The following is a 112,492-nucleotide window of genomic DNA, read 5'->3' as shown; positions in this document are numbered from 1 at the left end:
CTTGAACTCGCCGGCCAGTTCCTGGTTGGCGCCGATCAGCGCCGGCAGCTCGAGGCCGAAGAGAGGGATCGGCTTGTCCGCCGCGCTCAGGGTCAGCCAGCCGAGCAGCGGCAGGCCGATCATCAGGCCGTACAGCGCCAGGTGCATCAGCTTGGCCAGCGCGCGCTCCCAGCCGGCCCCGGCGACGGCCTTCGGTGCGGGATGCAGCCAGCGCGCAATCAGACGCAGCCAGACCAGTGCGAACACCGTCATACCGAGCATGAAATGCCAGTGCTTGAGCAGTTCGCGCGGTTCACTGCCCTTGGCGAAATTGCCCTTGAGTTCGATGGTGGCGTAGACCGCTGCGATCAACAGCAGCATCAGCCAGTGCAGGGCAATGCTCAGACGACCATAGCGTGCCAGTGGGTTCGATGCAGTCATTTCACACACTCCGAGTAGGGAAATGTCGGCAGTCTAGGGCGCCAGGCTTAAGCGAACCTTAGCGAATGCCCGTTGCGCCTGCGGCGGGCAGTCGCGGCTGCTCGCAGGGGGCTATCCGGGTTACTGAAGTGGCCGGCGGGGCAGCTGCACGGCGACCTGCAGCCCGCCGAGCGGTGAATCTGCCAGCTCGATGGTCGCGCCGTGCAGTTCGGCGATACGCGCGACGATGGCCAGGCCGAGCCCCGCACCCTGGCCTTCGCCCTGGCGGTAGAAGCGCTCGAACAGCTTGTCGCGCTGCGCTGGCGGCACGCCCGGACCGCTGTCGTCCACGCGCAGGCTGACACCGTTATCCATGCTCTGGAGGCTGACCTGGACCTGCCCGCCGTCAGGCGTGTACTGCAGGGCATTGCCGACCAGATTCTGCAGCAGCGTGGCGAGCGCCGCGGCATCGCCGGAAAGCCTGTGATCGGCCGTGTCGTCAGCCTCCAGCGTCAGTTCCTGACCGCGCGCCAGGGCCAGCGGCGTCAGTTCGGCGAGGCATTCGCGGCACAGCGGCAGCAGGTCCAGTTGGTATAGGGGTAGCGGCTGCGCATTGGGTTCGAGGCGGGCGAGGGTGAGCAGTTGGGTGACCACGCGGGTGGTGCGGTCGACGCCGGTCAGCAGTTGTTGCAGGGCGGCTTCACGGTCCTCCGGCTGCTCGGCCTGCAGCGCGTTCTGCGCGTGGATGCGCAGTACGGCCAGCGGCGTGCGCAGCTCGTGGGCGGCGTCGGCGATGAAGCGCTTTTCACGTTCGACCAGTTGATTGACCTGCTGCAGCAGGCGATTGAGCGAGGCGGCCACCGGCTCCAGCTCCTGCGGCAGCGGCGCCAGCAGCAGCGGTGCGAGGTTGTCCGGGGCACGAGTCTTCAGCAGCTGTGCCATATGCGCCAGCGGGCGCAGGCCCCAGCCCACCGCCAGCCAGATCAGCAGGGCCAGCAGCGGCAGGCCGATGAGGTCCGGCAGCAGGCTGCGCCGGGCGATCTTGCCGACCAGCTCGCCACGCACGTCGCCGCGCTCGCTGAGCAGAATCCACAGATCGTCCTCGGGGTCGTGCAGCAGGAACAGGCGCCAGGTGCGGCCGTCGAGCAGCACGTCGTGATAGCCGCCGCGCAGGCGGCTGAAGGGTGAGGTGGAATCGGCGCCGGCCAGCTGCTGCAAGGCGCCATTCGGCGCGCCGGCCGATTGCAACAGGCTGCTGCCATCCGCGGCATAGACCTGAAAGCCCAGCTTCGTTTCGTAGTCGTGCCCCGGCACACTCTGGTCGCGCCGCGCATTCACCGCGGCGTCCAGCGCCTGCTGCAGCGCATCGCGGGCCTGCGGACGCATGTCGCGCATCACCAGCCCTTGCACCAGTCGCGCGCTGTGCGCCAGCTGGGCGTCGAACAGTTCCTCGATCTCGTGGCGGGCGTCGCGATAACTGCGCCAGGAAATCAGGCTCAGCGACAGCAGCAGGATGCCGAGCACCAGCACCAGGGTACGCTGGCGGATCGAGCCCCTCAGCATTTGTCCACCAGATAGCCGACGCCGCGCACGGTGCGGATCAGTTCGGGAAAGAACTTCTTGCGCAGGTGGTGGATATGCACCTCCAGCGCGTTGCTCTCGACGTCCTCGTCCCAGCCGTAGAGCACCTGCTGCAGTCGGTCGCGGGTCAGCACGCGACCGGGCTGGGCGAGCAGTTCGTGGAGCAGGACGAACTCCTTGCGCGGCAGGTTGACCGGCGCGCCCTGGTAGCTGACCTGCTGGTTGACCGGGTCGAGCAAGATGCCGCGGTATTCCAGGACTGGCTCCGGGCGGTTGAAGCTGCGCCGCAGCAGAGCGCGCAGGCGGGCCTTGAGTTCGGCGACGTCGAACGGCTTGACCAGGTAGTCGTCGGCGCCGGCATCCAGCCCGGCGATGCGGTCGCTGGTGGCATCGCGCGCGGTGAGTACCAGCACCGGCACGGGGTTGGCGCTGGCGCGCAGGCGCTTGAGCACTTCCAGACCGTCCATACGCGGCAGACCGAGGTCGAGGATGGCCAGCTCGAAGCTCTCGTGGCTCAGCGCATGCAGCGCGCTCGCGCCGTCCTGCAGCCAGTCCACCGTGTAGCCCTCGGGCTTGAGTGCGGTGCGGATGCCCTCGCCGAGGGCGCGATCGTCTTCCACCAGCAGAATGCGCATGTCGTTCCTGTCGTCCAGAAGGGTTCGCGGCATTGCTGTGCATTCAACGCCGCCGCAGCCGGTTATTCCAGCTTTTCCTTGACCTGCGCGAGCAGCGCGCGGGCTTCGTCGCGGCGACCGGCATCGGCGACTTCACGACCCGCACGGTCGGGCGCGGCAAGGGCCTTTTCCAGCGCCGCGCGCGCTTCCCCGTAGCGTTTCTGACGCAGCAGGAAATCACCGTGGAAGTAGTTGGGGTCGATGCCGTTCGGGTTCAGCGCCAGCGCCTGCTTGAACAGCGCCTCGGCCTTGTCCTCGTCACCGAAACCGATCGGCCAGCCGGGCACCTGGTAGTAGAGGCTGGCGAGGCTGGTGTAGGCCGAGCCATCCAGCGCCTGTGGCTCAAGTTCGATGGCTTTCTCCAGTTCAGCTTTAGCTTGCTTGACCAGACCCAGCGCGCCGAGCCCGCCCTTGGCGCCGGCCCAGGTGCTGAGCACGATGCCGTGCCAGATGTGCAACTCGGCGGCCTGCGGTTCGCCGACCACCGCGCTTTCGGCTTCCGAAGCGAGCCGGGCGAAGGCCGCTTCGCGCTGTGCGGCGGGCAGCTGGTAGTTGATCTCAGCCCAGCGCGTCTGGATCTGGCGCAGCGACGATTCGCCGGCCGGACTGAGGGCGAAGGAGGGTTGGCTGGCCAAGGCCAGCATCAGGGCGCAAAGGCCGAGCAGGCGATTCATGGGTGTTCTCCGGTTGAGTTGGATTGGTGGGCGGGTGGCAGCGGCTGTTCAGCACGGGCGAAGCGTTTGATCACCGGCAACTGCTTGCGCAGGGCCTGGTCGACCAGCCGCGGCAGCAGCCCGTTGAGACGCACGAAGAGTTTTTCCGGCCAGCCGAGGTAGAGCTCCTCTCGCTCGGCGGTGATGGCATGGACGATCTGCCGTGCGACTTCCTGCGGATCATCCATCTCCACCTTCAGCTCGTTGTTCATCGCCACCACATCGGCGCTGTTCATTGCCGTACGGGTGGCGCGGGGCGCGATGTAGAGCACCTTGACGTGACTGTCGGCCAGCTCGCGGCGCAGCGCCTCGGAAAAGCCGCGCAGGGCGAACTTGCTGGCGCAATAAGCGGCGAAACCCGGGTAGCCGATGGAGCCGAAGGTCGAGCCGAGGTTGACCAAGAGCGCCTGCGGTTGCTGGCGCAGCAGTGGCAGCAGCAGGTGGGTCAGCTGCAGCGTGGCGGTGACGTTGACGCCGATCAGGCGGGCGATGGCGTCCTCGTCCTGCTGTTCGAGCAGGCTGAACTGGTTGATCCCGGCGGCATTGATCACGCAGTTGAGGCCGCCGAAACGCCGCGCGGCATCCAGCACCGTGTACCGGCCGCTGCGCTGGGTGAGGTCCGCGCAGACCAGGCTGACCTGCCCCGGATAGCGGCGCGTCAGCGCTTCCAGGGCAAGACTGTCGCGTCCCACCAGTAACAGCCGTGCGCCGTTCGCGCAGAGCCGCTCGACCAGCACCTGGCCGATGCCGCCGCTGGCGCCGGTGAGCAGGATGCGCGCGTCACGCAGTTGCATGGCTGTGCTCCGGCGTGGTCAAGCTGCGGAAGATGTCGCCGTAGAGGCGGTAGACCACGCGCGCGGTGTGCACCACGGCGGCCTTGTCGCCCTCGTCGTCGAGGCGGTTCATCAGCTTCTTGAAGAACTCGATGTGCTCTATGTCCAGGCTGCCGTGGGAGGTCAGGTAGCTGAATGCCTTGGCCGGCAGCTGGAGCTTGTCCTGCAGCACGCCGGCGGCCTGGGTCGCCAGCGCGATGCTGGTGCCTTCGAGCACGTTGACCATGCCGAAGAAGCTCGCCGGGTTGTGCCGCGCGATGCGGTCGTAGACATAGGCGACCATCAGCTCGGTGGGCAGTGCCGGCTGGCCGTGGCGCACCGCCTCGGCATCGCCGCCACAGGCGCGGATGTCGTTGAGGATCCATTCCTGATGGCCGATTTCTTCCTCGATGTATTCGGCGATCGCCTCGCGCAGCCACTCCAGGCGCTCCGGCAGGCGTGCGCCGCAAGCCATCAACAGCGGCACGGTGTGCTTGACGTGGTGATAGGCCTGGGTGAGGAAAGCGATGTACTGCGCGCGGGTCGCAGTGCCGGCTAGCGCGGCGTGGATGATCGGCGCGCCGAGCAGGTACTCGCGCTCGCTGTTGGTCTGGTGTTGCAGTTGGTCGAAAAATTCCATGCTGCGTACCTCGAAGTCAGGAAAAAGAAGGGCGTTAATGGCCGGTTGGTGGTGGCTGAATAGGGCGTCGCGGCGCAGGCGGCCGTTGGCGGTGGCCAGGCCGTTGTCGGGGCGAAAGGCTTCGGCGGCGCGCAGCCAGTGGTGTACGCGTGCGTAGTCCGGCAGGCCGGCATTGACCCGCTCGACCGCCGCCTGCAGCTCGGCATCGCTCAGCTCGGGGCGGCGAGGTACGAGCACGGCGACGTTCTGCGCCAGCGCCTCCCCATGCAGCCAGGCCTGGGCGATGGACGCCTGCTGTACCAGTTCGGCCTCCACCCACTCGGGATTGACGTTGCGTCCGTACGCGGTAACGAACTGATGCTTCTTGCGCCCGTGCAGGATCAGGAAGCCATCCTCGAAATGGCCTAGGTCGCCGGTGGCCAGCCACTCGCCGGTCAGCGGCGGTTCGCCGAGGTAACCGAGCATGTGCGGGCCGCGCACCAGTACCTCGCCATCGTCGGCCAAGCGCAGCTCGACGTGTGGCAGCGGCCGGCCGACCGTGCCGATGCGCCGCGCCTCGGGTGTGTTCAGGCAGACCACCGAGGCGCATTCGGACAAGCCGTAGCCCTCGAACACCGCCAGCCCGAGCCGCTCGGCGCGCTCCAGGAGCTGCGACGCGACGCGGCCGCCACCGACCGCGACGAAGCGCAGCGACGCTGGCAATGGCACGCCCTGTTCGGCGGCGCTGACCAGCGCCAGCAACAGCTGCGGCAGCAGGATCAGGCTGTGCGGCTGGCTCGCCTGCAGCGTGGCCAGCAAACGTTGCAGCTCGAAGCCCGCCGCACCGCTGAAGCCGATTTCCGCCAGCGGGCGCAGTTCGACCCGTGCACCCGCCAGCAGCGGCGCATAGAGCCCGGCGATGTTTTCCAGCAGGGTCGCCAGCGGCAGCACGCAGAGGTGCTGGCGCACATCACACGGCCGGCTGGCCTGCCACAGGCTCTCGGCCACCGCCAGCTGCGCCTCCGCATCCAGGCAGACGCCCTTGGGCTGGCCGGTGGTGCCGGAGGTATAGGTGATCTTCAGCGTGCCGGCCGGTACCGGCGCTGCGGCATCCGGCTGGCGCTGCAGCAGGTCATTGGCGGTCTGCTGGAAGCCGCAGCGCTCGCTGAAAGGGCTGACGGCGCCGATCAGGCAGTCGATGCCGGCGTGGTTCAGCACATGCTCCTGCTGCGCCGGAGAAAAGAAACCTGGCAGCGGCACGCAGACCAGCCCGGCGCGCAGCAGGGCCAGGTCCCACAGCGCCCACTCCAGACCGTTATCCAGCGCCAGGGCGACGCGCTGCACGCCGAGCTGTTGCAGCTGGCTGGCGCGCGCGGCCACCTCATGGCGCAGTTCGGCGTAGCTCAGTTGGCGCGGCCCTTCGCGCAGCGCGATGCCGGCGTGCTGGTCGAGTGTCGTCCAAAAGCGTTCAGCTGCAGGCTGCATGGGGCGCCTCCGTGGTGTCGAACAGCGGCTGATAGCCGAGCCGCGCATAGAGGCCGAGCTGCAGCAGGCGCTGGTGGCCGGGCAGGATCTCGCCGGCCATCAGCTGCGGCCGGCAGGCGTAGTAGCTGCCCCAGTCGGCCAACTCCTCGCCCATGCGCGCCGGATCGGCCAGACCCAGCGGCAGCGGATCGAGCGCCAGGCGCTGGAAGCTGTTAAGCAGTGCCGGCGTGCCGGTGAACACCACCCAGCGAAAGCCCTGAGCGACCAGCAGATCGGTCAGCGCGACGATCAGCAGGCGCGCCGAGGCATTGCCGAAGGCGGCTAGGTTGCCAACCTCGACGATCTCCTCGCGCGGCACCGTACGCTCACAACGAAGGCTCACGGCCTGCTCGATGGGCTCGTCCAGATAGCGTTCGAGAAACAGCGGCCGGCGGCGGGCGCTGCGCAGACCGACCGCGCCATGCACCTCGCCATTGTCGCCATGCAGGCCGAGCAGGCAGGGCATGAAATGACGCACCTGCGCCTGATAGTGCTCTGCGAAACGCTGGCGGATGAAGTCTTCCAGCGCTGTGCGCCGCTCGCCTGCATCGGCCTGCGCCAGTTGCAGGCAGAGCGAAGGCTCGCGGCCAATGCGTGCCAGTACATCGGTGTGATCGACCCAGGGCAGTTCCATCGGGGAACCTCGGTTAGAAGCCTGGGCCGGATTGTTGGGGCGCAAACTTAAGGCAGTCTTAAGCCGCGCAGGGCTAAATGCGGGGCTGGCGAGGCGACGTTTTTTTCACATCGTCTCGGCTATGTTCTGCGCCGCGCGCAGGCGTAATAAGCAGCGTCTGCCGTTCCGAAACTTCTAGCGAGGACCCCAGCGATGCGCATCCTGGTCATCGAAGACAACCGTGACATTCTCGCCAACGTGCTGGACTACCTCGAGCTCAAGGGCTACGTGGTCGACTGCGCGCAGGATGGCCTCAGCGGCCTGCACCTAGCCGCCACCCAGGACTACGACCTGATCGTGCTGGACCTGATGCTGCCGGGCATCGACGGGCTGCAGGTGTGCAAGCGCCTGCGTGACGATGCCGGGCGTGATACGCCGATCATCATGCTCACCGCCCGCGATGCCCTGCCTGACCGCATCAAGGGGCTGCAGGCCGGTGCCGACGACTATCTGATCAAGCCCTTCGCGCTGTCCGAGCTGGTTGCCCGTATCGAGGCGATCCTGCGGCGCTGCCAGGGATCGCGTCGCCGGCAGCTGCAGGTGGCCGATCTCTGCTACGACCTGGACACCCTGGAAGCCAGTCGTGGTGGCCAGCCGATTCGCCTCAACCCTATCGGCCACAAGCTGCTGGCGATCCTCATGCAGCGCAGCCCGGCGGTGGTGCGCCGCGAAGCGCTGGAAGATGCCGTCTGGGGTGATCACGTGCCGGACAGCGATGCGTTGCGCAGCCATATCCACCAGTTGCGCCAGGTGCTCGACAAGCCGTTCGCCAAGCCGTTGCTGCATACCGTGCACGGCCTTGGCTTCCGCCTGGCGGAGGACTGCGATGCTCGCTAAGCAGCCGCTGGCGCGGCGGATCGTCATCGCCTTCACGCTGATGACGCTGGTGGTGAGCGGTGCGTTCGCCCTCGGCATCGTCGGCGTCGTGCACTTCATCGAGGAGCAGCTGGTCACCGAGGAGCTGAGTCGCCACCTGGACATCGTGCTCAACGAGGACCTGCCAAAGGGACGGACACCGCAGCTGGACACCAGCACCCACTTCTTCGCCTCGCATCTGCCCGAGCACCCGATGCCAAAGGCGTTTGCCGGGCTCGGTGAGGGGTTCACCGAGCTGGTTCGCGGTGACGATGCCTACTACGTCTATGTGCGCAATGTCGGCGCTGACCGCTACGTGCTGGTGCAGGAGCAGCACGAGTTCGAGGCCCGTGAAGATGCGCTGTTCAACGTCGTGCTGGCCGGCTTTCTGCTCAGCGTGCTCGGCGCCTGGGCGCTGGGGCGGCTGATGGCCAACCGGGTGTTGGCGCCGGTCAGTCGCCTGGCCAACCAGGTGCGCCACCGCGACCAGCTGCATCCGCTGGCGCCGCCGCTGGCCCTGCAGTATCCCGATGACGAGGTCGGCCATCTGGCCGCGGCGTTCGACAGCACCCTCGGCCAGCTGCGCCAGACCCTGGAGCGCGAGCGGCTATTCACCGCCGATGTCAGCCATGAACTGCGCACCCCGTTGATGGTGGTGCTCGGCGCCTGCGAGCTCCTCGAGCAGCAGGCCGAGCTGTCGCCAGCTGCGCAGCGACCGCTGGCGCGCATCCAGCGCGCCGCGCGGGAAATGCACGAGCTGGTGGAAACCTTCCTGATGCTGGCGCGGGCGCGTCCGCAACAGACGTCCTTGGCCGGCGACGCCAGCTTGCGGAGCGTGGCGACCGAGCAGAGCGAGCGCTGGGCACCGTTGCTGGCGGAGAAGGGCCTGGCCTTCGAGCTGCTGGAGGAGGGCGAGGACCGCGGCGTCTACAACCACACCTTGCTCGGCACGGTGATGTCCAACCTGCTGCGCAACGCATTGCATTACACCGACTGCGGCACGGTGCGGCTGGTCCTCGACGAAGGTGGCTTTCGCGTCGAGGACAGCGGCGTGGGCATTCCGCTGGCGGAGCAGGAGCGCATGTTCCAGCCGTTCGTGCGGGGCGCCGAGGGGCGCGGCGAAGGGCTGGGGCTGGGGCTGTCGCTGGTCAAGCGGATCTGCGCGCACCAGGGCTGGCAGGTCGGTGTGGTGCCGCGGCAACCGCAGGGCAGCTGCTTTCAGGTGCGCTTGCATGACAGCGCGGTTTGACGTTTTTTTCACATCCCGTTGACGGGCCCTTGATGTCTGTCTGGTTAGTTTGGCGTTCCGTTTCCAACCGGAATGCCCGCCATGACCACATCGAGCCCTATCGAACTGGAGTTCTCGCGCAAGTACGACCGCCAGCACGCCTACGAATACCTGCACAAGCATCAGGATGGCCCGGCCCGGCGGCTGTCGCACTGGCGTGACGAGCAGATGGCGCGCCGCGCACTGAAGATCGCCGGCGATCCTGATCTGGTGCTGGACCTGCCGTGCGGCGCCGGGCGCTTCTGGCCGCTGCTGGCCGAGCACCCAAGCCGGATGATCTTTGCCGCCGACAACTCCGCCGACATGCTGGCGATCGCCGAATCGGCGCATTCGCTGGAAGTGCTCAAGCGGGTCGAGACCTTTCAGACCTCCGCCTTCGCCATCGACATGGGTGACAACGCGGTAGACAACATCTTCTGCATGCGCCTACTGCACCACATCGCCGACCCTGAGCACCGGCTGGCGATGCTGCGTGAGTTCCACCGCGTCACCCGTGACACGCTGATCGTCTCGCTGTGGGTCGATGGCAACTACAAGGCCTGGAAGCGCAAGCGCCTGGAGCGCCGCCGGCCGGCGAAGGACAACCAGAACCGCTTCGTCGTCGCCCGTTCGGTGATCGAGGCGGAGTTCGCCGAGGCCGGCTTCGACATCCTCGACCGTAATGACTTTCTCCCGGGCTACGCCATGTGGCGGGTCTACGTGCTGCGCAAGCGGGGCTGAACATGAGCCGACCACTCGTACTGCCGGCCCGCGAAGCGCGTACCAGCACCTTCCAGCGCTGGTGGAACACCCAGGGCGAATGGGTCGAGGAACCTAACCAGCGCCGCGCCGGCGAAAGCGGTGTGCAACGGATACGGCTGCGCGATCCGCAGCAGCCGCTGCTGTACTGCAAACGGCAGATTGGCCACCTGTATCGCTCGCTGCTGCATCCGTTCGGCCGGCCCACGGTGCTGCGCGAATTGCAGGCGCTGCAAGCATTCGCCCGGCTCGGCGTGCAGGTGCCGGAACTGGTCTACTGCGGCACGCGACAACAGGCCGGCCAGTGGCAGGCGCTGCTGGTGACGGCGGAGCTGGAAGGCTTCGTCAGCCTGGAGGACTGGTATCAACAGGACTTGGGGGGGCGCTTCGGCCCGACGGTACAGGAGCGCATGCTAGCGGCGGTCGGGATCACCCTGGCGCGCATTCATCAGGCACGCTGGCAGCATGGCTGCTGCTACCCCAAGCACATCTTCATCAGGGTTCAGGGTGAAGGTGACGCGGCCAGCGTCGAAGTCGCGCTGCTCGATCTGGAAAAGAGTCGTCGCCGTTTGCGGCGCAGCGCCGCGGCACGGCATGACCTGCGCCAGCTCAAGCGTCATCGCCAGGCCATGCCGGAACAGGACTGGCAACGATTGCTGGCCGCCCACCGCACCTTCAGCGAGTTGCGCTGCGATGTCATCTGAGCCGACCTGCGCGGCTACCGATACCGTGGCCAGCGTCGACGTGCCGGCCGACGGTGCGGCGCTGAAGGGGCGCAGCGGACTGGCGCGCATCTGGTACGCGTCCGGCTATTCGGCTGCAGGTCTCAAGGCCGCTTATAGAGGCGAAGCGGCGTTTCGCCAGCTGGTGCTGCTGAATCTGCTGCTGATTCCCTTGGCGTTTCTGTTCGACGTCAGCCGCGTCGAGCGCGCCGTGCTGATTGCCGTGGTGTTTCTCGGCCTGATCGTCGAACTGCTCAACTCGGCCATCGAGGCGACGGTCGACCGCATCTCTTTCGAACTGCATCCGCTCGCCAAACAGGCCAAGGACATGGGAAGCGCCGCGCAATTGCTGGCGCTGTGCCTGATCGGTCTGGTCTGGGCGGTGATCCTCATCCCCTGAAGGACGTACCCATGCTTTCCTCTTTGCGACGCCCTGCTCGAGAGCGCCCGGCGTCCGGCTTCAATTGCCTGGCCGCGCACCTGCGCTTCACGTTCGCCAGTGCGCTGGCCCTGCTGGCGCTGTTTGCGCTGCTGCGGCTGGGCTTGCTGCTGTTCAACCGCGAACTGATCGGCAGCACGCCGCTTGCCAGCTTCGTCGAGGCGTTCGGCAACGGCCTGCGCTTCGACCTGCGGGTAACGGTGTACATCCTGCTGCCACTGCTGCTCGGCGTGCTGAGCATGCGCATGATGGCCGCCCGGGGCCTGCTGCGGCTGTGGTTGAGTGTGTGTGCCAGCCTGACGATCCTGCTCGGGCTGATCGAGCTGAACTTCTATCGCGAGTTCCATCAGCGCCTGAACAGTCTGGTGTTCCAGTATCTGCAGGAAGACCCGGCGACGGTGCTGAGCATGCTCTGGCACGGCTTCCCGGTACTGCAACTGCTGGCGAGCTGGGGTGTGGCGAGCGCGGCGATGTACGCCCTGTTCGGCTGGCTGGAGCGGCTGACCCGTGGCGCGCCGGCTGTGCGCGAGACCGGCGCGCGCCGCCGCGGCTCGGCCTGGTATACCCGCGCGGCGGTATTCGGCGTGCTGATACTGGTCTGCGTGGTGGCTGCCCGCGGCACGCTGCGCCAGGGACCGCCGCTGCGTTGGGGCGATGCCTTTACCACCGAGTCGATGTTCGCCAATCACCTCGGCCTGAACGCGACACTGTCGCTGTATGACGCGGCGAAGAACCGCTTTTCCAGCCACCGCGACAATAGCTGGAAGGCGACACTGCCGGTGGCGGATGCGCAGGCTATCACCCGCGAGCTGCTGCTGACCGCCAACGACCGGTTGGTGGACGCCGAGCTGGCGCCGGTGCGCCGTGACTTCCAGCCGCCGGCGGACGGCCAGCTGGCGGTGCGCAACGTGGTGGTGATCCTCATGGAGAGCTTCGCCGGCCGCTATGTCGGCGCGCTCGGCAGTGCCGACGGCATCACGCCGAACTTCGACCGCCTGGCCGGCGAGGGGCTGTTGTTCGAGCGCTTCTTCGCCAACGGCACCCACACCCACCAGGGCATGTTCGCCAGCATGGCCTGCTTTCCCAACCTGCCGGGCTTCGAGTACCTGATGCAGACGCCCGAAGGCGGCCATCGCTTCTCCGGCCTGCCGCAGCTGCTCGGTGCGCGGGCGTTCGACGACGTTTACGTCTACAACGGCGATTTCGCCTGGGACAACCAGGCGGGGTTCTTCGGCAACCAGGGCATGAAGCGCTTCGTCGGCCGCAACGACTACGTGAATCCGGTGGTTTCCGACCCGACCTGGGGCGTTTCCGACCAGGACATGTTCACCCGCGCCGCCGAGGAGCTGGGCAAGCTGGATAACGGCGCGCCGTTCTATGCGCTGCTGCAGACGCTGTCCAACCACACGCCGTATGCGCTGCCCGAGCAGTTGCCGGTCGCTGCTGTCGAGGGGCATGGCGCGCTGGATCAGCATCTGACGGCGATGCGTTATTCGGACTGGGCGCTGGGGCAGTTCTTCGACAAGGTGCGTAACCAGCCTTGGTTCAAGCAGACCTTGTTCGTGGTGGTCGGCGACCACGGTTTCGGCGCGCCGGAGGAAGTCACCGAGATGGACTTGCTGCGCTTCCACGTGCCGCTGCTGCTGATCGCCCCGGGCGTCACCGAGCGTTTCGGCAGCCGTCGCGAGGTGGTCGGTACGCAGGTGGACGTGGTGCCGACCATCATGGGCCGCCTCGGTGGCGAGGTGCGTCATCAATGCTGGGGCCGCGATTTGCTCAGCCTGCCGGCGGACGATCCGGGTTTCGGCATCGTCAAGCCGTCGGGCAGCGACCAGACCGTGGCGCTGATCCGCGGTGATCGGGTGCTGGTACAGCCCAAGGAGCAGCCGGCGCGGCTGTATCGCTATCGCCTGGGCGGTGAACCGGCTGGCGAGCGGATCGCCGCTGCCGAGGATCAGCCGCAGCTGCTGCGCCAGCTGCACGCCTACCTGCAGACCGCCACCGCCAGCCTGCTGGCCAACACCAGCGGAGATCGCAGCGGCGAGGGCGAGTCGGAAGCGGTGGCCGCCGAGGTGCCGCTCGCGGTGAAAGCGGCCCCGCCGGCACGGCCGGACAAGGGTTGAGCGCGGCGGTCGATCAGTGTTCCAGCGGCTTGAAGCTGTCGTCGGCGAAGTAAGTGGCGTAGTCGCCCAGCGCGCCGACCACCGTCACCGCGCCGTCGCGCTGACCGGCCGGGGCGCCGCTCATGGCGTCGGCACCGGCGAGCAGCTGGGCGATGATCAGGTGCAGCTGCGCGTCGGCCTCGGCGCTCAGCTTGCAGTTCTCCACCATGTAGGCGACCTGGCCGCGCACCGTCTCGGCCAGTTCGCCGTAGCGGGCGGCGGGCAGACGGTCTTCGTGGATCGCCGGCAGCGCCTGGCGCATATCGTTGTTGATGGTGCCCATTGCCTGGCGCAGCGGCGCGTCGGTGGCCCAGCGCTTGCCGGCATCGAGTTGCAGCGCCGGCGCGCCTTCGCCGTGGCCGTGGTCATGGCTGGTGGCGGCGAGGCTGGTGCCGGCGTGGCCGAGGGTGCCGGCGAGGATGATGGCGAGGGCGAGAGCGTGGGGTTTGCGGATCATCGATAGAACTCCATTGAGCGAGCCGGCGAAGTGCGGCTCCTGATGTTCTAACGCAGGCGCGACGGTTTTGTTCCATCGCGCCGTGCAATCCGTCATTTGCGGTGCAATTGCTCGATGCTGTCGGCGCCGAACGACTGCTGCGTGAGCACCTGGGCGAGCCGCGCGCGCTGCTGCGGTTCGAGGATCTCGCGCTCCTGCAGCAGCTGGTCGATGAGCAGGCGCTGCTGTTCGTTCTGCAGTTCGGCGATCTTCGCCTGCTCGGCGTCGATCACCGTGCGGTCCACCTGTTCGGCGAAGATCGCCTCGATCAGCCGGTTGCGGTGTTCGCCGAGGCTGGCGTTGGAGGCGCGCAGGTAGGCCAGGAACGGCGCCTCGGCATCGTGCCAGCGCTGCAGCTGGCTGGCGCTCAGTTGCAGCTCGCGCGACAGCTCGGTCGGTGCGCCGGAGGGCATCGGCAGGCCATCGCGACTGAGTTTCTGCCAGCCAAGGCCGGCGAGCACGCCGACGTTGACCAGCACGGACAGGACCAGGGCATTGCGCAGGGTGGTGTTGCTCATTTCAGGTTTACCTTCAGGTAGCAGAATTCGGGGCGCGCGCAGAGCGCGCCGGGTGGGGTGCTGCCGAGGACGGCGAGCAGGTCGTGGCTGGGTGAGCTGCCCGGCGGCTGGCCGGGCAGGGCATAGCCGAGCAGCAGGCCGAGCAGGACCGACGCCGCGGCGCCGATACCCTGCGCCCAGTGCCGGGCCCACCAGCTGCGCACGGGCGGCGGCGCGAAGGGCCGCTGCAGACGCGCCTGCAACTCGGCCGGCAACTCCGGGCAGGCCAGCGCACGCAAGCCCTGGCCGAGCCCGTCGAGTTCGGCCAGGGTGGCGCGACACTGCGGACAACCCGCCAGGTGGGCGGCGGCGTGGCGCTGTGCGGCGGCGTCGAGTTCGTTGTCGAGGTAGGCGGACAGGATCGCCATGTCCAGATGCTCAGTCATCGAGGGTGCCTCCGTTGGCCTGGCGATAGCCGTGCAGCAGCGCCTCGCGGGCGCGTGCCAGGCGCGACTTGACGGTGCCGGCGGCGAGCTGCAGCGTGGCGGCCAGTTCGTCGTAGGCCAGCCCCTCCACCTCGCGCAGCAGCAGGATCTCGCGCTGTTCGTGGGGCAGGCGGGCTAGCAAGCGTTCCAGCAATGCCAGATCGCGACCGGCCTGCAGTCGGCTCAGCGGCGATGGCGCTGGATCGACCGGCTCGGCCAGTTCCTCCGGCGCCACGTCGACGTAGCGTTGCCGCTGGCGCAGCGTATCCAGCGCGGCATTGCGTGCGATCTGCAGCAACCAGGTCTGCAAGCGTGCTTCCGGGCGCCATCTGGGCAGCGCCTGGAAGGCGCGGATGAACGTTTCCTGAGTCAGGTCAGCGGCCTCGTCGGCGCTGCCGAGCAGGCGACGGAGGAAGTGGAAGACCCGCGCCTGATGGACGCGCACTAGCGTGCCGAACGCCTGGCGATCACCACGCGCGGCCTGCTGGATGAGGTCCTGTTCGCTGTCGTTCATTAAGCGCTCGTCTGGGTTGACCGCGCAGGGCGCCGCTAAAACCTGCTGCGTTGCCAACGCCTCGGTTTTTACCGGTGCCCGTGCGCTGCCGGCCGGGTTGCCGCAGGGATATAACGCAACGGTTGGCGAAATGTTCCGGCTATTTTTGTCTCAGCGCGGAATCTTCACCCGGTCCTCGTCGAAGTCGCCTTTTTCCGCGTCGCGATGGCAGGCCACGCAGTTGAAGCGGCCGCCGACCGACTCGCGGGCGAACTTGGCTTCGCTGAGCTCGTCGTGTTTGTGCTCGAACCAGCGCGTCTGGCTGATGCGTGGCGGCTCGCCGGCGGTGGGTGACGGCTCCACCGGTAGGCGGTTGGCGGCCGAGGCGCGGACCAGGAAGTCGAGGATTTCCTTTTCCTGCACCGGGTCCAGCGACGCGTTGCTGCCGTAGTGATCGCCCAGGGTGCGCATCTGCTCGCGCCAGGCATCGGCAGGCAGCAGGCCGGGAGAATAGAGCATGTGGCAGGCCGCGCATTCTTCCTTCCACACCAGCGGTGCGTCGCTGGGTACCGTCAGGCGCTTGGGCCGCTTGTAGCCCTTGCGCTCTCGATGGTCGTCGTCATCGGCGAAGCTGAGGCCGGCCAGTACCAGGGTCAGGCCCAGCCCGGCGACGGCAGCGAGGGGTGCGATCTTCATGGCAGGCTCCTTATTTGATGCTGTCGATCCAGCTGATGAAGTCACCTTTTTCCTGCGCGGTGCATTCACGGGCGTAGACGTCGTCGCAGTTGCGGCGGAACCATTTCTCGACCTTCTTCAGGTCGGTGAAGCGCTCGGGGTTGGCTGCCGGCGCCAGCGGATCGACCTTGCGATGCGCCGGCGTCTTGCCGGGCTGACGCGGGTCGGCGGTGTGGCAGGTGGTGCAGCTCATGGTCTTGCCATTGCGCTGCTCCTCGGCGAAGTACAGCGCCTTGCCGCGCTCGGCGGAGAAACCGGCGAAGTTCGGATTCTCCTGACGCGCCTGGGCGGCGTAGCCGGGCAGCAGTGGGTGTTCGGTTTCGGCCAGGGCGGGCAGGCTCAGGCAGCAGGACAGGAGGATGATCCAGCGGGCTTTCATGGTGCGCTCTCCGGTTGGGAATGAGTGCAGCCTAGGCGCGCCGCCTTACGCCAAGCTGAACCGCAGCGGCTGGCGGCGTTCAGTTTCGTTTCAGCTCGCAGGAATACAAAGGCGGCATCCATTCAATGAGGATCGCCGTCGTGGCTGCTTTCAATCGTTTCCGTCTGTTCCACTGGCTGCTGGCCGGTTTCTTTCTTGGCGCCTACCTCAGCGGTGACGACGCCGAGACGCTGCATATCTGGCTGGGCTACGGCCTGGTGGCGCTGTTGGTGTGGCGCCTGCTGATCGTGCCGCTGCGCCTGCGCGGCTTCCCACAGCTGCTGCCGCCGAAGGGCCAGCGGAGCAAGCCGGGCCTGTCGAGCGTCGGCAAGTGGCTGACGGTCGGCGCGCTGGGCAGTTTCGCCATTGCCAGCGTGGTCGGCCTGGGTATGGTCGACAACGGCGATGTGCTGGCCGCCCTGCCGGGCGTGGGGCCGGATGTCTTCGGCGCCGCCAGCGACATCGATTTCATCGGCTGGATGGGCGATGCCGAGGAAGTGCACGAGTTCTTCGCCAATCTGGGGCTGTGGCTGATCGGCCTGCATGTCGGCTATGTGCTGCTGTTCCGCCGCAAGTCGGTGTGGCCGATGCTGCGTGGCGTGCCCAAGTCGGGGCCGGCTTCGACTGCACCTTCGGCTTCGGCTTCGGCTTCGGCTTCGGCCGCGGCGCCGGCTGCAACTGCGGTGGCGACCTCGCTCGCATCGTCGCCGACGCCGGTTGCCGGTGAATTCACCCGTCTGCGCATTGCCTCACGCCAGGCCGAAACCGCCGACAGCTGCTCGTTCACCCTGCAGGTACCGGCCGCCCAGCGCGCCCGCTTTACCGCGCAGCCGGGGCAGTTCCTCACGCTGAAGGTGCCCGGCGCCGAGCCGGCGCTGCTGCGCTGCTACTCGCTGTCGCAGCGGCCGCAGGCGGATGGCGCGCTGCGCATCACCATCAAGCGGGTGCCCGGCGGCCGCGCGTCGAACTGGCTGCTGGACAATCTGCAGGCGGGCGATTGCATCGAGGCGCTGCCGCCGGCCGGCGTGTTCGTGCCGCGCAACCTGGATGACGATCTGCTGCTGCTCGGCGCCGGCAGCGGTATCACGCCGCTGATGGCGATCCTGCAGGCCGCGCTGGTCGAGGGCAGCGGGCAGGTACGGCTGTTCTATGCCAGCCGCGATGCTGCCTCGCTGATCTTTGCTGAGGAGCTGGCCGAGTGGTCTGCGCGTTACCCCGAGCGTCTGCAGCTGCGCATCTGGCTTGATGCCGAACAGGGTGTGCCGAGCGGCTCGGCGATTGCCGCGAAGATCGCTGACTGGACGGTGGCCGACGCCTTCATCTGCGGGCCGCAACCGTTCATGGATGCTGCCGGTGCCGCGCTGGGCGAGCTGGGTGTGGATACGGCGCGCATCCATCTGGAGCGCTTTGCCGCCGCAGTGCCGACGGTCGCACCGGGCGGGCGCCGCAGTCGCCTGCGGGTCGCGCTCGACGGTCGCCGTCACGAATTGGACGTGCCGCGTGGAGAGGTGCTGCTGGAGGCTATGGAGCACGCCGGCCTGCAACCACCGAGCGCCTGCCGCTCGGGTGTCTGCGCCGCCTGCAAGTGCCGGGTGGTGGAGGGCAGCGTGAGCATGCGCAGCAATCAGGTGCTGAGCGAAAGCGAGGTGCGCCAGGGCTGGACGCTGGCCTGCCAGGCCGAACCGCGCAGCGCCGAATTGCAGGTGGAGTACTGAGATGCAAAAGGCCCTGGTTTGCATGATTTGACGCAGCGTTCGCCGGATAACGGCATAGCCTTTATCCGGCGGGCGGAAGCGCCCGGGCAGTCGAAAAGGCCGTCGGCCGTTTTCCACCCTTGGCGGGTTACCCCGCGGCGGGCTTAGCGCTCCGCCACCGGCAGATCGTGCTTCTGCCAGGCGAGCCACGAGCCGGGCACGTTTACCACGTCGCGGAAACCCTCGCGCTTGAGGATGCTGGCTGCGATCGAGGCGCGGTAACCGCTGCCGCAATAGGTCGCCACGGTCCTGTCCTTGTCCAGTTGCTCCAGTCCTTCGGGCAGATGGGCGACGAAGGCGTGGCGGGCGCCGGGTACGTAGCCCTGTTCGACTTCCTCGGGTGCGCGCACGTCGAGTACCTGGACCTGCGGATCGTCGCGGCGACGGTTCAGCTCGTGCACCGTCCATTGACCGACGCAGGCCAGCGGCAGGCCGGCGTTCTGCCAGTCGGTCATGCCGTTGCGCAGGTAGCCTGCCACCCGATCGAGACCGATCCGGTACAGCTGCAACGTGGCCTGGTGGATCTGCTGGCTGTTTTCGCCGATCAGATAGATCGGTCGCTGGTCGTCGAGCATCCAGCCGGCCCAGCTGACGAACTCGTTCTGCAGGGCGATGTTCAACGCGCCGGGCACATGGCCGCCGCCGAAGGCGAGAATCGAGCGCAGGTCCACCAGCTGCACGGCGCCGGGGTCGGCGCTGCGCTCGGCGAACTCTTCCGGCGGCAGCGGCGCCGGCAGGATCGGCCCATGCATGCGCGTGGCCGGGCGCACATTGAGCTTTTTCAGCCGCGCATAGTGACGTGGCGGCTCGGGCATGCCGCTGAGCAGCCAGTCGATGAATTCGGCCTCGTTGCGCCGCTGGTTGAGCGCGGGGTTGAACAACAGCTCGTTGCCAAGCGTGGAGCGTCGTCGGTCACCGATGGACTTGCCGCAGGCCGAGCCCGCGCCGTGGCACGGATAGATCTCGACACGCTCACCCAGCGGCAGGTAGCGGGTGAAAAGTGTCGCATAGAGCTGCGCGGCCAGTTGCCGGGTGCTGTCTTCGCCGAGCAAGTCGGGGCGGCCGACGTCGAGGTTGAACAGGGTGTCGCCGGTGAACAGGGCGAAGGGCTCGTCGCCCTGCTGGCCGTCGCGCAGCAACAGCGAGATGTGCTCCGGCGTGTGGCCGGGTGAGTAGATGATTTCCAGACTGACCTGGCCCAGATCCAGCACCTCGCCATCGGCAGCCTGGCGCAGCTCGAAGGCGTAGTTCGCCGAGCAGCCACCGATGATCTCGACGCCGCTGCGTTCGGCCAGCGCCTGGGCGCCGGAGACGAAGTCGGCATGGATGTGGGTTTCGATGGCGTAGGCGATGCGCAGGCCCTTCTCACGGGCCAGGTCGAGGTAGACATCGACGTCGCGTCGCGGATCGATCACCGCGGCGACCGCGGCCTCGCTGTCGCCCACCAGGTAGGAAATCTGCGCCAGGCCATCGGTATAGATCGGCTCGAAAACCAGCATGCTGTCACATCCATAACGTGTCAGTGGTTATGGATGTGGAACGCCGCCAGGCGGCCGGCGTTCAGTCGGGCCGATCATTTGCGGACCAGCAGCACCCCGGATTCCATATGGTGCGTGTAGGGGAACTGGTCGAACAGCGCGCAGCGCTCGATGCGATGGGTGTCGGCCAGCTGGGCGATGTTCTGCGCCAGGGTTTCCGGGTTGCAGGAGATGTAGAGGATGCGCTCGAAGCGGCGGGCCAGCTCGCAGGTGTCCGGGTCCATGCCGGCGCGCGGCGGGTCGACGAAGATGCTGCCGAACTGGTAGCTCTTCAGGTCGATATGGGCCAGGCGGCGGAACGGACGCACCTCGTTCAGCGCCTGGGTCAGCTCTTCGGCGGAGAGGCGCACCAGCTCGATGTTGTCGATGCCGTTGCCTTCGATATTGGCCAGCGCGGCGTTGACCGAGGTCTTGCTGATCTCGGTAGCCAGCACGCGGCGTACGCGGGTGGCCAGCGGCAGAGTGAAGTTGCCGTTGCCGCAGTACAGCTCCAGCAGGTCGTCGTCGCGCTCGCCGAGGGCCTCGTACGCCCAGTTCAGCATCTTCTGGCAGACCTCGCCGTTGGGCTGGGTGAAGGCGCCTTCCGGCTGGCGGTAGCGGAAGCTGCGGCCCGCGACCACCAGCTGTTCTTCCACGTAATCGCGGCCGATGACGATGCGCTTGCCCTTTGAACGGCCGACCAGGCTGACGCCGAGGTCGGCGGCGAGCTGCTCGGCTTCGGCATGCCAGGCGTCGTCCAGCGGGCGGTGGTAGGCGAGGGTGATCAGCGCATCGCCGGCCAGGGTGGTGAGGAATTCGACCTGGAACAGTTTGAAGCTGAGCACTTCCGACGCCTGCCAGGCAGCCTTCAGCTGCGGCATCAGCTCGTTGATGCGGCGGCTGGCGATGGGGAAGTCGTCGATCAGAATGGCTTTGTGCTTGTCGCCCTGCTCGAACATTGCGTAGTGGCGCTGGCCCTCTTCACGCCACAGGCGGAATTCGGTGCGCAGGCGGTAGTGCTCGCGGGGCGAGTCGAAGACTTCCGGTGCCGGTGCATCGAACGGCGCCAGCAGTTCCACCAGCCGGGCGGCTTTCTCGGCGAGTTGGGCGGCGTAGGTGGCGGGGGCGAATTGCGGAGCGCTCATGAAGACTCTTGGAAAGGTAGGTAAATCGTAGGGTGGATCGGGGCGCGCAGCTGACGCTTCATCCATCCACCGTTGCCGCATGGAAGGTGGATGAGAAAAGCGTCATCCACCCTACGCTGCGATCAGCCGGCGAACCAGCCCAGCTTGACCACGAACAGCGCCGAGAGAATCCACATCGCCGGGCTCAGCTCGCGCCAGCGGCCGGCGAGCAGCTTGATCGCGGTCCAGGCGATGAAGCCGAAGGCAATGCCGTTGGCGATGGAGAAGGTCAGCGGCATGGCCAGCGCGGCAACCACGACCGGCGCGGCGACGGTGAGGTCGTCCCAGTCGATGCCGGCCAGGCTGCTCATCATCAGCACGGCGACGAACAGTAGTGCCGGTGCGGTGGCATAGGCCGGTACGGCGCCGGCCAGCGGGGCGAAGAACAGGCTGAGCAGGAACAGCAGCGCGACCACGCAGGCGGTCAGGCCGGTGCGGCCACCGGCAGCGGTACCGGCGGCGGACTCGATGTAGCTGGTGGTGGTCGAGGTGCCCAGGGCGGCGCCGGCCATGGTCGCGGTGCTGTCGGCCAGCAGGGCGCGGCCCAGGCGCGGCATCTTGCCGTCCTTGTCCAGCAGGTCGGCCTTCTGCGCTACGCCGATCAGGGTGCCGGACGTGTCGAACAGGTCGACGAAGAGAAAGGCGAAGATCACGCTGATCAGGCCGATATCCAGCGCGCCCATGATGTCCAGCTGCATAAGGGTCGGCGCCAGAGACGGCGGCATCGACACCACACCGTTGAGCTGCGACAGACCGAGCAGGATCGACAGCCCGGTGACCACCAGAATGCCGATCATCACCGCGCCGGTGACCTGGCGATAGGCCAGCGCGGCGATCAGGAAAAAGCCCAGGCAGGCCAGCAGCGGGCCGCCAGCGCTGAGGTCGCCCAGGCCGACCAGAGTGGCCGGGTTATCGACGACGATGCCGGCGTTCTTCAGCGCGATGATCGCCAGGAACAGGCCGATACCCGCGGCGATGCCGGCACGCAGGGCCAGCGGAATGCTGTGGATGATCCACTCGCGAATCTTGAAGATCGACAGGCCGAAGAAGATCACGCCGGAGAGGAACACCGCACCCAGCGCGGTCTGCCAGGTGTAACCCATGGTCAGCACGACGGTGTAGGTGAAGAAGGCGTTCAGGCCCATGCCCGGCGCCAGCGCGATCGGGTAGTTGGCAACCAGGCCCATGATCGCCGAGCCGATGGCCGCGGCCAGGCAGGTGGCAACGAACACCGCGCCGTGATCCATGCCGGTTTCGGCGAGGATGCTCGGGTTGACGAAGAGGATGTAGGCCATCGTCAGGAAGGTAGTGATACCGGCCAGGACCTCGGTGCGCAGCGTGGTGTTGTGCGCCTTGAGTTGAAATAGCTTTTCCAGCATGGTCGATCCTCTAAGTGCCGGTCAGTGTGAGGGCTGTCGCCTCTGGCGGGCGATTCGCGTGTCATCGCAAAAGCCGCGCATCTTACACCGGGCGGCAGCGCGGTTGAATTTCCATTGAGCAGGTGAACGCCATGAGCAAACGAGTCCTGATTCCGATCGCCGACGGTTCAGAAGACCTGGAGGCCGTCACCCTGATCGACGTGCTGCGGCGTGCCGAGTTCGAGGTACTGGTGGCCAGTGCCGAAGAGCGGCGCATGCTGACCTGCGCGCGCGGTACCCGGATCACCGCCGACGCCATGCTGCTCGACGTGCTGGCGCAGGATTTCGACCTGATCGTGCTGCCCGGCGGCATGCCCGGCGCGAAGACCCTTGGCGAGCTGGAGCCGCTGGCCGAGCGCGTACGCCAGCAGGCCCGTGCCGGGCTCGATTTCGCCGCGATCTGCGCCGCGCCGGCGGTGGCGCTGCATCCCTACGGCGTACTCAAGGGGCGGCAGGTGACCTGCTACCCGGGCATGAGCGACAACCTCACCGGCACGCATTTCCTCGACCAACCGGTGGTGGTGGACGGCAACTGCATCACCAGCCAGGGCCCGGCCACCGCCCTGGAGTTCGCCCTGACCCTGGTGGAACGTCTCGCCGGTCGCGCCAAGCGCCGCGAGGTGGCCGACGCCATGCTGGTGCCGGCGACGAACTAACCTCGTCCCGGATCGGTCACTCCTAGCATTGCCGGAAGCTCCGGCGGCAATTGGCTGAATCCGAGGAAAGCGATGGACAGTGTCGATCTGGCAGTACTGCGGCGCGCCCGCGACTGGTTGCGTGACGGTCACGCGGTGGTGCTCTACACGGTGCTGGAAACCTGGGGCAGCGCGCCGCGCCCGGTGGGTTCGCTGCTGGCCTTGCGCGGCGATGGCCGGGTGGAGGGTTCGGTGTCCGGCGGCTGTGTCGAGGACGACCTGCTCGCCCGGGTCATGGCCGACGAGCCGCCATCGGCCTGCCAGCTGATCACCTATGGCGTGAGCAAGGAAGAGTCCGCGCGTTTCGGCCTGCCTTGCGGCGGCACCCTGCGCCTGTTGCAGGAGCCATTGCGCGATGCCGGCTGGATCGACGAGCTGCTGCGTCGCTGCGCCGGACATGAACGGCTGTTGCGCTGCGTGGATATCGCCAGCGGTGATGTAAATCTGCATGCCGCCGGCCGCGACGCGGCGCTGCAGTACGACGGACACACCCTGCGCGCACCGTTCGGCCCGGCCTGGCGCCTGCTGATGATCGGCGCCGGGCAGCTGTCGCGCTATGTCGCCGACCTGGCCCACGGCCTCGGCTTCGAAGTGCTGATCTGCGACCCGCGCGAAGGTTACGCTCACGACTGGGATGCGGCGGCCGTGCGCTTTGTCCCCGGTATGCCGGACGATGCCGTGCTGGCCATCGAGCCGGATGCGCACACCGCGATCGTCGCGCTGACCCACGACCCTCGCCTTGACGACATGGCGCTGCTCACGGCGCTGCAGTCCGAAGCCTTCTATGTCGGCGCCCTGGGCTCGCGCGTCAACAGCGAAAAGCGCAAGTCGCGTCTGCTTTCGCTGGGCCTCGGCGAGCGGCAGGTGCAGCGGCTGCATGGCCCCATCGGCTTGCCCATCGGCAGCCGTACGCCGGCGGAGATCGCACTGTCGTTGATGGCCGAGGTGGTGGCGCTGAAGAACGGTGCCCTGGTCGGCCAGACGTTACCGGAGCAGTGCTGTGCCTGAGCAAGGCGTTTGCACCATCGTCCTCGCCGCGGGACAGAGCAGCCGGTACCGCGCGGCTGCTGGCGCCGACAAGCTGCTGGCAGCCAGCCTGGCTGCTGCGTCTGCGCCGCCGGTGCTGGCGGCCACGCTGGCGAACCTTCGCGGTGTCGCCGAACGGCTGCTGGTGGTGACCCGCGCAGACAATCTGCCTCTACGCGACTGGCTGAGCGCCAATGCCGCCGATTGCGAGGTGCTTGCGCTGGAAACCCGCGGGCTCGGCCACAGCCTCGCGCAGGCCGTGGCTCACGCGCCGGCAGCGCGCGGCTGGCTGGTGGCATTGGCCGATATGCCCTATGCGCGGCCGCGGACCCTGCGCGAGATCGCGGCGGCAATCCGCGAAGACAGTCTGGTCGTGCCGACCTATCACGGTCGCCCCGGGCATCCGCGCGGCATAGGCGGCGCCTATCGCGATGCACTGCTGCAGCTGGACGGTGATCGCGGTGCCCAGGCGCTGTTCGCCGCGCACCCGGTACTGGAACTCGCCTTGAACGATCCCGGTGTACTGCAGGACATCGACCATCCTGATGATCGCCGGCAGGCATGAGCGCCAATTGCCTCGGCTGCTTCCGGAGCTCCTGCACGAACCCAGAAGTCTGGCGAACGTAGCATCGCGCAGTAACGGGCGGTGTGGGCGGCTTAATCCCGATCCGCTAGCAGGCTCGCTCCCGTGGAACAGTACGTCGATCGCGGCGAGATGACCCTTAGCCAGCCGCAACCACTCGACCAGCCGAGCTGAACGATTTTCGCGCCACGCCAGTCGTACCCCAAGACGCACGGACAGCGCATACCAACGCCCAAACCGTGAGGCTGCCATGAGCGAAAATACTTCAGCTGCAGGCCAAACCTGCACCATCAGCCTGGAGCTGAACGGCGAACGCCGTGAGCTTCAGGTGCAACCCTGGACCACTTTGCTCGACCTGCTGCGCGACCAGCTTGGCCTGACCGGCACCAAGAAAGGCTGCGATCACGGCCAGTGCGGCGCCTGCACGGTGCTGCTCGACGGTCGGCGTATCAACAGCTGCCTGACCCTGGCGGTGATGCACGACGGCGCGAGCCTGACCACCATCGAGGGCCTGGCCAGCGATGCGACGCTGCATCCGCTGCAGGCCGCGTTCGTCAAGCACGATGCTTTCCAGTGCGGTTATTGCACGCCGGGGCAGATCTGCTCGGCGGCCGGGCTCGCGGCGGAGAACCGCGCTAGCAGCCGCGACGAGATTCGTGAACACATGAGCGGCAACCTCTGCCGCTGCGGCGCCTACCCGAACATCCTCGCCGCCATCGAAGACGCACTGCCGACACTGCGCGGCCAGGAGGGTGCGCAATGACGCCGTTCAGCTATCAGCGCCCGGAGCGCATCGACCAGGCCATCGCCCTGCACGGGCCGCAAAGTCGCTACATCGCCGGCGGTACCAACCTGCTCGATCTGATGAAAGAGAACGTGCTGCAGCCCGGCCAGCTCATCGACATCAACGGCCTGCCGCTGCGCGAGATCGAGCAGACCGCCGAGGGCGGCCTGCGCATCGGGGCGCTGGTGAGCAACGCCGACCTGGCCTGGCATCCGCAGATCGAACAGCGCTATCCGCTGCTGAGCAAGGCGATTCTCGCCGGGGCATCGCCGCAGCTGCGCAACATGGCCAGCACCGGCGGCAACCTGCTGCAGCGCACCCGTTGTTACTACTTCTACGACACCGCCACGCCCTGCAACAAGCGCGAGCCGGGTTCCGGCTGCGGCGCACGCGACGGGCTCAACCGCATCCACGCCATCCTCGGCGCCAGCGAGGCCTGCGTCGCCGTGCATCCGTCGGATATGTGCGTGGCGCTGGCGGCGCTGGATGCCCGGGTGCATATGGAAGGGCCGCATGGCCAGCGGCGGGTCGATCTGGTGGACTTTCATCGCCTGCCAGGCGACCAGCCACAGCAGGACAACGTACTCGTCGAAGGCGAATTGATCACCGCCATCGAGCTGCCGGTGGAGGGCTTCGCCAGCCACTGTGCCTACCTCAAGGTACGCGACCGCGCCTCCTACGCCTTCGCCCTGGTCTCCGTTGCCGCGGCGCTGGAGGTCGATGGTGACGTCATCCGCCGCGCGCGCATTGCCCTGGGCGGCGTGGCGCACAAGCCCTGGCGCCTGGAGGACGCTGAAGACTTGCTCAGCGGCCAGCGCGCCGGGCCGGCGAGCTTCGCCGCGGCGGCCGATCGCCTGCTGCAAGGTGCGCAACCGCTTGTCGGCAACGCCTTCAAGATCGACCTGGCCCATCGCGCCATCGTGCGTGCACTGACCGAAGCCGCCGGAGGAACCGTCCGATGAACAGCGCCAACTCTCCACTGGGCAAGCCCCTGGACCGCGTCGACGGTCCGCTCAAGGTCACCGGCAAGGCCTGCTACGCCGCCGAAGCCGAGGTGCCGGGGCTGCTCTATGGCGCCGTGGTGTCGAGCAGCATCGCCCGCGGCCGGATCAAGCGTATCGATGCCGCCGCGGCCGAAGCGCTGCCTGGCGTGCGCCTGGTGCTGAGCCATCAGAACCGCCCGCCGATCGCCAGCTACGACGAGCCCTACGAGGACGACGATGCCGCCGATGGCTCGCCGTTCCGCCCGCTGTACAACGACCGCGTGCTCTACAGCGGCCAGCCACTGGCGCTGGTCGTCGCCGAGAGCCAGGCGCTGGCGCGCCACGGCGCGACCCTGGTGCGCATCGAATACGAGGTCGAAGCGCACCAGACCGACCTGCAGGCGGCGCGCGAACAGGCCCATGACGCCCCGGCCGAGCCGCCGGAGCCGCGCGGCGATTTCGACTCGGCGTTCGCTGCAGCGGCAAAGCACGTCGATTGCGAATACGGTACCCCGGTCGAGCATCACAACCCGATGGAACCGCATGCCTCCATCGTCCAGTACCAGCCGGGCGGGGAGCTGCTGATCCACGACAAGACCCAGGGCGTGCAGAACTGCCAGCGCTACCTGGAGCAGGTGTTCGACATGGAGGGCAAGATCCGCGTGCTGTCGCCCTTCGTCGGCGGTGCCTTCGGCTCCGGCCTGCGCCCGCAGTACCAGCTGCCGCTGGCGGTAATGGCCGCGCTCAAGCTCAAGGCCGCGGTGCGCGTCGAGCTGACTCGCCAGCAGATGTTCACCTTCGGCTATCGCCCGCGGACCGTCCAGCAGCTCAAGCTCGCCGCCGATGGCGAAGGGCGGTTGCAGGCCATAGAGCACAGGGCCATCGGCCAGACCTCGCGCTTCGAGGACTTCACCGAACATGAGGTGGAGTGGTCCGGCATGCTCTACGCCTGTGACAACGTGCGCCTCGGCTACCGTCTGGCGCCGCTGGACGTCTATACCCCGCTGGACATGCGCGCCCCGGGGGCGACCATTGGCGTCTATGCGCTGGAGTGCGCGATGGACGAGCTGGCTTATGAAATCGGTATCGATCCGCTGGAGCTGCGCTTGCGCAATTACACCGAGACCAACGGTAACGAGGGCAAGCGCTATTCCAGCAAGGAACTGCGTGCCTGCTACCAGCAGGGCGCCGAGCGTTTCGGCTGGTCGCGGCGCCCGACGCAACCACGCAGCCTGCGCGACGGCCATCAGCTGGTCGGCATGGGCATGGCCACCGGTGTCTGGGAGGCGATGCAGATGCCGGCCTCCGCTCGCGCCTGCCTCGACGCCGACGGCAGGTTGCTGGTGACCAGCGCCACCGCCGATATCGGCACCGGCACCTACACCGCGATGACCCAGATCGCCGCCGATGCCATGGGCCTGTCGATGGCCGATGTGGAGTTCCGCCTCGGCGACTCCAGCCTGCCGCAGGCGCCGCTGGAAGGGGGCTCGGCCACCGTGTCGTCGGTTGGCAGCGCGGTGCAACGCGCCTGCGAAGGCCTGCGGCAGAAGCTGCTGGATGCCGTGCAGCAGTCGCCGGCTTCGCCCTTTACCGGCGCGAACCTGGAGACGGTTGAGATCGTCGATGGCGAGCTGCAGCTGAAATCCGGCGAACATAGCGTGGCGCTGCGCGATATCGTCCAGGTCAGCGGCGCATTGGAGGCCGAAGCCAGCGTCAAGCCGGATGAGAAGCGCGACGCCTGGGCGACGGGAACCCATTCGGCGGTGTTCGTCGAGGTGCGCGTCGACGAGGAGCTCGGCACCATCAAGGTCAGCCGCGTGGTCAGCGCGATCGCCGCGGGCCGCATCGTCAACCCGAAGACCGCGGGCAATCAGATCGTCGGCGGTGTGGTATGGGGCATCGGCCAGGCGCTGCACGAGGAGACGCTGATCGACCATAAGCTCGGTCGCTACATGAACCACAACCTCGCCGAGTACCACATCCCGGTGAATGCGGACGTTCCCGAGATCGACGTGATCTTCGTCGAGGAGCACGACGAGGTGGTCAATGACCTGGGGTCGAAGGGAGTAGGGGAGATCGGCATCGTCGGGGTGGCGGCGGCGGTGGCCAATGCGATCTACAATGCGACGGGCAAGCGGGTGAGGGACCTGCCGATTACCCTGGATAAATTGCTGTAGTCGCCGGCGCGCTAGGTGGGCTTCGGCCCGCCGTTGCGGCTGCGGAAGATGGAGCCGCTGATCGTCCCCACGCTGCGTGGGGACGCCACGGTGGGCCTCTGGTTCGGGGCGTGTGGACCATCAGAACGGTAGCGTGACCCTTTGGGGGGCTTTAGCCCATCAGTGCGGCAAAAGGTTGCTGGGTCGTCACGAGGATAACGAGTTGCCTGACGGCTTGGTTTTCGCCCTGCTGGGCGAGTCACTTTTTCTTGTCTGGCCAAGAAAAAGTAACCAAAAAGAAGGCCACCCGGCATCCGGGTTTTGCTTCGCAAAACTTCCCTCCCTCCGGCGTTGCTCCGGGGGCCGTCGCGAAGGGACGTCCCTGTCCCTTCACTCCTCGCTCGGCGTCCTGCCTCGCGCCCCCCTACGCAACGCCTACGCTCGGCCTCCTGACTGGGAATGGGGTCCGAGTGTGCCTGTAGGTTTTCGGTCGCGATCTTTCTTCGCTATTTCTGGCGCGCATGGGCATGCGACTTCACGCGCCCCTGCATCAAACCTTCAATACCCGCCTCAGCAGGAACTGCCTCACCGGCACCACCGCCCGCTCCTGCGCCAGCACGCAGATCACGATGCACAATCCCAGATACAGCGGATAGAACGCCGGCGTCAGCGCCAGCTCCCCCGCCTGCACCACACAATCGCCCCAGTCCTCGAGACACTCCGCCGACACCACCCCGAGCAGCTTCTCCGAGCGCGAGAAGAGAATGAACACCGGCACATGCAGTACGAATAGCGGCAACGAGGCCGCGCCCAGGCGTTGCGACCAACTGACCACCGCGGCGCTGCGTGGTGTGGCGATCAGCGCGCAGAGCCAGACCAGCGTCAGCTGCGCCGGCAGCAGCAGGCCGTTGTGCAGCAGGAAATACCAGTAGCGCTCGCCCTTGAGCAGCCACACCGTTGCCAGGAAGCTGGCCAGCACGAATGCCCCCAGCGCCAGCCGAGCCGCGACGCCGAGTTGCCCGCCGGCCGCTCGCCATTCGCGGAACAGGCCGCAGAGCAGGATGCCGGCGAGAAATTCCGGCAGCCGCAGCAGCGGCATGCGGTGCAACATGCCGGTGACGGGAATGCCGTAGGCATCCTGCTGGATCGCCCACAGTGGCGGCAGCAGGTAGAGCGTGGCGATCGCCAGCAGCCACCAGCCCTTGTGGCGCAGACGCATCAGGCGCGGTGCCAGCAGTGGGAAGCACAGGTAGAAGAAGAACAGCGTGGAGATCGACCACAGCGGCGGGTTGAACGTCAGGTACAGCGGGTTCCAGGCCTGCAGCATCAGCAGTTGCAGGATGAAGTTGAACGCCAGCTCGCGGTTGTTCATGAAGTATTCGAGGGCGTCGCGGGCCTCGCCGCTGAGCTCCTCGTTGGTGTCGTAGACCACGTAGCGCAGGCTCGCCTTGGCGTCGTCCGGCGGAATGCCGAGCTTGGCGATGATGGTCAGCACGATGGCCGTCAGCAGCAGGGAGAACAGATGCAGCGGGTAGAGATTGGCCAGGCGCTTGCCGAGGAAATGTCGCGCCGGCTCGCGCAGTTCGCCCTGCCGGCAATAGACGTGTGCCAGCAGAAAGCCGGAGAGGACGAAGAAGCTGCTGGTGGCGAAAAAGCCGACGCCGGCCAGTTCCGAGAGCCAGGTCGGCTCGTCTTCGACGTAGGCGTGCACGGTATGGAACAGCACGACATAGATGGCCAGCAGAAAGCGCAGCCACTCCAGTCCGATGAAATGTTCGGTGCGCGCCACTGCTGCACTCCTTGCGTCGGTTGATAGTCATCGGACTCGCAGCGACGCCAGCGGTTGCGCTGCACCGGTAATCGGGAAGCGGCGCACGGCCGCCGGCGCCGGTGGTCGGATAGGTGGGAAATGCACCATACGATCCGGAGGCCCATGTTGTTGTCCGCCCAGCTTCGTTCATCGCTCGCCGCTCTGTGTCTGCTGCTGATCACGCTGCCGGTCGCCCAGCGCGCCGTAGCGCAGGACAGTATCGAATGGAGCGGTCCGTTCCTGGCACGCCTGGCGCAGGTGGACAGGCAGACGCCGGGGCAGTTGGGCGTCTACGTCAAGGACATGCAGACCGGCATTTCGGTCTCCTACCATGGCGAGGGCGCCTGGTACCTGGCCTCGACGGTCAAGGTGCCGATCGCCATCGCGGTGATGCGCCGTATCGAGCAGGGCGACTTCACGCTGGACAGCCCGGTGACGCTGCTCGCCAGCGATTACGTCGACGGTGCCGGCCCGACCAACAGCCATGCGCCGGGCAAGGCGCTGAGCGTGCGCTATCTGCTGGACCAGATGCTGATCCACAGCGACAACACCGCTAGCGACATGCTGATCAGGCTGGTCGGCATCGAGCAGGTCAATGCGGTCACCCGCGAGCTGGTGCCGGAGGGCTTCGGGCCGATCACCACCCTGGCCGATGTGCGGCGGCTGATCTACGGCGAACTGCATCCGGCGGCGCGCACCCTTTCCGGCAAGGATTTTCTCGCCCTCAAGCGGCAGCCGAACGACGCCGGCCGCCTGGCGTTGCTGCCGCGGCTGATCGGCGTGGAGCGCAGCGCGCTGGTGCCCATCAGCCTCGGCGAGGCTTACGAGCGCTACTACGCCACGCCGTTCAATTCCGGCACGCTGAAGGCCTATGGCGATCTGCTCTCGGCGCTGGACGCCGGCATCGCGCTGGGCCCGGCAAGCACCGAGTATCTGCTGAGCGTGATGCGCCGGGTCGAGACCGGCGTGCGGAGAATCAAGGCCGGGCTGCCATCCGGCACCGGGTTCGCCCACAAGACCGGCAGCCAGCGCGCGCGTATCTGCGATGCCGGGCTGGTGGATCAACCAGGTGCGGCGGATTCGACGTCCCAGCGCCTGATCATCGTCGCCTGCGTGCGCGGGGTGGCCTCCACCGCCCAGGCCGAGCGGGCATTGCATGGCACTGGCGAGGCTGTCGCCGCAGCGGGGTTGATTCGAAGATGAGCAGATTGATCGTGTTGGGTGCTCTGCTGTTGCCACTGGCCGGCCTGACGGCCTGCACCGAACAGGCCGAGGCGACCTGGAAGGATGGGTTGGAGCAGGAGCTGCGTCGCGTCGACGAGGCGTCACCGGGCAAGCTCGGCGTCTATATCAAGCATCTGGGCGAGGATGCCGAGCTGCGCTACGACGCCGAGCGTTTCTGGTACCTGGGCTCGGCGGTGAAGGTGCCGATCGCTCTGGCCGTGCTGCAGGGCGTCGACGATGGCGAGTTTCGCCTCGATCAGCGGCTGACGCTGGAAGCCGAGGACAAGGTGGACGGCTCCGGCGATCTGGTCTGGCAGGATAATGGCGTCGACTACTCGCTGCGTGACCTGCTCAAGGAAATGCTCATCGAAAGCGACAACACGGCGGCCAACATGCTGATCCGGCTGGTCGGCGAGGATGCGCTCAATCAGCGAACCCGCAAGAGCATGGGCGGCGACTTCGAGGCCATCACCAGCTTCATCCAGGTGCGCCGCGACGTGTACGGCGAGGTGCATCCCGATGCCGCCCGGCTGGACAACATGCAGCTGGTGGAACTGGCCTCGGCGCCGTTCAGCAAGCCGCGTTACGAGGCGCTGGCGCGGGTACTCAACCTGCAGGCCGATGAGCTGAAGGCAGCGAGCATGGAGCAGGCCTACGAGCGCTACTACGCGCGCAAGCTCAACTCCAGCAGTCTGGTGGCCTACGGCACGATGCTGGAAAAACTGGTGCGCGGGGAGCTGCTGTCGCCCGAGAGCCGCGATCTGCTGTATGGCTTCATGAAGCTCGATTCCTACGACAACTACCGGCTCGAAGCCGGGCTGCCGGAGGATGTGCCCTTCATCCAGAAGACCGGCACGCAGCTGGAGCGCGCCTGCCATGTGGGCGTGATCGAGCCGCAGGACGAGAGCCGCGCGATCGTCGTGGTGGCCTGTGCCGAAGGCCTGGACGAAGGCAAGGAAGCCGGCAGCCTGTTCGAACAGGTCGGCCAGGCGATCAGCAAGGCGCTGTTGAGCGAAGAGCGGCCGAACTAAGCGCCGCGCATGTGCTGTCGCTGAACGTGCGATCCGCTCGCCGACGTTGCACATCGGCCGATCTGTCATTCATCGAGTTGGCCTGCTGGCAACAGGCCTCGCTCGTCGAACACTTTTCTAACGGTGTACATGCCATTGAGGGCAACCGGGAAGCCTGCATAAACCGCCATCTGTATGACCACTTCGACGATTTGCTCGGGTGTGCAGCCGACATTCAGCGCGCCGTGAACGTGCACTTCCAGTTGCGGTTGGCAGTGTCCCAGCGCGGTAAGCGCCGCCACGGTCGCCAGCTCGCGCTGGGGGAGGTCCAGGCCGGGGCGCTGATAGATGTCGCCGAACGGAAATTCGATCACGTAGCGCGCCAAGTCCGGCGCGATGGCTTGCAGGCTGTCGATGACCTTGCGCCCGGCTTCGCCGTCAATTTCTTCGAGCTTGGCCAGGCCTTCTGTGTAGCGGATCGATGCAGACATGGAGCGTTCCTCTTGATGGGCAAGGGGCTGCTCCCGTTTCGTACGCGGTCGCGCCGGCCCGGCCCTGCGGGTTGCGCGGCAAATGGCGCCATGCGGCGTTGCGGGACTTGGCAAGGGAACCACCATTACCTGCGCCCCGCGCCTTGCCTGGCGCCATTTGGCGCAGCTACGCGGCCTGCGACGAAACGGGAACAGACCCTAGAAGAAGCCTGCGGGTTGGAGTCAGCTCCAGGTCAAGCGGAAGTTTGTTGCCGATACAGCGCGATCTTTGCCTGCAGCGCATCGAGATGTTCACGGTCGCGTTGAATGCGCTTCTGCAGCCGGGCCGCATGTGCTTCGAGCAGCGCCTGGCGCGCTGCCAGTGTGGCATCGCCGTGTTCGCGCAGATCGGCATAGCGGATGATGTCGTCCAGCGCCATGCCGGTGTCTTTCAGGCGCAGGATGAAGCCGATCCACTCCAGGTCTCGCGGGCCATAGACGCGAAAGCCGCTGGCGTCGCGAGCGACCTGGCGCAGCAGGCCGATCTTTTCGTAGTAGCGCAGCGTGTCGGCAGACAGGCCGGTGCGTGCGGCGAACTGCCGGATGCTCAGGCGGACCGGCGCCTCGCTCATGCCTTGATCGACCGCAGAATGACGAACTTCGGTGTGGCGGCGACCTGCTCGGCGTTGCCGAACAGGCGTTTGAGCTTGAGGTGATAGCCGAGATGGCGGTTGCCGACGATCCACAGCTCGCCGCCCTTGGCCAGCGCCGCCTTGGCCTGGGTAAACATGCGCCAGGCGAGGAAATCGCCGACCACCTGCTGCTGGTGGAACGGCGGATTGCACAGCACCAGGTCCAGCGAGGCAGGAGGTTGCTCGGCCAGGCCGTCGCCAGCGCGAATCTCGACCGGGCGCTGACCATGGATCGCCTGCCAGTTTTCCCGCGCCGACTGCACCGCCATGTAGCTCTCGTCCACCAGCGTCAGTTGCGCCTGCGGGTTGCCCTGCGCGTAGACGATGCCGAGCACGCCGTTGCCGCAGCCGAGGTCGGCGACACGCAGCGCGCCAAGTGCCTGCGGCAGATGCGGCAGGAAAGCGCGCGTGCCGATGTCCAGCCCTTCACGACAGAACAGGTTGGCGTGGTTGAGCAGTTCGAGCGGCGGCGCGTCCAGGCGGTAGCGGGTCGGGTAGGGCGACCGCGGTGCCGGTTTCGCGCTTGGCGTGGCGGTGAGCAGGCGGGCCTTCTTTACCGCCAGCGAAGCCTGCACCGGCCCGATGTACCGCTCCAGCAGATCGCCGGCGGCACGCGGCAGGTGCTTGATCATCGCCGCCGCGATCACCTGCGCGCCCGGTGCCAGTTGGCCGTGCAGGCGGATCAGCTGTTCTTCCAGCAGGGCGAGGGTTTTCGGTACGCGAATCAGCACCCGGTCGAAGGGCCCATGAGCCACTTCGCTGGCCGGCACGAAGCGCACGCGTTCGGCCGGCAGGTCGTTGCGTGCCAGGTTCTTCTGCAGCGCCAGATGGGCCAGATGCGAGTCGCCGCTGCTGGTCACCTCGACATGCGCGGCCAGCGAGCAGGCCAGGGCGCCGAAGCTGTCATTGAGGATCAGCACCCGGCTGGTCGCCGGTAACCCCTGTTCGTGCAGCGTGGCGAGCAGGTATTCGTCGGCCGCATCGAAGGCCTGCAACGGCTCGTTGGGCTGCTCCGGCTGGCGGATCAGGTCGAGGCTGGCGTACGGGGTGTCGAGAATAGGCATGAGAACTGGCGGTGTTTGTCGGCGTCGGAAAGGAGTATCAAGGATTCATACGGGCGCTGCGTGCAGTGGGCCCGAAGATGCTCGGAGGGAGCGAAGTATGACCGCCAGCGAAGAGAAGTTCACCCGCCAGCGCCTGCTCGAGGTGCAGACGCTGACGCCCAACCTGTTCACCTTGCGTACCAGCCGCGACCCCGGTTTTCGCTTCACCGCCGGGCAGTTCGCCCGTCTCGGTGTGCGCAAACCCAGCGGCTGCATCGTCTGGCGCGCCTATTCGATGGTTTCGGCGCCGCACGACGAGTTTCTCGATTTCTTCTCCATCGTGGTGCCGGACGGCGAATTCACCAGCGAACTGAGCCGGCTAGAGGTCGGCGACGAGTTGCTGGTGGACAAGCAGGCCTTCGGCTTCCTGACACTGGATCGCTTTCCCGATGGCCGTGACCTCTGGCTGCTGGCCACCGGCACCGGGATCGCGCCGTTTCTGTCGATCCTGCAGGACTTCGAGGCCTGGCAGCGCTTCGAGCGCATCGTGCTGGTCTATAGCGTGCGCGAGGCGCGTGAGCTGGCCTATCAGCAGCTGATCGCCGAACTGCCGCAACGTGAGTATCTCGAAGGTCTGGGCTCGAAGCTGCTGTACCTGCCGGTGGTAACGCGCGAAACGGTACCCGGTGCGTTGCACGGGCGCATCACCACACTGATCGAGAACGGCGAGCTGGAGCGCGCCGCCGATCTGCAGCTGACGCCCGAGCATTCGCGGATCATGCTCTGTGGTAACCCGCAGATGATCGAGGATACCCGCGCCATCCTCAAGGCCCGCGATTTGAACCTCTCCCTGACCCGAAGGCCGGGACAAGTGGCGGTGGAGAACTACTGGTAGGGGCAGCGGCAAGCCTCGAGCGTAGGGTGGATGGCCGAAGCCGTCCACGCGCAAGCGGCGCCGGTTCTGCGCATGGCCTTGCCCTTGCACGTCCCGCGTGGAAAAGCGCCTCGCGCGTTTTCCACCCTACGTGACTGGGGACCCGATGGTTCCCATGCGGAGCGTGGAAACGCTCAAACAGGCACGGGCAGGATGTGTTGGGCTTCGTCGCTTCGCTCCTCAACCAAACCTACGCCCTAGCCAGAAGCTGGAAGCTGTGCATGGACATGGCCATGTCCCCTGGGCGATCGGACGCACATGGGTAGGTTGGCGCTGAGCGCAGCGAAGCCCAACAGGCACGGGCCGGGCGGGCCGCCCAAACGAAAAGCCCCCACCGGACGATCCGGCAGGGGCTCTTTCTTGCCGCTTGAAGCTTGCGGCTGGCCTAGACCACGCCCTGGGCCAGCATGGCATCGGCGACCTTGACGAAGCCGGCGATGTTGGCGCCTTTGACGTAGTTGATCCGGCCGTTCTCTTCACCGTGGGCGACGCAGGCGTGGTGGATCGACTGCATGATGCCGTGCAGCTTGGTGTCCACCTCTCCGGCGGTCCAGTGCAGGCGCATGGCGTTCTGGCTCATCTCCAGTCCGCTACAGGCCACACCACCGGCGTTGGAGGCCTTGCCCGGGGCGTAGAGGATGCCAGCCTCGAGGAACAGGTCGACGGCTTCCAGGGTCGAGGGCATGTTGGCGCCTTCGGCCACGCAGATGCAGCCGTTCTTCAGCAACGCGCGGGCGTCCTCGCCATCCAGTTCGTTCTGCGTGGCGCAGGGCAGGGCGATGTCGCACGGCAGGTTCCACGGACGCTGGTCTGCCAGGTAGGTCACGCCGAAGTGCGTGCCCATCTCCTCGAGACGACCACGGCGGACGTTCTTCAGGTCCATCAGGTATTGCCACTGTTCGGCGGTCATGCCGTCCGGGAAGTGCAGGGTGCCGCCCGAGTCGGACAGCGAGACGACCCGGCCGCCCAGTTCCATGACCTTCTGCGCGGCATACTGCGCGACGTTGCCGGAGCCGGAGATCGCCACGCGCTTGCCGTCGAAGCTGCTGTGGCTGCTCTTGAGCATCTCCTCGGCGAAGTACACGCAACCGTAGCCGGTGGCTTCCGGGCGGATCAGGCTGCCGCCGTAGGCCAGGCCCTTGCCGGTCAGCACCGAGGTGAACTGGTTGGACAGGCGCTTGTACTGGCCGAAGAGGAAGCCGATCTCGCGACCACCGACGCCGATGTCACCGGCCGGCACGTCGAGGTCCGCGCCGATGTGGCGGTACAGCTCGGTCATGAACGACTGGCAGAAGCGCATGACTTCGTTGTCGCTCTTGCCCTTCGGGTTGAAGTCCGAGCCACCCTTGCCGCCGCCCATGGGTAGGGAAGTGAGGGAGTTCTTGAAGACCTGTTCGAAGGCGAGGAACTTGAGGACGCCGATGTTCACCGACGGATGGAAGCGCAGACCACCTTTGTACGGGCCGATGGCGCTGTTCATCTGGATACGGAAGCCGCGGTTGACCTGCACACGGCCCTGATCGTCGACCCAGGGTACGCGGAAGATGATCGAGCGCTCCGGTTCGACCATGCGTTCGATGATGCCGGCCTGCATGTAGTGCGGATGGGCTTGGAGGAAGGGCCAGAGGCTGCGAACCACTTCTTCCACCGCCTGGTGGAACTCGGGTTGGTGGGGGTCGCGTTGCTTCAACCGCGCAAGAAAGGCATCAACGGTTTCGATCATCAGGTAGGCCCTCGGCGACCGCGTGTTGGCAGTCATTAATAATTTTGGCCGACGACTGTAACAAACCTGATTTGCACCGCGGAAGTGCGACATGGGTCTAGCATGCCGCCAAATGGTGCGCTCGATGGTGTTATGGAGCTGAATATATTGGCTCGGTTAGAGCGTCTAGTTTCTATGTTTCACGGTTTTTATGGCTTCAGGTAGCGGACGTGCTGTTTTATCTGCACCGTAATGTCGCACTTGTTGCGTCATTTTTGTGCTTCGCCGGATAACGGCTACTCGGCCAGCTCACAGCGATTGCGACCACTGCGCTTGGCTTTCAGCAGCGCGATGTCGGCGCGGTTGATGGTGCTCGAGTAGGTCTCGTCGGGACGCAGCTCGGCGATGCCCATGCTGGCGGTGACCCCCAGCAGGTCATCGTTCACCCGCACGCCGAGCGCGGCAATGCTTTCGCCGAGGCGGCGCATCACCGTGCAGGCCATCTCGGCATTGCTTTCCGGCATCAGGATGAGGAATTCCTCGCCGCCCCAGCGACCGCAGAGGTCGTGTTCGCGAATCTCCGATTCCATGACACGCACCACTTCGATCAGCACGCGGTCGCCGACTTCATGGCCGTATTCGTCGTTGATGACCTTGAAGCGGTCGATATCCAGCATGACCATGGCCAGCGGCCGGCCGTAGCGTTTGGCGCGCTCGCTTTCCTCGCGCAGGCGCTCGGTCAGCAGGCGGCGGTTGGCGATGCCGGTCAGGGTGTCGAGGGTCGAGGCCTCGCGCAGCGAGGCATTCAGGTCCTGCATCATCATCTGGTAGCGGTCGGAGATGCGCGCGACCTTTTCCAGCTGGCGCAACTGCTTGTCGAAGCGTGCAGCCAGGCTCAGTTCGCGCTCGCGGGCGATGCTCTGGTAGCCGTCCGATACGCGGGCGATGCGCTCGATGCGGCCCAGCAGATCATGGTGGGCTCCCCATAGCTGGCTCAGGGCCTCTTTCAGCGGGTGCCCCTCGAACTGCGGATCGGCGAGGAGATTGATGACCTCTTGCTCTAGCGGCGATGGCCCACGCATATCGACCTTCTGTCAGTCGTGACTCTGGATGGAAAAGGGAAAGGTGCAGTCTTCCTTGAACTCTTCGGCCAACTCCACGACGCGCTCGTTGCGGATGTCGTAGTACCAGTTGACCGCGACCTGGCGGCCTTCCTGGGAGGCGGCTTCGAGCAGATCGAAGATATCCATCATCGCCTTGATGCTGCTGGTGTTCAGGTACAGCAGGCGCAGTTCGAGGCTGAGCGGATGTGTGGCTTCGCCAAGGAAGCGTTCGATCCATTCGTAGACCTGGTGGAACAGCTCGTAGGAGTTTTCCGGATACGAGTCGCCCTGCATCGAGACGATGCCTTTTTCCCAGTCGGACTGGATGGCGGGAGTGGACTGGCTGCCAGGGATTGAAAAATCGTTCATGGGGATGCTCTTGAGTTTCAGATGACGGCGCTCAGGCTGATGAAGGAAAGCTCGTCGGAGACCGGCTGCAGCGAAGCCTTGAGCGGCTCGCTGGACTTGCGGGCGATGTCGATCAGACCGAGGCCGGCGCCGGTTGCTACGTGTTCGTCGCGGGGTTTGCGCAGCTGTTCCTTGTACAGGGCCTTGAGGCCGGCCTTGTCCTTTTTCGCCAGTTCGGCGACCGCGGTAAGCAGCAGCTGGCCATCAGCGGGTTCGATCAGGTTGCCGGCCGACACCACGTAACGGCCCTGGTCATCGCGTGCGACCACGACCGTGGCGCCGGCCTGTTGATCGGACCAGTTCTTTTCGCGGGTGTAGTGGCGAATGTTCTGGGTCATCTCGATGTACACGGCGAACACGTCCATGGCCGAGGACGGGTGCGCCTGTTCTTCGCTCATGTAGTTACGCAGGGCATTGCCGATCTCTTCGATCAGGCTGCGGGAGATGGGGCCGTTGAAGCACAGCAGGATCTGTTGCTGGTTGTAGCATTCGCGCATCGCGAACATGTCAATGGGGGCCATGGCCAACTCCCTGTCTCAATCGAAACGGAAACATAACATCGTGATGTCATCGCGCTGTGGGAATTCACCCTGATAGCGCGCCAGTGCGAGGCTGAAGGCTTCGCCCTGTTCGGCCAGGGGAAGCCGTGCATGCTCACGAATCATGCTGGCGAAGCGGCTGTTGCCGAACCCGAACCCATCGTCGCCGCCGGCCTGGTCGAGGAAACCATCGGTGGTCATGTAGAAGGTCCGCCCCGGTTGCAGATCGACGCTGGTGTTGCGGTAGTCGCCGATGCGTTTATCGCCGATGGCGCGCCGCGCTGCCTTGATCTCGTGCACCTCTTCGCCGTCACAGTAGTACAACGCAATTTTCGCGCCGGAATAATGCACCTTGCGCTGGCGCAAATCGACATACGCCAGGCCGATGTCCATGTTCGTCGCCAGAGCGTGGGAGTCCTGCTCTTCGCGCAGCATGTTGCGCACGATCGCATCGGTGCGCGCGAGCGCGGCGGCGGGATCGTCCAGTCCGGTCGTGCCGAGCGCCTGATCGATGGCGGCGTGGGCCAGCATCGTCATCAACGCGCCGGGCACGCCGTGACCTGCGCAATCGACGATTCCGAACAGGCAGCCATGCTCGTCGGCGCGATACACATAGAAGTCGCCGCCGACGACATCTCGTGGCCGCCAGAGCACGGCATGACGATCACCCATGGCGGTGACCAGCTGTCGGTTGGGCAGGATCGAACGCTGGATGAGGCTGGCGTAGTCGATCGAATCGTCGATCTTCTTGTGCGCAGCGGCCATTTCCTGGTTGGCCTGCTCCAGGTCGCGAGTGCGCTCACGCACGCGATTCTCCAGCTCGCTGGTGTGGCTGCGAACCTGCTGCGCCATGGCACCGAAGGCTGCGCTGAGTTCGCCGATCTCGTCCTGTCGATGCAGGGGCAGGGGTGCATCGTACTGCCCCGCAGCCAGGGCCTGGGCACTGCGTCTCAGCTGGCGCAACGGTTTGAGGACGCGCTTCTCGACCAGCCAGGCGCCGCCGCCGATCAGCAGTAGGAACAGCACCAGAAACAGGGCGATGGCCGGCAGCAACGGACGCACCTCGACGATCTGTGCGGTCCCCAGGTCCACGGCGCTGGCGACGAACCACTGCAGTTCTGGAATCCAGCTCAGTGCCAGCAAGCGGGGCGCGCCATCCAGGGTGACGCGCAACGTCGCCACCGTGCCTGGGCTCTCGCGGCTTTCCGCCATGGCTTGACGCACTGCCGAGGCTTCGCCGAGGTCGTCGAGCTGACCGAGGATGCTCGTCGACAAGGAGCGTCCACGCGCGGTTTCGGCGTTGAGCGTGACCAGATTTTGATTCGGATGGACGAGGATGGAGCCGTAGGCATCGAGCACCATCGACTCGACGCCGACCTTGTTGGCCTCGATGAAGTCATCCAGAAACGCCTGCAAACTGATGCCGGAACCGACCAGGCCGAGGCGCCGATCGCCGTCACGCACCTGCACGTTGAACCACACCTTGAGCTCACCGGTGACCACCGAACGGTCGACGTTGATGGCATAGGGGCTATCGACCTGCAATGTCTGGAAGAACCATTCATCGCGTGGAGCGTCCGGGGCCATCGCATAGCGAGGCGCGTCGCTGGGTGGCTGGTCGGGTCCGTTCGAGTAGTAGCTGTTGCTGCTCGCCGAGGCGGCGAAGTAGGCGTGGTCGCCGAAGGCCTGCTGGTAGCCGGCTGCTTCCTGGAAAAAGACCTTGCGCTTGGCCGGGTCCTGCTCGTCGTTCAACCAGGCCAGCGTCAGTTGCGAAGCCGCCAGCCGTTGAGCCAGTGCCAGTTCGCGCGAAACCGGTGCGAACAGGCGTTCGCGGTTGAGCTGGACCACATTGCGCGCATAGGCCTCGCCGAAGCGACTCTGCACGCCGAGCAACGCCTCTCGACCAATGAAACCGGCAAAGACGAAAGCAAGCAGGCAACTGAGCAACAATGCCAGCAGTGATTTGCCGCGCAGTCCAAGTGCCGCCATGCGAATTGTCCTTTGTCGGTCGCGGGGTCCGGCATGGGTGCGCTTGCCGCGCCTGCCGAAGGGATCAGTAATTCACGTAGGCAGCATTGTGCCACTGTTTGTGGGGGCTTTCTCTAGACACGACAGCGGAGCCTGTCCGGCTCCGTTGTCATTAGCTACCGCTTACTGCGCCAGTTTCTTGTACTTGACGCGGTGTGGCTGGGAAGCTGCGTCACCGAGGCGCTTCTTACGATCGGCTTCGTACTCGGTGTAGTTGCCTTCGAAGAACACCACACCGCCATCGTCCTCGTAGGAGAGGATGTGGGTGGCGACGCGGTCGAGGAACCAGCGGTCGTGGGAGATCACGATGGCCGAGCCGGGGAAGTCCAGCAGCGCCTCTTCCAGCGAGCGCAGGGTTTCCACGTCGAGGTCGTTGGAGGGTTCGTCGAGCAGCAGAACGTTGGCGCCCTGCTTGAGGGTCAGCGCCAGGTGCAGGCGACCGCGCTCACCACCGGAAAGGTCCTTGACGAACTTCTGCTGGTCGGCGCCCTTGAAGTTGAAGCGGCCAACGTAACCGCGCGATGGCACCTCGTAGTTGCCGATGCGAATCTGATCCAGGCCGTCGGAGACCGCTTCCCAGACGGTCTTGCCACCGTCCAGGTCGTCGCGGCTCTGATCCACGCAGGCCAACTGCACGGTGTCGCCGATTTCGATGCTGCCGGAATCCGGGGTTTCCTTGCCCATCAGCATGCGGAACAGGGTCGACTTACCGGCACCGTTGCCACCGATCACGCCAACGATGGCGCCTTTCGGCACGCTGAAGGAGAGGTCGTCGATCAGTACGCGGTCGCCGTAGCCCTTGGTGACGTTCTTGAATTCGATGACCTTGTCACCCAGGCGCGGGCCGGCCGGGATATAGATTTCGTTGGTCTCTGCGCGTTTCTGGAATTCCTGCGATTGCATTTCCTCGAAGCGCTGCAGACGAGCCTTGGATTTGGACTGGCGGGCCTTGGCGCCTTTGCGCACCCACTCCAGCTCTTCCTTCATGGCCTTTTCATGGGCCGACTGTTGCTTGGACTCCTGCGCCAGACGCGCCGATTTGGCTTCCAGCCAGCCGGAATAGTTGCCTTCGTACGGGATGCCCGCGCCGCGGTCGAGTTCGAGGATCCAGCCGGCGACGTTGTCGAGGAAGTAACGGTCGTGGGTGATCGCCACCACGGTGCCGGGGAAGTCGTGGAGGAAGCGCTCCAGCCAGGCCACCGAGTCGGCGTCCAGGTGGTTGGTCGGTTCGTCCAGCAGCAGCATGTCCGGTGCGGACAGCAGCAGGCGGCACAGTGCGACGCGGCGCTTTTCGCCGCCGGACAGGTGCGCGACCTTGGCGTCCCAGGCCGGCAGGCGCAGAGCGTCGGCGGCGACTTCGAGCTGGCGCTCCAGGTTATGACCGTCGGATGCCTGCAGGATCGCTTCGAGCTTGGCCTGCTCGGCCGCCAGCGCATCGAAGTCGGCGTCCGGCTCGGCGTAGGCGGCATAGACGGCATCCAGGCGGGCCTGGGCGTCCTTGATCACGCCAACCGCTTCCTCGACGACTTCGCGCACGGTCTTTTCCGGATCGAGCTGCGGTTCCTGCGGCAGGTAGCCGACGTTGATGCCCGGCATGGCGCGGGCCTCGCCGTCGAACTCGGTGTCGACGCCGGCCATGATGCGCAGCAGGGTGGACTTGCCCGCGCCGTTCAGGCCGAGCACGCCGATCTTGGCGCCGGGGAAAAACGACAGGGAGATGTTCTTGAGAATCTCGCGTTTCGGCGGAACGACCTTGCTCAGCCGATGCATGGTGTAGACGTATTGAGCCATGGAAACGAATGCCCGTGACAGTGATGAGGGATGCCTGGCCCGAGGCCGTAACGGCCGGGAAAACGGGCGGCATGTAAAGGGCGCAAAGCTACCCGAATGCTCCGCCCAGGGCAAACCGTGGCGGCGCTCCGCGCGGGCTGCGTGCGCGGCGGTCGTTCATCTTGTGCATGACTATCGCTCATACCCGCGGGCGGTCGGATGGGGTAGAATCCGCGCCTCTCTTTTTACCGCCAGCTGATCTCAGAGGACTGCCATGTTCAGCCGTGATTTGACCCTCGCCCGTTTCGACGCCGATCTCTTCGCTGCCATGGAGCAGGAAGCCAAGCGTCAGGAAGACCACATCGAGCTGATCGCCTCGGAGAACTACACCAGCCCGGCGGTGATGGAAGCCCAGGGTTCGGTGCTGACCAACAAGTATGCCGAAGGCTACCCGGGCAAGCGCTACTACGGCGGTTGCGAGTACGTCGACGTGGTCGAGCAGCTTGCGATCGATCGTGCCAAGGAGCTGTTCGGCGCCGACTACGCCAACGTCCAGCCGCACGCCGGTTCCCAGGCCAATGCCGCCGTCTACCTGGCGCTGCTCAGCGCTGGCGACACCATCCTCGGCATGAGCCTGGCCCACGGCGGCCACCTGACCCACGGCGCCAGCGTGTCCTCTTCCGGCAAGCTGTACAACGCCGTGCAGTACGGCATCAACGACCAGGGTCTGATCGACTACGACGAAGTCGAGCGTCTGGCCGTCGAGCACAAGCCGAAGATGATCGTCGCCGGTTTCTCCGCCTACTCGCAGAAGCTGGATTTCGCCCGTTTCCGCGAAATCGCCGACAAGGTCGGTGCCTATCTGTTCGTCGACATGGCCCACGTGGCTGGTCTGGTCGCCGCCGGTGTCTACCCGAACCCGGTGCCGTTCGCCGACGTGGTCACCACCACCACCCACAAGACCCTGCGTGGCCCGCGCGGTGGCCTGATCCTGGCCAGGAAGAACGAGGAGATCGAGAAGAAACTCAACTCCGCGGTCTTCCCCGGCGCCCAGGGCGGTCCGCTGGAGCACGTCATCGCGGCCAAGGCGGTGTGCTTCAAGGAAGCCCTGCAGCCCGAGTTCAAGGCCTACCAGCAACAGGTGGTGAAGAACGCCCAGGCCATGGCCGAAGTGTTCATCCAGCGCGGCTTCGACGTGGTCTCTGGCGGTACCCAGAACCACCTGTTCCTGCTCAGTCTGATCAAGCAGGACATCACCGGCAAGGATGCTGACGCCGCCCTGGGCAACGCGCACATCACCGTTAACAAGAACAGCGTGCCGAACGATCCGCGCTCGCCGTTCGTGACTTCCGGCCTGCGCATCGGCACCCCGGCCGTCACCACTCGTGGCTTCGGCGAGACCGAGTGCCGCGACCTGGCTGGCTGGATCTGCGACATCCTCGACAACATGGGCGATGAGTCGGTGATCGAAGCGGTCCGTGGCAAGGTCGAAGCGGTCTGCGCCAAGTTTCCGGTATACGGCAACTAAGCGTTCGAACGCTGCATCGAAAAGCCCGCGAAAGCGGGCTTTTTGCTGTCTGCAGGTGGTAGGTGCGGCGCGCTTGATCCTGGTCGCCGTAATAGGTGCTCGACACGCTAGACTGCCTGGAACTGCTGGTCCGGAGTTTGGTTGATGTTCAAGCGCGCCACGGGTGTGATCCTGCCGCCACCGGTCATCTATCTGCTGTTTCTCGCCGCGGCCTGGCTGTGGGAGTCGCTGTTGCCGATCGCGTTGCCGCGCGATCTCTGGACGCACTACCTGGGCTGGGGGCTGATCGACGCGGGCGTGGTGCTGATGCTCTGGGCCGGCTTGCTGATGCTCTGGCGCAGAACCACGGTCAATCCCTATGGCAAGCCCGCGAAGCTGCTGGAAGAGGGGCCGTTCGGTTTTTCGCGCAACCCGATCTATTTGGCTGACAGCCTGATCTACTGCGGCATCGCGCTGCTCTGGGGCACGCTGTGGCCGTGGCTGTTGCTTCCCGCCCTGATCTTCACCATGCAGCGCGCTGTCATCGTGCATGAGGAGCGCTTGCTGACCCAGCTGTTTGGCGACGACTATCTGGCGTACTGTGGACGGGTGCGCCGCTGGTTGTGACGGCGATGTCGAGAGTTGTTGTCCTATAGTGAATTCAGACACCGCGGAGTGATGTTCATGACTGATTCCCCCAGTGACCGCCGGCGCTTCCAGCGTATCGAGTTCGATGCCGCCACTGAGCTGGTGCAGGGCGACCGGCGCTGGCCGGTCGAGCTGCATGACCTGTCGCTGAAAGGCCTGCTGGTTCGCCGCCCGGAAGGCTGGGATGCCGATGCAGAAAGGCCGTTCGAGGCGCGGGTGCGCCTGGCCGATGATGCCGAGGTGCGCATGGAGGTGGCGATGGCTCATGAAGAGGGCGATCTGATCGGCTTCGTCTGTCGGCACATCGATCTCGACTCGATCGCCCACCTGCGGCGCCTGGTCGAACTCAACCTCGGCGACGAGGCACTGCTGGAGCGCGAGCTGGCCGCGCTCGGCGGTGAGTAGCGCTCACTCGAACAGCGCGTCGAGCGCCTGCTCCAGGCGCGTCACGGCGATGATCTGTAAACCGGCAGGCGCCTCCTTCGGCGCATTGCCCTTGGGCACGATGGCGCGCTTGAAGCCGTGTTTGGCGGCTTCCTTCAGGCGCTCCTGACCGCTCGGCACCGGGCGAATCTCGCCGGACAGCCCCACCTCGCCGAACACCAGCAGGTCGGTATCCAGCGGGCGATTGCGCAGGCTGGAAATCACCGCGGCCATCAGCGCCAGGTCGGCTGCGGTTTCCAGCACCTTCACGCCGCCCACCACATTGATGAATACGTCCTGATCGTAGGTGGGAATGCTGCCGTGGCGGTGCAGCACGGCCAGCAGCATGGCCAGGCGGTTCTGGTCCAGGCCCAGGGTGACGCGGCGCGGGTTGGCCAGGTGGCTGGTATCGACCAGCGCCTGCACCTCCACCAGCATCGGCCGGGTGCCTTCCCAGGTGGCCATCACCACGCTGCCGGGCACCGACTCCTGGGCGCGGGTGAGGAAGATCGCCGAGGGGTTGGTGACTTCCTTCAGGCCCTTGTCGGTCATGCCGAACACGCCCAGTTCGTTGACCGCGCCGAAGCGGTTCTTCACCGCGCGCAGCAGGCGCAGGCGGCCGTCGGACTCGCCCTCGAAATACAGCACGGTGTCGACCATGTGTTCCAGCACCCGCGGGCCGGCCAGCGCGCCTTCCTTGGTGACGTGGCCGACGAGGAAGATCGCCGTGCCGCTCTGCTTGGCGTAGCGCACCAGCAGCGCCGCGCTCTCGCGCACCTGGGCCACACCGCCGGGCGCCGACTGTAGCTGCTCGGTGAAGATGGTCTGGATCGAGTCGATCACCATCACCTTGGGCTTTTCCAGCCGCGCGGTGGCGATGATCGATTCGATGCAGGTCTCGGTCATCACCTTGAGCCGGTCCTGCGGCAGGTCAAGCCGGCGCGCACGCATCGCCACCTGCTGCTGGGATTCCTCGCCGGTAACGTAGAGCGCCGGGTAGTGCTGGGCGATGGCGCACAGCGTCTGCAGCAGGATGGTCGACTTGCCGATGCCCGGATCGCCGCCGATCAGCACCACCGAACCGTCGACCAGACCGCCGCCGAGCACGCGGTCCAGCTCGCCGGAGGCGGTGGAAAAGCGCGGCACTTCCTCGACACTGACCTCGGCCAGCGTCCGGATGTTGGCCTGCTCCCCAGCCCAACCCGCGCGGCCTGACGGCGGTGCAGCACCTTCGATGATCGTTTCCACCAAGGTATTCCAGGCGCCGCAGTCACCGCACTGGCCGGCCCACTTGGGAAAGGTCGAGCCGCATTCGGTGCAGCCATACATGCGCTTGGCCTTGGCCATGGGAAACTCCGGGTCTGGTAGAGGGTGTCGCATGATAACGGCTGACTTGATCGTCATCAGCCACAAGCGGCGAGGCAGCGGCCAGACTGTAAACAAATCGAACAGGAGTGAGCCCCATGCGACATCTGTTGTTTCTGCACCTGCTGGGCGCCAGTGTCTGGGTGGGCGGGCATCTGGTACTGCTGTGCAGTGTGCTGCCGGGCGCCCTGCGTCGCGGCGATGTGCAGCCGGTACGCCAGTTCGAACAGCTCTACGAGCGCGTCGGAATTCCCGCGCTGTTGCTGCAGATCGTCAGCGGGCTCTGGCTGGCCAGTCTCTGGCTGCCCCATGGGCAGTGGTTCGACTCATCGCCCATGGCGCACCTGGTGCAGGCAAAGCTGATGTTGCTCGGATTTACCGCATTGCTGGGCGTGCATGCGCGGTTGGCATTGATTCCCAAGCTGGATGCGCAGCGCCTGCCGCAACTCGGACTGCATATCGTGCTGATCACCCTGACAGCGGTTGCCTTCGTCTGGGTTGGCTCGGGGTTCCGCTTCGGTGGCCTGTTCTAGCGGGCCACACAGCAAGAAGCCCGCGCATGGCGGGCTTCGTTATCACTGACCGACGCTATCAGCCGCAGCAACCGCCGCAGCAGCTGCCCGACGCGCGCTTGAGATCGCGGGCGATGTCGTCCTTCATTGCCACGCGCTCCTGCTTGAGGGCATTGAGCGCGCTGTCGTCGAGGGTTTCGACACCGTCTTCGACGCGGCAGATGCGCTTGTCCAGCGCTTCGTACTCGTCCGCCTTGCGGGCGAAGGTCGGATCTTCCTGACGCAGTTTCTGCAACTGCTCGCGTTTCTCAGGAAAATCCTTGATCAGGGGGTGATGTTCGACGTGCATGGAAACCGCTCCGGTTTGTCAGGAAGGCGTCCACCTTAGTCGCCCTCCTGCGAGAACCGGTTGACGGCGATCAAGCGAACCTCATTCGCAATAACCGGTCGATGAAAGGCGTACTGTCGTGGCCTGCGCTGGCAAGCCCGCCTATGCTCTACAACGGCGTTCACCGCCATGCCCGAGGGTCGTGGCGGGCGGCCCGGTCATCCACTAAAGGAAAATCTGCGTATGAGTCTGATCAACGAATTCAAGGCGTTTGCCGTGCGAGGAAATGTCGTCGACATGGCCGTGGGTATCATCATCGGCGCTGCCTTCGGCAAGATCGTGTCGTCGTTCGTCGATGGTGTGATCATGCCGCCGCTGGGGCTGCTGATCGGCGGGGTGGACTTCTCTGATCTGGCGATAGTGCTCAAGGAGGCCGTTGGCGAGGCCCCGGCGGTGGTACTGCGGTACGGTGCGTTCATTCAGACCGTGGTTGACTTCGTGATCATCGCCTTTGCCATCTTCATGGCGATCAAGGCCATCAACCATCTCAAGCGCAAGGAAGCCGAGGCGCCATCTGCACCGCCTGCGCCTTCCAAGGAAGAGCTTCTGCTGACCGAGATTCGCGACCTGCTCAAGGAGCAGAGGGGAAGCTGAAGCGGGGCACGCAGGCCCGCGGCGCAGTTACCCGGCGGCTGGCGCCGGGTAACTGGAGGCGATCACTCGGGTTTCGGAGTGTTCGCTGTGCTGGCCGGCAGGATCGGGTAGGCCACCTGCGGCTGCTCGCCGGTGAGGCTGTGGAGGAAGGCAGTGATGGCGCTGACTTCGTCATCCTTGAGCTGACGACCGAGTTGGCTGTCGCCCATGATCGCCACGGCCTGTTCCAGTTCCCAGACCTCACCGCTGTGGAAGTACGGCGGGGTCAGGGCGATGTTGCGCAGCGGGGCGGCGCGGAACACGTACTCGTCGTCGGCGGTATTGGTGACCGTGAAGCGGCCCTTGTCGCCGGCCGGCAGGATGTCGGCACCCGGCTTCTTGATCACGCCGAACGGGAAGTAGCTCTGGCCGCCGACGTTGACGCCGTTGTGGCAGGCGATGCAGCCGACGTCCATGAACAGGGCGAGGCCTTTTTTCTGCTTGTCGTCCAGCGCCTTGTCCTCACCCTTGAGGAAGCGGTCGAACGGCGAGTTCGGCGTGGTCAGGCTGACTTCGAAGGCTTCCAGGGCGTAGGCCATGTTGTCGAAGCTGACCGGGTCCTTGTCGTTGGGGAAGGCCTTCTTGAACTCGGCGGCGTACTCCGGAATGCTCTTGAGCGTCGCCACGACCCGCTCGGGCGTGCTGTTCATCTCGACGCTGGCCTGTACCGGACCCTTGGCTTGCTCCTGCAGGTCCTTGGCGCGGCCATCCCAGAACTGCGCGGCGTTGAACACGGCGTTCAGTACGGTCGGCGAGTTGCGCGGGCCTTTCTGCCAGCCGTGGCCGATGGAGGTCTGCACGTTGTCGCTGCCGCCGATGCTCAGGTTGTGGCAGGTGTTGCAACTGATCACGTGGCTGCTGGACAGGCGTGGATCGAACCATAGCTTGTGGCCAAGCATGGCTTGGTCTTCGCTGACCGCCTGACCGCGGACTTCGGTGACCTTGTCGGGAATCGGCTTGAAGATGGCGCTGGCGCGCTCACGCAGTTCATCGGCGCTCGCTACGCTGGCGAACAGTAGGCTGCTAAGCAACAGGGGAAGGGAAGGGCGCATCACGGATAGCTTCTTTGGTGTTGGCTGGGTCTAGGAGGCACTTTTTGCGCGACTGATAGCTTGATCTGCATCAAGTGGGATGAGCAAGGCGGGTATGACAAATTGTTTCCGGGTATGACCGTGCAGTTCGATCGCGGAGCGATCGACGATTTGCCTGGCGATCCGGCTTGTTCGTGTAGCGCTTATCGGAGTCCGGATCGATAGGTCCGCGGCTGCCGCGATCTGCGGGCACCAGCCTTGCGGCACGGCGGAGGCGACGCCAGAATGGCAGGCATCCACCGTGGCCGCATGCGCCACCCCAGCAAGGATCTCCGATGCCTGACACTGTCGCTGCCGGCTTGCGCCTGGCACCCGATGCGCTGACCCGTCCCTTCGAGCCCAGCCAATTCAATTTCAACGATACCTCCGAACTGGAGCCGTTTCTCGGCGTGCTCGGCCAGGAGCGTGCGGTCGAGGCACTGCAGTTCGGCGTGGCCATGCCGCGTCCGGGATACAACGTTTACGTGATGGGAGAGCCAGGCACCGGGCGCTTCTCGTTCGTACGGCGCTACCTCAAGGCCGAAGGCAAGCGCCTGGATACGCCGTCGGACTGGGTTTACGTGAACAACTTCGACGAGCCGCGCGAGCCTCGCGTGCTGGAGCTGCCACATGGCGGTGCCGCTGCGTTCATCGCCGATATCAATCAGCTGATCGATAACCTGCTGGCGACCTTTCCGGCGGTGTTCGAGCATCCGAGTTTCCAGCAGAAGAAAAGCGCCATCGACCGCGCTTTCAATCAGCGCTACGACAAGGCGCTGGACGTGATCGAGAAGCTCGCCCTGGAAAAGGAGATCGCTCTCTATCGCGACAGCACCAACATCGCCTTCACGCCCATGAAGGAAGGCAAGGCGCTGGACGAAACCGAGTTCGCCCAGCTGCCCGAAGCCGAGCGTGAGCGTTATCACGAAGACATTTCCGCGCTGGAAGTGCGTCTGAACGAGGAGCTCGCCAGCCTGCCGCAGTGGAAGCGCGAGTCGACCAACCAGTTGCGCCAGCTCAATGACGAGACCATCAGCCAGGCACTGCAGCCGCTGCTGGCGCCGCTGTCGGAGAAGTATGCGGAAAACGCCGGCATCGAAGCCTACCTGCAGGCGGTGCAGGTCAACCTGCTGAAGACCGTGGTCGAGCAACTGGTGGACGAGAACCGCCCGGAAGCGCAGAACCGTGTATTGCTGGAAGAGCAGTACAGCCCGAGCCTGGTGGTCGGTCACCCGGTCGATGGTGGCGCGCCGGTGGTATTCGAGCCGCACCCGACCTACGACAACCTGTTCGGTCGCATCGAGTACAACACCGATCAAGGCGCGCTCTACACCAGCTATCGCCAGCTACGTCCGGGTGCGCTGCACCGTGCCAACGGCGGTTTCCTGATGCTCGAGGCCGAGAAGCTGCTGAGCGAGCCCTTCGTCTGGGAAGCGCTCAAGCGCGCCCTGCAATCGCGCAAGCTGAAGATGGAGTCGCCGCTGGCCGAGCTCGGCCGCCTGGCCACGGTGACACTGACGCCACAGGTCATCCCGCTGAACGTCAAGGTGATCATCATCGGCTCGCGCCAGCTCTATTACACGCTGCAGGATCTGGATCCGGACTTCCAGGAAATGTTCCGCGTGTTGGTGGACTTCGACGAGGACATCCCGCTGGCCGAGGACAGCCTCGAGCAGTTCGCCCAGTTGATGAAGACCCGCACCTCGGAAGAAGGCATGGCGCCGCTCAGCGCCGCCGCGGTGGCGCGCCTGGCGACCTACAGCGCGCGGCTGGCCGAGCACCAGGGCCGCCTGTCGGCACGCATTGGCGACCTCTTCCAGCTGGTCAGCGAGGCTGATTTCATCCGCCAGCTGGCCAAGGATGAGGTTACCGATGTCGGTCACATCGAGCGTGCACTGAAAGCCAAGGCCACGCGCACAGGCCGTGTCTCGGCACGGATTCTCGAAGACATTCTGGCCGGCGTGATCCTGATCGACAGCGAGGGCGCGGCGATCGGCAAGTGCAACGGGCTGACGGTGCTGGAAGTCGGCGACTCGGCCTTCGGTATGCCGGCGCGCATTTCCGCCACCGTCTATCCGGGCGGCTCGGGAATCGTCGACATCGAACGCGAGGTTAATCTCGGCCAGCCGATCCACTCCAAGGGCGTGATGATCCTCACCGGCTACCTCGGCAGCCGCTACGCCCAGGAATTTCCGCTGGAGATTTCGGCGAGCATCGCGCTGGAGCAGTCCTACGGCTACGTCGACGGCGACAGCGCTTCGCTGGGCGAGTGCTGCGCACTGATCTCGGCGCTGTCGCGCACGCCGCTCAAGCAGTGCTTCGCCATCACCGGCTCGATCAACCAGTTCGGCGAGGTGCAGGCGGTCGGCGGGGTCAACGAGAAGATCGAAGGCTTCTTCCGGCTCTGCGAGGCGCGCGGGCTGACCGGCGAGCAGGGGGTGATCATCCCGTTCGCCAATGTCACCACGCTGATGCTCGACGAGCGCGTGCTGGAGGCGGTGCGCCAGCAGCAGTTCCACGTCTATGCTGTCAGGCAGGTGGATGAGGCGCTGTCGCTGCTGGCCGGTGAGGACGTGGGTGCGGCCAACGAGCTGGGCCATTTCCCCAAAGGCAGCGTGAACGCCCGGGTGGTCGAGCGGTTGCGCGACATTGCCGAGATCGAACTCGAGGAAGAAGGTAAGAGCGAACCGGCGCAGGCTGAGCAAGGGGCGTCCGAGGAGAACAGGTAACGCTCGCCACTGTGCGGTTTTTGAACGGAACGATAGCTCGCGCGGCGGGTCTGCAGTGGAGGAGGGCATCCACCCTCCATCCACAGGATTATCCACAGCTTCAGGGGATAAACAGGCTCTCGCGCTACATCCGTACAGGATGTTCCCGCGGCGGCCCGACGCGAGGACTGCCGTCATGCCACACAATCTTTGTCTGAACCGCCAGTGCTTGGGCCTGGTTACTCGAATCGAATGCGCCATACGCCCACTTGCTGGCGGCAATGGGTTGTGGACGCTGCTCTGTGCGGCTGGTCTGGCAGACGGGCAACCCACTGCAATCAAGGTCCAGGGCCCATTCCACGGGCCTGCCATGGCCGAATCGGTGCTTGCGGCGATCGCCGACAACCTGATGGGGCAGGGCTATTGTGAATCCGATGACCCATCCATCTGGCAACTGCATATGCAAGCTGAGCTGCGTCGGGTGAACGCCAATCAGGCGCGCTTTCTCGGTGGCTGGGAGTCGCGCCCTTAAGCCAGCTTCATCGCAGGCCGGTCGCGTTTCGACCCGGCTGCAGCGGGGGCCTCGTCGGAGCCGGTGAACTTCTTATCCACATGCGTCGAGCGCACCTTGGCCTGCCTTGGTGCGCTCGGCATGGCTGCGTATACTCGCGCCTTCCTCATTTTCTGCTGTGAGACCTCATGGAGCGCATCCTCGAAAATGCCATGTATGCCGCCCGTTGGCTGCTGGCGCCCATCTATTTCGGTCTGGCGTTCGCCCTGTTGGCGCTGGCGATCAAGTTCTTTCAGGAAATCTTCCATATCCTCCCGGCGATTCTCGCGCTCAGCGAGGCCGAGCTGATTCTCAAGCTCCTGTCACTGATCGACATGGCGCTGGTTGGCGGGCTGCTGGTGATGGTGATGATCTCCGGTTACGAGAACTTCGTTTCTCAGCTCGATATCGAGGAAGGCAAGGAAAAGCTCGACTGGCTTGGCAAGATGGACTCCGGATCGCTGAAGATGAAGGTCGCTGCCTCCATCGTCGCTATCTCGTCGATTCACCTGCTACGCATGTTCATGGATGCTCAGCAGCTCGATAGCGAAAAGCTGATGTGGTACGTGATCATTCATCTCACCTTCGTGGTTTCGGCGTTCGCCATGGGCTATCTCGACAAGCTCACCAAGCACTGATCGTCCCTCTGCAGGTGCGAGCCCCGAAAAGCTGTACAGAATTTGTTTTTTGTTAAATATTCTGTACTGCTTTTCAAAGGGCAAGCGCCATGAACCTTCAGAACCTCGCCACTCATGCCCAGGCCGGGCGTATCGACGCCCTTGAGCTGATTTCGCTCGAGGGTGGCATCTATCTTCTCGACATCTACCTGCAGGGCCAGCGGCATAGCCTGATCGACGCGCGCGGCGAGGTGTGGCATCTGCGTTCCGTCGAGCACGCTCGTGATTTGTTGCGCGAGCTGCCGGAGCTGCCCTTTCATCTGGTGCAGCAATCGCCGTACGACGAGATGTGCGGTCTTGCCGAGGGCGTCCGCGAGCCATTGCGTGTGCCGATCGGCATGCGTTCGCAGTGGTGACGGCCGGCGGCAAGCGCGCCAGCAGCGCCCTGTTCGGTAAGCGTCAGGGGCGTTGCTCGTGAGCGTCGCCGCGCTGCGCCTGGTGCTCGGCGACCAGTTGAGCTTCGAACTCTCCGCCCTGGATGGGCTCGATCCGGCGCGTGACCGGGTGCTACTCGCCGAGGTCGCCGGGGAAGCCGGACACGTTCCGCATCATCCGCAGAAGATCGTCTTTCTGTTCAGCGCCATGCGGCACTTCGCCGAGGCGTTGCGCAAACGCGGGATCACGGTGGATTACGTGACACTCGACGATCCCGCCAACAGCGGTTCGTTGGCCGGGGAGCTGGCGCGCTTCGCCGAACGCTATCGACCTGACGAAATCCATGTCACCGAGGCCGGTGACTGGCGGGTCGAACAGGCGCTCAAGAGTAGGGGGCTTTCGATCACCTGGCATGTCGACCGCCGCTTCCTCTGCTCGCGGACCGGGTTCGCCAGTTGGGCCAGAGGCAAGCGACAGTTGCGCATGGAGTTCTTCTATCGCGAGATGCGTCGTCAAACGGGTCTTCTGCTGAATCTGGATGGCACACCGGAGGGCGGTGTATGGAATCTCGATGCGGGCAACCGCAAGCCGCTGCCACGCGGCTTGCACGGTCCGATCACCTTGCGCTTCGCCGCTGATGACATCACGCGGGCTGTGCAAGCGTTGGTGAAAGTACGCTTCGCGCATCACTACGGTCGTCTGGATGGCTTCGATTACCCCGTCACCCACGCCGAGGCCGAACAGCTCTGGCTGCATTTTCTCGATTTCGGTTTGGCCGCTTTCGGTGACTACCAGGACGCCATGGCCAGCGGGGAACCGTTCCTGTTTCATGCGCGCATCGGCGCCGCGCTCAATGTCGGCCTGCTTGACCTGCGCCGCCTGTGTGATGACGTGGAGGCCGCCTACCGGCAGGGGCACGTCGGGCTGAACGCTGCCGAGGGCTTCATTCGCCAGTTGATCGGTTGGCGTGAGTATGTGCGCGGCATCTATTGGTTGCAGATGCCGGACTACGCGCAACGCAATGCCCTTGGCAATTCCAGGCCGCTGCCGGAGTTCTACTGGACCGGGCAAACGCGCATGACCTGCATGCGCCAGGTGATCGGGCAGACGCTGGAGCACGCTTACGCTCACCATATCCAGCGGCTGATGGTGACCGGTAATTTCGCGCTGCTCGCCGGCATCGCACCGCCCGCGCTGTGCGATTGGTACCTGGCGGTCTATATGGATGCGTTCGACTGGGTGGAGCTGCCCAACGTGCTGGGCATGGTGCTGCATGCCGACGGCGGGTACCTGGGTTCCAAGCCTTACTGTGCCAGTGGCCAGTACATCAAGCGCATGTCCAACTATTGTCAGGATTGCTCTTACAAGGTGGGCGAGAGCACGACGGATGATGCCTGTCCGTTCAACGCCTTGTACTGGCACTTTCTCATGCGCCACCGCGAGCAGTTGCAGGGTAATCCGCGAATGAGCATGGTCTATCGCAATCTCGCGCGCATGGATGACAGCAAGCAGCAGGCGCTGTGGCAGCGCGGCGAGTCGCTGCTGGCGCGCCTGGATGGTGGGCGCGCGCTGTGAGAAAGAAAGCGGACCTGCCATTCAAGTGCTGCGCCGCCTGCAACCTGCCGTTTGCCTGGCGAAAGAAGTGGTCGCGCTGCTGGGATGAGGTGCGTTATTGCTCCGAACGTTGTCGGCGCAGTCGGCAGAGCGAGTAATGGAAGCACTGCCGACGGCGATGCGAAGTGGGTGGCTGCGTCCGCTCGCTGCAGCTGTGCTAGGCTGGCCGACCTTTTTTCCTCTCGGAGCCCGGCATGACCGACCTCAATCTCTCTACTGACGAAACCCGTGTGAGCTACGGCATCGGCCGCCAGCTGGGCGACCAGCTGCGTGACAATCCCCCGCCGGGCGTCAGTCTCGATGCGGTGATCGCCGGTATTCGTGATGCGTTTGCCGGTGCTGCCAGCCAGGTCAGCCCGGAAGCGCTGAACGCCAGCTTCGCGGTGATCCGCGAGCGCATGCAGGCTGAGGCGCAGCAGAAGGCTGAAGCCGCCGCCGCCGAAGGTCGTGCCTTCCTCGTCGAGAACGCCAAGCGCGAAGGCGTTGTGGTACTGGAGTCGGGTCTGCAATACGAAGTACTGACGACCGGAGAGGGTGCCAAGCCGTCCCGCGAGGACAGCGTGCGTACGCACTACCACGGCACGCTGATCGACGGCAGTGTGTTCGACAGCTCCTATCAGCGTGGCCAGCCTGCCGAGTTTCCGGTGGGCGGCGTGATTGCAGGCTGGACCGAAGCCCTACAGCTGATGAATGCCGGCAGCAAGTGGCGCTTGTACGTACCAAGCGAGCTGGCCTATGGCGCTCAGGGCGTTGGCAGTATCCCGCCGCACAGCACGCTGGTGTTCGACGTCGAACTGCTGGACGTGCTTTAAACGGCTTCAAGCCGGGGCACATGCAGGAGCGGGCCATGCCCGCGAATCCAGGCGTAGGTTGGGTTGAGGAGCGAAGCGACGAAGCCCAACATGCTATGGCTGTGCCTGTTGGGCTTCGCTACGCTCAGCACCAACCTACGCTGCTTCAAGGACGCAACGCCCTGGCATAGCTGAACAGGAACAGGTTTCGGACCTGTTCCTTGAGCACGCAGGGTTCACTCGTGCTCAACTCCTGCACATCGAGATCGCCTTGTTCTCGCAACTCTTCCAGCGCATCCCCTTCGAGTGAAACGCATACGGCACCGGTATTGCGGTCGAGTATGCGCAGGTAGGGTTGTGGGCGATCCAGCCAGGCATCTATCAGATAAGTCATTCGGCACCTCCAATTCATTCCCGTAATGAGAATAATTGTTATTTGCAAATATGCAAGCGCAAATGTTTCCAGTCACGCCGGTAGATGGAAGGGTGCTAAGTCAGAGGTTGACGGCTGCGCTCGAGGCGCAGCGTGGATATTGCTGGATGTGCTGTCAGTGCGTGCGCGCCACGGCGAAGCGGCAGAGCTCGACCAGGGCATCGCGATACCGATTCGCGGGGATTACTTCGAGGCAGGCAACGGCGCGTTCGGCATAGTCGCGGGCGAGCTTGGCGGTGTAGTCCAGCGCACCCGATGCCTCGACAGCGGCGCGGATGCTTTCCAGATCTTCCAGGCCGCCCTTTTGGATGGCCTTGCGCACCAGGGCGGCTTGGTCGGCGGTGCCTTCGCGCATGGTGTAGATCAGCGGAAGGGTAGGCTTGCCTTCGGCGAGGTCGTCGCCGACGTTCTTGCCGAGAGTTTCCGCGTCACCCTGATAATCGAGCAGATCATCGACCAGCTGGAAGGCTATGCCGAGGTGGTCGCCGAAGGTGCGCAGCGCTTCACGCTGCTCTTCGCTGGCGCCGGCCAGGGTGGCGGCACTGTGGGTCGAGGCTTCGAAGAGCATCGCGGTCTTGCCGCGGATGACTTCCATATAGATTTCTTCGGTGGTGCTGGCGTCGCGGACCTTCGACAGTTGCAGCACTTCGCCTTCGGCGATGACTCGCGTTGCCTGGGAGATGATGCGCATCACCGGCATGGAATCCAGTTCCACCATCATTTCGAACGAGCGTGCATATAGAAAGTCGCCAACCAGTACGCTTGGGGCATTGCCCCAAAGGGCGTTGGCGGTCGAGCGGCCGCGGCGCATGCCGGACATGTCGACGACGTCGTCGTGCAGCAGTGTGGAGGTATGCAGGAATTCGATGATGGCGGCCAGCAGGCGCAGTTGCTCGCCCTGATGACCGAGCGCGCTGCCACTGAGCAGCACCAGCAAGGGGCGCAGGCGCTTGCCGCCGGCCGACGTGATGTAATCCCCGATCTTTTCCACCAGAGGAACGCGCGAAGTCAGTTGCTTGCGGATGATGCCGTCGACAGCGGCAAAATCGTCCGCCACAACTTGATAGAAAGACTGGGGTTGCATCGGGGACTCCTCGCAGATTGCGCGGCATGCTAGGGGGCGGGTCTGGCACTGTCAAGGCAACCCCAGTTGGCTATTGCGCGGGGTGTATCGCATGCGTACAATCGCGGACCCTGAACTTCCCCCTGGGCATTTCCCTGCCTTACGCAATTGCACGGGCGTCACCTTCCGGCCCCATGCAGCCATGCCAGCCACTAATCATTCTTTCAAAGCGCTGGGTGAGCAGGATCAACGGAGATACACAGATGTACGCAGTTATCGTAACCGGCGGCAAGCAATACAAAGTTGCCGAAGGCGAATACCTCAAGATTGAAAAACTCGAAGTTGCGACCGGCGAAGCTGTCACTTTTGACCGCGTTCTGCTGATCGGCAACGGCGATGATGTAAAGATCGGCGCTCCGGTGGTCGATGGTGCCAAGGTTACCGCTGAAGTGATCGCCCAGGGCCGTCACGACAAGGTCACCATCATCAAATTCCGCCGTCGTAAGCACCACATGAAGCGTCAGGGCCACCGTCAGTGGTTCACTGAGGTCAAAATCACCGGTATTCAGGGCTAATCGGGCCTGAATCCCCTTATAGGAGTATTGAACTCATGGCACACAAAAAAGCTGGCGGTTCTACCCGCAACGGTCGCGACTCAGAAGCCAAACGCCTTGGCGTGAAGATGTACGGCGGCCAGGCCATCAAGGCCGGCAACATCATCGTGCGTCAGCGCGGCACTCAGTTCCATGCCGGTTACGGCGTTGGCATGGGCAAGGATCACACCCTGTTCGCGAAAGTGGAAGGCGTGATCAAGTTCGAAGTGAAGGGCGCTTTTGGCCGTCGCTACGTGAGCGTCGTCGCAGCCTAACTGCGTCGTTGCTGGAAAAGCCCTGTCATGCGACGGGGCTTTTTTGTTTCTGTATCCTGTGAGGCTCTTGCAAAGAACTGCTCGGTGCTCATTCAGTTTTCGCTGGGTTTTTTGCAAGACCCTTACGTTTCTTGTTTCCTAAGCCCGTCCTGCGACGGGAGGCGTTCCCATGAAATTCGTCGATGAAGTATCGATTTTTGTAAAGGCCGGCGACGGCGGCAACGGCATGATGAGTTTTCGTCGTGAGAAGTTCATCGAAAAGGGTGGCCCCAACGGCGGCGATGGCGGTGACGGCGGCTCGGTGTATCTGGAGGCCGACGAGAACCTCAACACGCTGGTGGACTACCGCTACACCCGTCGCTTCAATGCGCAGAACGGGCAGAAGGGCGGTAGTACCGACTGTACAGGCGCCAAGGGTGAGGATCTTGTCCTGCCGGTGCCGGTTGGTACCACCATCATCGATGCGGCTACCCAGGAGATCATGGGCGACCTCACCAAGCCGGGGCAGCGCCTGCTGGTGGCTCAAGGCGGCTGGCATGGGCTGGGCAATACGCGCTTCAAGTCCAGCACCAATCGCGCGCCGCGGCAAACCACGCCGGGCAAGCCGGGTGATGCTCGTGATCTCAAGCTCGAGCTGAAGGTGTTGGCGGATGTCGGTCTGCTGGGCTTGCCGAATGCCGGTAAGAGCACCTTCATTCGCTCGGTGTCGGCGGCCAAGCCCAAGGTCGCTGACTACCCGTTCACCACGCTGGTGCCGAACCTCGGTGTTGTCAGTGTCGGACGCTACAAGAGCTTCGTGATTGCCGACATTCCGGGGCTCATCGAGGGGGCGGCCGAAGGTGCGGGGCTGGGGATTCGCTTCCTCAAGCACTTGGCGCGTACTCGCCTGCTGCTGCACCTGGTGGATATGGCTCCGTTAGATGGTAGCGACCCGGCTGATGCGGCGGAGGTGATCCTGCATGAGCTGGAGAAGTTCAGCCCGGCGCTGACGCAGCGCGATCGCTGGTTGGTGCTGAACAAGGCTGATCAGCTGCTGGAAGACGAGCGTGAGCAACGTGTCCGGCAGGTGGTCGAGCGCTTGGACTGGAAGGGTCCTGTATTCGTCATCTCCGCGCTGGAGAGCGAGGGTACCGAAGCGCTGAGTCAGGCGATCATGCGTTATCTGGATGAGCGCACTGTGCGCATCGCCGAAGAGCCTGACTACGCCGAGGCCCTGGCCGAGCTCGATCGCCAGATCGAAGATGAGGCGCGGGCCCGCTTGCAGGAGCTGGATGATCAGCGTGCGTTGCGCCGCGCTGGCGTCAAGGCGGCCGATGAGGTCGAAGACGACGACTTCGATGACGATGATGATGACGAGGGTGGTGCCGAGATCATCTACGTGCGCTAAGTCGAACCCCGGGCCGCTGCGCGGCCTGGTCAGGCGAGTGGTCGGTGGGCTGCCTCGTGCGCAGTCCGATCCGAAAGTGTTTTGGCCGTATAGAAGGCGGGAACGATGCGGGACAAGGTGAGCGGTGCGCGGCGCTGGGTGGTCAAGATCGGCAGTGCGCTGCTGACCGCCGACGGCCGCGGGCTCGATCAGGCTGCGATGGCGGTCTGGGTCGATCAGATGGTGGCCTTGCGCGAGGCAGGTGTGGAGCTCGTGCTGGTGTCGTCGGGTGCGGTTGCTGCGGGCATGAGTCGTCTTGGTTGGAGTTCTCGACCGAAGGCTGTGCATGAGTTGCAGGCGGCCGCCGCTGTCGGACAGATGGGCTTGATTCGCGCCTGGGAATCCAGCTTCGCTCGCTGCGATCAGCAGACGGCGCAAATTCTCGTCACTCACGACGATCTCTCGGATCGCAAGCGCTACCTCAATGCGCGCAGCACGCTGCGTACGCTCATCGATCTCGGTGTGGTGCCGGTCATCAACGAGAACGACACGGTGGTCACTGACGAAATCCGCTTTGGCGACAACGACACGCTTGCTGCACTGGTCGCCAACCTGGTCGAGGCCGATCTGCTGGTCATCCTGACCGACCGGGACGGCATGTTCGACGCCGACCCGCGTTTCAATCCTCAAGCCAATCTCATCAGTGAGGCGCGCGCCGACGATCCTGCGTTGGATGCAGTGGCTGGCGGCACGGGAGGGGCGCTGGGGCGTGGCGGCATGCAGACCAAGCTTCGTGCGGCGCGCCTGGCAGCGCGCTCTGGCGCGCATACGGTGATCGTTGGTGGGCGCATCGAGCTGGTGCTGGCGCGGCTCAAGGCGGGTGATCGCCTGGGGACGCTGCTGGCGCCGGAGTGCAGTCGGCATGCGGCGCGCAAGCAATGGTTGGCCGGGCACCTGCAAACGCGTGGCACGCTGACGCTGGACGACGGTGCTGTGCACGCGCTGCGCCAGGGTAACCGCAGCCTGCTGCCGGTTGGGGTCAGGGCTGTGCAGGGGGCGTTTCGTCGTGGCGAGATGGTCGTCTGTGTCGGCCCGCAGGGTTCGGAGGTCGCGCGCGGTCTGGTGAACTACAGTGCAGCCGAGGCGCAGCGCATCCTTGGGCGGCCATCAGATGAAATTGAAAAGCTGCTCGGGTATGTCGACGAGCCGGAGCTTATCCATCGCGACAACATGATTCTGGTCTGAGGTGAGGATGCGTTTAGCCAATTTTTCGCTGGTTTTTGGGTTGCTCATCCCTTCGCTGGCGTTGGCCGAGCAGGTCGGTGAGGTGGATACGGTCTTCAAGTGGCTCGGGCCGAATCACAAGATCGTCGTGGAGGCGTTCGACGATCCCTTGGTCGATGGTGTGACCTGCTATCTGTCTCGCGCCAAGACCGGTGGAATCAAGGGCGGGCTGGGGCTCGCGGAGGATCGTGCCGAGGCGTCGATCGCCTGTCGCCAGGTGGGGCCGATTCGCATCAACGGCAAGCTCAAAGATGGCGATGTAGTGTTCAAGGAGCGCACCTCGCTGGTGTTCAAGACCATGCAGGTGGTGCGCTTCTTTGATGAGTCGCGTAATACCTTGGTTTATCTGGTCTACAGCGATCGCGTCATCGAGGGTAGTCCGCAGAATGCGGTGACGGCGATTCCGATTCTGCCTTGGCCGGTTGCGCCGTAACTTGCGCATCGGCCCATCCTTCGCGAGTGGGGCAAAATTTGGGAATAAAAAAACCGGCGCTAGGCCGGTTTTTTCAAGAACCTGCAGTTAGGCTGCAGCAGCTTCGCCGAGGGCCTTGATGTGGCCGTTCAGGCGGCTCTTGTGACGAGCAGCTTTGTTCTTGTGGATGATGCCTTTGTCGGCCATGCGGTCAATGACCGGCACAGCAGCAGTGTAGGCTGTGCGAGCCTTGTCCAGGTCTTTGGCGTCGATGGCCTTGACCACATTCTTGATGTAGGTACGAACCATGGAGCGCAAGCTGGCATTGTGGCTGCGACGCTTCTCAGCCTGAATTGCGCGTTTTTTGGCGGAAGGGCTGTTGGCCACCGTCGAACTCCTCGAAAACTTGGGGGATTGCAAAGCAAATAAGGCCGCGAATCATGCCGACGCGAAGGGCGCTTGTCAAGCCCGGTCGAATGGCTTGAGAAGCTGGTCGGACAGAAGGGCTGCGGCTAAACTCGCCGCCTCTTTTCGTGTCGTAACTGGCCATCGATCCGGCCGGCGCTGAGCGTTCGGTCGATCAATCTCGCTGCAATTCTAGGAAGACAAATGTCCGAAAAAACCGGCAAGGGCGGATTGTTGCGCTCCAGCGCCGTGGTCAGTGTCATGACCCTGCTGTCACGCGTGTTGGGCATGGTACGCGATATGGTCGTCGCCAGCTACTTCGGTTCGGGGGCTGCGGCCGACGCGTTCTTCATTGCGTTCAAGATTCCCAACTTTCTGCGCCGGCTGTTTGCCGAGGGTGCATTCGCTCAGGCGTTCGTGCCGGTGCTTTCGGAATATCGCACCAAGCGCACGCTGCAGGACGTCAAGCAGTTGGTGGATCGCACCGCCGGTATGCTCGGGCTCATCCTTGCCGGGCTGACTGCGCTGGGCGTGCTGTTTGCGCCCTATGTGGTAATGGTCTTCGCGCCCGGCTTTCATGATGATCCGGGGAAGATGCAGCTGGCTGGCGAGCTGCTGCGCATCACCTTTCCCTACCTGATGCTGATCTCGCTGACGGCTTTCACCTCGGGGGTGCTGAACAGCTACGGCTATTTCGCGGTGCCCGGATTCACGCCTGTGCTGCTCAATGTCTGCATGATCATGTCGGCGGTGTTCCTGACCCCGTATTTCGATCAGCCGATCATGGCGCTGGCCTGGGGCGTGTTCATTGCCGGTTTCGCCCAGCTGGCCTTCCAGCTGCCGTATGTCGCCAAGCTTGGCCTGCTGCCGCGGCCAAAGGTAAAGCGGGGTGACGAGGGCGTTCGACGCATCATGCTGCTGATGGTGCCGGCGCTGTTCGGTGTCTCGGTCAGTCAGATCAATCTGTTGCTGGATACAGTGCTGGCTTCCTTTCTGCAGACCGGCAGCGTGTCCTGGTTGTATTACGCCGATCGCCTGTCAGAGCTGCCGTTGGGGGCGTTTGGCATCGCGATTGGTACGGTGATCTTGCCGAGCTTGTCGCGCCAGCATGCCGGAGACGATCCAAAGGCGTTCTCCGCAACGGTCGATTGGGCATTGCGCATGGTGCTGCTGGTAGGCGTTCCCGCTGCGCTGGCGCTGGGTATTCTCGCCGAGCCAATGATCGCCAGCCTGTTCTATTACGGCGCCATGAGCGAAGAGGCGGTGGTGCAATCGGCCAGGGCGCTGCAGGCCTATTCTCTCGGCGTGCTGGCGTTCATGCTGATCAAGGTGCTGGCGCCGGGTTTCTTCGCTCGTCAGGATCTGAAGACGCCGGTACGCGTCGCGGTCATTTGCATGGTCGCGAACATGGTAATGAACCTGATCCTGATCTGGCCGTTACAGCATGTCGGGCTGGCGCTGGCGACTTCGTTGTCGTCGATGCTCAACGCTGTGCTGCTGTTCTGGGGGCTGTACAAGGTTGGCGTCTACCGTCCTGCACCGGGCTGGTGGCTGTTCGGGTTACGCCTGGCAGCTGCCTGTGCGGCGATGGTGGCGACGGTCTGGTGGCTTAACGTGCCGGCGCAGGAGTGGTTCGTCTGGGGCTGGCAGCAGCGAGCGCTGCGGTTGGGGATTCTCGTTTGCGCAGGGCTCGCGGCATTCGCCGCCGGGTTGTTGCTGACCGGGCTGCGACCGCGGCATTTGCGGCATTGATCGACGATTCACGGGCGGAGCAAACCTGTCCGGGATGCGCAGCACGTGCGTATAATCGGCCACTTTTCAAGCAAGAAGTGCGGTATGCAGCTGGTTCGAGGCCTTCACAATCTGCGACCCCGGCATCGGGGCTGCGTCGCCACTATCGGCAATTTCGACGGCGTGCACCGGGGGCATCAGGCCATCCTGGCGCGGCTGCGCGAGCGTGCGGCCGAATTGGGGCTGCCCAGCTGTGTAGTGATCTTCGAGCCGCAACCGCGTGAGTTCTTTTCGCCGGACAAGGCGCCGGCGCGGCTCACCCGCTTGCGTGAAAAACTGCAGCTGTTGAGCGAGCAGGGCGTCGATCTGGTGTTGTGTCTGGCCTTCAATCGCCGCCTGCGAGAGCTGAGTGCCGCTGAATTCGTCCACGCCACGCTGGTGGAAGGGTTGGGTGTACGGCATTTGGAAGTCGGTGACGATTTCCGTTTCGGTTGCGACCGCGCCGGCGATTTCGACTTCCTGCTCAAGGCCGGCGCGGCCGAAGGCTTCTCGGTCGAGGCCGCCACCACCATTGAGGTGGACGGCGAGCGGGTCAGTAGCACGCGGCTGCGTCAGGTGCTGGCGGAGGGTGACCTGGCCTGCGCCGAAGCACTGCTCGGTAGACCGTTCGGTATCACCGGCCGGGTCATGCACGGGCAGAAACTGGGCCGCCAGCTCGGTGCGCCAACTGCCAATGTGCAGCTCAAACGCCGCAACACGCCGCTGAGTGGCGTGTTTCTGGTCAGTCTCGAGCTGGACGACAAGTCGCTTGCCGGTGTCGCCAACATCGGCATGCGACCCACGGTCGAGAGTGACGGTAAACCACACTTGGAAGTGCATCTGCTCGATTATCAGGGCGACCTGTATGGGCGTCTGGTGCAGGTCACCTTCCATCGCAAGCTGCGCGACGAGCAGCGTTTCGCCTCGCTGGAGGCGCTCAAGACGGCGATCGAAGCCGACATCGCCGCTGCCCGTGATTACTGGCGGGCTTCACCCCTTATGACGAGTCAGGACTGAAATGACCGATTACAAAGCGACCCTCAATCTGCCGTCCACGGCATTTCCGATGAAGGCCGGTCTGCCACAGCGCGAGCCGGAGATTCTGCAGCGCTGGAACAGCATTGACCTGTACCGGAAGCTGCGGCAGATCGGCGAAGGTCGCCCGAAGTTCGTCCTGCACGATGGCCCGCCGTATGCCAACGGCGATATTCACATTGGTCACGCGGTGAACAAGGTGATCAAGGACATGATCGTCCGCTCGCGCACCCTGGCCGGCTTCGACGCGCCTTATGTGCCGGGCTGGGATTGCCACGGTCTGCCGATCGAGCACAAGGTCGAGACCACCTTCGGCAAGAACCAGCCGGCCGATCTGACCCGCGAGCGCTGCCGTGCCTACGCGGCCGAACAGATCGAAGGGCAGAAAGCCGACTTCATCCGCCTCGGCGTCCTGGGCGACTGGGACAACCCATACAAGACCATGGACTTCGCCAACGAGGCTGGTGAGATCCGCGCCTTGGCCAAGCTGGTCGAAGGTGGCTTCGTCTTCAAAGGCCTGAAGCCGGTGAATTGGTGCTTCGACTGCGGTTCGGCGTTGGCCGAGGCGGAAGTCGAATATCAGGACAAGAAATCCGATGCCATCGACGTCGCCTTCGCGGTCGAGGATGCCGACAAGCTGGCTGCCGCGTTCGGTCTGCCCAATTTGGCCAAGCCCGCCAGCATCGTGATCTGGACCACCACGCCCTGGACCATTCCGGCCAACCAGGCGCTGAACGTGCATCCCGAGTTCGTCTATGCGCTGGTCGACACCGGCGAGCGTCTGCTGGTGCTGGCCGAGGAGCTGGTGGAGTCCTGTCTGCAGCGCTACGGCCTGGCTGGTGAAATCATCGCCCGTTGCGAAGGCAAAGCGCTGGAGCTGATCCGCTTCCGTCATCCGTTCTACGAGCGCTTCGCTCCGGTCTATCTGGCCGACTACGTGGAAACCGGTGCCGGTACCGGTATCGTCCATTCGGCGCCCGCATACGGCGAGGACGACTTCCGCTCCTGCAAGCACTACGGCATGGAGAACGACGACATCCTCGGCCCGGTGCAGAGCAACGGCGTCTACGTCTCCGACCTGCCGTTCTTTGGTGGACAGTTCATCTGGAAAGCCAACCCGGCTATTGTCGAGAAGCTCGCCGAGGTCGGCGCGCTGCTCAAGCACGAGTCGATCCAGCACAGCTACATGCACTGCTGGCGGCACAAGACGCCGCTGATCTACCGCGCCACGGCGCAGTGGTTCGTCGGTATGGACAAGGTCGCTCATGACGGCAGCTCGCTGCGCCGCCGTGCACTGGATGCCATCGAGCAGACCGAGTTCGTCCCGGCCTGGGGCCAGGCGCGCCTGCACGGCATGATCGCCGGACGCCCGGACTGGTGCATCTCGCGCCAGCGCACCTGGGGCGTGCCGATCCCGTTCTTCCTGCACAAGGAAAGCGGCGAGCTGCACCCGCGTACCGTCGAGCTGATGGAAGCCGTGGCGCAGCGTGTGGAGCAGGGCGGTATCGAGGCCTGGTCGAAGCTCGACGCAGCCGAGTTGCTCGGCGACGAGGCGGCGCAGTACGAGAAGATCACCGACACCCTCGATGTCTGGTTCGATTCCGGCACCACCCACTGGCATGTGATGCGCGGCTCGCACCCCATGGGTCACGAAAGCGGCCCGCGTGCCGATCTCTATCTGGAAGGCTCCGACCAGCATCGCGGCTGGTTCCATTCATCGCTGCTGACCGGCGCGGCCATTGATGGTCATGCACCGTACAAGGGCCTGCTGACCCACGGCTTCACCGTGGACGAGAACGGCCGCAAGATGTCCAAGTCCCTCGGCAACGTCATCGCGCCGCAGGAAATTACCGACAGCATGGGCGCCGACATCCTGCGTCTGTGGGTCTCGGCCACCGACTATTCCGGCGAGATGGCGGTATCCAAGCAGATCCTGCAGCGCAGCGCCGATGCCTACCGTCGTATCCGCAACACCGCACGCTTCCTGCTCTCGAATCTCGACGGCTTCGATCCCGCGCAGCACATGGTGCCGAATGATCAGCTGATCGCCCTGGACCGCTGGGCCATCGACCGCGCGCTGCTGCTGCAGCAGGAGATCGAAGAGGCTTATACGACCTATCGCTTCTGGAACGTCTACCAGAAGGTGCACAACTTCTGTGTGCAGGAATTGGGTGGCTTCTATCTCGACATCATTAAGGACCGTCAGTACACCACCGGTGCCGACAGCCTGCCGCGTCGCTCTTGCCAGACCGCGCTGTATCACATCGCCGAAGCGCTGGTGCGCTGGATAGCACCGATCCTTGCCTTCACTGCCGAGGAGATCTGGCAGTACCTGCCGGGCGAGCGTAATGAGTCGGTGATGCTCAATACCTGGTACGAAGGGCTTGCCGAGCTGCCGGAAGGCTTCGAGCTGAGTCGCCCGTTCTGGGACAAGGTCATGGAGGTCAAGGCGACGGTAAACAAGGAGCTGGAGAACCAGCGCAACGCCAAGGCCATCGGCGGTAACCTGCAGGCCGAAGTCACCCTGTATGCCGAGGAGTCGCTGGCCGGCGAGCTGGCCCGTCTTGGTAGTGAACTGCGCTTCGTTCTGATCACTTCGGCGGTAGACATCGCACCATTGGCGCAGGCGCCCGCCGAGGCAGTGGACAGCGAACTGGCCGGTCTCAAATTGCTGGTCCGCAAGACCGGGCACAGCAAGTGCGGCCGCTGCTGGCACCATTTGCCGGACGTGGGCAGCCATGCCGAACACCCGGAAATCTGTGGACGCTGCGTGGAAAACATCGAAGGCGCCGGTGAGGTCCGTCACTATGCGTGAATCCGTGCAGCCGATCGCAGGCCGCGCTTCAGCTCACCATCACGATGCGGTCTTCACTGCTGCTGGACTGACGCGCGCTCTGCCGCGTCGTGTTCCTGCGGAGGCCATTGCATGACGGCGCGTTTCGGCAAGCTTGCCTGGCTCTGGCTGAGCGTATTGGTCATCGCCCTCGATCAGGCCACCAAGCACTGGTTCGAGGCCAATTTCAGCCTGTACCAGAAGGTCGAGGTCATCCCCGACTACTTCGCCTGGACCCTGGCCTACAACACCGGTGCGGCGTTTAGCTTTCTGGCCGACCACAGCGGCTGGCAGCGCTGGCTGTTCGCGGCGATCGCCATTGGCGTGAGCGTCGTGCTGGTGGTCTGGCTCAAGCGCCTGAAGGCCAGCGAAACCTGGCTCGCCGTTGCGTTGGCGTTGGTATTGGGGGGCGCTTTGGGCAACCTCTATGACCGCGTGGTGCTTGGTCACGTGGTCGACTTCATCCTGGTGCATTGGCAGAACCGCTGGTACTTCCCGGCGTTCAACATCGCCGATAGCGCCATTACCGTAGGCGCCGTGATGCTGGCGCTGGATATGTTCAAGGGCAACAAGACCGGAGAATCCGCACATGACTGAACAGCGCATTGGGCCGGACAAGGAAGTCACCCTGCATTTTGCGCTCGGCCTGGAGACGGGCGAGCTGGTCGACAGCACGTTCGACAAGAAGCCAGCCACCTTCAAGGTGGGCGACGGCAACCTGCTGCCGGGTTTCGAGCAACAGCTCTATGGGCTGAAGGCCGGTGACAAGCGCACCCTGCAGATTGCTCCGGAGCAGGGCTTCGGCCAGGTCAACCCGCAGAACGTCCAGGTCATGCCGCGCAGCCAGTTCGCCGGGATGGAGCTCTCCGAAGGCTTGATGGTGAGCTTTCAGGACGCGGCTCGCACCGAGCTGCCGGGGGTCGTGAAAGCCTTCGATGACAATCAGGTCACTGTGGACTTCAACCATCCTCTGGCTGGCAAGACCCTGACGTTCGAAGTCGAAATCATCGACGTCAAACCGGTGTAACCGGCTCGCAGGCGGCGGGGGCGTTCGCGTCCGCCGGCTGACGAAGGGCACCCGAGAATGCCCGCACGTATCGCGTTACACTCCCCCGTCATCAAGCCTTCGCGTGCCGAGACCCATCATGCAAATCAAACTCGCCAACCCTCGCGGCTTCTGCGCGGGTGTAGATCGCGCCATCGAAATTGTCAACCGCGCTCTGGAAGTCTTCGGACCTCCGATCTATGTGCGACATGAGGTCGTGCACAACAAGTTCGTAGTGGAAGACCTGCGTGCCCGCGGTGCGGTCTTCGTCGAAGAGCTGGATCAGGTGCCGGACAACGTCATCGTCATCTTCAGCGCCCATGGCGTTTCGCAGGCCGTTCGGCAGGAGGCGGAGAAACGCGGCCTGAAGGTGTTCGACGCCACCTGTCCGCTGGTGACCAAGGTGCATCTGGAAGTGGCCAAGTACAGCCGTGAAGGGCGCGAATGCATCCTCATCGGCCACCAGGGCCACCCTGAAGTCGAAGGAACCATGGGGCAGTACGACGCGCGCAATGGCGGCGCGATCTATCTGGTCGAGGATGAAGAGGATGTTGCCCAGCTGCAGGTGCGCAACCCCGAGGCCTTGGCGTTCGTCACCCAGACCACGTTGTCCATGGATGACACCAGTCGCGTCATCGACGCGCTGCGCAGCAAGTACCCGAGCATCGGTGGTCCACGCAAGGATGACATCTGCTACGCCACACAGAATCGCCAGGATGCGGTGAAGCAACTGGCCGATGAATGCGACGTGGTACTGGTGGTCGGCAGCCCCAACAGCTCAAACTCAAACCGCCTGCGTGAGCTGGCAGAGCGCATGAATACACCCGCGTATCTGATCGACGGCGCCGAGGACCTCAAGCGAGAATGGTTCGAGAGCGTCGAGCGCATCGGCATCACTGCCGGCGCATCGGCACCTGAGGTGCTGGTGCGTGGGGTAATCGAGCAGCTGAAGGAGTGGGGCGCCACTGACATGAATGAGTTGGAAGGGCGGCTGGAGAACGTGACGTTCTCCATGCCGAAGGAGTTGCGGTTGAAGGCTGTATGATCTGCTGTGAGCCATACTGCAAGGGGCTTTGAGAGTGCTGCGGAATAGTCGTATCGCGCTTAACGGAAGTCCTCCGAAAGAAACATGGCTGATTAGATAAACAGCCTCGCCCAGCGGGTCGAGGCTTCGTCAGCACTGTACGAGGCCCGTTAGGGCTCGCCGCTGGCTTAGCGCCAACACTCCGCGGCCGTCTTCCCACTGCCGGTCCTGTCTTTAGCGCCAAGGGCGTTCAGGGTTAGATTGCCGCATTTAGTGTCGCCAAACTGTTGTTCGGCTGTGAGCGTATAGCCGCCGTCCCCATTGGTTGTGCCCACGGATAGTGTGTATTTACCTGTTTCTGACGTATTACCGTTCCTCAATCCCAGCTTTGCTATATCGGCATCTGAAGTGATGTAGGCATTGTTCTGGCCGAAATAACGCTCCTGCCGAGCGGATGCATCGTTCAGCAGCGCCTGGCCCTCGGTACGGTTGCCGCGTTTTACGTACTCGTCATAACTCGGATAGGCAATCGCCGCGAGGATACCGATGATGGCGACCACTATCATGAGTTCAATCAGGGTAAAACCGCGCTCGGCACGTTTCATAGACTGCTCCGTTAATGCTGGACTCATCCCATTATTCCTGTTCGATACGACGCCAGCTCTGGCGGCCTAGGCTTGCGGGGTCCGGGTAGACGTTGATGCTCTCCTGGCCTGTGTTGTACTGGTATGTCCCGTCGGAATCCTGGGAAAGTGTACCTCCACCCTCGCCATCCTGACGGACCGCGGAGACATTGGTCGTACCGATATCCGTGGTTGGTATGTAGTCAAAGGCATTGTGAGAGGTTCTGCCGCCAGTGAAGGGATTGATGGCGTAGGTCCAGTTGCTCGCGCCATCACCGCAAGGGTCGTCATTTGGAATAAGCGACTGGAAGAATATCGTGCGGCCCAGCTGTGACATGTTCTCCACGACCATCTCGCCTTGGCTCCGGCGAAGATTCAGGTACCAGCCATCCTGGGCTGGCGCGCTGTTGCTCGCTTGCCAGCGAACATTATTAGCACTCAATACCAAACCTTGGCGGGTTGCGCCATTTGCCTCGACAGTGGTTTGGGTGGTGATTGTCTGCTCCTGCAAGCTGCTGCGGCTGCTGCTGATGTTGGGGTCGCTGGCTTCCTCACCCAGTGTCTGCTTGTCCCAGATGCCGTATACCGTTTGAGCGAAGCTCTTGTCGCCTTCCTTGTCGCCGGTCTCGAAGAATTTGCCGGTACCGAATACGACCAGATAGCCGAACCCGGTGGGGTGTAGCACCAGGCTCGGTGCGGATGTAATGGGCTGACGACTTTCGGTGCCGGTGTTTGCTACGGCGCTGAACAGTGGTTCGCCGCCAAAGGCTACCTCGAAATCATCAATGGCGTTTTCGCTATCGTCTTCGGTGGTGAAGGGTGCCGTATCGCTCCGACCGTTACGTAGCAGATCGAAACGCCAAAGATTGCCCTGAAGATCTCCCGCGTAGGCATAGTCGGCTACACCGTCAGCGTTGTAGTCGGCAAGTTTGGGTGTCGAAAGGCCATTCGCAACCCCGTCTACACCCTCGACTTCCAGGCTACTAAGGAGCGTGCCCTCCATTGCATCGACGACGAACAAAGCCGCCTTGCCGTTGGTATTGTTGGGGCTTTCGTAACCATTGCCGAACACGACGGTCCATGTTCCGGTATGCAGTCGCGCAATAGTCGGTTGGGAGAAGCTGTAACCCATCTTTACTGCTGCGTCATCAGGCAGGCTGCTATCGTCGAATTCCCACAGCAACTCCTCACTTCCCGGTGTCGTGATATCCAACGCAAAGATAGATTTGCCTCCTGCCTTCAATGTGCCGACCAGAATGGTGCGCCATTCTTCGCCGTTGTAGACATCGGCCACGACGGGGCTGCCATCCACAAAAAATTCATGGCTGTAGTTGGAGCCGGTCAGCTTGTTGAGCTTAGCGAACACGGCACTGGGGACGAAGGCAAATTCCTCGACGCCGGTGAGTGCATTGAATCCATGTAGCATGCCGTCATTCCCGCCCGCATATACACGAGGCGTCCGCCCGGCGACACTGGTTGAAAACGTGGAGTACGCGGTATTGCCTTCCAGGCGGTTACTGAAGTTCACGAGGTAGCGGGGCCCGGATACTACGGCTGGACTGGATGAATAGAAGTCACCTAGGACGCTACTGCGTTGACGGAACGTTGAGCCTTCGCCAGTGCGGTTGCCGCGGAGATACTGTAAGCGCTGCTCTCCCTTCGCGTCCGGTAAATTACTATTCTCCGGGTCGCGGCTAAGCAAATTTGCCAACGTGCCGCCAGTACTGGCAGAGCCGGCGTTGTTCCAGGTGAATTCCACCAAACCGCTGTTCGTATTGCCGGCCATCTTGATGCTACGGCTTTGCCAGCCGGGTACTTGACTCTTGGCACTCCAAATTTCGGAAGTTTCAAAGGCGTTGCTTTGGGCGTTCCAGGCTTTTTCGAAGCGCTTTACATCGCCAGACCAATTATCGTCGCTGGCGTAAGAAGTCTGGTAGGAGACGGTCTTGACCGTGCCATTGTCGTTTTCGTCGGCACTGACCTGGCCGGAATTGATGGCAGGCTTGGCTGCTGTGGATTTGCGGTCGGCAATGCGCGACAGAATGTCGTCGAACGCCTGGACCATGGCTTCCGGGCTGTCGACGCTGAAGAATTCGCCTCGTGAGTTGATCGCGGCGTGCCAAAGATCATATACATTGTTAGTGCTGTTACTGGCTGCGGCAGGCCAGGTGGCAGTGCCATTTAGCAGGTTATTGTAGCCGCTACCGCCGAACGTGCTCCCGGCCCAAGGGACATTTGCATTGTTCAGGGACTCGGTTAGCCCCAGGCCCATGACGAAGTTGGTCATGTGCTGCCAAGTCGCCGGATCGTTGCGTGGGTCCCAGTAGTCGGTGGTGGTATCTCCGCTCTTGAAGGGTATGTACGCTGGTAAGTCGTTATCCAGGTCAGGGTTGAGGTCCGTGGCCCAATAATGCATGGCTAGGTCGGCCAAGGTGTTATTTGTGCTGTCGTAATAGGGGGTGCGCTGGTTATAGGCACGACCATCAGGCAGGGTGAAGCTCGCAGCATCGTGGCGGAAGTTACCGGGCGATGTGGTCGTGGCGTTCCATTGCCCGTCGGTCATCAAAATATGATAGCTGGCACGGCAAGCATAAGTGTTCTGACTGGTATTCCCCGTGCCGTTAGGGTTTTTCTGCCATGGGGTGCTGGTGGTGTAAAACTCACCCGCTCTTTTGAGCGCCGCCGGCAGGGGCGTGCTCTGGTCGAATACGATGCTTTGTAGCCAGGCGTAGAGTTGCCCCTTATGGGCGGGGGTGTATTCCTTGAAAGCATTGTTTTTGCACTGGCTGTTTGGGTTGGTACTGCTGAAAGTGGTGCAGTTTCCCAGGCTTTGCCAGCTCAGGCGTACCGAGGATGACAGGTCGTAGAACGCCAGAGCGGCGGCGGTGACTGTTGCCAGTGCACGGTTGCGATAGAAGGAGTACCAGTTGGCGAAATTCTGTTGCTCAGCGGTGCTGATGAACTTCAGACGGTAGCAGTCATCATTGGCCGTGGTGCAGTTGCTGGCCAGAGTGGCGTCATAAGTATAGTAGTAAGGGGGGACACTGAGTTGAGCCAATGACGCAGTGTAGCTATTGCTGGAGCCGGCGCAGGCTGCAGTGACAGTGACCCCAGCCAGCGTTGCCGTCGCAGTACAGCTATTGGTGTTGGTTCGGGTGATGGCGAAACTGATGCTGCCGTTGGTTACGGTGTTAGTGCCATTGGTGTTGCGGCTGGTGGTGGCACTGAAGTCTGCTGTCGGATTCCGCGCCAGGCGATAGACAGTTCCGGTGGGGGCCGCGTAGTTCGTGGTGCTTGTATAGCTGTAACTCGACGGAGCGTTCGTGATAGGGACGTCCCAAGAAACACGATAATTCGCACCGCTAAGATTTACCGAACCGACCGCAGTGTTATAACCGTTGTGCCAGGCAGCGGTGAAGCTTGTCGATAGTTGTTGTTCCACACCAGCAGTATTGAACACTATTGGTGCTTGATAGATCACATCGGGATTGTAGTAAATGGGATTGAAATCGCTCGATTTAGCTCTGCGAGTTGTATAAGTGGTGCTCATGCTGTCGGGGGCAAAGGCCCAGCGCATACTGCCCGAGTCGTCTAGGGTCAGCAGCATGTTCGGCGGAACGCCTACGGTCAGGCTCAACGGGCTCTGGGAGACGGTCGCAAAGGCATCGGCAGCACTGAGCAGGAGCACGCCGAAGACCGCGTACGAGAGCGTCTTGGTGCGAGAGTGGGGACGGGAACGGAGCATGATGTCGGCTCTCAATTGTTAAGGCCAAGGTAGATGTTGGCGTGCGTCGACTGCAGATAGAGGGCGTCGCCGGTCTTGCCGTTGTTGAGATAGAAATAGGTGCCACTTCCCTCGCCACGCCCGCCATATTCGGCGTTGACAGCAGCGTTCCCTGCTACATTCGCCAGGATGCTGTTGTAGTGGGCGTCGGCCGTCGTGGCTGCAGCAGGGTCCGTACCTCGGTAAGGCATCCAGACGTTCGAGGCGGTCAGGAGATCATCTCCGTCCGCCTGGTGAGGCTGGTCCACGAATGCCAGTAGACGATCTGTCTTGACTTCAAGCAGGCAAGGGCTGTTGATTCCATTGGCCTTCAGGGTGTTAGCCGCCAAACAGTTGGCTGCTTTAGCTTCAAGCTTCTCGGACAAGTTGCCGGGACCGTAAAAACGAAATTCAGCTTCGCGCAATGCCGCATCTGCAATGTTCTGGCTTTTCATGTCGTGAGCGCGGTTTGCCGTGATGCGTGACTCGAGCGTCACGCCTCGCATGCTGCTGACGGCCAGTACAGTCAGAACCAGCAGCATGACGAGGGAAACGAGGAGTACCGCTCCGCCCTGAGATTTGCGGGAAATGAGCATCATGGCATTAGATTCCTGATGGTTTGCGTGGCGCCTGCCACTTGGTAGATGCGCTTGTTATCTGCCTCTTCCAGTCGGGTTTGCGCTTCCGTTGAGGCTTCTAGCAGCCAGTCGGCAAGAACCTTCGAGTCATCGCCGTCGCGCTGTCCTGCACGGCTGGAGAGCAGTAGGGCATAGCGCACGCTACGAATCGCACCACTGGTGGGTGTCCAATCTGCTTGCTGGACGAAGGTGGTAACTTCCTTTTCCAGCATGTCAGTCTTGCCTACACCGAAGTCCAAACGCAGGTCCGCAATGCCGCGGAGCACCTCGCCGTACTGCGGCGTGGTGGCGTTGAGGCTTTTACATAGAAGGCGCCCGTCCTGCAGCTGGTCGTTGCTGCTGGGTTCGTATTTGAACGCCAGAACGGTCAGGTCGGCTGCGTCGGGCGGGGAAGAAGGGAAGGCTTCGTCATATGTAACAGAGCTAGCCGTGCCCTGACAGTCCAGTTCTCCACTGACTTGCGGCTGATATCGAATGCAGAAGCCGATACCTTCACTGGGATCCAATCCGGTAGCGGCATGTCCAGCGTTGAATGCGAGGCATCCACCGGAAGCAGGGCGGGAGGGAAAGACGATGTCCAGCAGCGCTGAGGGTGTCCGACGATAGCCTGCCTTGCTCAGGTAGTCGTTAATGACTAATGCGGCAAAGCGACTGTTTTCGACGTTCCCAGCCTGATTCTGTTGGAAGACATAGTTACGCTTGTTGTCGATATAGACTTGCGTAATACCGAGGATTAGAAAGCTACTGATCGCTAGTGCGATAAGCAGTTCTACCATGGACAGGCCAAATTGATGTTTAGTGTGGTTCATGGTTCTACCCGAACTGTATAGCTGCAAACATCGGAGTTTTCCGCATCAAGGCAGGCGCCTTCACGAACTTGCCAGGCCAGGCGAATTTCAAGCATTGAACCCTTGTCATCGCAATCACCTGCAATAGAGCTGCGGCAAACGTATACGTCGCTAACGAATAGCTCGCTGCCGCCTGGTAACAATGCTTCAACCTTGTCGGCCCAGCAGTCGCGCAGTTCTTTTGCTGTTTTTGCTATTCGGGTCGGACTCGCCACGCAGCTCTCGCGGTCGGCGAACTCATCGCCGGCGGCTTTGTAGAAAATGGAGCTGTCTTTTAACCCGCTGTTCATAGGGAACTGCGGTGGCGAAGTATCGAACAGCTCTTTTGGGTGCGCTCTTACAATTTCGATCAAGTCGCCGGCCAGAACGATGGCCGTGTTGCGCTGTACCGAGTCCTGTGTGTATTGGATGCTGCGTCCCTGCAGAGCCACCATGCCGAGTACACCGATGGTGGTTAGCAGTAGGGCCACCAGTACCTCGATCAGGCTGAAGCCTTTATTGGTTTTCATTGAGTTCCTCATGGTGTGCAGCTGTCCATGGCAGCTCCGTCTTTCTTGCCTCGAGGGTAGAGAACGAGGCCGCCGCTAGCTTGCACTTCGAGTAGGTAGCCGGTGGCCGGGTCTGAGTCGCGGCATATGGTGAACTTGGCGGTTGTAGCCGTGCCGTTGGCCCGGTAGACCAGTTTGTCGTCGCTGAGGGCTGAGCTGAGGATCTCCGCGTGAGCGGGGTTATGCTCCAGGATTCGCTCCACTTCCCCGCTTCCCGCGCTGCTGAGTTCCCAGGGCGCATTACTCTTGATCTGTACTTCGTATGCCTGTCGGTTAAGGACCGCTTGACCACGTGCGTGCTGCAGGAAGCTAACCAGTTCCTCTGCCTTGCTTTGCACTTGGTTACTACGGATCAGGCTGTTGAAGCTGGGGACGGCAATGGCTGCGAAAACGCCAAGCAACGCCAGGGTGATCATCAGCTCGACCAGGGTGAATCCGTGCATGTCGGTTGTGCGTGACATGGTGTACTCCAGGGGAATCGTGAGCGGATGATGCAAATGCGTTGGTGTCTTGTCCGCATGGGGAAGATCGTTGGTGCGTTTGTATGGATGAACGGTCGAGGCTTGAGTTTGAGCTGTGATGGCGTCGATGTTTGCCGCAGGAGTCCCTGGTTCGGCTTCACCGGCATAGGCTGGCTTGAGCGGTGTTTTCTGCCTCTGAAGCCTGGCGTATCCGCCCCTGACGACTGACGACGACTTGCCATGCGACCTGCTTCCCATGGCATTGGTAAAATCGCCCATTGCTGGCGGGCGCCGCCCCGTTATCGCGAAAACGAATGCTCTCGCTAAAGCCAATCCAGCTGAGCTCAGCTTGATGTGGAAGTTGGGTCAGTTGCAGTGTTTGCCCTGTCGTAGTGCGTACAAGCCAGCCATCTGCCCAGTTCGTCGAACATGTCTCGCCGTCTCCGCTTCCACATATCTCTATGGTGCGGCGCCGTAGAACTGCTTGCGTGCGGGCATTGTGCAGTGTGCTTTCGACCTCATCCTTCAGCGCTTCCTGGCGACTTCTTTCAATCATGTTGCCGAACGCGGGGATAGCTATCGCAGCGACGACGCTTAATACCGACAGCGTGACCATCAGGTCTATTAGTGTGAAGCCTTGATTTCGGTTCGCCATAGTGCGGTTCCTTTGCACGTATGATGCTCAGCCGTCCTGGCTGCTTTATGTGTATTGGCGTTCGCGAGATACACGACGCTCTTTTAAAGCAGCCTGCCCGTCAGTCCAAGTGAGGACGGGCAGAAATGTGAACCAGATGGTTGGAGAGGCATGTGAATCAAGAAGTGATCGTTGTCGGTGGCGGTGTCATCGGGTTGTTGTCCGCCTATCGCCTGGCTCAGGCAGGCACGTCGGTGTTGCTGCTGGAGTCGGGCGATGTTGGTCGCGAAGCTTCCTGGGCCGGCGGCGGGATCGTTTCGCCGCTTTATCCGTGGCGCTACAGCCCGGCGGTCACGGCGCTGGCGCATTGGTCGCAGGATTTCTATCCGCAGCTTGGCGAGCGGCTTCTGGAAGAGACGGGGGTGGACCCCGAGGTGCATGTCACCGGTCTTTACTGGCTGGATTTGCACGATGAGGCCGAGGCATTGAGTTGGGCTGAGCGTTATGGGCGGCCACTCACTTCAGTGTCGATGGAAACGGTGCACCAGGCCGTGCCTTCATTGGGTGACGGTTATGGGCGTGCCGTCTACATGGAGGGGGTCGCCAACATTCGCAATCCCCGCCTGCTGCGCGCTTTGCGTGAAGCGCTGCGGCAGCTACCGAATGTGAATGTAATCGAGCAGTGCCCGGTGGAAGGTTTCCTGCGCGATGGCGCGCGCATCGTAGGCGTGCAGACGGCGCAGGGCGAGATGCGAGCGGATCAGGTCGTGGTGGCTGCGGGCGCCTGGAGCGCACAGTTGCTGGCGACGCTGGGGCTGGAGATTCCGGTCAAGCCGATGAAGGGGCAGATGATTCTATTCAAGTGCGCCGAGGACTTCCTGCCGAGTATGGTGCTGGCTAAACGGCGCTATGCGATTCCGCGGCGCGACGGCCATATCCTGGTCGGCAGCACGCTGGAAGATGTCGGCTTCGACAAGACGCCGACCGAAGACGCGCTGGAAAGCCTGAGGGCAACAGCGATCGAGCTGTTGCCCGCGCTGGCCGATGCGCAAGTGGTCAAGCACTGGGCAGGCCTGCGACCCGGTTCGCCGGACGGCGTGCCTTATATAGGACAGGTGAGCGGTTTCGACGGGCTGTGGCTGAACTGCGGGCACTTCCGCAACGGGTTGGTGCTGGCACCGGCGTCCTGTCAGCTGCTGGTCGATCTGATGCTTGGGCAGGCGCCGATCGTGGACCCATCGCCCTATGCACCGGCCGGGCGTATCGCCGATCAGAAGAGCTGATCGGCCCTTCGCGGTACTTCGGTTTCACGAGCAGTCCGGGTTTCATATGCGTCGCCCGGACTCTGTTCTGCTACCAACTCGCATTGCTGGTAAATTAGCCGGCACTTCGGCTCTGCCAGGCAGAGCCAGATTGGCGAGTGAGGTTTGTGTGGCGAAGAAAACCACTTCCCTGGCCGGCCTGAGCGGGCTGGTCTATTCCACCGATGCCGGTCGGCATTGTCCCGAGTGCAGTCAACCGCTGGGTAGTTGCATCTGCAAACAAAGCGTTGTGCCCGAAGGCGACGGCATTGCACGGGTGCGCCGCGAGAGTAAGGGCCGAGGCGGCAAGACGGTGACGACCATCAGTGGCGTTCCCTTGCCCGAGACCGATCTCAAGGAACTTGCCAGCGCGCTGAAACGTCGCTGCGGCACGGGTGGTGCGCTGAAGGATGGAGTCATCGAGATTCAGGGCGATCACGTTCAGCTGCTGATCGACGAGCTGAGCAAACGTGGCTTCAAGGCCAAGAAGTCCGGTGGCTGAGCACCGATGTGACACCTCCACCGATTTTCACCATTTTCCGCATATCGGCTGTCGAAGCCGCATAGCCTTCGCCGCGCGGTTCTGCTCGCTGCGAAACACTCAATTTCTTCCGGGAGGCCTTGATGCCTGTACGACGCACACGTAAAGACGACGGTAGCCAGTGGACCGCTGCCGACAGCCGCAGCATCTACGGTATCCGCCACTGGGGCGCTGGGTATTTCGCAATCAACGACCAGGGCAATGTCGAAGTGCGCCCGCAAGGGCCGAGCGGCGAGCCGATCGAGTTCAACGGCCTGATCGAGCAATTACGCGAGGCGGGGCTGTCACTGCCGTTGCTGGTGCGTTTCCCCGGCATCCTGCAGGACCGCGTACGGCGCCTGACCGGTGCCTTCGATGCCAACATCGAGCGCATGGAGTACGCCGGCAAGTACACCGCGTTGTACCCGATCAAGGTCAACCAGCAGGAAGCGGTGGTGGAGAACATCATCGCCACGCAGAACGTTTCCATCGGCCTGGAGGCGGGTTCCAAGCCGGAGCTGATGGCTGTGCTGGCGCTGGCGCCGAAGGGCGGCACCATCGTCTGCAATGGCTACAAGGACCGCGAGTTCATCCGCCTCGCACTGATGGGCCAGAAGCTCGGCCACAACGTGTTCATCGTCATCGAGAAGGAGTCCGAGGTCGGGCTGGTGATCGAGGAGGCCAACGAGCTCAAGCTGACCCCGCAGGTCGGCCTGCGTGTGCGCCTGTCGTCGCTGGCTTCGTCGAAGTGGGCCGATACCGGTGGCGAGCGGTCGAAGTTCGGCCTGTCCGCGGCGCAGCTGCTCTCGGTGATCGAACGCTTTCGTGCGGCGGAAATGGATCAGGGCATCCGCTTGCTGCACTTCCACATGGGTTCGCAGATCGCCAATCTGGCCGACTACCGTCAGGGCTTCCGTGAGGCGATTCGTTACTACGCCGAGCTACGGGCGTTGAACCTGCCGGTGGATTACATCGATGTCGGCGGCGGTCTGGGGGTCGACTACGACGGCACCCACTCGCGCAATGCCAGCTCGATCAACTACGACATCGACGAATACGCCGGTACCGTGGTCGGCATGCTCAAGGAGTTCTGCGAGGCACAGGGGCTGCCGCACCCGAACATCTTCTCCGAAAGCGGGCGTGCCATGACGGCGCATCATGCGGTGTTGGTCATGCAGGTCACCGACGTCGAGCGGCACAACGATGAGCTGCCGGTGATCGACAACTACGACGAACTGCCGGAGATCGTGCAGTCGCTGGCCGACCTACTCGGACCGACCGACCCGGAAATGGTCACCGAGACCTACTGGCGCGCTACCCACTACATGAGCGAGTCCAGCGCGCAGTACGCCTCCGGCAAGCTGACGCTGGCGCAGAAAGCGCTGGCCGAGCAGAGCTATTTCGCCATCTGCCGACGCCTGTACAACCAGCTCAAGGCCCGTCAGCGCTCGCATCGGGCGGTGCTCGACGAGCTCAACGACAAGCTGGCGGACAAGTACATCTGCAACTTCTCGGTATTCCAGAGCCTTCCGGATACCTGGGCGATCGACCAGATCTTGCCGATCGTACCGCTGCAGCGTCTGAGCGAGGAGCCGGTGCGGCGCGCTGTGCTGCAGGACCTGACCTGCGATTCGGATGGCAAGATCAAGCACTACGTCGACGAGCAGAGCATCGAGAGCAGCATGCCGGTGCACGAGGTCGCGCCTGGCGAGGAGTATTTCCTCGGCGTGTTCCTCGTGGGTGCCTATCAGGAAATTCTCGGCGACATGCACAACCTATTCGGCGATACCGATTCGGTGAACGTCTATCAGCGTGAGGACGGCAGCTACTACCACGCCGGCATCGAGACCCACGACACCATCGAGGACATGCTGCGCTACGTGCACCTATCGCCCGAGGAGCTGATGACCTACTACCGCGACAAGGTCGCCAGCGCCAAGTTGAGCGCCAAGGAACGCACCCAGTACATCGACGCGCTGCGCCTGGGTCTGACGCGCTCTTCCTACCTGACGCCCTGATGGGTGCCCGGCGTCAGCCGGGCATGACGCCGAAGCCCCGTGCCATCAGCGCCGCCAGCAGGGGAATCAGCGCGAGCAGCAGCAGCTCCAGGCGAATGGTCAGCTTGACCCATCTGGCGCTGCCGCTCGAGACGGTCGGTGCCTGGCCTGCCGCGAGAGCGGGGCGCCAGCGCAGAAAGGTCAGCGTCGGGTAGATGGACAGGACGGCGACGACTACGAACAAACCGACCTTGGCGTGAAAGAAGCTGTTCTTCAGATAGTAGTCCAGTCCCTTGCCGTAGAAGACCGCCCGGGCGATGCCGGTCGCCAGCACGGCCGCGGCCGTGATGCCAAAGGCTATGTCGATGCGGAACAGGCTGCGCGCGCGCTCCAGCGTCAGCGGCTGGCGGAACAGCTGATGCTCCAGCAGCAACAGGGCAAAGAGCAGGAAGATCGCCAGAAAGTGCAGGTAGGCGGCAATGGCGTAGGCCATGTTCAGCGTCCTTCGGAATGTGTGGTGCCAGGCGTGCTCATGGTAAACCAGGCGCCGCGGCGCTGCAGACGCAAGGCAATCACGCCCAGGCAGATGCCGCGCGTCAGCATGAAGGCGAGAAACGCCAGCCACAAGCCGTGATTGCCCAGCCCTTGCAGCAGCCAGCCCAGTGGCAGCGTCAGGCCTACCGCTAGGAGCATGCTGTTGCGCATCTCCCGCGCGCGGGTTGCACCGATGAACAACCCGTCGAGCAGATAGCTCCAGACCGCAATCAGCGGCAACGCCGCCAGATAGGGCAGGTAGGTCAGCGCGGTCGCGCGGACCTCGGGAATGTCGGTCTGCAGCTGGATAAATAGATGGCCGCCAAGCAGGAAGAACAAGCCGAAGGCGACGCTGGCCAGCAACGACCAGCCCCCGGCGACCACCATCACTCGCTGCAGTGCGTCGCGGTTGCGGGCACCGATGGCATGCCCGGCCAAGGCTTCCACGGCATGAGCCAATCCATCGAGGGCGTGGGCGGTCAGCAGCAGACCATTGAGCAACAGCGCATTGGCGGCGACCGTCGCATCACCCAGGCGGGTGCCCTGGACAGTCACCAGGAAGAACACCAGTTGCAGCGCCAGCGAGCGCAGGAAGATGTCGCGGTTGACCGCCATCAGCGGCCGCCAGCTCAACCAGCGGCGCAGCGCGCGGGTATCGACTCGACCGGGATAGCGGGCCAGCGCCTTGCGGGTGAGCGCCAGGCCGAGCAGCGCGCCGCTCCATTCGGCGATCACCGAGGCGCGTGCGGCGCCGGTCACGCCCCAGTCGAGGCCGAGCACGAACCACAGGTCCAGCGCCACGTTGATCAGATTGGTGGTCAGCAGGATGGCCAGTGGCGCGCGCGCATTCTGCGTGCCGAGGAACCAGCCGATCAGCGCATAGCTGGCCAGCGCCGCGGGCAGGCCGAACAGCCGCGTGTGGAAATAGTCACGGGTGAGTTCGTCCAGTTCGGCCGAGGGCTGCATGAGCTGCAGGGCCGCGCCTTTCAGCGGCACGCCGAGCACCCCGAGCAACAGCGCGAAACCCAGGGCCAGCAGCAATCCCTGTAACAAGATCTGGCGCAGGGCGCCGCCGTCGTTGCGACCAGCGGCCTGGGCGGCGAAGCCTGTCGTGCCCATGCGCAGAAAGCCCATCACCCACACCAGCAGCGTATACAGGCTACCGCCGACCGCCACTGCGCCCAGCTGATGCGCGTGCGGCAGATGGCCGATCACGCTGCTGTCCACCAGTGCGACCAGCGGAACGGATAGGTTCGACAGGATCATCGGCGCCGCCAGCGCCCACACCTTGCTGTGGGTTGGGGCGTGGCGCCAGGCGGCAAGCATGCTGGACATTACGGGCCTCCGGGACGGCCCGGCACTATACGTGGCATGCAATGAAAGAGGGAAAGTCCGAGCTTTAGGCTGCGCGTCAGTGAATCAACCAGCTCAGCAGCCACAGCCCGAGGAACAGCCAGATCAGCCCGCCGATGATCGAGCCGCGAAAGAACGCGCGGACCGCCGCAACCAGCAACAGCAGGCCGATCGCCAGTGCTACCAGGCTGATCAGCGAGCGGTCCATGCCCAGCGTACGCGACAACCCCTCGAGGAAATTGTGTCCGGCCCTGGCAAACAGGCCGAAGAAGTCGCCTAGCGCCTCGACGATGAAACGTATGACCGCGCCCAGCGCCTGTCCCAGCCATTCGAAGAATCCTTCTACCCGCATGTATCACTCTCCTGAACGTTCGATTGCGGTGCCCAAGCACGGCTCTGGGCATTGGGCTCTCGAGTGCGCCCGAGAGTTCCGAACGGTCGCCGCTGCGCTGGAACCACCAGGGCAGGAGGCGGTCGGAATGTCGCTGTGAGTCCTTAGCGCATCATGCGTTCCCGACCTTCATGCAACTGCAACAAGCGCCAGGCAGCCTGCCTACCATTCCCAGAACGAGAAGACCAACGATGCTGGCCATTGCCAGAGCGCGCCTGGAACGAATCAAGACACTGCGCCCGGCCTGGGCCTATGGCTGCGTCTTTTTCGGCCTGCTCTACGTTGTCACCGCCACTCATCTGGACGAGCGGCTGTTCTATACGCTGAAAACCACCTGGCATGAGAGCAGCTGGGAAAGGCACAGCCTCTGGCTACCCGAATACCGGGTGAAGATCGACGCGCTGCCGGTGGCCACGGTGGAAGACAATCTTTCCGGGCTGACCTATGACGAACGCCGCGACCATCTCTGGGGCGTCGTCAATAACCCCGAAGAGCTGCTGGCGCTGGACAAGGATGGCGGCTTCCTCGCGCGCTACCCGCTGCGCGGGTTCCAGGACGTAGAGGGCGTGACCTATCTGGGTGATGACCTGCTTGTGTTGACCGAGGAGCGTAAGCAGTCGCTGTTGATCGTGCAGGTTCCCAGGATTGCCGGTCCGCTGCAGCGTACCGACGCCCGCTCCATTACCCTGGCCCTGAACGACGCGGACAATACCGGTTTCGAGGGCGTCGGGTACGACCGCGCCGGTGATCGGCTGTTCGTGGTCAAGGAGCATTCACCGCGCAAGCTATACGAGATCCAAGGCATCAAGCGCAGTCTGGCAGGTGACATGGACATCAAGATCATCGACCGTGAGGCCTGGATCGAGACGCTGGACATGGCCAGTGATCTGTCCTCGGTGCACTTCGACGAGCGTACCGGCCATCTGGTGCTGCTCAGCGACGAGGCGAAGATGATGCTGGAGCTCGATGCCGAGGGCGAGCTGGTCAGCTTCCGCTCGCTCTGGAGCGGGTTTGCCGGACTGGAGCGCAGCGTGCCGCAGGCCGAAGGGATGACCTTCGATGCACAGGGCAATCTATACCTGGTCAGCGAGCCCAACCTGTTCTACGCCTTCGAGCACGAGTGACGCCCGCCGCGCATCTGCTAGCCGCGCTGGATCAGCCAGACGCCGGCGAAGATCAGCAGCAGACCGGAGACTTTACCGAAGCTGATGCTGGACTGGCGAAAGCCGGCCCAGCCGAAGTGATCCAGCAGCAAGGCGACGAACAGCTGGCCGGCCAGCAATAGCGCCATAAACAGCAACGCTCCCGTGCGCGGTGCGGCGAAGGCGGCCGTGGCGATGAAAAAGGCCCCCAGCAGCCCACCACACCAGTGCCACCAGTGCAGGCCCTTCAGCGTCTGCAACGCCGGGATATCGCGCTGGACTGCCACGATGACGAACAGCGCCAGTGTTCCCACGGTAAACGAAAGCAGTGCCGCGCCCATCACGTTGCCGAGGTGACGCGCGACCTGGCCGTTGATTCCGGCCTGCAGGGGCAGCATCGCGCCGGCAATGAACGGAAGGGTGAGTAACCACCAGGCAACGGCAGGCATTTCGGATCTCCGGAATCAGGGCGCGACAGTATGGCGAGCCGGGATACGACTCGCCATAGCGGGACAGCGGTTCGCTGCGCTTGGCTCAGCGCGGCGGGTATTGCGACAGCACCCGTGTCACCAGCTCGCGCATGCTGCCGGCGCGTTGCTCGGGGGTGCCCTGGCGGTTGCTCAGGGTCTGCTCGGCGCTGCCGCGCCAGACCAGTTTGCCGTCAGCGGCGTCATACAGGTCGATCTGTAGCGTGCCGACCTGATAGTCGATGGTGCGGGTGTCGGTGAACATCGGGCCGCCCCAGTAGCCGTACCAGGGATTGCCCCAGGCGCCGGAGGTGGTCGTGTACTGCTGGGTGCGCTGGTCGACGATGTACCAGGCCTGCACCTTGAGGTCCGCCGCTTTGCCGGCCGTCGCGGGACGCATTCCCTGCTGATCGAGCTGTTCGGCGATCGCCGTGCGAATGCGTTGTTCGGTGAGGTCGCTTTTGATTCTTGGATCATCAGGCCGATACTGCAGCGCCGGTTCCTGCCAGCCCCAGGCCCGATAGGCCGAGAAATCCCGCGTCGGATCGAAATCGCGCTGCACCTGCGGGCCCTGGCAGGCGGCGAGCGCGAAGAGCAGAGGTATCAGCAACAGGCAGCGCAACATGATCGTTCTCCGGAGGGTGGAATCTGTTCAGTCTAGGCCTCGGCGCGGGGCTGAGTCTGCATCGCTGTCACGCTCAGCGCGGCGGGTAGTCCGCCAGCGCCCGCTGCACCGCCTCGCGCAGCGCATCCTGCTGCTTGGCGCGGCTACCGCCGCTACGTGCTTCGGCGCGATTGCTCCAGATCGATTGGCCGGAAGCCGCGTCGAACATCTCGATACGCACCGAGAGCACCTCTTCCTCGTAGTTACGCACGATGGGTACGCTCGTCCCCACGCCATAACCTGAGCCGTACCCGTAGCCGCCACCGTAGCGGCCTACGCCGACATGCGGGCCGTAATCATCGTAAGTCTGCCGAATGCGGGTCTCCTTGCTGGCGCGGGCGCTGATCAACAGCTCGCCCTTGCGCTCGGCCTGCGCAGGGCGCAAGCCGAGTTGATCGAGCGCGCCGGCGACCATTTCCTGCAGTTCCTCACCGGTGATCGACGCGGTGCCGGCCGGTGGGGCTTGCCAGCTCCAGTTCTGGTAGCTGGAGAAGTCCCGTGGTGCCGCCGGATAGACCGGTGACTGGATCTGCTCGATAGGTGGCGCCGGAGGAATCGGCGCGGATTCGTCGGTATAGGGGTTCTGGCTCTGGCAGGCTGCAAGGCCCAGGCAGAGCACCGGCAGCATGGCGCGGATCGACATCGGTACCTCCCGGTCGGCTCAGAGCGGCCGACACATCCAGTGCAGGTAGCGCCCGAGACCGGCAAATTGTGGATGGCGGCGGTAGGCCAGCTCCATCTCGATCAGTTCGGCCGGCTCGGTGCGGGCCTGGAAATCGGCGGGCATGTAGTCATGGAATACGCGCACGCCACTGGTTGTTTCGACCTGCCAGTGCGGTGCGAGTTGCGCCGCCAGCTCGCGTGGGTCCAGCGGCTGCTGCGGGGTCAGGCTCTGGCGCTCGCCGGCATAGGTCTGGCTGCGCAGCTTCTTGAAATGGCCCTTGAGCAGGTTGCGGTAGATCAGCGCGTCGCGGTTGTAGAAGGCCAGCGATAGCCAGCCATCGGCCGATGTCAGGCGATGCAGCACCGGCAGGATCGCTTCAGGCTCGGCCAGCCATTCCAGCACGGCGTGGCAGATGACCAGATCGAAGCGGCCCTCGACCTGGCTCTCGATCTCCTGCCAAGGCGTTTGAATAAATGTGGCGTTCTGGCCCGCGTCGGCGAACTGCACGCGGGCGCCTTCGAGCATGGGTTCGGCGGGCTCGGCGAGGGTTACTTCATGGCCCTGGCGCGCCAGCCACAGGCTCATATGGCCGAGGCCGGCACCGACGTCGAGAACCCGCAACGGCCGCTGCGGCAGAACCTCGGACAAGTCCGCCTGCAGTACGGCGAGGCGAATCGCGCCCTTGGCGCCGCCATAGATTTTCTCGGCAAAGCGCGTCGCCAGCTCGTCGAAATGCCGATCGCTCATCGGGCGAACCGCCGCTCGTTGTCAGCCAGCTTGGCCAGCAGCGCCTGTTCCATATCGATGCCCAGCTCGCTGCACATCAAGAGCAGGTACATGAGGATGTCGCCGACTTCCTGACCGGCATGCTCGAGTTTGTCGGCTGAGAGCTGGCGCGACTCGTCTTCGGTCTGCCACTGGAAGATTTCCACCAGCTCGGCCATTTCCACGCTGGCGGCCATGGCAAGATTCTTGGGGCTGTGAAAGCGCTGCCAGTCGTTCTGATCGCGGATGGCGTGCAGGCGTTGGGTGATCTGTTCGATGTTCATCTGGGAGGGTGGGCGTGTTCGAAAGACGACAAGCTTCCGTCAGCGCGGCAGCGCCCGCAAGGGGCGGATCAGAGACGCCGCACTTTCAGCTCACGCTCGATGGCGATCACGCCGGGACGGTAATCGCCCTGCTCGATGGCGCGGATTGCCTGTTCCAGGGTTTGCTCGGCGATCTGCTCGTGCTGCTGGGAAATCGCATTGACCCGGATCGGCAGGAAATCCAGCAACTGCGCGTCACCAAAGGTCGCCAGCCGCAGCTGCTCTGGCCACAGCAGGTTCCGCTCGCGCAGCGCATCGAAGACGCCTTCGAGCAAGACGTAGGCGGTGGTGATCAGCGCATCGGGCAGCGGGCCGCGCTCGAGCAGGGCGAGCATCTGTTCACGGCCGCACGCACGGCTGAACTGTTCGGCCTGCAGGATGCTGACCTGACCGCTGTGCTGCGACAGTGCCTGGCGAAAACCTTCCTCGCGCTGCTGACTGATGGGCAATGCCGGGCGTGCGCTGATCAGGGCGATATGGGCGGCGGCCGGAACTGCCAGCGAGCGGGTGAGCAGGGCGGCCGCTTCGCAATCATCGCTGACCACCGAGCAGAAGTGCTCGGCGTCCAGCGCACGGTCGAGGGCGATCACCGGCGTGCCAGCCGCCTGCACCTTGCGATAGCTCTGGTCGTCGGCTGGTAGGCAGCTAGCGACGATCAGCGCATCGCAGCGGCGCGAGCGCAGCAGCTGGATGACCTGGCGCTCGGTATCCGGCTCGTCGTCGGTGCCGGCGATCAGCAGCTGGTAGCCGCGCTGCCGCGCGCGCTGCTCGAGCAGTTTGGCCAGACGCGCGTAGCTGGGGTTTTCCAGATCCGGAACGATGAAGCCGAGGGTGCGCGACTGCCCGCGACGCAGGCCAGCCGCCTGCTGGTCGAGCTGAAAGCCCTGCTGTTCGGCCACGGCCATCACCCGCTCGACCGTGGCCGCGCTGATACGGCGCTGCGCGGCCTTGCCATTGAGCACATAGCTGGCGGTGGTTACCGAAACGTTGGCGAGGCGGGCGATGTCGGTCAGTTTCAACAGAGGGTCCTGAGACGGGTGGTATGAACTCGGGCTTCTAGAATTACCCAATATTGCGTAATGTGCCAGCCTTAGGTGAAACGTTTCAGCAGTGTTTCGGTCTGAAGCGCCAGCCCAGGATTCGGGCAAAGCCGGCGCGACCGTCGGCCACAACAATCGCGAGCCCCGCAGGAGTTCTCCATGCTTGAGTTGAATGCACAGCACATCCACATGCATCAGGCCGCGGCGGACAAGCCAGCGGCGCTGGCCCTGCTGGGTGAAGTTCTGGTCGCCGACGGGCTGGTCGCGCCGGGTTATCTGGACGGGCTGCGTGCGCGTGAAGCGCAGGGCTCGACCTTTCTCGGTCAGGGCCTTGCGATTCCCCATGGCACGCCGGAAACCCGCGATCAGGTGTTCACCACCGGCGTGCGGCTGCTGCATTTTCCGGCCGGCGTCGACTGGGGCAACGGCCAGCTGGTGTATCTGGCCATCGGTATCGCTGCGCGTTCCGACGAACACCTGCGCCTGCTACAGCTGCTGACCCGAGCATTGGGTGAAGGCGATCTGAGCGAGGCGCTGCAGAAAGCCGAAAGCCCGGAAGCCATCATCGACCTGCTGCAGGGTGCGCCACAGGCGCTAGCGCTAGATGGCGAGCTGGTCTCGCTGGGTGTCGCTGCGGATGATTTCGACGAGCTGGCCTGGCAGGGCGTCAAGCTGCTCAAGCGCGCGCAGTGCGTGGAGCCGGGTTTCAACGCCAGTCTGCCGCTTGGCCAGGCGCTGCCGCTGGGGGATGGCCTCTGGTGGCTGAGTAGCGAGCAGGCGGTGCAGCGTCCTGGTCTCGCCTTCGTCACGCCAGCTTCGAATCTCGAGCATCAGGGGCAGCCGCTCAACGGGCTTTTCGTGCTGGCCAGCCTGGGCGAAGCGCATCGGGCGATGCTCGAGCGCCTGTGCAATCTGCTGATCGAAGGCCGCGGGCAGGAGCTGAGCCAGGCGACGTCCAGTCGCACAGTGCTCGAAGCCCTGGGCGGCGAGGTGCCGGCAGATTGGCCGAGTGCCCAGGTGCCACTGGCTAACGCCCATGGCTTGCATGCACGCCCAGCCAAGGTGCTGACCGAGGTCGCACAGGCCTTCGCCGGCGAGATCCGAGTGCGCCTGGCTGGTAGCCAGAGCGCGGGCGTGTCGGCCAAGAGCCTGAGCAAGCTGCTGGCGATGGGCTCGCATCGCGGCCAGGTGCTGGAGTTCATCGCCGAGCCCTCGATCGCCGACGATGCGTTGCCGGCGCTGGTCCGCGCGGTGGAAGAAGGGCTGGGCGAGGAAATCGAGCCGCTGCCGGCCGGCGGGGCGCCGGCGGAGCCGCGGGCCGTGCAACTGAATGAGGCAGCCCAGGACGTGCCCGTCTTGCGGGCCGGCGAGCAGGTCGTCGGCATCGCCGCCGCGCCCGGCATCGCCATCGGTCCGGTCCTGGTACGCAAGCCGCAGGTGATCGACTACCCCAAGCGCGGCGAGTTTCCGGTGATCGAACTGCAGCGGCTGGATGCGGCGCTGGACAAGGTCCATGCGGAGATCGGCACGCTGATCGATGAGAGTCAGGTCGCCAGCATCCGCGACATCTTCACCACCCATCAGGCCATGCTGCGCGACCCGGCGCTGCGCGAGGAAGTCCAGGCGCGCCTACAAAAAGGTTTGAGTGCCGAGGCCGCCTGGATGGAGGAAATCGAAATTGCGGCGCAGCAGCAGGAGGCCTTGCACGACAAACTGCTGGCCGAGCGGGCCGCCGACCTGCGTGACGTCGGGCGTCGCGTGCTGGCCTGCCTGACTGGTGTGGAAGCCGAGCAGGCCCCAGATGAGCCCTACATCCTGGTGATGGACGAGGTGGCGCCTTCGGACGTCGCCACGCTAAACGCCCAGCGGGTCGCAGGCATTCTTACCGCTGGCGGCGGCGCCACTTCGCACAGCGCCATCATCGCCCGCGCGCTGGGCATTCCAGCCATCGTCGGTGCAGGGCCGGGGGTGCTCGGGCTGGCCCCAAACACACTGTTGCTGCTCGACGGCGAGCGCGGTGAACTGCTGGTCGCCCCGACCGATGCGCAGCTGGAGCAGGCCCGCAACGAGCGCGCCACCCGCGAGGAGCGCAAGCGCCTGGCAAATGAGCGTCGCCTGGAGCCGGCCATCACCCGCGACGGCCATCCGGTAGAGATCGCTGCCAATATCGGCGCTGCCGGCGAAACTCTGGAAGCGGTGGCGATGGGCGCCGAAGGCATTGGCCTGCTGCGTACCGAGCTGGTGTTCATGAACCATTCCCAGGCGCCGGATCAGGCGACTCAGGAAGCCGAGTACCGCCGTGTGCTGGAAGCCCTCGAAGGGCGTCCATTGGTGGTACGTACGCTGGATGTCGGCGGGGACAAACCGCTGCCGTACTGGCCGATGCCCGCCGAGGAAAACCCCTTTCTTGGCGTGCGCGGCATTCGCCTGAGCCTGCAACGCCCGGACATCCTCGAAACCCAGCTGCGTGCCTTGCTCGCATCGGCCGATGGGCGCCCGCTGCGGATCATGTTCCCCATGGTCGGCAATATCGACGAGTGGCGCACCGCCAAGGCCATGGTCGACCGCCTGCGCGTTGAGCTGCCGGTGGCCGATCTGCAGGTCGGCATCATGATCGAGATCCCCTCTGCGGCCCTGATCGCGCCGGTGCTGGCGCAGGAAGTCGACTTCTTCAGCATCGGCACCAATGACCTGACGCAATACACCCTGGCCATCGACCGCGGGCATCCGACGCTTTCAGGGCAGGCCGACGGCTTGCACCCGGCGGTGTTGCGTTTGATCGGCATGACCGTCGAGGCCGCTCACGCGCACGGCAAGTGGGTGGGTGTTTGCGGTGAGCTGGCCGCCGATGCGCTGGCGGTGCCGATGCTGGTGGGCCTGGGCGTGGACGAACTGAGCGTGTCGGCGCGCAGCATCGCCTTGGTGAAGGCGCGCGTTCGCGAGCTGGATTTCGCCGCCTGCCAGAGGCTGGCCCAGCAAGCCCTGATGCTGCCCGGTGCCCATGAAGTCCGCGCCTTCGTCGGGGAGCACTGCTGATGGCTCGCGTGCTGACCGTCACTCTCAACCCGGCCCTGGACCTGACCGTGCAGCTGCCCGCGCTGCGCCTGGGCGAAGTCAATCGCAGCGAAAGTCTGCAGGTGCATGCCGCCGGAAAAGGGCTCAACGTCGCGCAGGTGCTGGCCCACCTCGGTCACCAGCTGACCGTCACCGGCTTTCTCGGCGAGGGCAATCCGCAGGCCTTCGAGCAGTTGTTCGCCGCGCGTGGATTTGCCGACGAATTCGTCCGCGTGCCGGGCGATACCCGCAGCAATATCAAACTGGCTGAGGCGGATGGGCGGGTTACTGATATCAACGGGCCCGGCCTGCTGGTGAGCGAGACGCACTGCAAGGAGCTGCTGGCGCGACTCGAGCGACTTGCGCCCACCCATGATCTCGTGGTGGTCGCCGGCAGTTTGCCGCGTGGCATCGACAGCCAGTGGTTCGTGCAGCTGCTGCAGACGCTGAAGGCGCGCTGCGCGCGGGTGGCATTGGATAGCAGTGGACCTGCGCTGCGTGACGGGCTGGCGACCAGGCCCTGGCTTATCAAACCTAATGAGGAAGAGCTGGGCGAAGCGCGCGGCGTCGATCTTTCCGAGTCCTCAGCGTTGGCATCCGAAGCACGACGACTGCAAGCCGAAGGCATCGAACACGTGGTGGTTTCCCAGGGCGCCAATGGCGTCACCTGGTTCTCGCCAGGCGCGGCCCTGCACGCCAATCCGCCCAAGGTTCAAGTCGTCAGCACCGTGGGTGCCGGCGACTCGCTGCTTGCCGGGATGCTTCACGGCCTGCTGCAAGGCTGGCCGACCGAGCGCACGCTCACACAGGCCACGGCCATCGCCGCGCAGGCAGTCGGGCAGGTTGGGTTCGGCATCACCGACACGGCTGAACTTGCGGAGCTTGAAGCTGCGGTGCGCCTGCAGTCGCTCAGCCAATAATTCGAACAAGAGGTGAAGGAATGAATCTTCTCATCGTCACGGCCTGCCCCAACGGAATGGTCACCAGCGTGCTGACTTCACGGCTGCTCGAAGCGGCTGCCCATCGTCTGGGCTGGTCGACCGCCGTGGAAGTCCACGATCCCAAGGCCATCGGTTCGCCGCTGACGCCCGCGCAGATCGCCAATGCCGATCTGGTGGTGGTGGTGAAAACCGGGCCGTTGTCATTGCAGCGCTTCGTTGGCAAGCGCGTCGCCCAGTCCACGCCATCCGAGGCACTGCTCGATCCGGAAGCCTTCCTGCGCAGTGCCGCGGACACCGCCAGCGAGCTGCAGCAGGCCGACGAAGCGGATGCGGCGCATACCAGCGGCAAGCCCAAGCTGGTTGCCATCACAGCGTGCCCGACCGGTGTAGCGCACACCTTTATGGCGGCCGAAGCGCTGCAGCAGGCTGCGGTTCGTAAGGGCTACGACCTTCAGGTGGAAACCCGCGGCTCGGTAGGCGCGCGGAACGTGCTGGAAGCGGACGCCATCGCCGCGGCCGACGTGGTTCTATTGGCTGCCGACATCGAGGTGGATATGGCCCGCTTCGCCGGTAAGCGCGTGTTTCGCTGCGGCACCGGCGTTGCGCTCAAGCAACCCGAGGCGACGCTGGACCGCGCGTTGGAAGAAGGTGCGGTGCTCAGCGGTAGTGCGCCGGCAACCAGCGCAAGTGGCGAGCAGACGGGTGAGAAGGCCGGCGTCTACAAGCACCTGCTCACGGGTGTGTCCTACATGCTGCCGATGGTGGTGGCGGGCGGTTTGCTGATCGCGCTGTCCTTCGTCTTTGGCATCGAGGCATTCAAGGAGGAGGGCACCCTAGCAGCCGCCTTGATGCAGATCGGTGGCGAAACGGCCTTCCAGCTGATGGTGCCGCTGCTGGCCGGCTACATCGCCTATTCCATCGCCGACCGCCCGGGTCTGGCGCCGGGCATGATCGGTGGGCTGCTGGCGGGCACCCTCGGTGCGGGATTTATCGGCGGCATCATCGCCGGTTTCGTCGCCGGCTATGCGGCCAAGGCGGTGAGCCGCTGGATTCCACTGCCGGCCAGTATCGAGTCGCTCAAGCCGATCCTGATCATCCCGTTGCTGGCCAGCCTGGTGACGGGACTGGTGATGATCTACATCGTCGGCACGCCGGTGGCGCAACTGCTCGCCGGGCTGACCGAATTCCTCGACACCATGGGCACGTCCAACGCCATCCTGCTCGGGCTGCTGCTGGGCACCATGATGTGCGTCGACCTCGGTGGGCCGGTGAACAAGGCGGCATATGCGTTTTCAGTGGGCTTGCTGGCCTCGCAGAGCTACGCGCCGATGGCCGCCACGATGGCCGCGGGCATGGTGCCGCCGATCGGCATGGGCATCGCCACGCTGATCGCCCGGCGCAAGTTCGCACAGACCGAGCGCGAAGCTGGCAAGGCCGCGCTGGTGTTGGGTTGCTGCTTCATTTCCGAAGGGGCGATTCCCTTCGCCGCAAAAGACCCGCTGCGGGTGATTCCGGCCAGCATCGCCGGTGGTGCGCTGACCGGTGCGTTGTCCATGGCCTTCGGCGCGAAACTGTTGGCCCCGCATGGCGGACTTTTCGTGCTGCTGATTCCCAACGCCATCAATCACGCACTGCTGTATCTGGTTGCGATCCTCGCTGGCAGCCTGGTGACCGGGGTGATCTATGCGCTGATCAAGCGACCTGAAACGCAGCCGCTCAGCATTGGGGCAACGGCGTAAGCGCTCGCCAGAGCGGCTGAACTAAAGCCCTGTCCATCGTATCCACTGAAAGCTGGCGAGACTTTGTGTCAGAAAGTTTCGCCAGCTTTTTGCTTTTTGTTTTGTAAATGAATCGGCTGGAGAGCGTTGCATGAGTATCGATTACGGGCCGCGGCCCATGCGCATCACCCTGACCGCCGTGGTGGTCCTGCTGCTGGGGGCGCTGATGGCCGTTGGCGGCGGCTACCTCGCGATGTTGGGTGGCTCCTGGTACTACCTGCTGGCTGGTATAGGGCTGTTAGGCGTGGCCGGGCTGTTGTTCGCTCGGCGTCGCGCCGCGATCTGGCTCTACGCGGTGCTGCTGCTGGCGACGTTGGCGTGGACGCTGTACGAAGTCAGCTTCGACTGGTGGCAGCTGGCGCCGCGAATCGACCTCTGGTGCATCCTCGGGCTCTGGCTGATTCTGCCTTTCGTCAATCGCTACGTCGGCGATCGGCTGGTCTGGCGTGATGGCGCCAGCGGCCTGCTTGGCTTGGGGCTGCTGGCCGGCGCGCTGATCGCCGGGTACTCGCTGACCCAGGATTATCACTCGATCACGGGTGAATTCAGCGACGCGCAGATGCAGGGCATGAACCCCGAGGGGCAGGCCGGTCGGGTTGCCAGCGAATGGAAAGCCTACGGTGGCTCCGACCGCGGCGATCGTTACTCGACGGCCGATCTGATCACGCCGGATAACGTCGGTAAGTTGAAGAAGGCCTGGGAGTTTCGCACCGGTGACCTTTCCGGCGAAGGCGACCCCGGCGAGATCACCTATCAGGTGACGCCGTTGAAGGTTGGCGACAACCTGTTCATCTGTACGCCGCACAGCATCGCCATCGCGGTGGACGCCGACAGCGGTGAAGAGCGCTGGCGCTTCGACCCGAGCATCAATCGCGATGCCGAGTACTACCAGCACATGACCTGCCGCGGCCTGGCCTTCCATGACGCCACGGCCTATGGGCCCGCAGCGACGGCGCCGTCCGAGCAGCCCGTGGCGCGTTGCGCGCGGAGGCTGTTTCTGCCGACCAACGACGGCACCCTGGTCGCGCTGGATGTCGAGGACGGCAAGCCCTGCGAGAGCTTCGGCAATGCCGGCGTGGTGGATCTGAAGGCTGGGCTCGGTGAGGACGCTTTGGGCGTTTACCTGCCGACTTCACCACCGGTGGTGACCGAGAAGCTGGTCATCGTCGGCGGTTCGATCACCGACAACGGCGCGGTGGATTCGCCCGGCGGCGTGATTCGCGCCTACGACGTGCGCAGCGGCGAGCTGGTGTGGAATTTCGATCCGGGCAACCCGGACGCCACGGAGCCTTTGGCGCCCGGGGAAACCTACGTGCGCAGCACGCCGAACTCCTGGACTATCGCCACCGCCGACGAGTCGCTGGGGCTGGTCTACATCCCCACCGGCAACCAGACGCCGGACCAGTGGGCGCAGCCGCGCACGCCGGAGTCCGAGCGCTTCACCGATACCCTGGTGGCGCTGGACCTGGCCACCGGACAGGTGCGCTGGGAATTCCAGACCGTGCACCACGACCTCTGGGATCGCGACCTGCCATCGCAGCCGACGCTGGTGGACATCGATGGGCCGCAAGGTCAGGTGCCGGCCATCATCCAGCCGACCAAGCGTGGCGATCTGTACATCCTCGACCGCCGCACCGGCGAGCCGATCGTGCCGGTGGAAGAGATGCCTGTGCCGCAAGGAACCGACTACGGCGAGTTCACCGCGCCGACCCAGCCCGCATCCGCCGTCAGCTACGCCCCGCAAGAGCCGCTGCGCGAGCGCGACATGTGGGGCGGCACGCCGCTGGACCAGATGATGTGCCGCATCCAGTTCCGCAAGCTGCGCTACGAGGGCGACTTCACGCCGCCGTCGGAACAGGGCTCGCTGATCTATCCGGGTAACGTGGGTACCTTCAACTGGCCATCGGTGGCGGTCGATCCGAGTCGGCAGCTGTTGTTCGGTGCGCCGAATTACCTGGCCTTCGTCTCGACTATGGTCAAGCGCAGCGCGGTGGCCCCCGATGAGCGTACCGGCGGCGGCGAGACCGGCCTGCAACCCAACCTGGGAGCCCCGTACATGGTGCGTCTGGAGCCGTTCATGTCGGTCATCGGCCTGCCGTGCCAAACGCCACCATGGGGCTTCGTCACCGCGCTGGACCTGCGCAGCATGAAGAAGGTCTGGATGCACAAGAATGGCACCAGCCGCGACAGTGCCCCGCTTGGCATTCCCCTCCCGGTGGGTACGCCAGCGCTGGGCGGACCGATCGTCACTGCAGGTGGCGTTGCCTTTATGAGCGGAACGCTGGACTACTACCTGCGCGCCTATGACCTGCAGAACGGCAAGGAACTGTGGAAGGGCCGCCTGCCCGCCGGTGGCCAGGCGACGCCGATGACCTATGTATCGGAGAAGACCGGCAAGCAGTATGTGGTGCAGATGGCCGGCGGGCATGGCTCGTTCGGTAGCAAACTGGGTGATTCACTGATCGCCTGGACGCTTGAGGAGTAGGTGAAGCGGGGCGGAGTGGGCGTCGACTGCTGCGCCCGTCATAGGCACCAGCCCCTCACCCTAGCCCTCTCCCCGGAGGGGACTGGAGCGAGTTTGGGTTTCGTTCGTTGGTGAGGCGCAGGGGTGTTGATGTAACCGATTGGCAACTGCCTGTGTTGCTGCACATGTCTCTTGCGCAGACTTGAACAGGTCCTAGGGGCAGCGAGAAGCGAAATGTATTTATCAGACTGCTGGCGCATGCAGCTACGTGATTGCTCAGTTGTATCTGGCCGCTCACAGATGGTTCAGTGACTTCAATCCAGCTCCCTCTCCCCACCGGGGAGAGGGTTGGGGTGAGGGGTGCGGGCCGCCATCCAGAGCAATGGCTTCGTCAGAACTGCTACTGATGGCAGGCACGCCAATCCTGCAAGCAGTTCGTGGTGCCAATGGTCGGCCGGCGTGGCTCGTTTGGCAGCAAACGGGGTTATTCACTGATCATGTGGACGCTTAAGCAGCAGGTGAGGGGGAGCGGTGTGGGCGTCGACTGCTGCGCTCGTCATAGGCACCGGCCCCTCACCCTAGCCCTCTCCCCGGAGGGGAGAGGGGACTGGAGCGAGCTGGGTTTTCGTTCCGGTGTATGTCGAGACGCATGTTGATAGCTGAATCGGTTCGGATGATTCGGTGATCTCGTTCGAGGGGCTCTCCTTAGGAAGAGATGGAGCGGACCGAACAGGTTTCCATTCCGGCGTAGGGCGAAGCGCTTAATGTGTGTTGGGTCGATCACAGGTGGTTCAATGACTTCAATCCAGCTCCCTCTCCCCACCGGGGAGAGGGTTGGGGTGAGGGGCGCGGGCCGCCATTCAGAGCAATGGCTTCGTCAGAACTGCTACTGATGGCAGGCACGCCAATCCTGCAAGCAGTTCGTGCTGCCAATGGCCGGCCGGCGTGGCTCGTTTGGCAGCAAACGGGGTTATTCACTGATCATGTGGACGCTTAAGCAGCAGGTGAGGGGGAGCGGTGTGGGCGTCGACTGCTGCGCTCGACATAGGCGACAGCCCCTCACCCTAGCCCTCTCCCCGGAGGGGAGAGGGGACTGGAGCGAGCTGGGTTTTCGTTCCGGTGTATGTCGAGACGCATGTTGATAGCTGAATCGGTTCGGATGATTCGGTGATCTCGTTCGAGGGGCTCTCCTTAGGAAGAGATGGAGCGGACCGAACAAGTTTCCGTTCCGGTGTAGGGCGAAGCGCTTAATGTGTGTCGGGTCGATCACAGATGGTTCAGTGACTTCAATCCAGCTCCCTCTCCCCTCCGGGGAGAGGGTTGGGGTGAGGGGGCGCGGGTCTCCAGCCAGCGCAAGATTTCCGTCAGGACTCCCTCCAGATTTCGCATCACATCCAGATTGCTGAAGCGTAAAACCTCCAGTCCCTGTTGCTGCAGATAGACCGTGCGCAAACGGTCTTTCGCCAGGCCAGCTTCGTCATGGTGCTGACCGCCATCGAGCTCGACCACCAGCCGCAGCTCGGCGCAGTAGAAGTCCAGCACATACGGTGGCCACGGATGCTGCCGACGAAATTTGAATCGGGCTAAACCGCGATTGCGCAGCCGCGACCACAAGAGCCGCTCGCAATCGGTGAGTTGGTGTCGGAGGTGTCTGGCGAACTGGCGTTGTTCGGTGGAGGCGCGTTCAGTCGGCATTTCACGATCCCTGTGAAATAAGCTGGGTCAAAGCGGTTCAGCAGGGGTGCCCCTGATAAGTGCGGTTTCCGCTGGGCTCCACGCACTGCTGCTCCGTATGCTGTTCTATGCGCGGCGATTTATCCCGCAGGCTTGACGTCAAGCTGTTCATAAACTTCGTTGCCTGGGTCTGGTCATCGAAGCGTCGTGCGCCGTTCAGGGATCCGGTATAGCTGCCGTTGCTGGCGGCATAGCATTCCTGATTATTGGCGCACGTCAGCGCGACGACCCAGTACGGGCTGTTGATCAGCACCCCAGCCTGAGCGGCAGAGGTGAAAAGCGCGAGAGCGAGCAGAAGACTCCGCATGGTGTTGCTCCGATATGTGAAGCCGCAAACATAGCCTAACGCCTGTCCGCTACGCGTGTGTCAGGTCTCAATGATGCTCCCGCGTCGCCCTGAACTTCACATCCGGCCAGCGCTCTTCCATCAGGCTCAGGTTCACCCGCGTCGGCGCCAGGTAAGTGAGGTGGCCGCCGCCGTCGATGGCGAGGTTCTCGAAGGCCTTGTCCTTGAACTCCTTGAGCTTCTTCTCGTCACTGCACTCGATCCAGCGTGCCGACCAGACGTTGATCGCCTCGTAGGCGCACTCGACCTTGTATTCCTCTTTCAGGCGGCTGGCGACGACGTCGAACTGCAGCACGCCGACCGCGCCGAGGATGATGTCGTTGTTGCGCTCGGGGAAGAACACCTGGGTGGCGCCTTCCTCGGCCAGTTCCTGCAGGCCCTGACGCAGCTGCTTGGATTTCAGCGGGTCCTTCAGGCGCACGCGACGGAACAGCTCCGGGGCGAAGTGCGGGATGCCGGTGAAGCCCAGATTCTCGCCTTCGGTGAAGGTGTCGCCGATCTGGATGGTGCCGTGGTTGTGCAGGCCGATGATGTCGCCGGCGTAGGCCTCTTCCAGTTGTTCACGTTCGCTGGAAAAGAAGGTCAGAGCGTCGCCGACGCGCACGTCCTTGCCCAGGCGTGCGTGGCGCATTTTCATGCCTTGGCTGTACTTGCCCGAGCAGATGCGCATGAAGGCGATGCGGTCGCGGTGTTTGGGGTCCATGTTCGCCTGGATCTTGAACACGAAGCCGGTGAACTTCTCCTCGACCGGCTCGACAACGCGTTCGTTCGCTGCACGGGCGAGCGGCATGGGCGCCCAGTCGACGACGGCGTCGAGCACGTGATCGACGCCGAAGTTGCCCAGCGCGGTACCGAAGAACACCGGGGTCAGCTGACCGCTGAGGAATTCGTCCTGGTCGAACTCGTGGCAGGCGCCCTGAACCAGTTCCAGCTGTTCGATGAAACGCTCGTACTCGTCGCCGATGTGCTTGCGCGCTTCGTCGGAATCCAGGTTCTGGATGATCTTGACCTCGGTGCGCTCGTGCCCGTGGCCCGGCGTGTAGACGATGATGTAGTCGTCCTTGAGGTGGTACACGCCCTTGAAGTCGCGGTAGCAGCCGATCGGCCATGTGATCGGCGCGGCCTTGATTTTCAGCACCGCCTCGATTTCGTCGAGCAGCTCGATCGGGTCGCGGATATCGCGGTCGAGCTTGTTGATGAAGCTCACGATCGGCGTGTCTCGCAGGCGGCAGACGTCCATCAGCGCGATGGTGCGTGGCTCGACACCCTTGCCGCCGTCGAGAACCATCAGCGCCGAGTCCACCGCTGTCAGCGTGCGGTAGGTGTCTTCCGAGAAGTCCTCGTGGCCGGGGGTGTCGAGCAGGTTGATCATGTGCTCGCGGTAGGGGAACTGCATCACCGAGGTGGTGATGGAGATGCCGCGCTGCTTCTCCATTTCCATCCAGTCGGAGGTGGCATGGCGGTCGGATTTGCGCGACTTCACCGTACCGGCAACGGCGATCGCCTTGCCCATCAGCAGCAGCTTTTCGGTGATGGTGGTCTTGCCCGCATCGGGGTGCGAGATGATGGCGAAGGTACGGCGCTTCGCGACTTCGGCGGCCTGAGTGGTCATCGGAATTAAGGAACCCGTCGACGAGTAGTCGGTCTGTCAAAAAAGGCGGCGATTATAGCGGCAAATGGATTTCGCTGCGGCCCGCACGGCTGCGGAAATCGCCGATTTGTGCAGTTTCCATGACGCTTTGTTTTGAATCGACAACAACTCGAAACGGATGCACCTTCGGGACGTTTTTTTGATTGATCTATGCCCCCCTTGGTCCTAAAGTTCGCGCCCGAACGTCCATGCTGGCAACGATCCATCCGGCTCAAGTACTGACGACGAGAGATCCTCCGTGATACTCGGCGACATGCCTTGGGAAGTAGGCGAACCAAAGTGGGGAAACTGATCAGGCGTTCTTGTCAGGGCTGATGCCCTCCATCCCTCATCCGACTTTTGTTTCCCGTTTTTTGGAGTCCCACGCATGACGGTCAAGATCGAAGACTATTACCCTCGCGCCACCTTCCAGAAGATGAAGGCATTTGCCGACCAGCACGAAACCCCCTTCGTGGTGATCGACACCGAAACCATCAGCAAGGCTTATGACGACCTGCGCGCCGGTTTCGAATTCGCCAGCGTGTACTACGCCGTCAAGGCCAACCCGGCGGTCGAGATCATCGATCTGCTGCGCGACAAGGGTTCGAGCTTCGATATCGCCTCGATCTACGAGCTGGACAAGGTAATGTCCCGCGGCGTTGGCCCGGAGCGCATCAGCTACGGCAACACCATCAAGAAAGCCAAGGACATCCGCTACTTCTACGACAAGGGTGTGCGCATGTTCGCCACCGACTCGGAAGCCGACCTGCGCAACATCGCCAAGGCCGCGCCGGGTTCGAAAGTCTATGTACGCATCCTCACCGAAGGCTCCACCACTGCGGACTGGCCGCTGTCGCGCAAGTTCGGCTGCCAGACCGACATGGCGATGGATCTCTTGATCCTCGCGCGTCAGCTGAAGCTGGAGCCCTACGGCATTTCCTTCCATGTCGGTTCGCAGCAGCGCGACATTTCCGTATGGGACGCCGCCATCGCCAAGGTCAAGGTGATCTTCGAGCGTCTGAAGGAAGAAGACGGCATCGAGCTGAAGATGATCAACATGGGTGGCGGTTTCCCCGCCAACTACATCACCCGCACCAACAGCCTTGAAACCTACGCCGAGGAAATCATCCGCTTCCTCAAGGAAGACTTCGGCGACGAGTTGCCGGAAATCATCCTCGAGCCGGGTCGTTCGCTGATCGCCAACGCCGGCATCCTCGTCAGTGAAGTGGTGCTGGTGGCACGCAAGTCGCGTACCGCGGTCGAGCGTTGGGTGTATGTCGATGTGGGCAAGTTCAGCGGCCTGATCGAAACAATGGACGAGTCGATCAAGTTCCCGATCTATGCCGAGAAGAAGGGCGAAGTCGAGGAAGTGGTGATCGCCGGTCCGACCTGCGACAGCGCCGACATCATGTACGAGAACTACAAGTACGGCCTGCCGCTTAACCTGGCCATCGGCGACCGCCTGTACTGGCTGTCCACCGGTGCCTACACCACCAGCTACAGCGCCGTCGAATTCAACGGCTTCCCGCCGCTGAAGGCTTACTACATCTAAGCCGTAGACGATGAACGAACGCCCCGCATTGCGGGGCGTTTTCGTTTCTGTGCTTCGTTCACCGTAACCCGGCGCGTAGCTCGTTGCGTCGCCGCGCGTAGGCCTCGACGATATCGGCGACCTGAGGCAATGCTGCGGCCTGCAGGCTGGCCAGCGCGGTCTCGAGGAACTTCAGGTGGCCAACCTCAAGCGCGCAGTCCAGCCAATGCCGGGCGGCGTCCCATTGCTGCTGGGTGAGCAGCACGGCGGCATGGCTGAACTGGCCGCGAAAGTCGCCAGCCTCCGCGGAACGTCGATACCAGCCGTGCGCCGCTGACACATCGCGCGACACACCGCGGCCTTCTTCCAGGCAGCGTCCGGTCAGGTTCATCGACTTGGCGTGGCCCAGCTCGGCGGCCTGGCGGTATAGGCGATAGGCCACGGCTTCATCCTGTGAAACACCGCGACCGGTGGCGAGCAGATTGGCCAGGTTGTACATGCCCCAGTCCAACCCCATGTCTGCCGCGCGCCGGTACCGCTCGGCGGCGCGTGCGGGATTGGCCGGGCAGCCCCAGCCAAGCTCGTGGCAGCGTCCGGCCATGTTGCAGGCCATGGCGTGGCCGCGGCCGGCGGCGATGCCGAACCAGGTCAGGGCCAGTTCGGGATCGGCCTGGATGCCGCGGCCCTCCAGCAGGATTTGCCCGAGCAGCGCCTGCGCTTCGATTTCCCCGGTCGCGGCGGCCGCGAGGACCAGGCGTGCGGCTCGGTGCGGCTCCTCGGCCAGTTTGCCCAGTTGGTCGCTGTCGAGTGCTTCCTTACGGCGCAGAAGATGAGGCATCAGACCTCGACCCAGCGGCGCAGCAGGTTGTGATAGGTGCCGGTCAGTTGCACCAGGGATGGGTGCTCCGGCACATCGGCGGTCAGCTGCTGGATGGCCTGGTCCATCTCGTAGAGCAGCGTGCGCTGCGCATCCTCGCGAACCAGGCTCTGAATCCAGAAGAACGAAGCCAGCCGTGCGCCGCGGGTGACCGGCTCCACCTTGTGCAGGCTGGTGCTGGGGTAGAGCACCATGTCGCCGGCAGCGAACTTCACCCGCTGCGTGCCGTAGGTGTCGTGGATCACCAGTTCGCCGCCGTCGTACTCCTCGGGATCGCTGAAGAACAGTGTGGCGGACAGGTCGGTGCGCACGCGTTCGGCGCTGTTGCGTACCTGACGCACCGCGTTGTCGATGTGATAGCCAAACTCGCCGCCTGCCGTGTAGCAGTTGAACAGGGGCGGAAAGACCTTGCTCGGCAGCGCGGCAGACATGAACTGCGGGTGCTGCCAGAGCCGTTGCAGCATGGCTTCGGCAATCTCGCGGGCGAGTGGGTCGTCCTCCGCCAGCTGCAGATTGTATTTGGCCTTGGCCGACTGATAGCCAGCGGTGACGCGGCCGTCCTGCCAGGTGGCCTGTTCCAGCGCGGAGCGAATACGGTCGGTTTCTTCTCGGGAGAACACATTGGCAATGCGTAGAAGCATGGGTCACCGGCAGGAGCGGAAAAGAGCAAATGATATTAGTTTGCATTCAGGTGTTTCAGAATGCGACAGAATGTATCAGAATGCTACCTGCTAATAATAGAAATTCGCAGTTGCATCAACTTCCAAGGATCCGCATTACATGTCGCGTCAGTCTCTAGAACTGGCCCAGCCACCTCGTGTGTTGGCTTCGGCTATCGGTGTCGCCCTTACCGCTTTCACCGCTCCCTCCATGGCTCAGGTTGTGCCTGCAGCGTCATCGCCCAGCGAAGCGCCGGTTGCGCTCGATGAAGTGACGGTAATCGGTGAGCAGGAACAGGCCTACAAGGCCGATACATCCGCCTCGAAGAAATACACGGCACCGCTGCGCGAAACACCGAAGTCGGTCACCGTGATCACCGACCAGGTGATTCGCGACACCGGTTCGCTGACGTTGGTCGATGCGTTGCGCACCACTTCCGGTATCACCTTCGGTGCGGGCGAGGGCGGAAATCCGGCGGGCGACCGGCCGATCATCCGCGGCTTCAACGCCGAGAGCGACACCTTCATCGACGGCCTGCGTGACGTTGGCTCGCAAACCCGCGAGATCTTCAACGTCGAGAGCATCGAAGTGAGCAAGGGGCCGGGCTCAGCCTACACCGGTGCCGGCTCCACGGGCGGCAGCCTCAATTTGATCAGCAAGACCGCCAAGCAACGCGACTTCGGCGATGCCAGCGTCACCCTCGGCTCGGACCAGACGCGCCGCTACACGCTGGACGTCAACCGCGTGCTCGGTGACAACGTCGCCGGCCGTCTGAACCTGATGAAACACGAGGCCAACGTTGCCGGCCGCGATGGCGTGGATGTCAGTCGTTGGGGCGTGGCACCGACCATCACCTTCGGCTTCGATACGCCGACCCGGGCGACACTGTCCTACTACCACCTGGAAACAGACGACATGCCGGACTACGGCATTCCGCTGACCGTGGCTACGCCAGGCAATCCAGGTCGCGAGCCAGTGAGCGTGGATCGCGACAACTTCTACGGCCTTGAAAGCCGCGACTTCCGCGAGAGCACCACGGATGCCGGCACCATTCGGCTCGAGCACGACCTGAACGAGAACCTGACCGTCTCCAACACCACGCGTATCGCCCGCACCACCCTGGACTACATCGTCACCAACCCGGACGACTCGCGTGGCAACGTGCCCAATGGACTGGTTTCGCGCTCTGCCAAGAGCCGCAATTCCGATACCCAGAGCTGGGTCAACCAGACCGATCTGACGGCGCGATTCGACACCGGCAGCATCGAGCACACCCTGGTGACCGGCGTGGAAATCAGCGATGTCGGCGTGCACAACCGACCCTACGTGGTCACTCCGGGCACCAGCGGCAACACCTGTTCGTCGGCGCACCTGGCTTCGGGCGACTGCACTAGCCTGTCCAACCCGAGCTCCAAGGATGCCTGGACCGGCAGCATCGCGCGCAGCGCGGCGACGACCGATACCGACACCGAAACGCTGGCGGCCTACGTCTTCGATACGCTGAAGTTCAACGAGCAGTGGTCGCTGAACATGGGGCTGCGCTACGACGACTATGAAACGGAGCAGAAGGCCGTCTCCACCGCCGGTGTCGTGACCCGGCCGGAGAACAAGAGCCACTTCTGGAACTACCAGTTGGGCCTGGTCTTCAATCCGTTGCCCAACGGCAGCATCTATGCGGCCTGGTCGACGTCCAGCAATCCGTCCGGCGAGACCGGTGGCGAGGGCTCCGATGCGCTCAGCGCGAACAATGAGGTTCTCGATCCGGAGCGCAACCGCAACTACGAGATCGGCACCAAGTGGGATTTCTTCGACGAGCGTCTTGGCCTGACCGCCGCGCTGTTCCGCACCGAGAAGACCAACGCGCGGGTGACCAACGCCAGCGGTTTCCAGGAAAGCATCGGTGAAACCCAGGTCGACGGCCTGGAGCTGGGCGCCACCGGCCAGATCACCCGTAACTGGCAGGTGTTTGCCAGCTATACCTATCTGGACGCCGAAGTGGTCAAGTCCGGTGCCGCCAACGTCGGCACCCGCGCGGCGCCGGTGTACTTGGAAGGGCTGTACGACGGTAACGAGGTGCCGAGCACGCCGGAGCACAGCTTCAGCTTCTGGAACACCTACAACCTCACCCAGGACCTGACCATCGGTGGCGGTGCGACCTACGTCGACTCCCGCTTCGGCGACACGGCCAACAACATCGAGGTACCGGAATACTGGCGCTACGATGCGATGGCCGCCTATCGCGTGAGCAAGAATCTGGACCTGCAGCTGAACGTGCAGAACCTGACCGACAAGCGCTATTTCGATCAGGTCTACGGCAGCCACTATGCCCACGTCGCGGCCGGTCGTACTGCGTTACTGAGCACCAACTTCCACTTCTGATCCCGCTGTGAAAATGACAAAGGCCGCTCTTCGAAGCGGCCTTTGTCGTTATGGCGGACATCAATACAGGTCGCGGCGATAGCGTCCCTGCTCGCTCAGCTGTTCCAGCCGCGCCTGGCCGAGCAGACCGAGCAGGATCTGCTGCACTTCCTGCCCCATGCCTTCCAGGCTGCCGCAAACGTAGATCGCCGCGCCCTGGTCGATCCAGCGGCGCAGGTCGTCGGCCGCGTCCCGCAAGACTTGCTGCACATAGCGCTTCTCCGGCTGGTCGCGAGAGAACGCCAGGTCCAGCCGCTCCAGCAGGCCGCTGTCGAGCCAATGCTGCAGTTCGTCTCGAAAGAAGAAGTCGTGGGCGGCGTTGCGTTCGCCGAACAGCAGCCAGCTGCGTGAGTCTTGGGGAGCGGCTGCGCGTTCGCGCAGGTGCGCGCGCAATCCGGCGATCCCGGTGCCGTTGCCGATCAGGATCAGCGGTGTATCGACCGAGGGCCCATGAAAACCGGGGTTGCTGCGGATGCGCAGGGCGATCCGCTCGCCAATCGCCGCGTGACGGCACAGCCAGCCGGAGCCGAGGCCGAGCATGCCGTCCGGATGACGAGCTTCGCGCACCACCAGCTGCACGGCGCCGTCCGCGGGTATCGAGGCGATGGAGTATTCGCGGTGCGGCAAGGGCGGCAGGGCCAGCAAGGCGGGCAGGTCGAGCGTGCGCAACACGTCGAGGTCCGGCAGGCGTAGTCCGGCCAGCTGGCTTGCCAGACGCTGGCCATCGAGCCGCTGCTGCGGGTCGAGACCCAGCTGCTGCAGCAAGCGTTCCATGCGGGCCAGTTCGTGCTGCGGGCCGACCTCGACGATATCGCCGGCGCGCCAGCATTGCTGATCGTCGACTGGCACGAGCGTCAGATGCTGCACTGGCGCGCCGGCACTGCCGGGGTTGAGGCAGCGGCGCTCGGTGAGCTGCCATTGCCGATAGGGCGCCGGCAGCCAGTCGCTGAAATCGCTGTTGCCACTTAAATGGGCCAGCTGCTGTTGCCAGTGACGCAGCACGCCGGGATCGGCTCGGTCAGCCTCCAGGCGATCGAACAGTGGCGTGGCGCCGCATTGGCGCATTCGTTCATCCAGACGCTGGCCGAACGCACAGAAATGGCGGTACTGGCGATCACCAAAGGCCAGCACGGCATACTCGAGGTCCTGCAGCTGCAGGTTTGCCGTGCTCAGGCGCCGCTCGAAACGCGCGCCGTCGTCCGGCGCCTCGCCTTCGCCATAGGTGCTGACGACGAACAGGATGCGCAGCGCTGGCAGCTGGCTCGGCTCCAGCGCATTCAGCGGCAGCAGCTGCACGTTCAGGCCAGCTTCGCGAAGCTGCTCAGCACTGCGCTCGGCATAGAGCCGGGCTTGCCCGCCCTGGCTGGCATAGGTCACCACAAGCGCCGAGGTCGCGTCGGTAGATGCTGCTTTGCGGGGTAACTGGCCATGCCAGCAATACAGCGACATGGCCAGATAGACGAGGACGACCACGGCAGCGCTGATCTCCCGCGGCGGCTGCCACCACAGCAGCAGCGCAGCGACCGCGAGACAGCCGAGCAGCGGCGACAGGCGCCGGACGGAGTGGAAAGGTCTGGGCAAGAAGCGGACTCGTTGCGGGGAATGCGGTAGCGCGCTGCCTGAGCGTCAGTGCTCAGGCAGCGGGCTGGCGTCAGGGAGCCAGCACTTCCAGCGTGGCGCTGTAGCTGGCGCGGCGCTCGGTGGCAGGTTTGCTGACGCCCTTGTCGGTAGTGAGCTCGGCTTCCAGCCAGTACATGCCGGCTTCCGGCCAGGTGATGCGGGCCTTGCCGTCCTTGTCGGTTTTCGTCCTGATCTCCCCCAGCTGGTCGCGGTAGCGGTTGCCGCCCGGGATCACGCTGATCTCGACATCCGCGGCCGGCTTGCCATCGAGCAGAAAGACGAACTCCGCCGCTTCGCCGGCGAACAGGTCGTTGGGGTGGGTGACGGGCTTGAGTTCCAGGCCCTGGCCGCTGGGCGCGAGTACGTCAGTGCTGGGCGCACCGGAGGTCACGAACACTTCCATGCGGTTGCTGGTCTGGCTGACCTTGAGACCTTCGGCCTTGGCCGGGACGTCCTTGGCGAAGCTTTCCGGGGTGCCCATCCAGCGGCGCATCTGGCCGTTTTCCTTCCAGCTGGCGAACAGGCCGTTGTTGGCGACCGCCAGCTTGTAGGTGCCCTTCTGGCTCAGCTGCACATCGAAGGTACTGCGGTAGCGGCCGATGGCGCCGTTCTGTACCGCGACCTTGGAGCCATCCGGGGCGATGACCTGCAGCTCCGGAACCGGCCGCCCGCGCATGCCGGGCGGGCCACCTGCCGGCGCCTGGGCTGCCTCGCCGATACCCTTGAGGCGCATCGGCACGTGTTCGAAATAGAACAGGTCGTTGGAAACCGCGGCGTCGACGGTGATCCAAGGCTCTTCACCCGAGAGCACGGTAGCCGAAGGCAGCATCCAGGCGCGGTGGGCCTGCGCCGAAAGCGGCAGGCAGACAGCGAGGGCCAGGGCGGTCCATTTGATTACGGGTTTCATGGCGTGCTTCCTGTTCATGGGGTCAGCGTGAGATTGATGGCGCCCAGCTCACTCTTGCCCTGGGCTTGATGTTCGGCGTTCTGTTGGGGCGGCCAGCTGAATGGGACGCGCAGCAGCTCGCGGCCGCCGACCTCGCGGGCCGCTTCGACCACCACGCGGTACTCGCCGGCCTCCAGCGTTTTGAACGGCGCCTGCTTGTCAGAAAACTTCAGGCTGTGGCTGCCCACGGCACGGGTGGCGCCGCTGACGCCATCAACCGGCATTTCCAGACTGCGGCCGCTCCGGCGCCACCACTGGCGCAGATCCTTGAGCCACTTTTCACCTTCCTTGTCCTTGAGCTTGGTGTCGTACCACACCGCCAGATTGGCAACGTGGCTCTGGTCCGGGCGCTCGAGCCAGATGGCGACATAGGGGCGGTGGTACTCGGCGACATCCAGGCGGGGGATTTCCACGTCCAGCTGCAGGTCCGCCGCGTATAGCGGGGTGCTAAGCAGGGCGAGGGGGAACAACAGGCGTTTACGCATGAGCAGTCCTTAATGAATGAAGAGCAGCGCCAGTAGCAGCGGAATCACCAGCCCCAGGCCAACCAGTGGCCAGGTGCCGGGGCGATTGCCGGCACGGCGTTGCAGGAGCAGCAGGCCGGTGAGGCTGAACACCACACAGGCAACGGCGAACAGATCGATGAACCAGCTCCAGGCTTCGCCGCTGTGACGGCCCTTGTGCAGGTCGTTGAAGTAGGCGATCCAGCCGCGATCGGTCGACTCGTATTCCAGCTCGCCGCTTTCCAGGCTCAGACTCAGCCAGGCATCGCCGCCAGGACGGGGCAGGGCGACGTAGAGTTCGCCATCGCTCCACTCGGCTTCGCGACCGGCCAGCTGCACGCCCAGGGTCTGTTCCAGCCATCGCTGCAGGTCAGCTGGCAGACCGTCCTCCGGAGTTTCGGCCTGCAGACTGTTGAGCAGCCGCTCGGGCAGCTGCCCTTCGCGGGTTTCCACCAGCGGTTTGCTCTCGATCTGCCCGGCGTGGTTCAGCGTGATGCCGGTGACCGCAAACAGCAGCATGCCGACCAGGCACAGCGCGGAGCTGATCCAGTGCCATTGGCGCAGAGTGCCGAGCCAGATATGCATGGTGGTCCTTGGCGTATGGGAGGGTGGGCGAATTCTATGGCGACTGACGCGGCGATGCTAAAGATTTACAAACAGCATACATTCGCGTTTTTCATGATCCGTATGGGCGAGAAACAACAGAGCCGGGATGATCCCGGCTCTGTTGTGTCGCCTTCAGGTCAGAAGGTCAGGTTGGCTGACAGCCACAGGCGGCGGCCTTCTTCCACGATACCGGTGGTGGCGGCGCCGGAGTGGCTGTAGTCGGTGCCGTAGGCCGTGCCGTTTGCGCTCCCGCCATTGGAGTAGGTGGTGTAGGCCTTGCCGTCGACGAAGTCCTTGTCGAAGAGGTTGTAGATCGTCGCGTTGAGCGTCAGGTTCTCCGTAGCCCGATACGACCCGCCCAGGTGAAACAGTGTGTATGCCTTGGCGTTCTTGCCCAGCGTGTCGTAGATCGACTGGCTGGTGGAGTAGCTGCCGTTGGCGTTAGCGAGATTCTCGTAGCTGGAGGTGAAGCGCGCGCGCTCACCGCGGTACTCGCTCTTCAGCCACAGGCCCAGGCGGTCGGTGGTCTGCCAGTCGAGTTTGGCGTTGGCCAGGTGTTCGGGCGTGTTGGTCAGCGGCTCTCCCTGGTTATCGCCACTCTTCTGCTCGCTGTCGGTGTAGGTGTAGTTGGCGCTCAGTTTCCAGGCTGGTGCGAACTGCCAGCTGCCAGCCAGCTCCAGGCCACGGGTCACCGCTTCGTCGACGTTGATCTGCTGCGAGCAGGTGCCGTTGTTGTTGCCTGCGCACAGTGGATCGGTGATCGGGTCGCCGCTGGCGATCTTGTCCTTGAACTTGTTGTGGAACAGCGTGGCGTTGGCGCTGAAGCCGGTCAGGCTGTCGAAATAGGCACCGATCTCGGTACTGGTGGTCGTTTCGGGGTCCAGGTCGGGGTTGCCGATGGTGATGATGGTGCCCTGGCCGGTTACGCCATTGATGCCGCCGTGCAGGTCGTTCAGGTCCGGCGTCTTGTAGCCCTTGCTGATACCACCCTTGAGGGTCCAGTTGTCGGTGGTGTTCCAGACCAGGTAAGCCCGTGGGCTGACATGTCCACCAAAGGACTCGTGGTCGTCATAGCGGGCGCCCAGGGTCAGGGCCAGATCATCGCGCAGGCGCCACTCATCTTCGGCAAACAGTGCCCAGGTCTTCTGCTCGAATTCCGTCTGGGCGATGCCATCGGTCATTTCGGCTTTCCACCATTGGCCGCCTACGGTGGCGACGTGTGAGTCGCCGATGGGGGCAACGAGTTTGGTATCGAAGACCAGATTGGTGGTCTCCAGCTCGCGATCGTCCCCGCCGACCGCGCCGGGCACGGCGGTCGGCGCGCCGATGGTGCCGGGAATGGTTCGGCCGATGGTTTCGGTGGTGTTGTGCATCAGGCTGGAATCCAGCGTGCCGAAGCCGAGGCGACCGGTGTGGGTGAGGGCGATCTGTTCGCGCTCGAAGCGAAGCTCGTCGTCATAGCCGTTCGCGGCGGTGTCCGGTGCGGTACAAGCCCTGTTCAAGCCATCGAGGGTGCCGAGTTGGCATTCGTCGTTGTTGTATGCCTGCCGTCCACGCTCGATATCCAGCGCGAAGTCGTGGTCCTGGTGCGGGGTCAGGGCCAGGCGGGCGCCGATGTTCTGGTTGCGGCCATCGACGGGCGAGGGGCCGCGCTTGCTGACATCAATGCCATTGCCGTAACTCAGATCCGACTCCTGGCGATCGAACAGGCTGCCGCGGACCTGCAGACCGAGTAGGCCGTCGACCAGCGGACCACTGGCGTAGACACTAGTGTTGCGGGTGTCGCCGAAGTCGCGATCTTGCTGGTAGGTGTAATCCTGTGTCAGCGAGCCGGTCCACTCCTTGCCGACCTTGCGGGTGATGATGTTGATTACCCCGCCCATGGCGTCGGAGCCGTAGAGCGTCGACATCGGGCCACGGATCACTTCGATGCGCTCGATGGCCGACAGCGGCGGCATGAAGCTGGTGGAAGTTTCGTTGAAGCCGTTTGGCGTGACATTGCCTGCGGCGTTCTGTCGACGGCCGTCGATGAGGATCAGGGTGTACTGGCTGGGCATGCCGCGAATGCTGATGTTGAGCCCGCCGGTCTTGCCGGTGCCCTGGCCGATGTCGATGCCTTCCACGTCACCCAGGGCCTGCGCCAGGTTGTTGTAGCGCTTCTGCTGCAGGTCTTCACGGCTGATGACGCTGATGCTGGCCGGTGCTTCGGTGATCTTCTGTTCGAAGCCGGAGGCGCTGACGACCGTGTCGTTGAGCGTGACAGGCGCGTTCTGGGCGAGAGCCGTCCAGCTGCAGCCGATCATGGCGCAGAACAGGGCGGTACGTGCGAAGGGGATAGACATGCGGGCTCCTTGTAGCCGTCTCGTTGGCGCTCGCATGATAATCATTCGTAAACGAGAATTTAGAATTTACTGCATTAGTTTCTCATCTGGGTCGTCAAATCGGTTGCCAGCCCTTGCACAGCGCGGGCTGGGTATTTGTAAGCGAATATTTAGAAGTGGTCCGAACGGTCAGTTTCGGTCACGGCATCTGAACTTCGATGACGCCGTCGGCGTTGATCGTGACCTGGCGAGTGCCCGCTTCGATTTCGGGGATGGGTGCCGATTCCATCATGTCCATCTTCATCGCGCTGCTGCGCATGACAGGTTGAAATCCGCCGCCGTTGAGGTTGAGGCTCACCAGCTTGTAACCGCTGCCGCCGAGCGCCTCGGTCGCGAGTTGGGCGCGCGCCTGGAACGCGGCGACCGCCTCCT

107 protein-coding genes and 2 pseudogenes (2 of these 109 only partly in view) are annotated in these 112,492 nt (G+C 63.9%); 49 read left to right on the top strand and 60 right to left on the bottom strand.

Annotated elements, in window-relative coordinates; translation table 11 throughout:
* From P5704_009050 to P5704_009015, 8 genes and pseudogenes are all read right to left on the bottom strand, one after another.
* Positions 1-420, bottom strand: the 5' portion of a protein-coding gene (locus P5704_009050; GenBank protein WOF80604.1) for a cytochrome b. The gene continues 132 nt to the left of window position 1, outside the view; only the first 420 of its 552 coding nucleotides appear in the window; it begins with the start codon at positions 418-420; its stop codon lies off the left edge, out of view.
* 120 nt (positions 421-540) lie between these two features.
* A complete protein-coding gene (locus P5704_009045; protein ID WOF80603.1) occupies positions 541-1,962 on the bottom strand; it encodes an ATP-binding protein in 1,422 nt (473 codons plus the stop codon).
* Entirely contained in the window at positions 1,956-2,615 is a 660-nt protein-coding gene (locus P5704_009040) for a response regulator transcription factor (protein ID WOF80602.1), read from the bottom strand. Before P5704_009040 ends, P5704_009045 begins: the two co-directional genes overlap by 7 nt.
* Before the next feature lie 62 nt (positions 2,616-2,677).
* Positions 2,678-3,328, bottom strand: coding sequence for a tetratricopeptide repeat protein (locus P5704_009035; GenBank protein ID WOF80601.1), 651 nt, complete (start codon positions 3,326-3,328; stop codon positions 2,678-2,680).
* The gene (locus P5704_009030) at positions 3,325-4,161 is read right to left on the bottom strand and encodes an SDR family oxidoreductase (GenBank protein ID WOF80600.1); all 837 of its coding nucleotides are present in this window, start codon (positions 4,159-4,161) and stop codon (positions 3,325-3,327) included. The genes P5704_009035 and P5704_009030 overlap by 4 nt, the downstream gene beginning before the upstream one ends.
* Positions 4,148-4,654 carry an iron-containing redox enzyme family protein gene (locus P5704_009025; protein WOF81195.1) on the bottom strand — a complete coding sequence of 169 codons (507 nt, stop codon included), beginning with the start codon at positions 4,652-4,654 and terminating at the stop codon, positions 4,148-4,150. The genes P5704_009030 and P5704_009025 overlap by 14 nt, the downstream gene beginning before the upstream one ends.
* A 192-nt stretch (positions 4,655-4,846) precedes the next feature.
* Positions 4,847-6,283: pseudogene (locus P5704_009020) on the bottom strand (AMP-binding protein).
* Positions 6,267-6,956, bottom strand: coding sequence for a thermostable hemolysin (locus P5704_009015; GenBank protein ID WOF80599.1), 690 nt, complete (start codon positions 6,954-6,956; stop codon positions 6,267-6,269). Before P5704_009015 ends, P5704_009020 begins: the two are co-directional and overlap by 17 nt.
* Before the next feature lie 192 nt (positions 6,957-7,148).
* On the opposite strand from P5704_009015, the gene P5704_009010 reads away from it, so the two are divergent.
* The 6 genes from P5704_009010 (at position 7,149) to P5704_008985 (ending at position 13,160) form a co-directional block, all read left to right on the top strand.
* Positions 7,149-7,832, top strand: a complete 684-nt coding sequence (locus P5704_009010; protein ID WOF80598.1) for a response regulator transcription factor — start codon at positions 7,149-7,151, stop codon at positions 7,830-7,832.
* Positions 7,822-9,099 (top strand): HAMP domain-containing sensor histidine kinase, encoded by a 1,278-nt coding sequence (locus tag P5704_009005; GenBank protein WOF80597.1) that lies wholly within the window; start codon positions 7,822-7,824, stop codon positions 9,097-9,099. The genes P5704_009010 and P5704_009005 overlap by 11 nt, the downstream gene beginning before the upstream one ends.
* Before the next feature lie 81 nt (positions 9,100-9,180).
* Entirely contained in the window at positions 9,181-9,858 is a 678-nt protein-coding gene (locus tag P5704_009000) for a class I SAM-dependent methyltransferase (GenBank protein WOF80596.1), read from the top strand.
* A 2-nt stretch (positions 9,859-9,860) separates the two neighbouring features.
* Positions 9,861-10,580 (top strand): lipopolysaccharide kinase InaA family protein, encoded by a 720-nt coding sequence (locus P5704_008995; protein WOF80595.1) that lies wholly within the window; start codon positions 9,861-9,863, stop codon positions 10,578-10,580.
* Positions 10,570-10,998 carry a diacylglycerol kinase gene (locus tag P5704_008990; GenBank protein ID WOF80594.1) on the top strand — a complete coding sequence of 143 codons (429 nt, stop codon included), beginning with the start codon at positions 10,570-10,572 and terminating at the stop codon, positions 10,996-10,998. The genes P5704_008995 and P5704_008990 overlap by 11 nt, the downstream gene beginning before the upstream one ends.
* A gap of 11 nt (positions 10,999-11,009) precedes the next feature.
* A complete protein-coding gene (locus P5704_008985) occupies positions 11,010-13,160 on the top strand; it encodes an LTA synthase family protein (protein WOF80593.1) in 2,151 nt (716 codons plus the stop codon).
* Between the two features lie 13 nt (positions 13,161-13,173).
* Here P5704_008985 and P5704_008980 read toward each other — a convergent pair whose 3' ends face one another.
* From P5704_008980 to P5704_008955, 6 genes are all read right to left on the bottom strand, one after another.
* On the bottom strand, positions 13,174-13,656 hold the full coding sequence (locus P5704_008980; protein WOF80592.1) for a hypothetical protein: 483 nt from the start codon (positions 13,654-13,656) through the stop codon (positions 13,174-13,176).
* Between the two features lie 92 nt (positions 13,657-13,748).
* A complete protein-coding gene (locus P5704_008975) occupies positions 13,749-14,213 on the bottom strand; it encodes a periplasmic heavy metal sensor (GenBank protein WOF80591.1) in 465 nt (154 codons plus the stop codon).
* Positions 14,210-14,638, bottom strand: a complete 429-nt coding sequence (locus tag P5704_008970; GenBank protein ID WOF80590.1) for a zf-HC2 domain-containing protein — start codon at positions 14,636-14,638, stop codon at positions 14,210-14,212. The genes P5704_008975 and P5704_008970 overlap by 4 nt, the downstream gene beginning before the upstream one ends.
* Positions 14,631-15,191: a sigma-70 family RNA polymerase sigma factor gene (locus tag P5704_008965; GenBank protein ID WOF80589.1), complete on the bottom strand. Its 561-nt coding sequence runs from the start codon at positions 15,189-15,191 to the stop codon at positions 14,631-14,633. The genes P5704_008970 and P5704_008965 overlap by 8 nt, the downstream gene beginning before the upstream one ends.
* A 150-nt stretch (positions 15,192-15,341) precedes the next feature.
* The gene (locus P5704_008960; GenBank protein ID WOF80588.1) at positions 15,342-15,866 is read right to left on the bottom strand and encodes a diheme cytochrome c; all 525 of its coding nucleotides are present in this window, start codon (positions 15,864-15,866) and stop codon (positions 15,342-15,344) included.
* Between the two features lie 10 nt (positions 15,867-15,876).
* Entirely contained in the window at positions 15,877-16,284 is a 408-nt protein-coding gene (locus P5704_008955) for a DUF1924 domain-containing protein (protein WOF80587.1), read from the bottom strand.
* A gap of 140 nt (positions 16,285-16,424) precedes the next feature.
* On the opposite strand from P5704_008955, the gene P5704_008950 reads away from it, so the two are divergent.
* Complete coding sequence (locus tag P5704_008950) at positions 16,425-18,038, top strand: 2Fe-2S iron-sulfur cluster-binding protein (GenBank protein WOF80586.1); 1,614 nt, start codon at positions 16,425-16,427, stop codon at positions 18,036-18,038.
* 143 nt (positions 18,039-18,181) lie between these two features.
* Here P5704_008950 and P5704_008945 read toward each other — a convergent pair whose 3' ends face one another.
* From P5704_008945 to P5704_008935, 3 genes are all read right to left on the bottom strand, one after another.
* Complete coding sequence (locus P5704_008945; protein ID WOF80585.1) at positions 18,182-19,576, bottom strand: MBL fold hydrolase; 1,395 nt, start codon at positions 19,574-19,576, stop codon at positions 18,182-18,184.
* Positions 19,577-19,650: 74 nt separating this feature from the next.
* Positions 19,651-20,739 carry a tRNA (uridine(54)-C5)-methyltransferase TrmA gene (gene trmA, locus P5704_008940; GenBank protein WOF80584.1) on the bottom strand — a complete coding sequence of 363 codons (1,089 nt, stop codon included), beginning with the start codon at positions 20,737-20,739 and terminating at the stop codon, positions 19,651-19,653.
* A gap of 122 nt (positions 20,740-20,861) precedes the next feature.
* A complete protein-coding gene (locus tag P5704_008935) occupies positions 20,862-22,157 on the bottom strand; it encodes an NCS2 family permease (GenBank protein WOF80583.1) in 1,296 nt (431 codons plus the stop codon).
* Positions 22,158-22,288: 131 nt separating this feature from the next.
* Here P5704_008935 and P5704_008930 point away from each other — a divergent pair, with 131 nt between their 5' ends.
* The 6 genes from P5704_008930 (at position 22,289) to P5704_008905 (ending at position 28,444) form a co-directional block, all read left to right on the top strand.
* Positions 22,289-22,852, top strand: a complete 564-nt coding sequence (locus P5704_008930; GenBank protein WOF80582.1) for a DJ-1/PfpI family protein — start codon at positions 22,289-22,291, stop codon at positions 22,850-22,852.
* Between the two features lie 72 nt (positions 22,853-22,924).
* Positions 22,925-23,899 (top strand): XdhC family protein, encoded by a 975-nt coding sequence (locus P5704_008925; GenBank protein ID WOF80581.1) that lies wholly within the window; start codon positions 22,925-22,927, stop codon positions 23,897-23,899.
* Positions 23,892-24,482, top strand: a complete 591-nt coding sequence (locus P5704_008920) for a nucleotidyltransferase family protein (GenBank protein ID WOF80580.1) — start codon at positions 23,892-23,894, stop codon at positions 24,480-24,482. Before P5704_008925 ends, P5704_008920 begins: the two co-directional genes overlap by 8 nt.
* 268 nt (positions 24,483-24,750) lie before the next feature.
* Positions 24,751-25,263, top strand: coding sequence for a (2Fe-2S)-binding protein (locus P5704_008915; protein ID WOF80579.1), 513 nt, complete (start codon positions 24,751-24,753; stop codon positions 25,261-25,263).
* Positions 25,260-26,246, top strand: a complete 987-nt coding sequence (locus tag P5704_008910; GenBank protein ID WOF80578.1) for a xanthine dehydrogenase family protein subunit M — start codon at positions 25,260-25,262, stop codon at positions 26,244-26,246. Before P5704_008915 ends, P5704_008910 begins: the two co-directional genes overlap by 4 nt.
* Positions 26,243-28,444 carry a xanthine dehydrogenase family protein molybdopterin-binding subunit gene (locus P5704_008905; GenBank protein ID WOF80577.1) on the top strand — a complete coding sequence of 734 codons (2,202 nt, stop codon included), beginning with the start codon at positions 26,243-26,245 and terminating at the stop codon, positions 28,442-28,444. The genes P5704_008910 and P5704_008905 overlap by 4 nt, the downstream gene beginning before the upstream one ends.
* Before the next feature lie 529 nt (positions 28,445-28,973).
* Here the strand turns inward: P5704_008905 and P5704_008900 are convergent.
* Positions 28,974-30,212, bottom strand: a complete 1,239-nt coding sequence (locus tag P5704_008900; protein WOF80576.1) for an acyltransferase — start codon at positions 30,210-30,212, stop codon at positions 28,974-28,976.
* 144 nt (positions 30,213-30,356) lie between these two features.
* Between P5704_008900 and P5704_008895 the strand changes: the two genes are divergently transcribed.
* Positions 30,357-31,436: a serine hydrolase gene (locus tag P5704_008895; protein ID WOF80575.1), complete on the top strand. Its 1,080-nt coding sequence runs from the start codon at positions 30,357-30,359 to the stop codon at positions 31,434-31,436.
* Complete coding sequence (locus P5704_008890; GenBank protein WOF80574.1) at positions 31,433-32,488, top strand: serine hydrolase; 1,056 nt, start codon at positions 31,433-31,435, stop codon at positions 32,486-32,488. The genes P5704_008895 and P5704_008890 overlap by 4 nt, the downstream gene beginning before the upstream one ends.
* A 65-nt stretch (positions 32,489-32,553) precedes the next feature.
* On the opposite strand, the gene P5704_008885 is transcribed toward P5704_008890, so the two are convergent.
* The 3 genes from P5704_008885 to P5704_008875 all read right to left on the bottom strand — a co-directional run bounded on the left by P5704_008885 (position 32,554) and on the right by P5704_008875 (position 34,693).
* Entirely contained in the window at positions 32,554-32,958 is a 405-nt protein-coding gene (locus tag P5704_008885; GenBank protein WOF80573.1) for a carboxymuconolactone decarboxylase family protein, read from the bottom strand.
* A 233-nt stretch (positions 32,959-33,191) separates the two neighbouring features.
* Complete coding sequence (locus P5704_008880; GenBank protein WOF80572.1) at positions 33,192-33,569, bottom strand: MerR family transcriptional regulator; 378 nt, start codon at positions 33,567-33,569, stop codon at positions 33,192-33,194.
* Positions 33,566-34,693: a class I SAM-dependent methyltransferase gene (locus tag P5704_008875; protein ID WOF80571.1), complete on the bottom strand. Its 1,128-nt coding sequence runs from the start codon at positions 34,691-34,693 to the stop codon at positions 33,566-33,568. The genes P5704_008880 and P5704_008875 overlap by 4 nt, the downstream gene beginning before the upstream one ends.
* A gap of 97 nt (positions 34,694-34,790) precedes the next feature.
* Between P5704_008875 and P5704_008870 the strand changes: the two genes are divergently transcribed.
* Positions 34,791-35,567, top strand: coding sequence for a ferredoxin--NADP reductase (locus P5704_008870; GenBank protein WOF80570.1), 777 nt, complete (start codon positions 34,791-34,793; stop codon positions 35,565-35,567).
* A gap of 424 nt (positions 35,568-35,991) precedes the next feature.
* On the opposite strand, the gene gdhA is transcribed toward P5704_008870, so the two are convergent.
* The 6 genes from gdhA to ettA form a co-directional block, all read right to left on the bottom strand.
* Positions 35,992-37,329, bottom strand: a complete 1,338-nt coding sequence (gene gdhA, locus P5704_008865; GenBank protein WOF80569.1) for an NADP-specific glutamate dehydrogenase — start codon at positions 37,327-37,329, stop codon at positions 35,992-35,994.
* Between the two features lie 275 nt (positions 37,330-37,604).
* On the bottom strand, positions 37,605-38,390 hold the full coding sequence (siaD, locus tag P5704_008860) for a biofilm regulation diguanylate cyclase SiaD (protein WOF80568.1): 786 nt from the start codon (positions 38,388-38,390) through the stop codon (positions 37,605-37,607).
* Between the two features lie 12 nt (positions 38,391-38,402).
* A complete protein-coding gene (gene siaC / locus P5704_008855; GenBank protein WOF80567.1) occupies positions 38,403-38,780 on the bottom strand; it encodes a biofilm regulation phosphoprotein SiaC in 378 nt (125 codons plus the stop codon).
* A 17-nt stretch (positions 38,781-38,797) separates the two neighbouring features.
* Complete coding sequence (gene siaB, locus P5704_008850) at positions 38,798-39,340, bottom strand: biofilm regulation protein kinase SiaB (GenBank protein ID WOF80566.1); 543 nt, start codon at positions 39,338-39,340, stop codon at positions 38,798-38,800.
* Between the two features lie 15 nt (positions 39,341-39,355).
* Entirely contained in the window at positions 39,356-41,347 is a 1,992-nt protein-coding gene (gene siaA / locus P5704_008845) for a biofilm regulation protein phosphatase SiaA (GenBank protein ID WOF80565.1), read from the bottom strand.
* A 162-nt stretch (positions 41,348-41,509) separates the two neighbouring features.
* On the bottom strand, positions 41,510-43,177 hold the full coding sequence (ettA, locus tag P5704_008840; protein WOF80564.1) for an energy-dependent translational throttle protein EttA: 1,668 nt from the start codon (positions 43,175-43,177) through the stop codon (positions 41,510-41,512).
* Between the two features lie 253 nt (positions 43,178-43,430).
* Between ettA and glyA the strand changes: the two genes are divergently transcribed.
* From glyA to P5704_008825, 3 genes are all read left to right on the top strand, one after another.
* On the top strand, positions 43,431-44,684 hold the full coding sequence (gene glyA / locus P5704_008835) for a serine hydroxymethyltransferase (GenBank protein ID WOF80563.1): 1,254 nt from the start codon (positions 43,431-43,433) through the stop codon (positions 44,682-44,684).
* 144 nt (positions 44,685-44,828) lie between these two features.
* Complete coding sequence (locus P5704_008830; protein WOF80562.1) at positions 44,829-45,290, top strand: isoprenylcysteine carboxylmethyltransferase family protein; 462 nt, start codon at positions 44,829-44,831, stop codon at positions 45,288-45,290.
* A gap of 57 nt (positions 45,291-45,347) precedes the next feature.
* Entirely contained in the window at positions 45,348-45,716 is a 369-nt protein-coding gene (locus tag P5704_008825; GenBank protein WOF80561.1) for a PilZ domain-containing protein, read from the top strand.
* A 3-nt stretch (positions 45,717-45,719) separates the two neighbouring features.
* Here the strand turns inward: P5704_008825 and radA are convergent, their stop codons facing one another.
* Positions 45,720-47,081 (bottom strand): DNA repair protein RadA, encoded by a 1,362-nt coding sequence (gene radA / locus P5704_008820; protein ID WOF80560.1) that lies wholly within the window; start codon positions 47,079-47,081, stop codon positions 45,720-45,722.
* Positions 47,082-47,197: 116 nt separating this feature from the next.
* On the opposite strand from radA, the gene P5704_008815 reads away from it, so the two are divergent.
* On the top strand, positions 47,198-47,632 hold the full coding sequence (locus tag P5704_008815) for a CopD family protein (protein WOF80559.1): 435 nt from the start codon (positions 47,198-47,200) through the stop codon (positions 47,630-47,632).
* Between the two features lie 58 nt (positions 47,633-47,690).
* On the opposite strand, the gene P5704_008810 is transcribed toward P5704_008815, so the two are convergent.
* Entirely contained in the window at positions 47,691-47,960 is a 270-nt protein-coding gene (locus tag P5704_008810) for a DUF465 domain-containing protein (GenBank protein WOF80558.1), read from the bottom strand.
* A 222-nt stretch (positions 47,961-48,182) separates the two neighbouring features.
* On the opposite strand from P5704_008810, the gene mscL reads away from it, so the two are divergent.
* On the top strand, positions 48,183-48,593 hold the full coding sequence (gene mscL, locus P5704_008805; protein WOF80557.1) for a large-conductance mechanosensitive channel protein MscL: 411 nt from the start codon (positions 48,183-48,185) through the stop codon (positions 48,591-48,593).
* Between the two features lie 62 nt (positions 48,594-48,655).
* On the opposite strand, the gene P5704_008800 is transcribed toward mscL, so the two are convergent.
* Positions 48,656-49,684 carry a cytochrome-c peroxidase gene (locus P5704_008800; protein ID WOF81194.1) on the bottom strand — a complete coding sequence of 343 codons (1,029 nt, stop codon included), beginning with the start codon at positions 49,682-49,684 and terminating at the stop codon, positions 48,656-48,658.
* Between the two features lie 314 nt (positions 49,685-49,998).
* Between P5704_008800 and P5704_008795 the strand changes: the two genes are divergently transcribed.
* From P5704_008795 to P5704_008765, 7 genes are all read left to right on the top strand, one after another.
* On the top strand, positions 49,999-52,431 hold the full coding sequence (locus tag P5704_008795) for an ATP-binding protein (GenBank protein ID WOF80556.1): 2,433 nt from the start codon (positions 49,999-50,001) through the stop codon (positions 52,429-52,431).
* A 175-nt stretch (positions 52,432-52,606) separates the two neighbouring features.
* The gene (locus P5704_008790; GenBank protein WOF80555.1) at positions 52,607-52,942 is read left to right on the top strand and encodes a hypothetical protein; all 336 of its coding nucleotides are present in this window, start codon (positions 52,607-52,609) and stop codon (positions 52,940-52,942) included.
* A 167-nt stretch (positions 52,943-53,109) separates the two neighbouring features.
* Entirely contained in the window at positions 53,110-53,598 is a 489-nt protein-coding gene (locus tag P5704_008785) for a TIGR00645 family protein (protein ID WOF80554.1), read from the top strand.
* Positions 53,599-53,687: 89 nt separating this feature from the next.
* Positions 53,688-53,993, top strand: a complete 306-nt coding sequence (locus tag P5704_008780) for a DUF6482 family protein (protein ID WOF80553.1) — start codon at positions 53,688-53,690, stop codon at positions 53,991-53,993.
* 58 nt (positions 53,994-54,051) lie between these two features.
* Entirely contained in the window at positions 54,052-55,587 is a 1,536-nt protein-coding gene (locus P5704_008775; protein ID WOF80552.1) for a cryptochrome/photolyase family protein, read from the top strand.
* Positions 55,584-55,724 (top strand): DUF2256 domain-containing protein, encoded by a 141-nt coding sequence (locus tag P5704_008770; protein WOF80551.1) that lies wholly within the window; start codon positions 55,584-55,586, stop codon positions 55,722-55,724. Before P5704_008775 ends, P5704_008770 begins: the two co-directional genes overlap by 4 nt.
* A gap of 96 nt (positions 55,725-55,820) precedes the next feature.
* Positions 55,821-56,438, top strand: coding sequence for an FKBP-type peptidyl-prolyl cis-trans isomerase (locus P5704_008765; GenBank protein ID WOF80550.1), 618 nt, complete (start codon positions 55,821-55,823; stop codon positions 56,436-56,438).
* Between the two features lie 145 nt (positions 56,439-56,583).
* Here P5704_008765 and P5704_008760 read toward each other — a convergent pair whose 3' ends face one another.
* Together P5704_008760 and P5704_008755 are read right to left on the bottom strand one after the other, a co-directional pair.
* Positions 56,584-56,811 (bottom strand): hypothetical protein, encoded by a 228-nt coding sequence (locus tag P5704_008760; GenBank protein WOF80549.1) that lies wholly within the window; start codon positions 56,809-56,811, stop codon positions 56,584-56,586.
* A gap of 154 nt (positions 56,812-56,965) precedes the next feature.
* Complete coding sequence (locus P5704_008755) at positions 56,966-57,934, bottom strand: polyprenyl synthetase family protein (GenBank protein WOF80548.1); 969 nt, start codon at positions 57,932-57,934, stop codon at positions 56,966-56,968.
* Positions 57,935-58,176: 242 nt separating this feature from the next.
* Here P5704_008755 and rplU point away from each other — a divergent pair, with 242 nt between their 5' ends.
* The 5 genes from rplU to P5704_008730 all read left to right on the top strand — a co-directional run bounded on the left by rplU (position 58,177) and on the right by P5704_008730 (position 61,864).
* Positions 58,177-58,488, top strand: coding sequence for a 50S ribosomal protein L21 (rplU, locus tag P5704_008750; GenBank protein WOF80547.1), 312 nt, complete (start codon positions 58,177-58,179; stop codon positions 58,486-58,488).
* A gap of 35 nt (positions 58,489-58,523) precedes the next feature.
* Entirely contained in the window at positions 58,524-58,781 is a 258-nt protein-coding gene (gene rpmA / locus P5704_008745) for a 50S ribosomal protein L27 (protein WOF80546.1), read from the top strand.
* Positions 58,782-58,950: 169 nt separating this feature from the next.
* Positions 58,951-60,168 (top strand): Obg family GTPase CgtA, encoded by a 1,218-nt coding sequence (gene cgtA, locus P5704_008740; protein WOF80545.1) that lies wholly within the window; start codon positions 58,951-58,953, stop codon positions 60,166-60,168.
* Between the two features lie 105 nt (positions 60,169-60,273).
* A complete protein-coding gene (gene proB / locus P5704_008735) occupies positions 60,274-61,392 on the top strand; it encodes a glutamate 5-kinase (protein ID WOF80544.1) in 1,119 nt (372 codons plus the stop codon).
* A 7-nt stretch (positions 61,393-61,399) separates the two neighbouring features.
* Positions 61,400-61,864 (top strand): CreA family protein, encoded by a 465-nt coding sequence (locus P5704_008730; GenBank protein WOF80543.1) that lies wholly within the window; start codon positions 61,400-61,402, stop codon positions 61,862-61,864.
* A gap of 87 nt (positions 61,865-61,951) precedes the next feature.
* Here the strand turns inward: P5704_008730 and rpsT are convergent, their stop codons facing one another.
* Positions 61,952-62,230, bottom strand: a complete 279-nt coding sequence (gene rpsT, locus P5704_008725) for a 30S ribosomal protein S20 (GenBank protein WOF80542.1) — start codon at positions 62,228-62,230, stop codon at positions 61,952-61,954.
* A gap of 222 nt (positions 62,231-62,452) precedes the next feature.
* Here rpsT and murJ point away from each other — a divergent pair, with 222 nt between their 5' ends.
* The 6 genes from murJ (at position 62,453) to ispH (ending at position 69,976) form a co-directional block, all read left to right on the top strand.
* The gene (gene murJ, locus P5704_008720) at positions 62,453-64,000 is read left to right on the top strand and encodes a murein biosynthesis integral membrane protein MurJ (protein WOF80541.1); all 1,548 of its coding nucleotides are present in this window, start codon (positions 62,453-62,455) and stop codon (positions 63,998-64,000) included.
* A gap of 84 nt (positions 64,001-64,084) precedes the next feature.
* Positions 64,085-65,035, top strand: coding sequence for a bifunctional riboflavin kinase/FAD synthetase (gene ribF, locus P5704_008715; GenBank protein ID WOF80540.1), 951 nt, complete (start codon positions 64,085-64,087; stop codon positions 65,033-65,035).
* 1 nt (position 65,036) lies between these two features.
* The gene (ileS, locus tag P5704_008710) at positions 65,037-67,868 is read left to right on the top strand and encodes an isoleucine--tRNA ligase (GenBank protein WOF80539.1); all 2,832 of its coding nucleotides are present in this window, start codon (positions 65,037-65,039) and stop codon (positions 67,866-67,868) included.
* 111 nt (positions 67,869-67,979) lie between these two features.
* Entirely contained in the window at positions 67,980-68,483 is a 504-nt protein-coding gene (lspA, locus tag P5704_008705) for a signal peptidase II (GenBank protein WOF80538.1), read from the top strand.
* Complete coding sequence (locus P5704_008700; protein WOF80537.1) at positions 68,476-68,913, top strand: peptidylprolyl isomerase; 438 nt, start codon at positions 68,476-68,478, stop codon at positions 68,911-68,913. The genes lspA and P5704_008700 overlap by 8 nt, the downstream gene beginning before the upstream one ends.
* 118 nt (positions 68,914-69,031) lie before the next feature.
* Positions 69,032-69,976, top strand: a complete 945-nt coding sequence (gene ispH, locus P5704_008695) for a 4-hydroxy-3-methylbut-2-enyl diphosphate reductase (GenBank protein ID WOF80536.1) — start codon at positions 69,032-69,034, stop codon at positions 69,974-69,976.
* Positions 69,977-70,143: 167 nt separating this feature from the next.
* Here ispH and P5704_008690 read toward each other — a convergent pair whose 3' ends face one another.
* The 7 genes from P5704_008690 to P5704_008660 form a co-directional block, all read right to left on the bottom strand.
* Positions 70,144-70,560 carry a type IV pilin protein gene (locus P5704_008690; protein ID WOF80535.1) on the bottom strand — a complete coding sequence of 139 codons (417 nt, stop codon included), beginning with the start codon at positions 70,558-70,560 and terminating at the stop codon, positions 70,144-70,146.
* 31 nt (positions 70,561-70,591) lie between these two features.
* A complete protein-coding gene (locus P5704_008685; GenBank protein ID WOF80534.1) occupies positions 70,592-74,323 on the bottom strand; it encodes a PilC/PilY family type IV pilus protein in 3,732 nt (1,243 codons plus the stop codon).
* An 11-nt stretch (positions 74,324-74,334) separates the two neighbouring features.
* Positions 74,335-74,940 carry a PilX N-terminal domain-containing pilus assembly protein gene (locus P5704_008680; GenBank protein ID WOF80533.1) on the bottom strand — a complete coding sequence of 202 codons (606 nt, stop codon included), beginning with the start codon at positions 74,938-74,940 and terminating at the stop codon, positions 74,335-74,337.
* Complete coding sequence (locus P5704_008675; GenBank protein WOF80532.1) at positions 74,937-75,788, bottom strand: PilW family protein; 852 nt, start codon at positions 75,786-75,788, stop codon at positions 74,937-74,939. Before P5704_008675 ends, P5704_008680 begins: the two co-directional genes overlap by 4 nt.
* Complete coding sequence (pilV, locus tag P5704_008670) at positions 75,785-76,336, bottom strand: type IV pilus modification protein PilV (GenBank protein WOF80531.1); 552 nt, start codon at positions 76,334-76,336, stop codon at positions 75,785-75,787. Before pilV ends, P5704_008675 begins: the two co-directional genes overlap by 4 nt.
* A gap of 8 nt (positions 76,337-76,344) precedes the next feature.
* Positions 76,345-76,836 carry a GspH/FimT family pseudopilin gene (locus P5704_008665; GenBank protein ID WOF80530.1) on the bottom strand — a complete coding sequence of 164 codons (492 nt, stop codon included), beginning with the start codon at positions 76,834-76,836 and terminating at the stop codon, positions 76,345-76,347.
* Between the two features lie 157 nt (positions 76,837-76,993).
* The gene (locus P5704_008660; GenBank protein WOF80529.1) at positions 76,994-77,491 is read right to left on the bottom strand and encodes a GspH/FimT family pseudopilin; all 498 of its coding nucleotides are present in this window, start codon (positions 77,489-77,491) and stop codon (positions 76,994-76,996) included.
* Between the two features lie 152 nt (positions 77,492-77,643).
* Between P5704_008660 and thiO the strand changes: the two genes are divergently transcribed.
* The 3 genes from thiO (at position 77,644) to speA (ending at position 81,309) form a co-directional block, all read left to right on the top strand.
* Positions 77,644-78,753 carry a glycine oxidase ThiO gene (gene thiO / locus P5704_008655; protein ID WOF80528.1) on the top strand — a complete coding sequence of 370 codons (1,110 nt, stop codon included), beginning with the start codon at positions 77,644-77,646 and terminating at the stop codon, positions 78,751-78,753.
* A 148-nt stretch (positions 78,754-78,901) separates the two neighbouring features.
* Entirely contained in the window at positions 78,902-79,273 is a 372-nt protein-coding gene (locus tag P5704_008650) for a translation initiation factor Sui1 (GenBank protein ID WOF80527.1), read from the top strand.
* A gap of 122 nt (positions 79,274-79,395) precedes the next feature.
* On the top strand, positions 79,396-81,309 hold the full coding sequence (gene speA, locus P5704_008645) for an arginine decarboxylase (GenBank protein WOF80526.1): 1,914 nt from the start codon (positions 79,396-79,398) through the stop codon (positions 81,307-81,309).
* A 13-nt stretch (positions 81,310-81,322) separates the two neighbouring features.
* Here the strand turns inward: speA and P5704_008640 are convergent, their stop codons facing one another.
* The 3 genes from P5704_008640 to P5704_008630 all read right to left on the bottom strand — a co-directional run bounded on the left by P5704_008640 (position 81,323) and on the right by P5704_008630 (position 83,527).
* On the bottom strand, positions 81,323-81,781 hold the full coding sequence (locus tag P5704_008640) for a DUF2214 family protein (GenBank protein WOF80525.1): 459 nt from the start codon (positions 81,779-81,781) through the stop codon (positions 81,323-81,325).
* 2 nt (positions 81,782-81,783) lie between these two features.
* The gene (locus tag P5704_008635; GenBank protein ID WOF80524.1) at positions 81,784-83,157 is read right to left on the bottom strand and encodes an MATE family efflux transporter; all 1,374 of its coding nucleotides are present in this window, start codon (positions 83,155-83,157) and stop codon (positions 81,784-81,786) included.
* A gap of 76 nt (positions 83,158-83,233) precedes the next feature.
* Positions 83,234-83,527 carry a hypothetical protein gene (locus P5704_008630; protein WOF80523.1) on the bottom strand — a complete coding sequence of 98 codons (294 nt, stop codon included), beginning with the start codon at positions 83,525-83,527 and terminating at the stop codon, positions 83,234-83,236.
* 230 nt (positions 83,528-83,757) lie between these two features.
* Here P5704_008630 and P5704_008625 point away from each other — a divergent pair, with 230 nt between their 5' ends.
* Positions 83,758-84,690, top strand: a complete 933-nt coding sequence (locus tag P5704_008625; protein WOF80522.1) for an SdiA-regulated domain-containing protein — start codon at positions 83,758-83,760, stop codon at positions 84,688-84,690.
* A gap of 17 nt (positions 84,691-84,707) precedes the next feature.
* Here the strand turns inward: P5704_008625 and P5704_008620 are convergent, their stop codons facing one another.
* The 6 genes from P5704_008620 to cra form a co-directional block, all read right to left on the bottom strand.
* Positions 84,708-85,157 (bottom strand): DMT family transporter, encoded by a 450-nt coding sequence (locus tag P5704_008620; protein ID WOF80521.1) that lies wholly within the window; start codon positions 85,155-85,157, stop codon positions 84,708-84,710.
* Between the two features lie 85 nt (positions 85,158-85,242).
* Positions 85,243-85,800, bottom strand: coding sequence for a DUF4136 domain-containing protein (locus P5704_008615; protein WOF80520.1), 558 nt, complete (start codon positions 85,798-85,800; stop codon positions 85,243-85,245).
* A gap of 73 nt (positions 85,801-85,873) precedes the next feature.
* Positions 85,874-86,482, bottom strand: a complete 609-nt coding sequence (locus P5704_008610; protein WOF80519.1) for a DUF4136 domain-containing protein — start codon at positions 86,480-86,482, stop codon at positions 85,874-85,876.
* An 18-nt stretch (positions 86,483-86,500) separates the two neighbouring features.
* Positions 86,501-87,250, bottom strand: a complete 750-nt coding sequence (locus P5704_008605) for a methyltransferase domain-containing protein (protein WOF80518.1) — start codon at positions 87,248-87,250, stop codon at positions 86,501-86,503.
* Entirely contained in the window at positions 87,247-87,552 is a 306-nt protein-coding gene (locus P5704_008600) for a nucleotide pyrophosphohydrolase (GenBank protein WOF80517.1), read from the bottom strand. The genes P5704_008605 and P5704_008600 overlap by 4 nt, the downstream gene beginning before the upstream one ends.
* 68 nt (positions 87,553-87,620) lie before the next feature.
* Positions 87,621-88,610: a catabolite repressor/activator gene (gene cra, locus P5704_008595; GenBank protein ID WOF80516.1), complete on the bottom strand. Its 990-nt coding sequence runs from the start codon at positions 88,608-88,610 to the stop codon at positions 87,621-87,623.
* A 180-nt stretch (positions 88,611-88,790) separates the two neighbouring features.
* On the opposite strand from cra, the gene ptsP reads away from it, so the two are divergent.
* From ptsP to P5704_008575, 4 genes are all read left to right on the top strand, one after another.
* The gene (gene ptsP / locus P5704_008590; protein WOF80515.1) at positions 88,791-91,667 is read left to right on the top strand and encodes a phosphoenolpyruvate--protein phosphotransferase; all 2,877 of its coding nucleotides are present in this window, start codon (positions 88,791-88,793) and stop codon (positions 91,665-91,667) included.
* Complete coding sequence (gene pfkB / locus P5704_008585; GenBank protein ID WOF80514.1) at positions 91,667-92,605, top strand: 1-phosphofructokinase; 939 nt, start codon at positions 91,667-91,669, stop codon at positions 92,603-92,605. The genes ptsP and pfkB overlap by 1 nt, the downstream gene beginning before the upstream one ends.
* Before the next feature lie 20 nt (positions 92,606-92,625).
* Positions 92,626-94,365 (top strand): PTS fructose-like transporter subunit IIB, encoded by a 1,740-nt coding sequence (locus P5704_008580; GenBank protein ID WOF80513.1) that lies wholly within the window; start codon positions 92,626-92,628, stop codon positions 94,363-94,365.
* Positions 94,366-94,495: 130 nt separating this feature from the next.
* Positions 94,496-96,889, top strand: coding sequence for a membrane-bound PQQ-dependent dehydrogenase, glucose/quinate/shikimate family (locus P5704_008575; protein WOF80512.1), 2,394 nt, complete (start codon positions 94,496-94,498; stop codon positions 96,887-96,889).
* Positions 96,890-98,154: 1,265 nt separating this feature from the next.
* Here P5704_008575 and P5704_008570 read toward each other — a convergent pair.
* The 3 genes and pseudogenes from P5704_008570 to P5704_008560 form a co-directional block, all read right to left on the bottom strand.
* A pseudogene (locus P5704_008570) lies at positions 98,155-98,563 on the bottom strand (endonuclease domain-containing protein).
* Between the two features lie 37 nt (positions 98,564-98,600).
* Positions 98,601-98,909 (bottom strand): hypothetical protein, encoded by a 309-nt coding sequence (locus tag P5704_008565; protein WOF80511.1) that lies wholly within the window; start codon positions 98,907-98,909, stop codon positions 98,601-98,603.
* A 67-nt stretch (positions 98,910-98,976) separates the two neighbouring features.
* Complete coding sequence (locus P5704_008560) at positions 98,977-100,560, bottom strand: peptide chain release factor 3 (GenBank protein ID WOF80510.1); 1,584 nt, start codon at positions 100,558-100,560, stop codon at positions 98,977-98,979.
* 406 nt (positions 100,561-100,966) lie between these two features.
* Here P5704_008560 and P5704_008555 point away from each other — a divergent pair, with 406 nt between their 5' ends.
* Complete coding sequence (locus tag P5704_008555; protein ID WOF80509.1) at positions 100,967-102,130, top strand: type III PLP-dependent enzyme; 1,164 nt, start codon at positions 100,967-100,969, stop codon at positions 102,128-102,130.
* Between the two features lie 58 nt (positions 102,131-102,188).
* Here P5704_008555 and P5704_008550 read toward each other — a convergent pair whose 3' ends face one another.
* A complete protein-coding gene (locus P5704_008550; GenBank protein WOF80508.1) occupies positions 102,189-102,947 on the bottom strand; it encodes a tetratricopeptide repeat protein in 759 nt (252 codons plus the stop codon).
* The gene (locus P5704_008545) at positions 102,947-103,627 is read right to left on the bottom strand and encodes a Fe2+-dependent dioxygenase (GenBank protein WOF80507.1); all 681 of its coding nucleotides are present in this window, start codon (positions 103,625-103,627) and stop codon (positions 102,947-102,949) included. The genes P5704_008550 and P5704_008545 overlap by 1 nt, the downstream gene beginning before the upstream one ends.
* Positions 103,628-103,766: 139 nt before the next feature.
* On the opposite strand from P5704_008545, the gene P5704_008540 reads away from it, so the two are divergent.
* Positions 103,767-106,025, top strand: coding sequence for a TonB-dependent siderophore receptor (locus P5704_008540; protein ID WOF80506.1), 2,259 nt, complete (start codon positions 103,767-103,769; stop codon positions 106,023-106,025).
* 60 nt (positions 106,026-106,085) lie between these two features.
* Here the strand turns inward: P5704_008540 and P5704_008535 are convergent, their stop codons facing one another.
* From P5704_008535 to P5704_008510, 6 genes are all read right to left on the bottom strand, one after another.
* Complete coding sequence (locus P5704_008535; protein ID WOF80505.1) at positions 106,086-107,645, bottom strand: sulfite reductase subunit alpha; 1,560 nt, start codon at positions 107,643-107,645, stop codon at positions 106,086-106,088.
* Between the two features lie 70 nt (positions 107,646-107,715).
* Positions 107,716-108,591 carry a DUF4198 domain-containing protein gene (locus P5704_008530; protein ID WOF80504.1) on the bottom strand — a complete coding sequence of 292 codons (876 nt, stop codon included), beginning with the start codon at positions 108,589-108,591 and terminating at the stop codon, positions 107,716-107,718.
* A 14-nt stretch (positions 108,592-108,605) separates the two neighbouring features.
* Positions 108,606-109,115: a DUF2271 domain-containing protein gene (locus tag P5704_008525; GenBank protein WOF80503.1), complete on the bottom strand. Its 510-nt coding sequence runs from the start codon at positions 109,113-109,115 to the stop codon at positions 108,606-108,608.
* A gap of 9 nt (positions 109,116-109,124) precedes the next feature.
* Complete coding sequence (locus P5704_008520) at positions 109,125-109,718, bottom strand: PepSY-associated TM helix domain-containing protein (GenBank protein WOF80502.1); 594 nt, start codon at positions 109,716-109,718, stop codon at positions 109,125-109,127.
* A 158-nt stretch (positions 109,719-109,876) separates the two neighbouring features.
* On the bottom strand, positions 109,877-112,081 hold the full coding sequence (locus tag P5704_008515) for a TonB-dependent receptor (protein WOF80501.1): 2,205 nt from the start codon (positions 112,079-112,081) through the stop codon (positions 109,877-109,879).
* Positions 112,082-112,259: 178 nt separating this feature from the next.
* Positions 112,260-112,492: the 3' portion of an SIMPL domain-containing protein gene (locus P5704_008510; protein WOF80500.1), read on the bottom strand. The gene runs 472 nt beyond the window's last position; 233 of the gene's 705 nt are visible here — the last part of the coding sequence; the start codon falls outside the window, past its right edge — the gene reads right to left on this strand; the stop codon is at positions 112,260-112,262.

Source organism: Pseudomonas sp. FeN3W (assembly GCA_030263805.2).
Classification (GTDB): Bacteria; Pseudomonadota; Gammaproteobacteria; order Pseudomonadales; family Pseudomonadaceae; genus Stutzerimonas; species Stutzerimonas stutzeri_G.
Note: the sequence above shows the minus strand (reverse complement) of the source record. Positions and strands in the feature narration are given on the sequence as shown.

What these genes read in the sequence shown, in the direction of transcription:
- P5704_009045 (WOF80603.1), bottom strand. Translation starts at nt 1,962, where the DNA reads ATGCTGAGGGGCTCGATCCGCCAGCGTACCCTGGTGCTGGTGCTCGGC.
- P5704_009040 (WOF80602.1), bottom strand. Translation starts at nt 2,615, where the DNA reads ATGCGCATTCTGCTGGTGGAAGACGATCGCGCCCTCGGCGAGGGCATC.
- P5704_009035 (WOF80601.1), bottom strand. Translation starts at nt 3,328, where the DNA reads ATGAATCGCCTGCTCGGCCTTTGCGCCCTGATGCTGGCCTTGGCCAGC.
- P5704_009030 (WOF80600.1), bottom strand. Translation starts at nt 4,161, where the DNA reads ATGCAACTGCGTGACGCGCGCATCCTGCTCACCGGCGCCAGCGGCGGC.
- P5704_009025 (WOF81195.1), bottom strand. Translation starts at nt 4,654, where the DNA reads ATGGCTTGCGGCGCACGCCTGCCGGAGCGCCTGGAGTGGCTGCGCGAG.
- P5704_009015 (WOF80599.1), bottom strand. Translation starts at nt 6,956, where the DNA reads ATGGAACTGCCCTGGGTCGATCACACCGATGTACTGGCACGCATTGGC.
- P5704_009010 (WOF80598.1), top strand. Translation starts at nt 7,149, where the DNA reads ATGCGCATCCTGGTCATCGAAGACAACCGTGACATTCTCGCCAACGTG.
- P5704_009005 (WOF80597.1), top strand. Translation starts at nt 7,822, where the DNA reads ATGCTCGCTAAGCAGCCGCTGGCGCGGCGGATCGTCATCGCCTTCACG.
- P5704_009000 (WOF80596.1), top strand. Translation starts at nt 9,181, where the DNA reads ATGACCACATCGAGCCCTATCGAACTGGAGTTCTCGCGCAAGTACGAC.
- P5704_008995 (WOF80595.1), top strand. Translation starts at nt 9,861, where the DNA reads ATGAGCCGACCACTCGTACTGCCGGCCCGCGAAGCGCGTACCAGCACC.
- P5704_008990 (WOF80594.1), top strand. Translation starts at nt 10,570, where the DNA reads ATGTCATCTGAGCCGACCTGCGCGGCTACCGATACCGTGGCCAGCGTC.
- P5704_008985 (WOF80593.1), top strand. Translation starts at nt 11,010, where the DNA reads ATGCTTTCCTCTTTGCGACGCCCTGCTCGAGAGCGCCCGGCGTCCGGC.
- P5704_008980 (WOF80592.1), bottom strand. Translation starts at nt 13,656, where the DNA reads ATGATCCGCAAACCCCACGCTCTCGCCCTCGCCATCATCCTCGCCGGC.
- P5704_008975 (WOF80591.1), bottom strand. Translation starts at nt 14,213, where the DNA reads ATGAGCAACACCACCCTGCGCAATGCCCTGGTCCTGTCCGTGCTGGTC.
- P5704_008970 (WOF80590.1), bottom strand. Translation starts at nt 14,638, where the DNA reads ATGACTGAGCATCTGGACATGGCGATCCTGTCCGCCTACCTCGACAAC.
- P5704_008965 (WOF80589.1), bottom strand. Translation starts at nt 15,191, where the DNA reads ATGAACGACAGCGAACAGGACCTCATCCAGCAGGCCGCGCGTGGTGAT.
- P5704_008960 (WOF80588.1), bottom strand. Translation starts at nt 15,866, where the DNA reads ATGAAGATCGCACCCCTCGCTGCCGTCGCCGGGCTGGGCCTGACCCTG.
- P5704_008955 (WOF80587.1), bottom strand. Translation starts at nt 16,284, where the DNA reads ATGAAAGCCCGCTGGATCATCCTCCTGTCCTGCTGCCTGAGCCTGCCC.
- P5704_008945 (WOF80585.1), bottom strand. Translation starts at nt 19,576, where the DNA reads ATGCTGGTTTTCGAGCCGATCTATACCGATGGCCTGGCGCAGATTTCC.
- trmA (WOF80584.1), bottom strand. Translation starts at nt 20,739, where the DNA reads ATGAGCGCTCCGCAATTCGCCCCCGCCACCTACGCCGCCCAACTCGCC.
- P5704_008935 (WOF80583.1), bottom strand. Translation starts at nt 22,157, where the DNA reads ATGCTGGAAAAGCTATTTCAACTCAAGGCGCACAACACCACGCTGCGC.
- P5704_008930 (WOF80582.1), top strand. Translation starts at nt 22,289, where the DNA reads ATGAGCAAACGAGTCCTGATTCCGATCGCCGACGGTTCAGAAGACCTG.
- P5704_008925 (WOF80581.1), top strand. Translation starts at nt 22,925, where the DNA reads ATGGACAGTGTCGATCTGGCAGTACTGCGGCGCGCCCGCGACTGGTTG.
- P5704_008915 (WOF80579.1), top strand. Translation starts at nt 24,751, where the DNA reads ATGAGCGAAAATACTTCAGCTGCAGGCCAAACCTGCACCATCAGCCTG.
- P5704_008910 (WOF80578.1), top strand. Translation starts at nt 25,260, where the DNA reads ATGACGCCGTTCAGCTATCAGCGCCCGGAGCGCATCGACCAGGCCATC.
- P5704_008905 (WOF80577.1), top strand. Translation starts at nt 26,243, where the DNA reads ATGAACAGCGCCAACTCTCCACTGGGCAAGCCCCTGGACCGCGTCGAC.
- P5704_008895 (WOF80575.1), top strand. Translation starts at nt 30,357, where the DNA reads ATGTTGTTGTCCGCCCAGCTTCGTTCATCGCTCGCCGCTCTGTGTCTG.
- P5704_008890 (WOF80574.1), top strand. Translation starts at nt 31,433, where the DNA reads ATGAGCAGATTGATCGTGTTGGGTGCTCTGCTGTTGCCACTGGCCGGC.
- P5704_008885 (WOF80573.1), bottom strand. Translation starts at nt 32,958, where the DNA reads ATGTCTGCATCGATCCGCTACACAGAAGGCCTGGCCAAGCTCGAAGAA.
- P5704_008880 (WOF80572.1), bottom strand. Translation starts at nt 33,569, where the DNA reads ATGAGCGAGGCGCCGGTCCGCCTGAGCATCCGGCAGTTCGCCGCACGC.
- P5704_008875 (WOF80571.1), bottom strand. Translation starts at nt 34,693, where the DNA reads ATGCCTATTCTCGACACCCCGTACGCCAGCCTCGACCTGATCCGCCAG.
- P5704_008870 (WOF80570.1), top strand. Translation starts at nt 34,791, where the DNA reads ATGACCGCCAGCGAAGAGAAGTTCACCCGCCAGCGCCTGCTCGAGGTG.
- gdhA (WOF80569.1), bottom strand. Translation starts at nt 37,329, where the DNA reads ATGATCGAAACCGTTGATGCCTTTCTTGCGCGGTTGAAGCAACGCGAC.
- siaD (WOF80568.1), bottom strand. Translation starts at nt 38,390, where the DNA reads ATGCGTGGGCCATCGCCGCTAGAGCAAGAGGTCATCAATCTCCTCGCC.
- siaC (WOF80567.1), bottom strand. Translation starts at nt 38,780, where the DNA reads ATGAACGATTTTTCAATCCCTGGCAGCCAGTCCACTCCCGCCATCCAG.
- siaB (WOF80566.1), bottom strand. Translation starts at nt 39,340, where the DNA reads ATGGCCCCCATTGACATGTTCGCGATGCGCGAATGCTACAACCAGCAA.
- siaA (WOF80565.1), bottom strand. Translation starts at nt 41,347, where the DNA reads ATGGCGGCACTTGGACTGCGCGGCAAATCACTGCTGGCATTGTTGCTC.
- ettA (WOF80564.1), bottom strand. Translation starts at nt 43,177, where the DNA reads ATGGCTCAATACGTCTACACCATGCATCGGCTGAGCAAGGTCGTTCCG.
- glyA (WOF80563.1), top strand. Translation starts at nt 43,431, where the DNA reads ATGTTCAGCCGTGATTTGACCCTCGCCCGTTTCGACGCCGATCTCTTC.
- P5704_008830 (WOF80562.1), top strand. Translation starts at nt 44,829, where the DNA reads ATGTTCAAGCGCGCCACGGGTGTGATCCTGCCGCCACCGGTCATCTAT.
- P5704_008825 (WOF80561.1), top strand. Translation starts at nt 45,348, where the DNA reads ATGACTGATTCCCCCAGTGACCGCCGGCGCTTCCAGCGTATCGAGTTC.
- radA (WOF80560.1), bottom strand. Translation starts at nt 47,081, where the DNA reads ATGGCCAAGGCCAAGCGCATGTATGGCTGCACCGAATGCGGCTCGACC.
- P5704_008815 (WOF80559.1), top strand. Translation starts at nt 47,198, where the DNA reads ATGCGACATCTGTTGTTTCTGCACCTGCTGGGCGCCAGTGTCTGGGTG.
- P5704_008810 (WOF80558.1), bottom strand. Translation starts at nt 47,960, where the DNA reads ATGCACGTCGAACATCACCCCCTGATCAAGGATTTTCCTGAGAAACGC.
- mscL (WOF80557.1), top strand. Translation starts at nt 48,183, where the DNA reads ATGAGTCTGATCAACGAATTCAAGGCGTTTGCCGTGCGAGGAAATGTC.
- P5704_008800 (WOF81194.1), bottom strand. Translation starts at nt 49,684, where the DNA reads ATGCGCCCTTCCCTTCCCCTGTTGCTTAGCAGCCTACTGTTCGCCAGC.
- P5704_008795 (WOF80556.1), top strand. Translation starts at nt 49,999, where the DNA reads ATGCCTGACACTGTCGCTGCCGGCTTGCGCCTGGCACCCGATGCGCTG.
- P5704_008790 (WOF80555.1), top strand. Translation starts at nt 52,607, where the DNA reads ATGCCACACAATCTTTGTCTGAACCGCCAGTGCTTGGGCCTGGTTACT.
- P5704_008785 (WOF80554.1), top strand. Translation starts at nt 53,110, where the DNA reads ATGGAGCGCATCCTCGAAAATGCCATGTATGCCGCCCGTTGGCTGCTG.
- P5704_008780 (WOF80553.1), top strand. Translation starts at nt 53,688, where the DNA reads ATGAACCTTCAGAACCTCGCCACTCATGCCCAGGCCGGGCGTATCGAC.
- P5704_008765 (WOF80550.1), top strand. Translation starts at nt 55,821, where the DNA reads ATGACCGACCTCAATCTCTCTACTGACGAAACCCGTGTGAGCTACGGC.
- P5704_008760 (WOF80549.1), bottom strand. Translation starts at nt 56,811, where the DNA reads ATGACTTATCTGATAGATGCCTGGCTGGATCGCCCACAACCCTACCTG.
- P5704_008755 (WOF80548.1), bottom strand. Translation starts at nt 57,934, where the DNA reads ATGCAACCCCAGTCTTTCTATCAAGTTGTGGCGGACGATTTTGCCGCT.
- rplU (WOF80547.1), top strand. Translation starts at nt 58,177, where the DNA reads ATGTACGCAGTTATCGTAACCGGCGGCAAGCAATACAAAGTTGCCGAA.
- rpmA (WOF80546.1), top strand. Translation starts at nt 58,524, where the DNA reads ATGGCACACAAAAAAGCTGGCGGTTCTACCCGCAACGGTCGCGACTCA.
- cgtA (WOF80545.1), top strand. Translation starts at nt 58,951, where the DNA reads ATGAAATTCGTCGATGAAGTATCGATTTTTGTAAAGGCCGGCGACGGC.
- proB (WOF80544.1), top strand. Translation starts at nt 60,274, where the DNA reads ATGCGGGACAAGGTGAGCGGTGCGCGGCGCTGGGTGGTCAAGATCGGC.
- P5704_008730 (WOF80543.1), top strand. Translation starts at nt 61,400, where the DNA reads ATGCGTTTAGCCAATTTTTCGCTGGTTTTTGGGTTGCTCATCCCTTCG.
- murJ (WOF80541.1), top strand. Translation starts at nt 62,453, where the DNA reads ATGTCCGAAAAAACCGGCAAGGGCGGATTGTTGCGCTCCAGCGCCGTG.
- ribF (WOF80540.1), top strand. Translation starts at nt 64,085, where the DNA reads ATGCAGCTGGTTCGAGGCCTTCACAATCTGCGACCCCGGCATCGGGGC.
- ileS (WOF80539.1), top strand. Translation starts at nt 65,037, where the DNA reads ATGACCGATTACAAAGCGACCCTCAATCTGCCGTCCACGGCATTTCCG.
- lspA (WOF80538.1), top strand. Translation starts at nt 67,980, where the DNA reads ATGACGGCGCGTTTCGGCAAGCTTGCCTGGCTCTGGCTGAGCGTATTG.
- P5704_008700 (WOF80537.1), top strand. Translation starts at nt 68,476, where the DNA reads ATGACTGAACAGCGCATTGGGCCGGACAAGGAAGTCACCCTGCATTTT.
- ispH (WOF80536.1), top strand. Translation starts at nt 69,032, where the DNA reads ATGCAAATCAAACTCGCCAACCCTCGCGGCTTCTGCGCGGGTGTAGAT.
- P5704_008690 (WOF80535.1), bottom strand. Translation starts at nt 70,560, where the DNA reads ATGAAACGTGCCGAGCGCGGTTTTACCCTGATTGAACTCATGATAGTG.
- P5704_008685 (WOF80534.1), bottom strand. Translation starts at nt 74,323, where the DNA reads ATGCTCCGTTCCCGTCCCCACTCTCGCACCAAGACGCTCTCGTACGCG.
- P5704_008680 (WOF80533.1), bottom strand. Translation starts at nt 74,940, where the DNA reads ATGATGCTCATTTCCCGCAAATCTCAGGGCGGAGCGGTACTCCTCGTT.
- P5704_008675 (WOF80532.1), bottom strand. Translation starts at nt 75,788, where the DNA reads ATGAACCACACTAAACATCAATTTGGCCTGTCCATGGTAGAACTGCTT.
- pilV (WOF80531.1), bottom strand. Translation starts at nt 76,336, where the DNA reads ATGAAAACCAATAAAGGCTTCAGCCTGATCGAGGTACTGGTGGCCCTA.
- P5704_008665 (WOF80530.1), bottom strand. Translation starts at nt 76,836, where the DNA reads ATGTCACGCACAACCGACATGCACGGATTCACCCTGGTCGAGCTGATG.
- P5704_008660 (WOF80529.1), bottom strand. Translation starts at nt 77,491, where the DNA reads ATGGCGAACCGAAATCAAGGCTTCACACTAATAGACCTGATGGTCACG.
- speA (WOF80526.1), top strand. Translation starts at nt 79,396, where the DNA reads ATGCCTGTACGACGCACACGTAAAGACGACGGTAGCCAGTGGACCGCT.
- P5704_008640 (WOF80525.1), bottom strand. Translation starts at nt 81,781, where the DNA reads ATGGCCTACGCCATTGCCGCCTACCTGCACTTTCTGGCGATCTTCCTG.
- P5704_008635 (WOF80524.1), bottom strand. Translation starts at nt 83,157, where the DNA reads ATGTCCAGCATGCTTGCCGCCTGGCGCCACGCCCCAACCCACAGCAAG.
- P5704_008630 (WOF80523.1), bottom strand. Translation starts at nt 83,527, where the DNA reads ATGCGGGTAGAAGGATTCTTCGAATGGCTGGGACAGGCGCTGGGCGCG.
- P5704_008625 (WOF80522.1), top strand. Translation starts at nt 83,758, where the DNA reads ATGCTGGCCATTGCCAGAGCGCGCCTGGAACGAATCAAGACACTGCGC.
- P5704_008620 (WOF80521.1), bottom strand. Translation starts at nt 85,157, where the DNA reads ATGCCTGCCGTTGCCTGGTGGTTACTCACCCTTCCGTTCATTGCCGGC.
- P5704_008615 (WOF80520.1), bottom strand. Translation starts at nt 85,800, where the DNA reads ATGTTGCGCTGCCTGTTGCTGATACCTCTGCTCTTCGCGCTCGCCGCC.
- P5704_008610 (WOF80519.1), bottom strand. Translation starts at nt 86,482, where the DNA reads ATGTCGATCCGCGCCATGCTGCCGGTGCTCTGCCTGGGCCTTGCAGCC.
- P5704_008605 (WOF80518.1), bottom strand. Translation starts at nt 87,250, where the DNA reads ATGAGCGATCGGCATTTCGACGAGCTGGCGACGCGCTTTGCCGAGAAA.
- P5704_008600 (WOF80517.1), bottom strand. Translation starts at nt 87,552, where the DNA reads ATGAACATCGAACAGATCACCCAACGCCTGCACGCCATCCGCGATCAG.
- ptsP (WOF80515.1), top strand. Translation starts at nt 88,791, where the DNA reads ATGCTTGAGTTGAATGCACAGCACATCCACATGCATCAGGCCGCGGCG.
- pfkB (WOF80514.1), top strand. Translation starts at nt 91,667, where the DNA reads ATGGCTCGCGTGCTGACCGTCACTCTCAACCCGGCCCTGGACCTGACC.
- P5704_008580 (WOF80513.1), top strand. Translation starts at nt 92,626, where the DNA reads ATGAATCTTCTCATCGTCACGGCCTGCCCCAACGGAATGGTCACCAGC.
- P5704_008575 (WOF80512.1), top strand. Translation starts at nt 94,496, where the DNA reads ATGAGTATCGATTACGGGCCGCGGCCCATGCGCATCACCCTGACCGCC.
- P5704_008565 (WOF80511.1), bottom strand. Translation starts at nt 98,909, where the DNA reads ATGCGGAGTCTTCTGCTCGCTCTCGCGCTTTTCACCTCTGCCGCTCAG.
- P5704_008560 (WOF80510.1), bottom strand. Translation starts at nt 100,560, where the DNA reads ATGACCACTCAGGCCGCCGAAGTCGCGAAGCGCCGTACCTTCGCCATC.
- P5704_008555 (WOF80509.1), top strand. Translation starts at nt 100,967, where the DNA reads ATGACGGTCAAGATCGAAGACTATTACCCTCGCGCCACCTTCCAGAAG.
- P5704_008550 (WOF80508.1), bottom strand. Translation starts at nt 102,947, where the DNA reads ATGCCTCATCTTCTGCGCCGTAAGGAAGCACTCGACAGCGACCAACTG.
- P5704_008545 (WOF80507.1), bottom strand. Translation starts at nt 103,627, where the DNA reads ATGCTTCTACGCATTGCCAATGTGTTCTCCCGAGAAGAAACCGACCGT.
- P5704_008540 (WOF80506.1), top strand. Translation starts at nt 103,767, where the DNA reads ATGTCGCGTCAGTCTCTAGAACTGGCCCAGCCACCTCGTGTGTTGGCT.
- P5704_008530 (WOF80504.1), bottom strand. Translation starts at nt 108,591, where the DNA reads ATGAAACCCGTAATCAAATGGACCGCCCTGGCCCTCGCTGTCTGCCTG.
- P5704_008525 (WOF80503.1), bottom strand. Translation starts at nt 109,115, where the DNA reads ATGCGTAAACGCCTGTTGTTCCCCCTCGCCCTGCTTAGCACCCCGCTA.
- P5704_008520 (WOF80502.1), bottom strand. Translation starts at nt 109,718, where the DNA reads ATGCATATCTGGCTCGGCACTCTGCGCCAATGGCACTGGATCAGCTCC.
- P5704_008515 (WOF80501.1), bottom strand. Translation starts at nt 112,081, where the DNA reads ATGTCTATCCCCTTCGCACGTACCGCCCTGTTCTGCGCCATGATCGGC.